This is a genomic window from Geodermatophilus sp. SYSU D01106, assembly GCF_054049995.1.
Map to the genome: position 1 here is coordinate 1 of NZ_JBJGYM010000007.1, position 111,695 is coordinate 111,695.

A 111,695-nucleotide genomic window follows, 5' to 3' on the forward strand; every position below is an offset into this window, starting at 1 on the left:
CCCCCCCCCCCCCCCCCCCCCCCCCCCCCCCCCCCCCCCCCCCCCCCCCCCCCCCCCCCCCCCCCCCCCCCCCCCCCCCCCCCCCCCCCCCCCCCCCCCCCCCCCCCCCCCCCCCCCCCCCCGCCGCGAGGACGGCGGGGCACGACGGCGCGACTGCGGGCGGGACCGGGGGTCCTCCGTCAGTCGACGAGGTCGAGGGCCGCGCCGACCACCGAGTCGACGTCGAGGCCGTGGTACCGGTACACGCTGTCGAGGTCGCCGCTCTGGCCGAAGCGCGTCACGCCCAGGTGCGCGGCCGGCACCCCGCGCAGGCCGGCGAGGAACGCCAGCGTGTGCGGGTGGCCGTCGAGGACGGTGACCAGCGGGGTGGCCCGGTCGGCCGGGAAGACGCTGTCGAGCACCCACGGCGAGGCGTCGTCGAGGCCGCGGCGCGCCTGGGCGGCGCGGAACAGCAGCCCGGGGCTGGTCACCACGACGACGTCGGCCGGGAAGCCGAGCCCGTCGAGCCGCTCGGCGGCGGCCAGCGCCTCGGGGACGAGCGCCCCCATCGCGGCCAGCGTCACCGCCGGGCGGGGCACCCGCCGCAGCGGGTAGGCCCCCGCCACCACCTGACGGCGGCGCCGCTCGCGGGCCGCGCCGTCGACCGGCACCGCGGCCAGCGCCTGGTCCACCGGCCGGGTGGACAGCCGCAGGTAGGCCGACTGCCCGCCCGGGCGGCCCATCTGCCCGAGCGCGGCGAGCACGCACCACTCGGTGTCGAGAGCGAAGGCCGGTTCGTAGGTCAGGCAGCCGGGCTGTTCCAGGCCGATCGACGGCGTGGTGATCGACTGGTGCGCCCCGCCCTCCGGGGCCAGCGTCACACCCGACGGCGTCCCCACCAGCAGCGACTGCCCGCCGGCGTAGATGGTGAACGACCACGGCTCCAGCGCCCGCTCCACGAACGGGTCGTAGAGGACGCCGATGGGCAGCAGCGGCTGGCCCCAGCGCGACCAGGTGGCGCCGAGCTCGCCGATCGCGCCCACCAGGTTGGTCTCGGCGATGCCGAGCTCGACGTGCTGGCCCGAGGGCCGCTCGCGCCAGTGCAGGATCGTCTCGGCGTCGTCGGCGAACCAGTCGCGGCGGTCCTCGTGCGACCAGACGCCGACCTTGTTCACCCAGCCGCCGAGGTTGGTCGAGCTCGACACGTCGGGGCTGACGGTGACCACCCGGCGGCCCACCTCGGGCGCGGCGCGGTTGAGGTCGAGCAGGGTGCGGCCGAGCGCCGCCTGCGTGGTGGCCGTGCCCGAGGGGGTGCGGCCGAGGTCGGCGGGGACGTCGGGCGCGGGCGCGCTGCCGGCCGCCGGGCGGGCGAGCCGGGCGGCCGCGGCGGCCAGCAGCTCCGCGGGCCGGCTGCCGGCCGGGAACCCGGCCCAGGGCTGCGCCGGGTCGACGCCGACGCGCGCGGCGAGCTCCTGCAGCTGGGCCTCGGTGAGCAGCGCGGAGTGGTTCTGCGGGTGGCCCTCGGTGGCCAGGCCGTAGCCCTTGAGCGTGTAGGCGATGACGACGGTGGGGCGGGTGTCGTCGATCTGCGCGAACGCCGTCCGCAGCGCGCTGAGGTCGTGGCCGCCGAGGTTACGCACCGCGGCGAGCAGGTCGGCGTCGGCCACCCCGTCGACGAGCCCGGCGATCGCGGCCGCCCCCGGCCCCTCCCCCGGCAGCTCGCGGCGGACCTCCTCGGCGGTGCGGCGCAGCAGCCGCTGGTACTCGGCGTTGCTCATGCCGTCGATGCGGTCGCGCAGCTCCGGGCCGCCGGGGCGGGTGTAGAGCTCCTCGAGCAGCGCGCCGTACTTGACGGTGAGCACCTGCCAGCCGGCCGCGGTGAACATGCCCTGCAGCCGGGTGGCGCCCATGGTGGGGACGACGCGGTCCAGCGACTGCCGGTTGAGGTCGACGATCCAGTTCACCTCGCCGAGCTCGGCCACCATCGGGTCGAGCACGGCCTCCCAGACCGCGCCCTCGTCGAGCTCGGCGTCACCGACCAGCGACCACTGCCGCCCGGTGCCCCCGGCGCCGAACTGGGTGTTGACGTAGCGGCGGGCCAGCGCGCCCCAGATCGGCGCGGTGGCCCCGATGCCGACCGAGCCGGTGGAGTAGTCGGCCGGGACGGGGTCCTTCAGGCGCGACGGGTAGGACTGCAGCCCGCCGAACGCGCGCAGCGTCGTCAGCCAGGAGGCGTCGAGCTGCCCGAGCAGGAACTCCAGCGCGTGCAGCACCGGGGAGGCGTGCGGCTTCACCGACACCCGGTCCTCGGCGGTCAGCTGCTCCAGCCACAGCGCGGTCATGATCGTGACCATCGAGGCGCTGGAGGCCTGGTGGCCGCCGACCTTGAGCCCGGTCGGGTTCGGGCGCACCCGGTTGGCGTGGTCGACGACCGCCGTGGCGAGCCACAGCACGCGCTGCTCGATCTCGCGCAGGGCGGCGTCGTCGGCGCCGGTGGCGGGCGGGCGCGGGGCGGCGAGCGTCATGGGTCTCCCGTCGGTGGGTGGAGGGCCAGCATGACGCGGGACCGGGGGTCCCCCACCGCGCGGCCCGGTGTGCCAGCGTGCTCCCCCGTGACCGCCCCGGACCGCACGACCCTGCTGCGCTCGCTGTACGCGGCGTTCAACGCCCGCGAGATCGACGCGGTGCTCGCCGCCATGTCCCCCGCCGTCGACTGGCCCAACGGCTGGGAGGGCGGCCGCGTGCACGGCCACGACGGCGTCCGCGGCTACTGGGAACGCCAGTGGGCGCAGATCCGGCCACTGGTGCGCCCGACCGGGTTCGACGCCCGGCCGGACGGCTCGGTCGCGGTGACCGTGGCCCTCACCGTCCGCGACCCGGGCGGGACGGTGCTGTCCCGGGAGACGGTGCGGCACGTGTACCGGTTCGACGGCGACGGCCTGGTGACCCGGATGGACGTCGAACGGACGGGCACCGAGCGGTAGGTGCCCCCGGCGCCGGGGCCGGGGGCACCCGGCCGGTCACGGCACGAGGATCGCGCGCCCACGCACCTTGCCGGCGTCGAGGTCGCGGATGGCGTCCACGGCGCGGTCGAGCGGGTACTGCTGGGTGTGCAGGGTGACCTTCCCGGCCTGGGCGAGCACCATCAGCTCGGCGAGGTCGGTGTAGGTGCCGACGATGTTGCCGACGACGTTCTTCTCGCCGGCGACGAACTCCAGCGTCGGGATCCGCAGCTCGCCGCCGTAGCCGATGACGTAGAGCGAGCCCGCCGGGCCGGTCATCCGCCAGCCGTCCATCTCCGCGCCCTGCTCGGCGACGAAGTCGAAGACGACGTCGGCGCCGCCGCCGGTGAGCTCCTGCACCGCCCGCACCTGGTCGCCGTCGGCCACCACGGTCTCGTCGGCGCCGATCTGCCGGGCGAGCTCGAGCGCGTCGGGGTTGCGGTCCACCACGACGACGCGGGTGCCCGACAGCGCCGCCAGGCACTGGACGCCGATGTGCCCGAGCCCGCCGGCGCCCTGCACGACCGCGGTCGTCCCGGGGTGCAGCAGCGGCAGCGCCTTGCGGACGGCGTGGTAGGCGGTGATCCCCGCGTCGGCGAGCGCGGCGACGTCGGCCGGGTTCGTCGACGGGTCGAGCTTCACGCAGGCGCGGGCGGTGGTGCGCAGGTACTCCGCCATCCCCCCGTCGTCGTTCGAGAGCCCCGGGAAGAACGCGTTCTCGCACTGCATGTCCCGCCCGGCGCGGCAGGCGGAGCAGAGCCCGCAGCTGGGCTGCGGGTGCAGGATCACGGTGTCGCCGACGGCGACGTTGGTGACGCCCTCCCCCACCGCGTGCACCCAGCCGGCGTTCTCGTGGCCGATGACGTAGGGCAGGTCCGGGTTCTGGAGATCGGCCCACTGGCCCTCGAGGATGTGCAGGTCGGTGCGGCACACCCCGGCGCCGCCGATCTTGACGATCACGTCGAGGGGCTCCCGCAGCTGCGGTTCCGGGATGTCGTCGAGCGAGGGGTCGGCGTGGTACTCGTGCACGCGCACGGCCTTCATCTAGCGCACCTCCAGGGGGATGAGCGGACGGTCGTCGGGGCGGGGGGTCTGGTCGGCCTCCGACCCCGGGTAACGGGTGGTGAGCAGGCCGCGGCAGAAGTGCGCGTTGCCGTCGACCGAGATGCGCACCGAGCGGGCCCGCCGCAGCACCATCGGCGCGTCGGCGGCATCGGGCCGGGTGCCGTCCTCGCGGAGCAGCACCGGGTCGGCGTCGCCGGCCGGCAGCCCGAGGGCCGCCCGCCGGCGGCGCAGGCCCTCGGCGGCGTCGGCCGGGAGGTCGGCGAGGGTGACCGCCCGGACGTCGGCCGACGGGTCGGCGCGCAGCAGCGCGGTGAGCGCCCGCTCCATGGCCGCGGTGTGCGCCTTGCGGACGAAGGTCGCCCGCAGCTCGTCCAGCGACTCCTCGGCCTCGTGCCCGAAGGTGCCGCGGTAGCCGAGCCCGGCGGCCAGCCCGCGGTTGATCAGGTCGGAGTCGGAATGGTCGTCGAGCTCCACCACCACCCGTCCGACCCCCGGGACGGCGGAGACGGCGTCGTGTGCGTCGGACACCATGAGCCAGGCGAAGTTCGGCGCGCAGAACGAGGTGGGCAGCCGCAGGTGCACCTCGACGGCGCCGCCGTCCGGGGAGTCGTCGACGGCCACCGAGCGGACGAACCCCAGGTCGGTGATCGGCTCGTCGAGCTCGGGGTCGACGACGGTGCCCAGCGCCGCGCGCACCGCCGCCTCGTCGACCCGGGTCGCGGGGCGGGGCAGGACCGCCGTCATCAGACGCTCGCCAGGTCGGCCGCGGCCGGCTCGCGCGGGCCGGTCTCGGTCTCGTCGGCCTCCGGCAGCCGCAGGTGCTCGGGCACGGGGAGGTCGTAGAGGCGGGCGGCGTTGAGGCCGAGCACCTTCTTCTTCTGCGCGACGGTGATGGGCGCGTACTCCGGGCTCATGTCCTCGGGGATCTGGAAGTCCACGAACTTCTCGACCAGCCACCTCGGCGTCCAGAGCGCGTAGTCGCTGGAGAACAGGATCCGGTCCTCGCCCAGCCAGTAGAGGAGCTCGCCCATGATCTGCGCGAAGTACCGCGGGCGGGTGTGGATGAACGGGATGGCGACCGCGAGGCCGGCGACGACGTTGGGCTCCTGGGTGGCGATCCAGCAGAAGTCCTCGAGGCGGGGCAGGCCGCAGTGCTCGACGACGAAGGTCAGGTCCGGGAAGTCGGTGGCCACGTGGTCGACGTCGGCCACGTCGAAGGCGTCGCGGTCCAGCGGGCGGATCGTCGGGCCCTTGTGGATGTGGATGTTCCTGATGCCGAGTTCCTGCGACAGCTCCAGGTAGCGCTGGGCCATCGGGTCGGTGAGCTTCCAGCCGCGGGACTCGCCGTGCCAGTCGGCGGTGTAGAGCTTCACGCCGGTGAGGTGCATGCGCTCGGCGGCGGCGCGCAGCGCGTCGAGGCCGTTCTCGCCGTCGCGCGGGTCCCAGTAGTGGTTGTAGGTCAGCTTGTCCGGATGGGCCTGGGCGAGGGCGAAGGCCTCCTCGGTCTGCCCGAAGCCGCGGTGGTAGAACTCCGCGAGCCGGGCCGGCTGGAAGACCGCGTGGTCGACGATGCCGTCGGCGAACACGTCGCGCATCAGCCGCTCGCCGCCCTGGTAGAGGTACTCCTCGTAGCCCCAGACCTCGGACTCCGGGGACAGGTTGCGGTGGTAGTCGTAGAAGCAGTCGATGAACTGCTTGCCGTGGACGTTGCGCTGGTTCTCCGGCCGCGCGTCCCACAGCGCGATGTGCGCGTCCACCACGTAGTACTGCTCGCCGTCCTTGGTGTACATCCGTCGGCCTCCGTCGGCTCCGGTCGTGAGCTGGGTCACGTGCTCGCCGCCGACGCTAGGGCGGCCGCGCCGCCGTGCACCCCCTCCGGCCGTCTCACTCTGAGACACCTCGGCACCCGCCCCGCCGCGTACATTGCCGTGACACAGGCCACAGCGGGAGGCGACCGTGGACGAGCCGGCCGGACCCGCGCCGCTGCCCGACCCCGCCCTCGCGCGGCGCCGCGGGACGGCGCCCCGGGTGCGCGCGTCCTGGCGGCGCAGCCAGGGCTACGGGGTGCCGCCGGACGAGGTGGTGCCGGTGTTCACCGGCTCCCCGGACACCGGCTCCCTGCTCTACGAGTGCGCCCACCGGGTGCTCAGCGACCTGCAGACGACGATCGCCAACGAGCCGGTGAGCCTGATGGTCGCCGACCCCGCCGGGTTCGTGCTGGCCCGCCTCGGCGACGACGCCTCGATCTCCCGGGCGCTGGACCGGGTGCACCTGGCGCCGGGCTTCTCCTACAGCGAGCGGCACGCCGGCACCAACGGCCTGGGGCTGTCGCTGGCCGACCGGGCGCCGACGCTGGTGCGCGCCGCCGACCACTGGGTGACCGACCTGCGCGGCTACACCTGCGCCGCGGCGCCCGTGCTCGAGCCCGGCACCGGGGAGCTCGCGGGCAGCATCAACCTCACCACCTGGTCGGACTCCTCCTCCGAGCTGCTGCTGGGCCTGGCGCAGACCGCGGCCAGCGCCACCAGCGCGCTCATGGCGGTGCGCAGCGGCGGCCGCCTCGTGCGCCCGGCGCCGCGCGGGGAGGTGTTCCGCGTGGTCGGCGGGTCGCTGGCCCCCGACGACGGCGACCCGTGCGTCACCCCCGCCTGGCGCACCGCCGTCGACCGGGCCGCGGTCGCGGTCTCCTCCGGGGCCGGGACGGTCGTCGTCGGCGAGCCCGGCGCCGGCAAGGCGACCCTGGCGGCGCTCGCCCGGCGGCGCCTGGCCGGACGGCAGCGGCTGCTGCACGCCCGCGCGCCGGAGGCCGGCGACGTCGCGCCGTGGCTGGAGCTGTGGACGCCGGAGCTGCGTGACGCCCACACCTGCGTGATCGTCTCCGGGCTGCACCGGCTGCCGGCGTGGGCGGCCGGGGAGCTCGCGCACGTGCTCGCGGCGGTGCGGCGCGCCGGGCGGCCGCAGCCGTTCGTGCTCACCGCGCCGGACTACGGCGCGCTGCCGGACCCGGTGGCCCGGCTGGTCGACGCCGTCGTCGAGGCGCCCGCGCTGCGCGACCGGGCCGACGACGTGCTGCCGCTGGCCTCGTGGACCGCGCGCCGGGAGCGGCACCGCGAGGTGGCCTTCACCCCCCGCGCCGCGCGGGCGCTGACCGGCTACGCGTGGCCGGGCAACGTCGCGCAGCTGCGCCGCGTGGTGCGCGAGGCGGTGACCCGGGCCGACGTCGTCGACGTGTCCCACCTGGCGCCGGAGGTGCTCGACGGCGGCGGCCGGGCGCTGACCCGCCTGGAGCGGCTCGAGCGCGACGAGATCGTGCGGTGCCTGACCGAGCCCGGGACGACGATGACCCGCGTGGCCGAGGAGCTCGGCATCGGCCGGGCCACCCTCTACCGCAAGATCGCCCAGTACCGGATCACCGTCCCCGACCGCTGAGGCCGCCCGCCGAGCCGGACCGCTCGGCCCGTCCGCCGTCCCGCTCCGGGGGCCGTGGCGTCCCGGCCGCCCTAGGGTCGGGCGCAGGAGGTGGGGCGGTGTCGGACGGGCTCTACATCACGGGCAGCGAGCCGGCGACGGGGAAGTCGGCGGTCGCCCTCGGCCTGTTCGACCTGCTGGCGCGGCGCGTGGGCCGGCTCGGGGTCTTCCGGCCGGTGGTGCGCAGCCGCGACGAGCCCGACCGGGTGGTCGACCTGCTGCTCCCCCGCGCGCCGGGGTCCCCGCCGTACGAGGCCTCGCTGGGCGTCACCTACGCCGAGGTGCTCGCCGACGAGGACCGGGCGCTGTCGGAGGTGGTCGCCCGGTACCGCGCGCTGGCGGCCCGGTGCGACCGGGTGCTGGTCGTCGGCACCGACTTCGGCGAGGCGGGCGCGGCCCGCGAGCTCTCCCTCAACGCGCGGATCGCGGTGAACCTCGGCCTGCCGGTGGTGTGCACGGTCTCCGGGCACGGCCGCGACGCCGCCGAGGTGGACCGCGCCGTCGACGTGGGCACCGACGCGCTGCGCCGGGCCGGCTGCGACGTCGTGGCGGTGGTCGTCAACCGGGTCGCCCCTGGCGAGCACGCCGCCGTCCGGGAGTCCCTGGCCGGGCGGGAGCCCGCCGCCTGGGCGCTGCCCGACGTGCCCGCGCTGACCGCGCCGACGATGGCCGAGATCGCCCGCGCCTGCGACGCCCGGGTGCTCGTGGGCGACGCCGCGGCCCTGCGCCGGGAGACCTCCGGCGTGCTGGTGGCCGCGATGACCGTGCCGAACCTGCTCGACCGGCTCGTCGACGACGTCGTGGTGATCACCCCGGGCGACCGGGCCGACGTGCTGCTCGGCGTCCTCGCCGCGCACCTGTCCGACGCCCTGCCGCAGCCCGCGGGCCTGGTGCTCACCGGCGGCCTGGAGCCCGCGGGGAGCGTGCTGGAGCTGGTGCGGCGCCTGCCCACGGTCGTGCCCGTGGTGCTCACCGACCTCGACACCCACGCGACGACGACGGTGGCCGACACCGTGCCCGGGTGGCTGAACGCCGAGGCGCCGCGCAAGGTCGACGTCGCGCTGGCGCTGTTCGAGGAGCACGTCGACGGCGCGGCGCTGCTCGACCGGGCCGAGGTGCACCGCGCCCGGGTGACCACGCCGCTGATGTTCGAGCACGGGCTGCTGGACCGGGCGCGCGCCGACCGCCGGCACGTCGTGCTGCCCGAGGGCACCGACGAGCGGGTGCTGCAGGCCGCCGACCGGCTGCTGCGGCGCGGGGTCGTCGACCTGACCCTGCTCGGCGACCCCGCCGAGGTGCGGGCCGCCGCCGTCCGCGCCGGGGCCGACGTGTCCGCGGCGCGGGTGCTCGACCCCTGTGACCCGGCGCTGCGCGAGGAGCTCGCCGTCGAGTACGCCCGCCGGCGCGCGCACCGCGGCGTGACCATGGACGCCGCCCGCGACGTCGTCGTCGACGTGTCCTACGCGGGCACGCTGATGGTGGCGCTCGGCATGGCCGACGGCATGGTGTCCGGGGCGACGCACACGACCGCGCAGACGATCCGCCCGGCGCTGGAGCTGATCCGCACCACCGAGGGCGTGTCGATCGTGTCCAGCGTGTTCTTCATGTGCCTGGCCGACCGGGTGCTGGTCTACGGCGACTGCGCGGTCAACGTGCACCCGGACGCCGAGCAGCTGGCCGAGATCGCGGTGACCTCGGCGGGCACGGCGGCCCGCTTCGGTGTCGAGCCGCGGGTGGCGATGCTGTCCTACTCCACCGGGGAGTCCGGCAGCGGCGCCGACGTCGACCGGGTGCGCGCCGCCACCGAGCTGGTGCGCGGGCGGGCGCCGGACCTGTCGGTGGAGGGGCCGATCCAGTACGACGCCGCCGTCGACGCCGGGGTGGCGCGCACCAAGCTGCCCGGGAGCGCGGTGGCCGGCCGGGCGACGGTGTTCGTCTTCCCCGACCTGAACACCGGCAACAACACCTACAAGGCGGTGCAGCGCAGCGCGGGCGCTGTGGCGGTCGGCCCGGTGCTGCAGGGCCTGCGCAAGCCGGTCAACGACCTGTCCCGCGGCGCCACGGTGCAGGACATCGTGAACACGGTGGCGATCACGGCGATCCAGGCGCAGGACCCGGCGCTCGACGGCACGGCGCAGGGGGACGCGTGAGCGGGCGGGTGCTGGTCGTCAACGCGGGCTCGTCGTCGCTGAAGTACCGGCTGGTCGACGTCGCCGCCGGGGAGGCGCTGGCCTGGGGGCTGGCCGAGCGGGTGGGGCAGCCCTCCGGGCGGCTCACCCACTCCCTGCCCGGCCGGGAGCCCGACGTGGTGGAGCGGCCGCTGCCCGACCACGGGGTGGCGCTGGGCGCGGCGCTGGAGGCGTTCGACCGCTCGGGTCCCCGGCTGGCCGACGCCGGGCTCGTGGCCGTGGCGCACCGGGTGGTGCACGGCGGCGACCGGTTCTCCGCGCCGGTGCGGGTGGACGACGACGTGCTGCGGGCGGTCCGCGAGCTCGCCACGCTGGCGCCGCTGCACAACCCGGTCAACGCCACCGGCATCGAGGTGGCGCGCCGCGCCTTCCCGGGGCTGCCGCACGTGGCGGTCTTCGACACCGCCTTCCATGCGACGCTGCCGCCGGAGGCGTACACCTACGCCGTCCCGCCGCAGTGGGCGCGGGACCACGGCGTGCGGCGCTACGGGTTCCACGGCACCTCGCACGCCTACGTCTCCCGCGCCGTCGCGGATTTGCTCGGACGCCCGCCGGAGGCGGTGAACACCGTCGTGCTGCACCTGGGCAACGGGGCGAGCGCCACCGCCGTCGCCGGCGGCCGCAGCGTGGACACCTCGATGGGCATGACGCCGCTGGAGGGACTGGTGATGGGCACCCGCTCCGGCGACGTCGACCCCGCCGTCGTGGCGCACCTGCACCGGGTGGCCGGGCTCGGGCCCGACGACGTCGACCGGGCGCTCAACTCCTCCAGCGGCATGCTGGCGCTGGCCGGCACCAACGACCTGCGCGAGGTGCACCGCCGCATCGCCGAGGGCGACGCCTTCGCCGCCCTGGCGCTCGACGTGTTCTGCCACCGGGTGCGCAAGTACGTGGGCGCCTACCTGGCGGTGCTGGGCCGCACCGACGCGATCGCGTTCACCGGGGGCATCGGCGAGAACGACCCGGTGGTGCGGTCGCGGTCGCTGGCCGGGTTGGAGCCGCTGGGCATCCGGCTCGACGAGGAGGCCAACGCCGAGCGGGTCCCGGGCGCCCGGCGGATCTCGGCCGGGGACGGCCCGGTCGCCGTCCTGGTGGTCCCCACCGACGAGGAGCTGGAGATGGCCCGCCAGGCCGTCGCCCTCCTCGAGGGCCAATAGCGCGACAAGTGCCCGCGGGTCCGCCGTCCCCGGGGGACGGCGGACCCGGGTCACTCAGTCGTCGTCGGTGCGGTAGCCCAGGTTCGGCGCGAGCCAGCGCTCGGCCTCCGCGAGCGTCCAGCCCTTGCGGCGGGCGTAGTCCTCGACCTGGTCGCGGCCGACCCGGCCCAGGTTGAAGTACCGCGACGCGGGGTGGGAGAAGTACAGCCCGCTCACCGCCGCGCCCGGCCACATGGCCATGCTCTCGGTGAGCTGGATGCCGGCGGTGGACTCGACGTCGAGCAGCGACCAGATGGTGAGCTTCTCGGTGTGCTCCGGGCAGGCGGGGTAGCCCGGCGCCGGGCGGATGCCGTGGTACTTCTCCGCGATGAGGGCGTCGGCGTCGAGGTGCTCGTCGGGGGCGTAGCCCCAGTACTCCGTGCGCACCCGCTCGTGCAGCCGCTCGGCGAAGGCCTCGGCGAGCCGGTCGGCGAGCGCCTCCAGCATGATCGCGCTGTAGTCGTCGTTCGCCTCCTTGAACGCCGTGACCCGCTCCGCCGAGCCGATGCCGGCGGTCACCGCGAAGGCCCCGACGTAGTCGCGCAGGCCGGTCGAGCGGGGCGCGACGAAGTCGGCCAGCGACTTGCGGGGAGACCCGTCCCGCCCCTCGGTCTGCTGGCGCAGCTGGTGCAGCGTCGTCAGGACCTCGCGGCGCGACTCGTCGGTGTAGACCTCCAGGTCGTCACCGCCGACCTGGTTGGCCGGGAACAGGCCGAAGACCCCGTTGGCGGTCAGCCACCGCTCCGCGACGATCCGGTCGAGCATCTCCTGCGCGTCCTCGTAGAGCCGGCGCGCGGCCTCCCCGGTGGTCGGGTTGTGCAGGATATCGGGGAACCGGCCGCGCATCTCCCAGGCGTTGAAGAACGGCTGCCAGTCGATGTAGCCGCGCAGCTCCTCCAGCGGATAGTCGGGCAGGGTGCGGACGAACTGGGTGGCCACGTGCCGGACGTGGTCGCACGCCGGCCCGGCGCAGGCGTCCAACGCCTGCTGCTGCAGCATGCGGGGGCGCGGCGGGGTGTAGGCGCTCCAGTCGATCGGCGTGGCCGCGGCGCGCGCGGCCTCGATCGGCAGCAGCGCCCGGGTGTCCTGGCGGGCGGCGTGCCGCTCGCGCAGCGCCGCGTACTCCGCGTCGGTCTGGGCCAGCAGCGCCGGCCGCTGCTCGTCGGACAGCAGCGCCGCGACGACGGGCACCGACCGCGAGGCGTCCTTCACCCAGATGACCGGCCCGTGGTACCGCTGCGCGATCTTGACGGCGGTGTGCGCCCGGGACGTCGTCGCGCCGCCGATGAGCAGCGGGACCTCGAAGCCCTGCCGCTCCATCTCCGAGGCCAGCGTGACCATCTCGTCCAGGGACGGCGTGATCAGCCCGGACAGGCCGATGACGTCGGCGCCCTCGGCCTTGGCGGCGTCGAGGATCTTCTGCGGCGGCACCATCACGCCGAGGTCGACGACGTCGTAGTTGTTGCACTGCAGCACGACGCCGACGATGTTCTTGCCGATGTCGTGGACGTCGCCCTTCGCCGTCGCCATGACGACCTTGCCGTTGGTCCGCTCGGCGTCCCCGGGCTGCTTCTCGGCCTCGATGTGCGGGATGAGGTGGGCGACGGCCTTCTTCATCACGCGGGCGGACTTGACCACCTGCGGCAGGAACATCTTGCCGGCGCCGAACAGGTCGCCGACGACGTTCATGCCGTCCATGAGCGGGCCCTCGATGACCTCGATGGGCCGGCCGCCGCGCGCGGCGATCTCGACGCGCAGCTCCTCGGTGTCGTCCTCGACGAACGCGTCGATGCCCTTGACCAGCGCGTGGGTGATCCGCTCCCCCGCCGGCAGGGACCGCCACTCCTCGGTGGCGACCTCCTTCACCGCGCCGTCGCCGGCGTAGTCCCCGGCGATCTCGAGCAGGCGCTCGGTGCTGTCGGGACGGCGGTTGAGCACCACGTCCTCGATGCGCTCGCGCAGCAGCTCGGGGACCTCGCTGTACACCTCGAGCTGGCCGGCGTTGACGATCGCCATGTCCAGCCCCGCGGCGATCGCGTGGTAGAGGAAGACCGAGTGGATGGCCTCCCGCACGGGGTTGTTGCCCCGGAAGGAGAACGACACGTTCGAGACGCCGCCGGAGACCAGCGCGCCGGGCAGGTTCTGCTTGATCCATCGGGTCGACTCGATGAAGTCCAGCCCGTAGTTCGCGTGCTCCTCGATGCCCGTGGCGACGGCGAAGATGTTCGGGTCGAAGATGACGTCCTCGGCCGGGAACCCGACCTGGTCCACGAGGACGTCGTAGGCGCGCTTGCAGATCTGCGTGCGGCGCTCCAGGTTGTCGCCCTGCCCGTCCTCGTCGAAGGCCATGACGACGACCGCGGCGCCGTACTTGCGGCACAGCCGCGCGTGGTGGACGAACTCCTCCTCGCCGTTCTTCAGCGAGATGGAGTTGACGATCGCCTTGCCCTGGATGTTCTTGAGGCCGGCCTCCATGACCTCCCACTTGGAGGAGTCGACCATGACGGGCACGCGGGAGATGTCGGGCTCGGAGGCGATCAGCTTGGTGAAGCGGTCCATCGCCGCGACGCCGTCGATCATCCCCTCGTCCATGTTGACGTCGATGACCTGCGCGCCGGCCTCGACCTGCTGGCGCGCCACGGCCAGGGCCGCCGGGTAGTCGCCGGCCTTGATGAGGTTGCGGAAGCGCGCGGAGCCGGTGATGTTGGTGCGCTCGCCGACGTTGACGAACAGCGAGTCCTCGGTGACGACGAGCGGCTCGAGACCCGACAGCCGCAGCGCGGGCCGCGCCTCGACCGGCGTGCGCGGGCGCTTGCCCTCCACGGCGGCGGCGATCGCGGCGATGTGCGCCGGGGTGGTGCCGCAGCAGCCGCCGACGAGGTTGACGAACCCGCTGTCGGCGAACTCCTCGAGCACCGCCGCGGTCTCCTCGGGCGACTCGTCGTACTCGCCGAAGGCGTTGGGCAGGCCGGCGTTCGGGTAGCAGGACACGAACGTGTCGGCCACCCGCGCCATCTCGGCGACGTAGGGCCGCATCTCCTTCGCCCCGAGGGCGCAGTTGAGGCCCACGAGCAGCGGCCGGACGTGCCGGATCGAGTTCCAGAAGGCCTCGGTGACCTGGCCGGACAGCGTCCGCCCCGACGCGTCGGTGATGGTGCCGGAGACGATCACCGGCCAGCGGCGGCCGCGCTGCTCGAACAGCGTCTCCAGGGCGAAGATGGCCGCCTTGGCGTTGAGCGTGTCGAAGACCGTCTCGACCATCAGCGCGTCCGCGCCGCCGTCCACCAGCCCGTTCGCCTGCTCGAGGTAGGCCTCGACTAGCTCGTCGAAGCTGACGTTGCGGGCGCCCGGGTCGTTCACGTCGGGCGAGATCGACGCCGTCCGGGTGGTGGGGCCGATCGCGCCGGCGACGTAGCGCGGCCTGTCCGGGGTGCGCGCGGTGGCGGCGTCGGCCTCGCGGCGGGCCAGCCGGGCGGCGGCCTCGTTGATCTCCCGGGACAGCTCGGCCATGCCGTAGTCGGCGAGGGACACGGCGTTGGCGTTGAAGGTGTTGGTCTCGATGACGTCGGCGCCGGCGTCGAGGTACTCGCGGTGGATGCCGGCGATGATCTCGGGCCGGGTGAGCACCAGCAGGTCGTTGTTGCCCTGCAGGTCGCTCGGCCAGTCGGCGAACCGCTCGCCGCGGTAGCCGGCCTCGCTGGGCCGGTCGCGCTGGATGGCCGTCCCCATCGCGCCGTCGAGCACGAGGATCCGCTGCTCGAGCAGGGCGGTGAGCTCCGCGGTGGCGTCGGGGCGGAGCTGCGGGATCTCGGTCACGGGCGTCCTCGGGGTCGCGGGGCGGGCGGGGCCTGTGCTGCAGCAGCAGCCGCCGGCGCGCCGGTGTTCCCGGGACGTCCCGGCGGGCCGACGTCATCCTCCCATCCCCGATCCACCGGGACGGGGAGCGCGACCGACGTAGGCTCGGAGAGTGACCGACCCGCAGTCCGCTCCCGACGACCTGCCCCAGCTGAACCGGCCGGTGGCGGTGGTCGCCTTCGAGGGCTGGAACGACGCCGGGGACGCCGCCACGGGCGCGCTCGAGCACCTCGAGCTGATCTGGGACGCCACCCCGCTCGCGGCGCTGGACCCCGAGGACTACTACGACTTCCAGGTCAACCGGCCGTCGGTCTCCCTGGTCGGGGGCGTGAGCCGGCGCGTCGAGTGGCCCACCACCCGTGTCTCGGTGGCCCGCCCGCCCGGCAGCGACCGCGACGTCGTGCTGATCCGCGGCATCGAGCCGAACATGCGCTGGCGCGGGTTCTGCGCCGAGCTGATCGAGCTGTGCCAGGAGCTCGAGGTGGAGACCGTCGTCGCGCTCGGCGCCCTGCTCGCCGACACGCCGCACACCCGGCCCACCCCGGTGACCGGCTCGGCCTACGACGCCGAGTCCGCCGAGCGCTGGGGCCTGGAGACCTCCCGTTACGAGGGGCCCACCGGCATCCTCGGGATCTTCCAGGACGCGTGCGTGCAGGCCGGGCTGCCGGCGATCAGCTTCTGGGCCGCCGTCCCCCACTACGTCTCCCAGCCGCCGTCGCCGCGCGCCACCGTCGCGCTGCTGCAGCGGGTGGAGGAGGTGCTCGAGCTGACGGTGCCGCTCGGCGCACTCCCCCAGCAGGCGGACGAGTGGGTCAAGACGGTCGACGAGATGGCCCAGGAGGACGCCGAGGTCGTCGAATACGTGCGCTCGCTGGAGGAGCGCGCCACCGAGAGCGACCTCTCGCAGGCCAACGGCGACCAGATCGCCCGCGAGTTCGAGCGCTACCTGCGCCGGCGGGGCTCCTCCCCCAACTGACGGCCCGGTCCGCCTCCCCGCCGCGGGGGGCGGACCACCAGTCGATTCGCTAGTTGGGGATAACGGCCGAACCGGCGCCAATGACGGCGTTCCTCGTCCGTTGCCGGTGCTGCAGGACCGGCAACGGACGAGCAACCCCGGCAATCCCCCACTCCTGGGGTGCTTTCCGATCCCCCGGGGTCCTACAGCGCCCCGGTGAACCGTGGACCACCCCAGGAGCGGGGCGGACCGAGCGGTCGTACTCGGTGATCCAGCTGTTCAGCCGCCGGCGTACGCCGAGGTGACGTGCCGTGAGCCTGACCTCGTCGCCGGGGCCGAGCAGGGCGCGGTCGGGCTGAGAACCGCCCGCTCACCGCTGGCCGCTGTCGACGCGGCCTGCACGTCGGCCCACACCTCGAGGTCGAACGCTCCCTCCGGCACGGCGCACCGGGGCGACCACTCGACGACGGCTACTGCTGGCGGAGGAGCGGGGCCATCCGGGCGGCGGCGTCGTCGTCGAAGAGCCGGTCGTGCAGGCGCAGCGCGAACCGGTCGGTCATCCCGGAGACGTGGTCGACCACCTGGGTGACCAGGTCGGCCTGGGTGTCGCGATAGGTGGCCGGGATGAGCTCGGGGTGCGCGAGGTGGTGGTCGACGAGCCGGCGGATGACGTCGACGGCGAGCTGCTTCTGCCCGGCCGCGGTCTCCGACAGGTACACCCGCTGGAACATGAACGCCCGCAGCTCGTGCATCGCGCCCAGGGCCTCCGGGGCCATCACCACCGAACCGCCGTCGGCCAGGGCCCCCTCGACGACGGCGTCGACCATCGCCCCCACCATCGCGCTGCCGGGCTCGCCGAACGCGGCCCGCGCGACGGCGGGCAGGTCGCCGGGCTGCAGCACCCCGGCCCGGACGGCGTCGAGCGCGTCGTGCGAGAGGTAGGCGATCCGGTCGGCGTAGCGCACGCACTCCCCCTCGCGCGTGGCCGGCGGCGGGGCGATCTTCCAGCTGTGCGCGCGGATCCCGTCGCGCACCTCCCACGTCAGGTTGAGGTGCTCGAGCACCTCCACGATCCGCACGCCCTGCGCCGCGTGGTGCCAGCCGCCGGGGACGTAGGGGTCGAAGGCGTCCTCGCCGATGTGCCCGAACGGCGAGTGGCCGACGTCGTGGCCGAGCGCGATCGCCTCGGCCAGCGTCTCGTTGAGCCCGAGCGCGCGGGCGATCGCGCGGGCCACCTGGGTGACCTGCAGCGTGTGGGTGAGCCGGGTGACGAAGTGGTCGCCGTCGGGGTTCAGGAAGACCTGCGTCTTGTGCTTGAGCCGGCGGAAGGCCTTGGCGTGCAGGATCCGGTCGCGGTCGCGCTCGAAGGCGGTGCGCAGCGCGTCCTCGGGCTCGGCAACGGCGCGGCCGCGGGTGGCCGCCGAGCGGGTGGCCGCCGGCGCGAGCCCGGACTCCTCCGCCTCGCGCGCGGCGCGGTCGGTGAGCATGAACCCCCCGGCGGCGGGGCCACCCGGGGAGCCGCCGCCGGCCATCAGCCGTCCTGCAGCGCGGGGTCGACCTCGATGCCGAGGAGCGCGTCGACGGCGTCGGCCACCACCGCGGGGGCGCCCTCGTCGGTCTCCCCCTCCCCGGCCAGCGTGGCGGCCGCCCAGGCGTCGACGGCGGCGATGGCGCCGGGGCTGTCGAGGTCGTCGGCGAGCCGCTCGCGCAGCGCCGAGAGCAGCGGCGCGGCCGGGGCACCGGCGGCGCGGGCCACCGCGCGGCGCCAGGTGGCCAGCCGCTGCTCGGCGTCGGCGAGCAGGTCCGGCGTCCAGGCGCGGTCGGTGCGGTAGTGGCCCGACAGCAGCGCCAGCCGGATCGCCATCGGGTCGACGCCCTCGCCGCGCAGCTTGGAGACGAAGACCAGGTTGCCGCGGCTCTTGCTCATCTTCTCGCCGTCCAGGCCGATCATCGCCGCGTGCACGTAGGCCCGGGCGAACGGCTTGGTCGCGGTGAGCGCCTCGGCGTGCACGGCGGAGTACTCGTGGTGCGGGAAGACCAGGTCGCTGCCGCCGCCCTGGACGTCGAAGCCCATGCCGATGGTGTCCAGCGCGATCGCGGCGCACTCGATGTGCCAGCCGGGGCGGCCGGCGGTGCCGCGCGGCCCTGCCCAGGACGGCTCGCCCTCGCGGGCGCCGCGCCACAGCAGCGGGTCGAGCCGGTTGCGCTTGCCCGGGCGGTCGGGGTCGCCGCCGCGCTCGGCCGACAGCGCGAGCATCGTCGTCTCGTCGTAGCCGGACTCCTCGCCGAAGCCGGGCGCCTGCGCGACGTCGTGGTAGACGTCGCCGGTGCCGTCGTCGAGGACGTAGGCCAGGCCCTCGTCGAGCAGCGTCTCCACGTGGGCGACGATCAGCGGGATGGCGGCCACCGCGCCGACGTAGTCGTCGGGCGGGAGCACCCGCAGCGCCGTCATGTCCTCGCGGAACAGCGCGGTCTCCCGCATGCCGAGCACGATCCAGTCCTCGCCGTCGCGGTCTGCGCGCTCGAGCAGCGGGTCGTCGATGTCGGTGACGTTCTGCACGTAGTGGACGGCGTGCCCGGCGTCGCGCCAGAGCCGGTTCACCAGGTCGAAGGCCAGGTAGGTGGCCGCGTGCCCGAGGTGGGTGGCGTCGTAGGGCGTGATGCCGCAGACGTAGATCCGCGCGACCGGGCCGGGCTCGGTGGCCACGACCTCCCCGCGGGCGGTGTCGAACAGCCGCAGGACGGGGCCGGGGCCCGGGATGGTCGGGAGGAGCGGGGCGGGCCAGGCGAGCACGACGCCGAGCCTAGTTGCGTGCCCGCCCTCACCCCCGCCGACGACGTGCCTGTGGACGCCGTCAGTCGTCCTCGTCCACCCAGTCCAGCGTGCGCGCGACCGCCTTCTGCCACTTGCGGTAGTAGCGCTCGCGCTGCTCGACCGGCATCGACGGCGTCCACCGGCGGTCCTCGGCCCACTGGGCGGTGAGCTCGTCGAGGCCGGACCAGAAGCCGACGGCGAGGCCCGCGGCGTAGGCGGCGCCCAGCGCGGTGGTCTCGGCGATCCGCGGCCGGACGACGTCGACGCCGAGCACGTCGGCCTGGAACTGCATGAGCAGCTCGTTGACCACCATCCCGCCGTCGACCCGCAGCTCCCGCAGCGGCACCCCGCTGTCGGCGTCCATGGCCTCCACCACCTCGCGGGTCTGGTAGGCGGTGGACTCCAGCACCGCGCGCGCGAGGTGGCCGCGGTCGACGTAGCGGGTGAGCCCGACGAGCGCGCCGCGGGCGTCGGAGCGCCAGTGCGGGGCGAACAGGCCGGAGAAGGCGGGCACGAAGTAGGCGCCGCCGTTGTCGTCCACCGAGCGGGCGACCGCCTCGATCTCGCCGGCGCCGCCGATGACCCGCAGGTTGTCGCGCAGCCACTGCACCAGCGAGCCGGTGACCGCGATCGACCCCTCCAGCGCGTACACCGGCCGCTCCTCGCCCAGCCGGTAGCAGACGGTCGTGAGCAGGCCGTTCTCCGAGCGGACCGCCGTCTCCCCGGTGTTGAGCAGCAGGAAGTTGCCGGTGCCGTAGGTGTTCTTCGCCGTCCCCGGGGTGAAGCAGACCTGCCCGAAGGTGGCCGCCTGCTGGTCGCCGAGCGAGCCGGCCACCGGCACCCCGGCCAGCGCGCCGGCCTTCCGGCCCTCGCCGTACACCTCGGAGTTGGAGCGGATCTCCGGCAGCATCGACGTCGGGATGCGCAGGTCGGCGGCGATCGACTCGTCCCACTGCAGGGTGTGCAGGTCCATGAGCAGCGTGCGCGAGGCGTTGGTGACGTCGGTGAGGTGCAGGCCGCCGTCGGGGCCGCCGGTGAGGTTCCACAGCAGCCAGCTGTCGATCGTGCCCATGAGCAGGTCGCCGCGCTCGGCCCGCTCGCGGGCGCCGTCGACGTTGTCGAGCACCCAGGTGACCTTGGGGCCCGCGAAGTAGGTGGCCAGCGGCAGGCCGGTGCGGTCCTTGTAGCGGTCGGCGCCGCCGCCGAGCTCACCGAGTTGCTGGCAGATCGCGTCGGTGCGGGTGTCCTGCCAGACGATCGCGTTGTACACCGGCTCGCCGGTGTGCCGGTCCCAGACGACGGCGGTCTCGCGCTGGTTGGTCAGCCCGACGGCGGCCAGGTCGCCGGCGACGGCGTTCGCCCGGGCCAGCGCCAGCCCGACGACCTCGCGGGTGTTGGTCCAGATCTCCACCGGGTCGTGCTCCACCCAGCCGGCGCGCGGGAACAGCTGGCGGTGCTCCTCCTGGGCGCTCGCGACCACCGCGCCGGCGGGGTCGAAGAGGATGCAGCGGGTGCTGGTGGTGCCCTGGTCGATGGCGGCGACGTACCGGGTCAACGGGGACCTTCCAGTCGGGGGACGGCTCAGGCGACCGGCGCGAACGGCCGGATCTCGGGGGCCTGCAGGCGGGCGCGCTCGGCGGAGGTGTCGTCGGGCATGGCCTCCGCGGCCCGCTCGGCCTCCACGCGGGCGAGGTAGGTGGCGACCTCGCGCTCGGTCTGCCCGTCGTCCCAGCCGAGGAGACCGGCCATGAGCTCGGCGGCGGGGCGGGCCGACGCCGTCCCCCGGTCGGACTGCTCGTAGGACAGCCGGGTGCGGCGGGTGAGCACGTCCTCCAGGTGCAGCGCGCCCTCGGCGGTGACGGCGTAGACGACCTCGGCGCGGACGTAGTCCGGCGCGCCCTCCAGCGGTCGGCCGAGCTCGGGGTCGGCGTCGACGAGGGCGAGCAGCTCGTCGACGAGGCTGCCGTAGCGGTCGAGCAGGTGCTCCACGCGGGTCTCGGTCCAGCCGTGCGCGCGGGCGAGGTGGGCCTTGCGGTTCCAGCGCACCCGGTAGCCGTCGGCGCCGGCCAGCGGCAGCTCCTCGGTGAGCGAGGCCGGGACCGGCGCGTCGGGGTCCTCGCCGGGCGCCCGGTCGGCCAGCGCCATGTCGACGACGTCACGGGCCATGACGCGGTAGGTCGTGTACTTGCCGCCGGCGATCACGGTCAGGCCCGGGCGCACGGTGGCGACGGTGTGCTCGCGCGACACCCGCGTCGTCGCCTCGCCGTCCTCCCCCACGGGCTGCAGCAACGGGCGCAGGCCGGTGTAGACGCCGAGGACGTCGTCGCGGGTGAGCGGCCGCTCGAGCACCGCGTTGGCGTGCTCCAGCAGGTAGTCGACGTCGGCGGCGGAGGCCACCGGGTGGTCCTTCGCGAGGTCCCAGGGGGTGTCGGTCGTGCCGATCACCCAGTGGGTGGGCCACGGGATGATGAACAGCACGCTCTTCTCGGTGCGCAGGATGAACCCGTCCTCGCCGGCGATCACCTCGCGCGGCACGGCGATGTGCACGCCCTTGGAGGCCCGCACGGTGAGGCCCTGGGCGGCGAAGAGCTCCTGGGTCTGGTCGGTCCACACGCCGGTGGCGCCGACGACGTGGCGGGCGCGGATCTCCAGCTCCCGGCCGGTCTCCAGGTCGACCGCGCGCACGCCCGCGACCCGGCCGTCCTCCTCCAGGTAGCCGACGACCTGGGTGCGGCTGGCGGCCAGCGCCCCGTGGCCGACGGCGGTGCGCACGAGCACCTGCACGAGCCGGGCGTCGTCGACCTTGGCGTCCCAGTAGCGGATGGCGCCGACGGCGACGTCGTCCTTCAGCGACGGCGCGATGCGGCGCAGCTCCTTCTTCGACACGTGCCGGTGCAGCGGGACGCCGTGCCCGCCGACGCGGCCGAGCAGCCCGCCGAGGGTGTCGTAGAGGGCGATGCCCGCGCCGGTGTAGGCGCGCTCCCACACCCGGTGGCGCAGCGGGTAGAGGAACGGCACCGGGTGCACCAGGTGCGGGGCGAGCCGGCCGACGAGCAGGCCGCGCTCGTGCAGCGCCTCGCGGACCAGGGCGAAGTCGAGCATCTCCAGGTAGCGCAGCCCGCCGTGGACCAGCTTGCTGGCCCGGCTGGAGGTGCCCGAAGCCCAGTCGCGCTGCTCGACCAGGCCCACCGACAGGCCGCGGCTGGCCGCGTCGAGGGCGGCGCCCGCGCCGGTGACCCCGCCGCCGATGACCAGGACGTCGAGCACGTCGGCGGACATGCGGGCCAGGGCGGCCGTGCGGACCTCGGGCGAGAGGGCGGTGGACACCGGGGAGCACTCCTGCGGGGACGGGACCGGCCGGGCGACACCGCAAGCTTCCCCTGCCGGGACGACGGTCCGCGACCCGCGCGTTCCGCTAGCGTCGCGCCCGACCGGGAGGAGGCCGCCCGTGGACCCGTCCGCGCACCTCGCGGCGCTGCGCCGCACCGACGCCCGCTTCGCCGACGCCGCCGCCGAGGCCGTCCTGGCCGCCGGCTGGCGCGCCCCGGTGCCCGGCTGCCCCGGCTGGACGCTGGCCGACCTGGTCTGGCACCTCGGCGAGGTCCAGCACTTCTGGTCGTGGGTGGTCCGCACCCGCGCGACGTCGCCGGAGGGCTACGTCGAGCCCGCCCGCCGTCCCGACGACGAGCTGCTGGGCTGGTCGGCCGGGCAGTCGGCGGAGCTGGAGACCGTGCTGGCCGCCGCCGACCCGGGCGATTCGGTGTGGACGTGGGCGCCGCAGCGCGACGTCGCCTTCGTCGCCCGCCGGCAGTGCCACGAGGCGGTGGTGCACACCGTCGACGTCGAGCAGGTCCTCGGCGACGTCCGCCCGATCCCCGCCGACGTCGGCCTCGACGGCCTCGACGAGTGGCTGGAGGTCATGGTGCCCGGGGCGCTGCCGTCCGGCCCGCCCGACGGCGCGCACCCGGTGGTATTGCACGCCATCGACGCCGGGGTCGAGCGGACGCTGTTCGCCAGCAGCCGCCCGCACCCGGTGGCCACGCTGCGCGGCACGGCCGGCGACCTGCTGCTCGCCTGCTGGCAGCGGGTGCCGCTGGAGGTGCTCACCGTCGACGGCGACGGGCTCCAGGCGGCGGCGATGCTGGCGGCGGTCGACCTGTCCTAGGGCCAGGTCCGGGCGGAGCGCTCGAACGCCTCGTCGTCCTGCACGGCGACCACGCAGAAGACCAGCCCGGCCGGGTCGGTCATCTGCCACAGGCCCCGGCCCTGCGGGTCGGCGGCCTCGACGTGGCGCAGCCGCCGGGCACCGAGCGCCTCGAGGCGGGTCACCTCGGCCTCGACGTCGTCGCTCTCGACGTCCAGGTGCCAGCGCGGCGGCGTCCCCTCCCCCGTGCGCTGCACCTCCAGCCGGAGGTCCCCGGCGACGGCGCCCAGCGGGATCCAGGCGTCGTCGGCGGGCGACGGTGTCGCCTCGCGGCCGGTGACGCCGGCCCAGAAGTCCGCGCCCGGCCGGTGCAGGTGCGGCGGGAGGTCGAGCAGGAGGATCGCGACGCGGCTGCGGTGGGGCACGGACGGGTCCTGCCCCGGACGGGCGGCGCTACTCCCAGGTGCGGGCGTGCCGCTCGAAGGCCTCGCCGGTCTGCACCCCGACGACGCAGAAGACCAGCCCGGCCGGGTCGGTCATCTGCCAGAACGAGCCCATGTCGGCCGTCCGCGTGGCGCCCAGGGCCTCGAGCCGGGCGACCTCGGCGGGGATGTCGTCGGTCTCGACGTCGACGTGCCAGCGCGGCGGCGTCCCCTCTCCCGTGCGCTGTACCTCGAACGACAGGCCGCCGCCGAGCATCCCGAGGCGGTGCCAGGCGGGGTCGGTCATGTCCGGCTCGACGGGGTTGCCGGTGGCCGCCGACCAGAAGTCGGTGCCGGCGGCGTGCACCTCCGGCGGCAGGTCGAGCAGCAGGACGGCGAGGCGGCTGCGGTGCGGCATGGCACCGAGTGTGTGCGCCGGCGCCGCGTTCCGGGGGCCGTCCTGCGGCGCCGGCGCACGCGCTCGTACCCCGGCGGCCCGCTCCGGCGCCGGTTGCGGGCCACCCGGGTCCAGCGGTCCGCGGTGTGCGCCGGCTCAGCTCAGAACGGCGGCCAGGGCAGGGCCGGCCACTCCCCCGACGGCTCGGGGTGCAGCTGCGTGCGCAGCAGCTCGGCCACCCGCTGCTGCGTGCACCGGACCTCGCGCCGGGTCAGGTGCTCGTGCAGGGCCTCGCCGAGGTCGCCGCGCAGGTCGTCGGCGAGCCGCTCCAGCACCGCCAGCGCCTCCAGGGGCAGCGGCTTGCCGGCCCAGCGCCACAGCAGCGTGCGCAGCTTCGGGTCCGGCGAGAAGCAGATCCCGTGGTCGACGCCGTACACGTGCCCCGACGTCGTCGGGATGATGTGCCCGCCCTTGCGGTCGGCGTTGTTCACCACCGCGTCGAACACCGCCATGCGCCGCAGCCCCGGGTCGTTCGAGCGGACGAACGCGACCAGGTCGACGTCGGGGTCGCCGTCGATCCACAGCTGCACCATGCCGGGGCCGAACGGGCCCTCGCGCAGCACGGTGGGCGGCACGACGTCCCAGCCGGTGGCCTCCGAGACCAGCGCCGCGGACACCTCCCGCCCGGCCAGCGTGCCGTCGGGGAAGTCCCACAGCGGGCGCTCGCCGGCGACCGGCTTGTAGACGCACTCGGCCTCGAGCTCGGGCGTGCGGATGGTGCCGACCAGCGTCACGTTGCTGGCGTCGAGCATCCGGCCCTCGAGGTCGATCTCCCCCTCGAGCAGCAGCGCGCGCGTCTCGGCGTCGGTGGCCGGCGCGCGCAGCTCCCCCGCGGGCTGCTCGCTCATCGCAGCGGGCCGGCGGTCAGCGGCGGTAGCCGTTCTGCCGGGGGCAGACGTGCCCGGTCGGGTCCAGCGGCAGCGAGCACAGCGGGCACGAGGGCCGGCCGGCGGCGACGACGCGGCGGGCGCGGGCGACGAACGAGCGGGCGGCGCCGGGGGTGATCGTCACGCGCAGCGCGTCGGGGCCCTCCTCGGCGTCGGAGAGGATCGCCTCCTCGTCGACCGGCTCGTCGGTGGCGGCCACGGCCTCCACGACGACGGCCTGCGCCTCGCCGTCCCACGCCAGGCCCATGGCCGCGACGCGGAACTCCTCGTCGACGGGCGCGGTGAGCGGCTCGAGGTCGTCGACGTCGGCGGTCGCCGGCACCACGGTGCCCGGGCGCGTGGCGATCTCGTCGAGCAGCTCGTCCATGCGCTCGGCGAGCACCTGCACCTGCGACTTCTCCAGGGCGACGCTCACCACCCGGCCGTCGTCGTCGGAGGCCTGCAGGAAGAACGTGCGGTCCCCCGGCTGGCCCACCGTGCCGGCGACGAACCGGGTCGGACGCTCGAAACGGAAGACCTGGCGCGGCACGCTGCCAGGTTACGCGGCGGTACGGACGGCGGCGCCGCCGTCAGGAGGACGCCGCGCCCGCGCCGCCGCCCACGACGGCGTCGGAGTCCCGCCCCTTCCGCCGCCGGGGCCGCTTCTTCGGCGGGACGAGCGCGGCGACGTCGCCGCCGGTGTCGTTCATCCGCACCACGAAGGGCCGGGTCTCGGTGTAGGTGACCACCGAGATCGACGCCGGGTCGACGACGATGCGCTGGAAGGCGTCCAGGTGCAGGCCGAGCGCGTCGGCCAGGACGGCCTTGATGACGTCGCCGTGCGAGCAGGCCAGCCACACGGCGTCGGGGCCGAGGCGGGCGTTCCACTCGCGGACGGCGGCCACCGCGCGGGCCTGGGTCTGCGCCAGGCCCTCGCCCTCGGGGCCGGGGAACACCGCGGCGGAGGGGTGCTGCTGCACGACCTTCCACAGCGGCTCCTTGACCAGCTCCTTGAGCGGCCGCCCGGTCCAGTCGCCGTAGCGGGCCTCGCCGAGCCGGTCGTCGGTCTGCAGCTCGGCGTCGCGCCCGTCGAGCACCGCGCCGGCGGTCTGCCGGCAGCGCTCGAGCGGGCTGCTGACCACCGCCGCGAGCGGCACGGGCGCGAGCCGCTGGGCGACGGCGGCCGCCTGCGACCGCCCGGTCTCGTCCAGCTCGACGCCGGGGCTCCAGCCGGCGAGGACGCCGCCGGCGTTGGCCGTCGTCCGGCCGTGCCGGAGGAGGATGACGGTGGTCACGGCGCCGAGACTAGGCGGGCCCCGCGGACGACGCCGTCCCCTCAGTTGGCGGCCAGCACCCCGGCACCGACCAGCGCGAGCAGCGCGAGGCCCAGCACCACGCGGTAGACGACGAACGGCGTGAAGGTGCCGCGGTCGAGGTAGCGCAGCAGCCAGGCGATCACCGACAGGCCGACGCCGAAGGCGATGACCGTGGCGAGCAGCGTCGGCCCCCAGGAGATCGTCTCCCCGGCGACGTCGCCGGTCAGCGTCTCGTAGACCTGGAAGAAGCCCGAGCCGAGCACCGCCGGGATGGCCAGCAGGAACGAGTACCGGGCAGCCGCGGCGCGGGTGTAGCCGAGGAACAGGCCCATGGTGATCGTGCCGCCGGAGCGGGAGACGCCGGGCACGAGCGCCATGGCCTGGGCGAGGCCGAACAGCAGCCCGTCGCGGACGGTGAGCTGGCGCAGCTCCCGCTGCTTGCGGCCCACCCGGTCGGCCGCGTAGAGGACGAGGGAGAAGGCGACCAGCATGATCGCGACGATCCGCAGGTCGCGGAACGTCGTCTCGATGTCGTCCTGGAACAGCAGGCCGAGGACGACGATCGGGATGCTGCCGACGATGATCAGCCAGCCCATGCGGGCGTCGGGGTCGCTGCGCAGCGACCGGTCGAACAGCGCCTTGACCCAGGCGACGACGATCCGCGCGATGTCCCTGCGGAAGTAGAGGAGCACCGCGGCCTCGGTGCCGATCTGCGTGATCGCGGTGAACGCCGCGCCCGGGTCACCCCAGCCGGCGGCCTCGCCGACGACGCGCAGGTGCGCGCTGGAGGAGATCGGCAGGAACTCCGTGAGCCCCTGCACCAGCCCCAGGACGATCGCCTCGAACCACCCCACGGCCGCTAGCCCCGGGATCCGGAGGGACGGCGGGCGGCGGAGCGAAGCGGCGGCACGGGAGGACAGCCTAGGTCCGGCCCCCTCCGGGCCCGGGCTGCGACCCGCGAGCGCTCCGCCACACGCCCGCGACACCCCGTGCGCCCCCGGCCGCTGTCGGTGTCCGGCGGTAGGTTGGCCGGTCGTGGAACAACGGGCGCTGGGGCGCAGCGGCCTGGTCGTCTCCCGGCTGGCGCTGGGCACCATGACCTGGGGCCGGGACACCGACGAGGACGAGGCCGCGATGCAGCTCACCGCCTTCGTCGACGCCGGCGGCACCCTGGTCGACACGGCCGACGTCTACTGCGACGGCGACAGCGAGCGCCTGCTGGGCCGGCTGCTGTCCGACGTCGTGCCGCGGTCGGAGGTGCTGCTGGCCACCAAGGCCGTCGGCCGCACCGGCCCGGGCCCGCTCGGCCGCGGCGCCTCCCGCGGGCACCTGCTGGCAGCCCTCGACGGGTCGCTGCGCCGCCTCGGCGTCGACCACGTCGACCTGTGGCAGCTGCACGCCTGGGACGACGTGACGCCGCTGGAGGAGACGCTCGCCGCCTGCGACGCCGCCGTCGCCTCGGGGCGGGTCCGCTACGTCGGGATCAGCAACTACACCGGCTGGCAGACCGCGCAGGCCGCCACCTGGCAGCGCGCCTGGCCCGGCCGCACGCCGCTGGTGAGCACGCAGGTCGAGTACTCGCTGCTGCAGCGCGGCGTGGAGCGGGAGGTCGTACCGGCCGCCGAGGCGCTGGGTCTGGGCGTTCTGCCGTGGTCGCCGCTGGGCCGCGGGCTGCTCACCGGCAAGTACCGCACGGCGACGCCGGAGGGCTCCCGTGGCGCCTCCCCGCAGTGGGCCGGCTTCATCGACGACCTGCGCTCGGCCACCGCCGACCGCATCGTGGAGGCCGTGGTCACCGCCGCCGACGGCCTGGGCACCACCCCGCTGGCGGTGGCGCTGGCGTGGGTGCGCGACCGGCCGGGCGTCGTCGCCCCCGTGGTGGGCGCGCGCACCGCCGCCCAGCTGCAGGAGTCCCTCGACGCCGACGCCGTCCGGCTGCCCGCCGCCATCCGCACCGCGCTCGAGGACGTCTCGGCGCCGCACTTCTCCTACCCCGACCAGCGAGCCGCCCGGTGACCTCCTCCGCGACCAACGCCGCCCCCACCGCCCCCGCCTGGCCCGACCCCGTCTTCGGCGCGTTCTGCACCGCCGGCCTGTGGCCGGGCCTCGGCAAGCGCGCGGTGGCCGAGCTGCCCGGCGCCGGCATCACCTCCCCCGACGACGTCACCGCGGCGAAGCTGCTGAAGATGCCGCGGGTCGGCAAGCAGCGCGCCGAGCGGCTGTTCTCCTCGTTCCTGTCCGCGCAGCCCACCTACTCCGTCGTGGAGCTGCTGGTGACGGCGGGCCTGGACGCCAAGCTCGCGTCCTCGGCCGCCGACGCGCTGGGCGACGACGCGGCCCGCCGGCTGCGCGACGACCCGTGGGCGCTGCTCGGCCTGCACGGCGTCAAGCTGCACGACGCCGACCGGCTGGCGATCTCGCTGCTGCCCGGCGCCGACCGGCAGGACTCCCGCCGCGGCCGCGCGATCGTCGTCATGACCCTGCGGACGGCCTCGCGCGACGGGCACACCGTGCTGCCGGCCGACCTCGTCGTCGCGTCGCTGCGGGCCGAGGGCGTGGCCGACCCGGCGGCGGCGATCGTCGCGGCGGTGGAGAGCGGCGACGTGCTCGACCACGAGCCGCCGGAGCCCGAGTGGGACGAGGACTCCGACGAGGAGCCGCCGGAGCCCGACCCCGCGCTGCGGATGCTGTCGCTGGGCCGCTTCGGGATGGCCGAGGAGGCCGTGGCCGAGGGCGTGGCGCGGCTGGCGGCCACCGCCGAACGGATCGCCGACCCGGCCGCCGTCCGCTCGGTGAGCAAGGGCCTCGACGAGGCGCAGAAACAGGCCGTGGCGCAGGTGCTCGGCGCCGGCGTCTCGCTGCTCACCGGCGGCCCGGGCACCGGCAAGAGCCGCACCGTGGCCGCCGTCGTGAAGCTGCTGCGGGCCAAGGGCACCGAGGTCGCGCTGGCCGCCCCCACCGGGCGCGCGGCCAAGCGGCTCGAGGAGCTCACCGACCACCCGGCGGTGACGGTGCACCGGCTGCTGGGGGCGCAGGGCTTCGGCGGCGGTTTCGCCCGCAACGAGGAGTGGCCGCTCGACGCCGACGTCGTGGTGGTCGACGAGGCCTCGATGCTCGACGTCGAGCTCACCGCCGCGCTGCTGGAGGCCTGCCCCGACGGCACGCACCTGCTGCTGGTCGGCGACCCCGCGCAGCTCCCCTCGATCGGGCCGGGCCACGTGCTCGGCGACCTCATCGACTCCGGCGTCGTCCCGGTCACCGAGCTGACGACGCTGTACCGGCAGGCCGAGGGCGGCGCGATCGCCCGGCTGGCCTCGGCGGTGCGCACCGGCGAGCTGCCGCCGGTCGACTCCCCCGACCGCGAGGTCGTCGTCGTGCCCGCGTCGGGCAGCGGCGAGGCGGCGCGGCGGGTGGTGCAGCTGGTCACCGACTCGATCCCCCGCGCGCTGGGCATCGACCCGCGCAACGTGCAGGTGGTGACGCCGGTGCACCGCGGGCCGGCCGGCACGATCGAGCTGAACAAGGCGCTCAAGGAGCGGCTCAACCCCGGCGACGGCACGGTGCTCGGCTTCGACGTCGGCGACCGCGTGGTGGCCACCGCCAACCACCTCGACCTCGAGCCGATCGGGTTCGCCAACGGCGAGGTCGGCGTGGTCACCGGCACCGGCGAGGGCTCGCTGACCGTCGACTTCTCCTCCGGCCCGGTCACCGTCACCGGCGACGCGCTGCCCGACCTCAAGCACGGCTGGGCGATCACTGTGCACCGGGCGCAGGGGTCGGAGTGGCCGGGCGTCGTCGTGGTGCTGCCGCCGGAGGCCGGCGGGATGCTGTCGCGGCCGCTGGTCTACACCGCGCTCACCCGCGCGCAGTCGCACCTGTCGATCGTGCACGCCTCCGGCGCGGCGCTGGCCCGGGCGGTGCGGGAGGTCGACGTCCGCCCGCGCCGCACCCGCCTGGCCCCGCTGCTCCAGGAGAACCTCGGCGCCTGAGGGGCCTTTGTAGCGCTTTTGGCCCCTCAGTCGCGGCGGACCAGGCTCGCGCGCAGCGCGCAGAGCAGCTGCGCGGTGGCCGGCTGCACCTGCCCGGCGCAGGTGAGCGGGCGCGGGAAGGGCACCCGGACGTCGCGGTGCCCGGACGCGCCCTCGATGCGCAGCCGGTAGCCGAAGCGGTCCAGACCCAGCGGCCGCACCCGCTCCCCCGCCGCGACCGGCACGCCGCAGCGGGCGACGGCGCTGCCGAGCAGGGCCAGCACCTCCGGGTGGTCGACGTCGAGGTGGCGCAGCATCCGGTCCTCGACGGCGGCCACCGGGTCGGGGCGCGCCGCGGCGTAGTCGGCGGGCGAGATCTCGGCGCACCCGCCGCCCTCGCGCAGCACCACCTCGGCGAGGTCGAGCCGCAGCAGGGTGGCCGCGCCGCCGACGTCGAGCAGCGCCTCCTCGGGGCGCACGTCGGCGAAGGCGACGGCGGCCGCGCGCCGGTCGGCCTCGGGGACGGGGGTCAGCCAGCCCGAGAGCCACAGGGTCGCGCGCACCGGGTCGCGCAGCGGCACCGGCGCGCGGTCGCTGACCATGAGCAGCGCGCTGACGTCGCGGTCGGGGGCGGCCTCGAGCGCCGCGGCGACCTCGCCGTCGCCCGGCACGAGGACGAGCACCTGCCCGGCGGCGGTGGTGGCGTGCGCGATCGGGCGGCTCGGGTCGCGGCCGGCTACGCACACGGCGGCCGCGGCGCGGGTGGCCACCGTGCGGGCGCGCTCGGGAGCGGCGGCGACGGACGGCGCCTGCGGACCGTGCGTGGTGGTCATGGCTCCCCCTCGGGTCGAGTTAGGGCAGCCTAACCACATCCGCACCCGCGTGGACAGTCGTCACCCGCGGGAGTTCGCCGCCACCGCCCGCCGGAGGTTGCGCCGCACGAGCAGCGGGAGCAGCGCCACGTTGCCCACCGCGCCGGCGGCCAGCAGCAGGAGCAGGAACGACACGGGCCCGGCGTCGAGCACCAGCGCGAGGACGACGCCGGCCAGCACGCACAGCCCGGCCAGCGCCAGGACGACGGCGGCGGCGCGGTCGCGGCCGGCGTGGCGGGCGTGCTGCTCGTCGACGGCGGCCAGGGTGCTGCCGGCCCAGTCGGCGGCGGCCGGCCGCAGCGGCGCCGGCGCGGGCCGGCCGCGGGTCACCGCCTGCTGCACCGCGTCGGCGTCGGCCGGGGCGAGCCGGTGGCGGGCCACCACCTCGGCGCGCAGGTCGCGGCCGGCCGGCCCGCGCAGGTCGGCCCAGAACCGGCGCCCGGCCAGTGACCAGGCCAGCAGCGGCAGGGCGAGCGCGACGAGCAGGAGCAGCACGAGGGCGAGGGGCACCCGACGATCATGACGGGTGCCCGGCGCCGCCCGGCCCGGTCAGCCGGCGAGCAGCGGGCGCAGGTGCGCGTGCGCCCAGCCGGCGAGGGTGCCGGGCGTGGTGGTGAGCGCGGTGCGCGGCTGCTCGGGGACGAACCCGCCGGACAGGCCCTGCGACATCCCGACGACGGCGTCGGCCTGCCGGGGCGTCAGCCCGGCGCCGAGCAGCATCCCGCGCAGGTCGTCGGCGGAGACGTGCTCGGCGCGGACCTCCCGGCCGACCGCCGCGCCGACGACCGCCGCCACCTCGGCCCAGGTGAGGTCGGCCGGGCCGTGCACGGCCTGCACCTGCCGTCCGGTCCAGCCGCCGGCGAGCAGGCGGGCGGCGGCGACCTCGGCGACGTCGCGCGGGTCGACCCAGGGCATCGGCCGGTCGAGCGGGAACGGCGTCGTCAGCACCCCTCCGTCGCGCAGCGCGTCGACGTCCATGAGCAGGTTGGTGGTGAAGTAGCCACAGCGCAGGTGCAGGACGGGCGCGCCGGTGGCGTCCAGCGCCTCCTCGACGCGGGCGAGGCCGTCGATGTCGCCCGCCCCACCACGCAGCTCGGCGCCGACGCTGCTCTGGAAGACCGTGCGCCCGATCCCGTGCTCGCGGACCGCGCGGGCGGCCTCCTCCCCCAGCGCGGCGGCCGCGGCCACCGGGTCGTCGGCGCCGGTGGGCGGCACGACGAGGTACAGCGCGGTGGCGCCCTCGGTGCCGCGCAGCAGGGCGCCGGGCTCGGCGAGGTCGGTGGGGACGGCGTCGACCAGCGGCCGCAGGCCCTCAGGCAGGCGGGCGGGGTCGCGCAGCAGCACGCGCGGGCGGACGCCGGCCTGCACGAGCAGCCGGGTCACGTGCGCGCCGACGTTCCCGGTGGGCGTGGTCACCACGATCGTCATGACCGGGGTCTACCGGGCGGCACCGACAGGTCGGCGCGGCGGGGAAGGGACGCCGTCAGACGCGGTCGTCGTCGTCGTAGGGGACGTCGGCCTCCTGCTCGAGCACGTCGGCCTCGTTGGCGTCGAGGTCGCCCACCGAGCGGGGGCTGCCCACCTGGCCGGGCGCGGTGGCCAGCTGCTGCTCGAGCGCGTCGGCCTCGTTCGCGTCGACGTCGCCCACCGGTCCGGCGTCGCCCGCGCCCGCGGGGCCCGCCGGCTCGAGGAGGGCCTCCTGCTCGGCGCGGTCGGCGTCGCTGGCGCTGCCGGGGTCGGTCACGGGTCCTCCTCGGTTCCGGGTGGGTCGCCGCCCATCCTGCCGCGCGCCACCCGGAGCGGCAGCCCCGACGGCGAGCGGGTGACCGGCAGGTGTCGGCGTGGCAACATCGGTCGGGTGAGCGCGGTCGCCGACTGGGAGTACGCGCCGCTGCGGATCCCGCCGGGCACGTCCCGTTCCGCAGCGGCGACCATGCTGAGCCTCCAGGCCGACGTCGGCGGGTGGGAGCTCGCGCGCCTGCAGCTGCACGCCGACGGCACCCGCCAGGCCGTGCTGCGGCGCCGCGCGCGGCTGTCCTACCTGCCGATGCCGGTCACCTGAGCCCTCAGGGCACCAGCACCACCTTGCCGACCGTGCCGCGGGAGGCGATGGCGGCCAGCGCCCGCGGCGCCTCCTCCAGCGGCAGCACCTGCCCGACCAGCGGGTCGACGGCGCCCTCGCCGACGAGCCGCACCAGCTCGTCGTGGGCGCGGGCGACGACCGCCGGGGCCTTGCGCCGGTACAGCGCCCAGTGCAGGCCGACGACGCTGTAGTTCTTGACCAGCGCGTGGTTGGCCGGCGCCTCGGGGATGCGGCCGCTGGTGAACCCGACGACGAGCAGCCGCCCCTCGAAGGCGATGCAGCGCCGCGACCGGTCGAACACGTCGCCGCCCACCGGGTCGTAGACGACGTCGGCACCCGCGCCGCCGGTGAGCTCCTTGACGACCGCGACGAAGTCCTCGGCGGTGTAGTCGACCACGTGGTCGGCGCCCAGCTCGCGGCACACCTCGGCCTTGTGCGCGCCGCCCGCGGTGGCGATGACCGTGGCCCCGGCGGCCTTGCCGAGCTGGATCGCCGCGGACCCGACGCCGCCCGCGCCGGCGTGCACGAGGAGCACCTCCCCCGGCTGCAGGTGCGCGCGGTGGTGCAGGCCGACGTGCCCCGTCTGGTAGGTGATCCACATCGCCGCGGCCTTCTCGTCCGACAGCGCGTCGGGCACCGGCAGGGCGTCGCGGGCGTCCATGAGCGCGTACTCCGCGAAGGCGCCCGGGCCGCCGGCCGGCGGTCCGATCACCCGCCGTCCGTCGTCGGTCTCCCCGCACAGCTCCATGCCCGCCGTGTACGGCAGCGGCGGGCGCTCCTGGTACCTCCCCTGCGCCATGAGGACGTCGGGGAAGTTCACGGCGGCGGCGCGGACGCGGACCAGCAGCTGCCCCTCGCCCGGCACCGGCCGCTCGACGTCCTCGAACCGCAGGACGTCGGCGGGCTCGCCGAGCTCGTGCACCCGCCAGGCGCGCATGCGCCCGGTCACCGCATCGACGGCGGCCGGAGGGCCTCCGGGACGACGGCGGTCTCGCCGGTCGGCGTCTTCGCGCTGGGCACGCCCTTGAACCTGTAGGGCACCGTGCCGACGCCGGGCTGGATGACGTAGGCGGCGCCGGGCTCGCCGTCGGTCCAGGCCATGACCATCGCGTCGGCGACCTCGGCGGCGGGGATCACGGGGAAGCTCGCGGCCTCGAACTCGTGGCGGATGCGGTCGATGATCGCGGTGTCGGCGAAGCCGGGGCAGATCGCGGTGATGGTGATGCCGTCGCGGGTCAGCCGCGGCGCCATCGACCGGACGAAGGCGATCGCCCCGCCCTTGGCGACGCTGTAGCCGGGGTCGGTGGCCATGGGCGAGAGGCCCGCGAGCGAGGCGGTCACCACGATGGCGCCTCCGCCGGCGCGTGCGATCGCCGGGCGGGCGGCCTGCACCCCGTAGACGACGCCGAACAGGTCGATCTCCACCACGCGCATGAACTCGTCGAGGTCGAGGGCGTCGTCGCTCTTGGCCGCAGAGATGCCGGCGTTGAGGTAGGCGGCGTCGAGCCGGCCGTGCTCGGCCTCCACCTGCGCGACGACGGCCTCGTTGGCCGCCCGGTCGGCGACGTCGAGGGCGACGAAGGACGCGCCCAGCTCCTGCGCCACCGCCCGGTTGCGCTCGGTGTCGAGGTCGGCGGCGACGACGGTGACGCCGCGGTCGCGCAGCTTGGTGGTGAGGGCGCGGCCGAAGCCGCCGGTGCCCCCGGTGATCAGCGCGACGGAACCCGGGCCGGGAGGTGTGGGAGAGGTCACCCCGGCATCACACCACGTCCGCCGGGACGGCCAGCGCGAGGTCGACGGCGGCGGTGACGTGCAGCCGGGCCGAGGGCAGCAGCGGCACCGGGGAGTCGTCGGGGCCGAGCAGCAGCTCGAGCTCGGTGCAGCTCAGCGCCACCGCCTGCGCGCCGCGGTCGGCGAGTCGCGCCACCACCGCGCGCAGCTCCGCGCGGGTGCCGTCGGACAGCACGCCGCGGCACAGCTCGCCGAAGATCGCGGCGTCGACCCGCTCGACGTCGTCGTCCGGCGGGGTGAGCACGGTGAGCCCGCGCGCGGCCAGCCGGTCGCGGTAGAAGGGCTCGCGCACGGTGCCGGCGGCGCCGAGCAGGCCGACCACCGGCCCGGGGGCGGCGGCGGCCACCGCGTCGGCGATGTGCAGGAACGGCACGGTGAGCGCGGCCTCCAGCGCCGGGGCCACCTTGTGCATGTAGTTCGTGCAGAGCAGCACCAGGTCGGCGCCGGCCGCCTCCAGCGCCCGCGCCTCGGCGGCCAGCAGCGCCGCGGCGTCGTCCCACCGGTCCTCCACCTGGCAGGCGCGCACGGCGCGGAAGTCGAGGCTGCGCACCAGCAGCGAGGCGCTGGCCAGGCCGCCGAGCCGGTCGCGGACCAGCTCGTTGGCCACCCGGTAGTACAGCGCCGTCGACTCCCAGCTCATCCCGCCGAGCAGTCCGATCGTCCTCATGCGCCCAGGCTGGCGGCCGGCGACCTCCCCCACCAGACCGCGGGATCGACCACCGGACCCAAGCACTGCTTGGATGTCGCCCGTGGACTCCCACCGCCTGCTCGTCTTCCGCGAGGTCGCGCACGCCGGCTCGCTGTCCGGCGCCGCCCGGGCACTGGGCTGGACCCAGCCGGCGGTGAGCCAGCAGGTGAGGCGGCTGGAGGCCGAGACCGGCACGCCGCTCGTGGTGCGCGAGGGCCGCGGCGTGGCGCTCACCGAGGCCGGCCGGCGGCTGCTGCGGCACGCCGAGGCGATCGCCGACCGGCTGGCGGCCGCCGAGCAGGACATGGCCGCGCTCACCGGGCTGGCCGGCGGGACGGTGCGGATCGCCGCCTTCCCGACGGCGGCCGCGGTGCTCGTGCCGCCGGCGCTGGCCGCGCTGCGCGAACGGGCGCCCGCCCTGGAGGTGCACTTCGCCGAGCTCGAACCGCCGGAGGCCGAGGCCGCGGTGCGCGAGGGCGCCGCCGACCTCGCCGTCGTCTTCCGGCACGAGGACGACGGCGACGACGTCCCCGGCGACCTGCTGCGCGAGCCGCTCACCCGCCACCCGGTGCAGGCCGTCGTCCCGGCCGGGTCACCGGTGCCGGCGTCGCTGGCCGACCTGCGGGAGGAGCCGTGGATCGCCGGCTGCGCGCGCTGCCGCCGGCACCTGCTGCGGTGCGCGCGGCGGGCCGGGTTCGCCCCCGACGTGCGCTTCGCCACCGACGACCACGTGGTGGTGCAGCGGCTGGTGGCCTGCGGGCTCGGGGTGGCGCTGCTGCCGAGCTGGGCGCTGGCGGTCAGCGCGCAGCCGGGCGTGGCCGCCGTCGACCTGCCCGACGTCGACGGGCGGGTGGTGGAGACCCTGGTGCGGCCCGACGCCCGGCGGGTGCCCGCCGTGGCCGCGGCGCTGGAGGCGCTGCGGGCGGCCTGCTGAGGGTCAGGCGCCGCGCAGGAACCGGTCGAGCACCCGCACGCCGAACCGCAGCGACTCCACCGGCACCCGCTCGTCGATGCCGTGGAAGAGCGACGCGAAGTCGAGGTCGGCGGGCAGCCGCAGCGGGGAGAAGCCGAAGCAGCGCATGCCGAGGCGCTCGAAGCTCTTGGCGTCGGTGCCGCCGCTCATGGTGAACGGGACGGGGCGGGCGCCGTCGTCCTCGGCCTTGAGGGCCTCGACCATGAGGTCGACGAGCGGGCCGTCGAACGTCGTCTCCACGGCCTGGTCGTGGACGATCCACTCCCGCTGGATGCCCTCGCCGATCAGGGAGGCGAGCTGGCGCTCGAACTCCTCCTCCTGCCCGTGCAGGAAGCGGCCGTCGACGGTGGCGCTGGCGGTGCCGGGGATGACGTTGGTCTTGTAGCCGGCGTCGAGCATCGTGGGGTTGGCGGTGTTACGCAGCGCCGCGCCGATCATCCGGCTGATGCTGCCGAGGCGGGCGAGCGCCTCCTCGGGCTGGTCGGGGTCGATCTCGATGCCGTAGGCGTCCTCGACGGCGGCGAGGAACTGGCGCATCGGCGGCGTCAGCACGGTGGGCAGCCGGGTGGAGCCCAGCCGGGCGACCGCCTGGCAGAGCCGGGTGACGGCGTTGTCGTCGTGGACGAACGAGCCGTGCCCGGGCTTCCCGCCGGCGGTCAGCCGCATCCAGGCCAGGCCCTTCTCGGCGGTCTGCACGAGGTAGAGGCGCAGGTCGTCGCGGACGGTGATGGAGAACCCGCCGACCTCGCTGATCGCCTCGGTGCAGTCGGCGAACAGGTCGGGGTGCTCGTCGACCAGCCAGCGGGCGCCGAGCTTGCCGCCGGCCTCCTCGTCGGCGACGAAGGCGAGCACGATGTCGCGCGGCGGCTGCACGCCGGTGCGGGCCCAGTCGCGCACCAGCGCCAGGACCATCGCGTCCATGTCCTTCATGTCGACCGCGCCGCGACCCCAGACGTAGCCGTCGCGCTCCTCGCCGGAGAACGGGTGCACGCTCCACTCGGCCGGGTCGGCGGGGACGACGTCGAGGTGGCCGTGGACCAGCAGCGGCGGGCGGCTGCCGTCGCTGCCCGGGATGCGGGCGACGAGGCTGGCCCTCCCCCGCTCGGACTCCAGGATCTGCGAGCCGATCCCGACCTCGTCGAGCTTGCCTGCGACCCACTCCGCGGCCGCGCGCTCGCCGGCGCTGGTCGAGGTGTCGCCGGTGTTGGTGGTGTCGATCCGGATCAGCTCGCCGAGCAGCTCGGCGACCTCGGACTGCGCCTGCTCGGGTCCTCGCTCCACCCGCGCGAGCCTACGGGCCCGGCTCAGCCGGCGAGCAGGTCGAACAGGGCGTTGCCGCCGAGTACGCCCGCGGCCGCGCAGACGGCGTAGCCGGCCCACCACCACGCCCGGCGGGTCACCGGCCGGCCCCCTCGCCCAGGGTGGCGGCCTTCGCCGCGCGGAACTCGGCGTCGGTGAGCGCGCCGGAGGCGTGCAGGGCGGCGAGGCGCTCGAGCCGTCCGGTGAGGTCTCGGGGGTCGTCGCCGCCGGGCAGGTCGGGCGCGCTGCTCCCCCGGGACGGGCGGTGGTCCCGCAGGTGCGGGAACGTCGTGACGACGGGCGGCGGCCCGGCCTGTGCGCGGCGGGTGCGCCGGGACCCGCGCCAGGCGCTCGGCAGGAGGAGCAGCGGCGCGGCGCCCATAAGCACGAAGACGACGCCGCAGATCAGGTAGCCGAGGCTGATGTCGCCGGCGCCCGCGGGCGGGTCGACGCCGTCGCGGAGGAACTGCCAGCCGAGGGTGAGGAACAGCGCCGGCCAGCCGAGCAGGACCGGGTTCGGCGCCTGCGCGCGCAGGGCGCCCCACCAGGTGCCGCCGAGGAACAGCGGCACGAGGACGAACAGCAGGCCGATCGTGGCGCCCGTGCCGTCGGGGCAGGGCTGGGCGGAGACGTACGGGCCGCCGTCGGCGCACGACCCGCCGACGGCGGTGACCGACCGCATGAGGCGCCAGAGCAGGGTGACCGCCGCGGCCCCGGCGGCGACGCCGACCCCGAGGACGACGGCCCCGGTGACGCGGCGCGCGGACCAGGTGGGCGGGGCGTCCGGCGGGGGCACGGCGGGCAGGCTAGGGGCGCGGGCGTCCCCACGGGAGGGGGTCGGGCCCCCGACACGGCGGGGTGCCCCTGCGGGACGGCGAGAGCGGTCGGGTAGTCTCTGTCTCGCACTCGTCCGGGTGGCGGAATGGCAGACGCGCTAGCTTGAGGTGCTAGTGCCCTTTATCGGGCGTGGGGGTTCAAGTCCCCCCTCGGACACAGCATCGCCCCGGTGTTCCTGCAGGTCAGGAGCCCGGGGCGCTTCCATGTCCGAGGGCGGGAAGGCCCCGTGACACCGGCTTGACGCTCCGCGGTCCGGTCAGCCGTCGAGGGGCGCGACGGAGCGGTCGGCGGTTCCTCGCACCATGCCGGGGTGCACGTGCGGGTGGACCGTGAGCGTGATGGTGACGTCGGTGTGCCCGACACGCTCGGAGACGCCCTGACCGGCAGGGCGACCGCCACGCGCGTGACCTCTCGCTCGGCGTCGCGTCCCGGAACAGGTCGACGGCCACCGGCCGGCTGGCCCCGTCGTCACCGGCCGGGTCAGGCCGGAGGCCGTCTCACCGGACCGCCGAGCGGCCCGACGACGGAGGGACCTCCGCCACCGGTAGCCGAGGGGCGAGGAAGCGGGCGGTCCGGCTCCCCGGCGCGGCAGCCACCCGTTCCGGCGTGCCGGCGGCCACGATCCTGCCGCCCTGGTCACCGGCACCGGGCCCGAGGTCGATGACCCAGTCGGCGTCGGCGACGACGTCCATGTCGTGTTCCACCACCACCACGGTGTTGCCCGCGTCGACGAGCTGGTGGAGCTGGCGCACCAGCAGCTCCACGTCAGCGGGGTGCAGCCCGGTGGTCGGCTCGTCGAGGACGTACAGCGTGTGCCCCCGCCGGGCCCGTTGCAGCTCGCTGGCCAGCTTCACCCGCTGCGCCTCGCCGCCGGACAGCTCCGTCGCCGGCTGTCCGAGGCGCAGGTAGCCCAGACCGACCTCCTGCAGCACGCGCAGGCTCCTGGCCACCGGCGCGAGGTCGGCGAGGAACTCCGTGGCCGCGTCGACGGTCAGGTCGAGCACCTCGGCGATGTTCTTGCCGCGGTGCGTGACCTCCAGCGTCTCGGGGTCGTACCGCGCACCGTGGCAGGTCGGGCAGGGCGAGTACGTCCCGGGGAGGAAGAGCAGCTCCACGGTCACGAAGCCCTCGCCCTGGCACGTGGGGCAGCGCCCCTCGGCCACGTTGAAGGAGAACCGCCCGGCGCCGTAGCCGCGCCTGCGGGCCTCCTCGGTGGCCGCGAAGAGCTTGCGCACCGCGTCGAAGAGCCCGGTGTAGGTGGCCAGGTTGGACCGGGGGGTCCGGCCGATGGCCCTCTGGTCGACGCGCACCAGACGGTCGACGGCCGCGGGCCCCTCGACCTGCACCGTCACCCCCGCGGTGTCCTGGACGAGCTCGTCCGCATCGGCGGTCGGGTCGTTCCCGGCGTCGTCGGCGCCGTCCCCGGCCGTCGCGGGGAAGCCGAGCCGCCGGGAGACGACGTCGGCCAGCACCTGGCTGACCAGCGTCGACTTGCCCGAGCCGGAGACGCCGGTGACCGCGGTGAGGACCCCGAGCGGGAACCCCGCCTCGACGTCGCGCAGGTTGTGCCGGTCGATGCCACCCAGCCGCAGGTGCCCCGTGGGCTGCCGTCGCGGCCGCCCGACCGGCGGCTCCCGGTCGACGAGGAAGCGCCGGGTCACCGAGGTCTCGACGTGGGACAGGCCGGCGACGGGCCCGCTGTACAGGACGCGGCCGCCCTGCTCCCCTGCCAGCGGCCCGACGTCGACGATCCAGTCGGCGCGGCGGGCCAGCGCCATGTCGTGCTCGATGACGAACAGCGAGTTGCCGGCCGCGACCAGCTGGTCCAGGACCTCCAGCAGCGGTTCGGCGTCGGCCGGGTGCAGCCCCGCGGACGGCTCGTCCAGGACGTACACCACGCCGAACAGCCCCGACCGCAGCTGGGTCGCGATCCGCAGCCGTTGCAGCTCGCCCGGTGACAGGGTCGGGGTCGTGCGGTCCAGGCTGAGGTAGCCGAGGCCCAACGTGGTGAGGACCTCGATCCGGCCGAGGAGGTCCGCCGTGATCCGCGCCGCGACGTCGGTCGCCTGCGGTGCCCGGCGGAGCGTCTCGACGAGCGCGGTCAGCGGCAGGGCGGCCAGTTCGGCGATGTTGCGGCCACCGACGGTGACGGCCAGGGACTCGGGCCGCAGCCGGCTGCCCGAGCAGACCGGGCAGGTCGACGTCTGCACGAACCGCAGGACCCGCTGCCGGATGGTCGCGCTCTTGGTGGTGGCCAGGGTGTGCAGCACGTAGGCCCGTGCGCCGGTGTACCGGCCCTGGTAGTCGCGCTGGATCTGACCCACCCCGCGGACGGGGCGCACGGTGACCTCCGGCTGCTCGTCGGTGAACAGGATCCAGTCGCGCTCGGCTCGCGGCAGGTCCCGCCACGGCCGGTCGATGTCGTGGCCGAGCTCGACCAGGATGTCGCGCAGGTTCTTGCCGTGCCAGGCCCCCGGCCAGGCGGCGATCGCGCCGTCCCGGATGCTGAGCGATGCATCGGGGACCAGGCTGTCCTCGGTCACCAGGTGCACCCTGCCCAGACCGGAGCACTCGGGGCAGGCGCCCGCGGCGGTGTTGGGCGAGAAGGCGTCGGAGTCCAGCCGGCCGGTCGACCCCGGCGGGTGGGTGCCGGCGCGCGAGAACAGCATCCGCAGCGAGTTGGACAGCGTCGTCACGGTGCCGACGGTCGACCGGCTGCCGGGAGTGCCCCGGCTCTGCTGCAGCGCCACCGCCGGCGGCAGTCCGGTGATCTCGTCGACCGCGGGTGCGCCGACCTGGTGGATGAGCCGCCGGGCGTACGGGGCCACGGACTCGAGGTACCGGCGCTGCGCCTCCGCGTAGATCGTGCCGAAGGCCAACGAGGACTTCCCGGATCCGGAGACGCCGGTGAAGACGACCAGGGCGTCCCGCGGCACGGAGACGTCGACGTCGCGCAGGTTGTGCTCGCGGGCGCCGCGCACCCGCACGAACGGGTCCGTCGGCGAGGACGCGCGGCCCGGTTCGTCGATCACGGCTCCAGCCTGACCTGCGCCCGGGCGGGAGGGGCACGCGGGGCACCCAACCCGGCCGGGCCGGCCGGCGTCAGCGGGCGGGGTCGACGACGGTCATCCCGGCGACCGGCGCGCGGTCGAACACCGGCAGCAGCGCGGCCGCCTCCTCGAGGCCGATCGTGCGCTCGACCAGCCGCTGCGGCTGCAGCACCCCGCGCTCGACGAGCGCCAGCATCTCCGGGTAGTCGGCCGCGGCCATCCCGTGGCTGCCGAGCAGGTCCAGCTCCCAGGCGATCGCCCGCGCCATCGGCACCCGCGGGTGCCCGTCGACCGGCGGCAGCAACCCGACCTGCACGTGCCGCCCCCGCCGGCGCAGGCTGAGGATCGCGTCGGCGCAGGTCTGCTCGCTGCCCACCGCGTCGACGGCGACGGAGCTCCCGCCGCCGGTCAGGTCCGCGACGGCCGCCGGGACGTCTCGCCCGTCGGAGAGCACCGTGTGCTCGGCGCCCAGGGCGGCGGCCACGGCGAGGGCCCCGGGGTTGCGGTCCACCGCCACCACGCGCGCCCCCAGCGAGCGGGCCACCATGACCGCGCTCAGCCCCACCCCGCCGGCGCCCACCACGGTGACCCACTCCCCCTCGCGGACCCGCGCGCGGCCGACCAGGGCGCGGTAGGCGGTGGCGAACCGGCACCCGAGCGCGGCCGCGGCGGTGTCGTCGACGGCCTCCGGGATGCGCACCAGGTTCGCGTCGGCCGCGTGCAGGGCCACGTACTCGGCGAAGGAGCCCCAGTGCGTGAAGCCCGGCTGCTGCTGGTCCGGGCAGACCTGGGCCTCCCCGGCGAGACACCACGCGCAGCGCCCGCAGCCGCAGACGAACGGGACGGTCACCCGGTCGCCGGCGCGCCAGCGGGTGACGCCCGTCCCGACCTCGGCCACGACGCCGGCGAGCTCGTGGCCCGGCACGTGCGGGAACACCACGTCGTCGTCGTGCCCCGCCCAGGCGTGCCAGTCGCTGCGGCACACGCCGGTGGCCGTCACCCGCAGCACCACGCCGCCGGGCGGGGCCGCGGGTCCGGGCACCTCCCGGACGAGAGGCCGGGCCCGGACCGAGTCGATCACCACCGCGCGCACCGCCCCAGGCTGCCAGCCGCGCGGGGCCCCGCCGACGAGGGACCGGCGCGGGAGGCCCGCCTACCGTGCGGGCATGTCCTCCGCCGTCCGCACCGCCGTCCGCCTCCTGCTCGGGACGGCGATGGTCGGCGCGGGAGTGCTCCACCTGACGACCCTGCGACAGGAGTTCCAGGCGCAGGTGCCCGGCTGGTTCCCCGTCGACCCGGACCTGACGGTCGTGGCCTCCGGCGTCGCCGAGATCGCCCTGGGGGCGGCCTTCGTCGCGCTCCCCCGCAGGCGGCGGCTCGTCGGAGCACTGCTGGCCGCGTTCTTCGTCGTGGTCTTCCCGGGCAACGTCGCCCAGTACGTCGAGGGCACCGACGCCTTCGGCCTCGACACCGACCGGGCGCGGCTCGTGCGCCTCTTCTTCCAGCCCCTGCTGGTGCTCCTCGCCCTGTTCGGCGGTGGCTGGCTGGAGCGGAGACGAGGACGCCGCACCCGCCCGCCGCGGCCGGCCGACGACCTCCGTCGTTGACACTCGTGTCACCCGCGCCCTAGACAGGCCGGGTGGACGACGACGTCTCGCGCCGGGTGGCGCTCGAGGTGGCCGACGGCGTGGCGACCGTCCGGCTGGACCGGCCGGACAAGCTCAACGCCCTGGACCCGGCGATGTTCGAGGCGCTGGTCGCCGCCGGCACCTCGCTCGTCGACCGCGACGACGTCGGCGCGGTCGTGCTCACCGGCGCCGGCCGGGCGTTCTGCGCCGGCCTGGACCTCGCCTCCTTCGCCGCGATGGCCGACGGCACCCGCGTCGTCGTCCCCCGCGGACCGCTCGGCGCCGCCCGGGCGCTGGGCCAGCAGGCCGTGCACGTCTGGTCGCTGGTGCCCGCCCCGGTGATCGCCGCCGTGCACGGGTTCGCCTTCGGCGGCGGCCTGCAGGTCGCGCTCGGCGCCGACATCCGCCTCGTCGCCCCCGACGCGCAGCTGTCGGTCATGGAGGTGCAGTGGGGCCTGGTGCCCGACATGTGCGGGACCCAGCTGCTGCCCGAGCTGGTCGGCCGCGACGTCGCCAAGGAGCTGGCGCTCACCGGGCGCCGGGTGAGCGGCAGCGAGGCGGCGCGGCTGGGCCTGGCCACCCGGGAGGCGGCCGACCCGCTCGCCGAGGCGCAGGCCCTCGCCGCGGAGATCGCCGGGCACAGCCGCAGCGCCACCCGGGCCACCAAGCGGCTGCTCGACCTCGCGGGCCGGGTGCCGCTGGCCGAGGGGCTGCAGGCCGAGCAGGACGAGATCGGCGCGCTGATCGGCTCGCCCGAGCAGGTGGCGGTCGTCCGGCGGCGGCTCGCGTGAGCGCGCTGTTCGACCTGACCGGCCGCCGGGCGCTGGTCACCGGGGGCGGGTCCGGCATCGGGCTGGCCATGGCCCGGGCGCTCGCCGGCCACGGGGCGTCGGTGGCGCTGTGGGGACGGCGGGCCGAGCGGGTGCGGGCGGCGGCCGACGCGCTCGCGGCCGACGGCGCCGTGGCGCACGCCCAGCAGGTCGACGTCTCCGACGAGGCGGCCGTCGCGGCGGGCGTGCGGGAGACGGTGGCGTTGCTCGGCGGCCTCGACGTCGTCGTGGTCAACGCCGGGCTCGGCGTCCCGCTCACGCCCCTGGTCGAGACGACGGCCGCCGACTACCGGACCGTCATGGACACCAACCTCGACGGCGCCTTCTGGACGCTGCGCGAGACCGCCCGGGCGATGGTGGAGCAGGGCACCGGCGGGTCGGTCATCGCGGTGGCCAGCCTCGCCGCCATCAGCGGCACCGCCCGCAACCACGCCTACGGCGCGAGCAAGGCGGGGCTGACGGCGTTCGTGCGCTCGGCCGCCGTGGAGCTCGCGCGGCACGGCATCCGCGTGAACGGCGTCCTGCCCGGCTGGACCGCCACCGACATGACCGCCGCCGCCCAGTCCTCCCAGGTGTTCACCGACCGGGTCATCTCCCGCGTGCCGATGGGCCGCTGGGGCCGGCCGAGGAGTTCGGCGGCATCGCCGTCTACCTCGCCGCCGACGCGTCCAGCTACCAGACCGGCACCACGGTCCTCGTCGACGGCGGCTACGCGGTCTTCTGACCGGGCCCGCGCGGGCCGGCGGGTATGCTCGTCGGGTTCCCCCGGGAACCCGTGCAACTACCTGCTGTTCGAGCAAGGCGGCGCGCTCGAACACCCCAGCAGAGGTCATGTTCCACACCCGCCGTCCCGGCAGCACGCTGCTCCAGCACGCCGGCGTCTCGTACTTCCCCGTCGCGTTCGCCGCCCGGCTGCCGTTCGCGATGATCACCGTCGGCCTCCTCACCCTGGTCGTCGCCGAGCGCGGCTCGGTCGTCCTCGGCGGCCTCACCTCCGCCGTCGCCGGCCTCGGCACCGCGCTGGCCGGCCCGCTGCTGGGCGCGGCCGCCGACCGCCTCGGGCAGCGCCGCGTGCTCGTCCCGGTCGGGGTGGTCAACGCGGCCCTGCTCGCAGCCCTCCCGCCGGTCGTCGGCGGCAGCGCCCCGGACGCCGCCGTCCTCGCGCTCGCGGTGCTGATCGGCGTCTCCGCGCCCCAGGTCGCGCCGATGTCGCGCACCCGCCTGGTCGCCATCATCCGGCGGGCCGTCGCCGCGAGCCGCCGCGAGAAGTTGCTCACCGGCACGATGGCCTACGAGTCCGCGGCCGACGAGGTGGTCTTCATCGTCGGGCCCTTCGTCGTCGGCCTGCTGGCCACCGCGGTGGCACCGTCGCTGGCCGTCACCGCCGCGGCGGTGCTGACGCTGGTCTTCGTCACGTGGTTCGCGCTGCACCCCACCGGCCGGGTCGACGACGCCGCGCGCGAGACGGCGGTCGCCCCGGCGCCCGCCCGCGAGCTGGCCCGCGTCCCGCTGGTCACCGTCGTCGCCGGCGCGCTCGGCATCGGCCTGTTCTTCGGCGCGACGCTCACCTCGCTCACCGGCTTCCTCGCCGCCGACGGCGACGGAGACCGCGCCGGCCTGCTCTACGGCGTCATGGGCATCGGCTCGGCCGCGCTGGCGCTCGGCTCCGCCGCCCTGCCGGCGCGCTTCTCGCTGCGGGCCCGGTGGATCGTCTTCGGCGGGCTGCTGCTGGCCGGCACGCTCCTCTACGCCTCCGCGGACTCGGTGCCCGTGCTGCTCGCCGCGCTGGCGGTGCTCGGCCTCGGCGTCGGCCCCACCCTGGTCAGCCAGTACAGCCTCGCCGCGCAGCTGAGCCCGGCCGGCCGGTCGACCACCACGATGACGATGCTCGGCTCGGCGGTCGTCGTCGGGCAGGCCACCGCGTCGGCGCTCACCGGCGGCGTCGTCGAGCGGTTGGGCGCGCAGGCCGCGCTGGCGCTGCCCGCCCTCGCCGCCGCCGTCGTGCTCGGCAGCGCGCTGGCCTCCGCCGCGGCGGAGCGGCGGGTACTGCGGCCGGAGCCCCTCCCGGCCTGACGCCGGGGTCAGTGGCCGCGGAAGGCCTCCTCCAGCCACCACGACGGCCGGTCGCGGGCGACCTTCGCGTCGACCAGCAGCGGGGTGTCCCGCGGCCCGGCGAGCCACTCCCCCACCCCGGCCAGGTCGCCGGGGTCCCGGACGGTCACCGCCGCGAACCCGTGGCCGCGGGCGATCGCCGCGAAGTCCGTCTCGGGGAACCGCACGGTGTCCAGCGGGTGCCCGTCGGGCCCGAAGTGGTGGACCTCGGCGCCGTAGCCGGCGTCGTCGTACACGACGACGACCATGGGCAGGCCGAGCCGGACGACGGTCTCCAGCTCCGAGGCCCCCATGAGCGCGCCGCCGTCGCCGAGGGCGGCGACCGGCAGCCGGTCGGGCCGGGCCAGCGCCGCGCCGATCGCGGTGGCCAGGCCCAGCCCCACCGACTGGAACGCCTGGGTGAAGCAGAACCCCGACTCGTCGGGGACGTCGAGGAACATGCTCGGGTAGCCCATGAAGTTGCCGGAGTCGACGGCGACGACGCGCTCGGCCGGCAGCAGGTCGTCGAGGGCGGCGGTGAGCGTCCGCGGGTCGACCAGCCCGTCGCCGCCGACGTCGTCGTAGGGCTCGTCGCGCCACCGGCGGCGCGCGGCCAGCGCCCGGCGCACGTCGTCGGTGCGGTAGCCGACTGCTCCGCCGTCGACGGCGGCGCCCACCGCCCGGGCCACCGCCCCGACGTCGCCGACGACCCCGAGGTCGACCGGGCGCTGCGCCCCGAGCGCCGCGGCGTCGAGGTCCACCTGGGCGACGACGGCGCCGTCCGCGATCAGCCGGCCGTGGCGCGTGGTCCACATGTTCAGCGTGCAGCCCCAGCCGACGACGAGATCGGCCCCGGCGATCAGCTCGGCGGCGACCGGGGTGGCGAAGCCGCCGGAGACGTCGAGGTCCCACGGGTCGCCGCGGAACAGCCCGCGGGCCACCGCCGACGTGGCCAGCAGGGCGCCGCAGCGGCCCGCCAGCTCGGCCAGCTCGGCCCGGTACCCGCGCGCGCCGCGGCCGGCGACGAAGACCGGGCGCCGGGCCCGCCCGAGGGCCGCGGCCAGGGCCGCGACGTCCGCCGGTGCCGGCGCGGGCACGGCCGGGACCTCCGGCGCGGTCCCGGGCCCGTCGGGGGCCTCCTCGGCCTGCACGTCCAGCGGCAGGTTGAGCACGACGACGCGGCGGTCGTCCCGCGCGGTGGCGAACGCCCGGGTCGCCACCGCGACCGCGTCCCGCGCCGCGGTCACCCGCATCGGCACCGCCCCGACCGCCTCGGCGAGCGCGGTCTGGTCGACGGCGAAGTTCGACCGCGGCGAGGTCGCCTCCGCCGTCACCACCACCAGCGGGGTTCGGCTCTTGGCCGCCTCGGTGATGCCGGTCAGCGCGTTGGTGAGCCCGCAGCCCTGGTGCAGGCTCACCGCCGCCACGGTGCCGCTCATCCGGGCGTACGCATCGGCCATCGTGGCCGCGCCGCCCTCGTGCCGGGCCGCGACGTAGCGGGCGCCGGCCGCGACCATCGCGTTGGTGGCGTGGAAGTTGCCCGACCCCACCACGCCGACGACCGTGCCGACGCCGCAGCGGACGAGCGTCTCCCCGACCGCCTGGGCGACGTTCACCCGCGCTCGACCAGGGCCAGCACCCGCGCCGGCGAGCCGGACCCCGACACGATCGGCAGCGGTGCGGCCACCAGCAGCGCCCCGGTCGGCGGCAGCCGGTCGAGGTTCTGCAGCTGGGTCAGCCCGTACTTGCCGCTGCCCATGAGCGCCGCGTGGCAGGGGAACGGCGGGTCGAAGGAGTGCGCGGTGCCGGCGTCGGTGCCGACGGTCTCCACCCCGAGGCCGATCACCGGCGCCTCCTCGGCCAGCCACCGGGCGCACGCGGGCGAGATCCCGGGGGTGTGCGGGCCGCTCTCGTCGGCGTTGAGGAAGTCCTCCTGCGAGAAGGCACGGGTGTCCCAGCCGGTGCGGTACAGCAGCCAGCCGCCCTCGGGCAGCGGCCCGTGCGCCGCCTCCCACTCGCGCACGTGCTCGACCTCGAGGAGGAAGTCGGGGTCCTGCGCCACCCGGTCGGAGAAGTCCAGGACGGCGGCGGGGCCCACGAGCCGGCGCACCGGCACCGAGGCGACGTCGTCGCCGTCGCGGCCGGTGACCCAGTGGTTGGGCGCGTCGAAGTGGGTGCCGGTGTGCTCGCCCGTGCGGAAGTTGTTCCAGTACCAGGCCGGGCCGCGGTCGTCGTAGCGGCTGAGCTCCTCCAGCTCGAACCGCGCCGTCTGCGCGAACGGCGGCGGCAGCTGGATGACCGGCGTCGTCGACGACAGCGGCGCGGTGAGGTCGACGACCTCGAGGGAGCCGGAGGCCAGTGCCTCGGCGAAGCTGGACAGGAGCGACATCGCGGACCCTTCTCGCAGGTGGGGGCCCAGCCAACCACCCGCGACGCCGGACGGCGGCGGCGCGTCGCCGCTGGTCGCCGCCGCTGGTCGCCGCCGCGTCGCCGCCGCGTCGTCGGGTTTGTCGCCGGTTCCCCCGCGTGCTGGACTGGCCGCGTGGTCCGCCTGCGCCAGCTCGTGCTCGCCGCGGCGGAGCGGGCACCGCTGGAGCAGGCGCTGCGCGAGCTGCTCGCCGCCCCCGAGCCGCACCACGACCCCGACGTCGGCGCGTTCGGCCTCACGAACGCCGTCCTCGCGGCGGGCTGCGACTTCGTCGAGGTGGTCTCGCCCGCGGAGCCCGGCACGGCGGCCGGCCGGTGGCTCGCGCGCCACGGCGGCGACGGCGGCTACATGCTCATGGCCGACGGCCCGCCGGGGCTCCCGGCCGCCGCCCGCCTGGCCGCGCTGGGCGTGCGGGAGGTGCACCGCGCCGAGCTGCCCGACGTCGTCGACGTGCACCTGCACCCCCGGGACACCGGCGGCGTGCTCCTCGCCCTCGACACCGTCGCCCCGGCCGGGTCGTGGCGGTGGGCGGGCCCCGCCTGGACCGGGCGGAGCCCGGCGTGCGCGGGCGGGCTGCGCGAGGTCACCGTCGCCGTCCCCGACCCGGCCGCGGTGGCCCGCCGCTGGGCGGACCTGCTGGAGGTGCCCGCGGACGACGGCGCTCGGCTGCGGCTGGACGGCGGCCGCCAGCAGCTGGTCTTCGTCGCCGGGGCGGGCGACGTCGCCGCGGTGACCGCGGCGCGCCTGGCACTGCCGGGCGCCACACCCCGCACCACCGACCTCGGCGGCGTGCGCCTCGAGGTCGTCCCGCTGGAGGAGGAGACGTGACGGACACCAGAGCGGACACCGGGACCGGCACCGAGACCGGCACCGGGACCGGCATCGAGACCGGGACCGACCACCTGCTCGCCCGGGTGGAGGACGGGGTCGCCGTCCTCACGCTCAACCGCCCCGAGCGGCGGAACGCGCTGTCCGAGGAGATGCTCACCGCCCTCGCCGCGACGCTCGCGCGGGTCGAGGAGGACGACGCGGTCGGCGCCGTGGTGCTCACCGGCGCGGGCGGCGCGTTCTGCGCGGGCGGCGACGTCAAGGGCTTCGCCGAGCGCTCCCCCGGCGCGCCCGGCGCGGCGGCGGAGCGGCGGCAGCGCACGAGCCAGCGCGCCACCAGCGGGCGCCTGTGGCGGATGCCCAAGCCCACCGTGGCGGTGCTGCCCGGGCCCGCGGCGGGGGCGGGCCTGTCCCTCGCGCTGGCCTGCGACCTGCGCTACGCGGCGTCGTCGGCGGTGCTCACCACGGCCTTCGCCAGGGTGGCGCTGGCCGGCGACTACGGCAGCGCGTGGTTCCTCGTGCGGCTCGTGGGCCCGGCGCGCGCCCGTGAGCTGCTGTACCTCTCGCCGCGGCTGTCGGCCGACGAGGCCCTGCGGCTCGGGCTGGTCAACGCCGTGCTGCCACCGGACGCGCTCGAGCGCGAGGCGATGGCGGTGGCGCGCCGGCTGGCCGACGGGCCGCGCACGGCGCTGGCGTCGATGAAGGAGAACGTCGCGCTGGCGCTGACCGCCCCGCTCGACGAGTACATGGACGTGGAGGTGACCCACCACCTCGCCACCTTCGCCACGGCCGACCACGCGGAGGCCGCCCGCGCCTTCGTCGAGAAGCGCGACCCGGTGTTCGGCGGGGGCGCTCCCGCCTAGGCACGGGGCGGCCCGCTCGTCAGCCCGCGGCGTCGAGCAGCCGGACGGTCCCGTCGCCGAAGTTGGTGACGAGCAGCCGTCGCCCGTCGGGGGTGACCGACACGCTCGTCGGGTCGGCGCCGGTCGGGATCCGCGCGGTGACGACGCCGGAGCGCACGTCCACGACCGCGACGGTGCCGTCGTCGACGTTGGCCGTGTAGAGGTGACGGCCGTCCGGGGCCCAGGTCACGTCCTGCGGCCCGGCGCCCACCGCGGGCACGGTGCCGACCACGGCGTTCGTGGCGGGGTCGATGAGCACGACGTCGTCGCTGATGTAGTCGACGAGCGCGATGCGCGTCCCGTCCGGGGAGACCTCCAGGCTGTGCGGGCCGTCGCCCACCGGGATCGACGCCACCACCCGGTGGCTGCCGAGCTCCAGGACCGTCACCACGTCGGAGAAGTGGTTCGTGACGTAGACGGACCGCCGGTCCGGGGGGAAGGCGACCCAGTGCGGCGACGGCGGGACCTCGATGCGGTCGACCAGCTCGCCCGTCGTCGTGTCCAGGACGTCGAGGTGGTCCTCGTCGAAGTACGGCACGTACAGGAGCCGCCCGTCGGGGGTGGTGGCCGCGGCGTACGGGCCCCGCCCGACCGGCACGGCGCCGACCCTGGTGTCGCTGCGGGTGTCGATGGTGACGACGGCGTTGACGGTGAAGCCCTCGTCGTAGGCGGACACGTAGGCCCGCGAGCCGTCCGGGGCGAAGGTCACCAGCTGCGGCGGCGCCTCGGGGACGGGGATCGCCCCGACGGCCGCGCCCAGGGCGGTGTCGAAGCGGATGACCGCACCGGCGGCGGGATCGGCGACGTAGGCGAACCGGCCGTCGGGCGCGATCGCCGCGTGGTGCGGCGCGCGGCCGACGGGGACCGCGCGACCCGCGCCGGGGCTCGCGGCGCTCGACGCCGGTGCCGGGGCGCCGAGGGAGGACGCGCCGGCCGGGTCCGACGGGGCGGAGGAGCGCCCCTCGTGCCCCTCGTGCCCGGCGCCGCCCGCGCCGGCCGAGGTGGGGGCAGCCTCCGCCTGACCCGGGGAGGCCGGGCCGCTGGGCCAGAGGAACGCGGCGACGGCGACCCCGGTGAGGAGCGCGAGCGCGAGGCCGATCGCGGCGCCCCGCAGGCGGGTGCGCCTGCGGCGGTGCCGTCCGTGGGCGACCGTGTGGTGAAGGTCCATTCCGACTCGTTCCCGTCCGCTTCCCGGGAGTGCATGGTGGGCGCGCCCGGGGTCCGCGGCAAGGGGTCGGCTCCCGGCAGGTGCGACGGGCGCGACTCCGGTGCCGGCGGAGCGCGGCTGCCGCGACCTGTCGGCGGGACGCTCTACCCTCCCTGGGCGTGAGCGACGGGCCGGACGCCGAGGACCCGCCCGGCGATCCCGCGCAGCTGACGGCGTACGAGCTGTGGGAGCGCACCCGGCGGGCGGGTCAGCGGGTGACCGCGGCCGGCGAGCGTCTCGTGGCCGCCCGCTCGGCGCGGGACCGCGTGGCGCTGGCGCCGGGTTTCCTGCGGCCGGTGCGGCAGCTGCTCACCCTGCGCCTGGTCGCCGTCGCCCGGGCCCGGCGCCGGGCGTTCCCGCTCCAGGTGCCGCCGGCCGGCGCCTCGGGCATCGCCTCGCTGTGGGCGGAGGTGTTCTGGGCCTCGCGGGCCCGCTCGCCCGACGACGACTCCGGCGTCCTCCAGGCGGCCGACGTGTCGATCCGGGGGCTGCTGGCCCTCGAGCCGGCGGACCTGGCCGACCTCGACGCGGTGCGCGTCTGGTGGGAGCGGCTGGAGGAGGTCGAGGCGACCCTCGACGGGCTCGACGTGGAGGCCCAGGCGGCGGAGGAGCTCCACCGTTCCGTGGCCGAGGAGGACCGGCAGGAGCGCCGCGGGGCGTCCTGACCCCGCCCGGTCACGCGCCGAGGCGGGTGCCGGCCCCTGGGTCGGCCGTCACCCAGCCGGTGCGGCCGTGCAACGGCGGGGTCTTGGTGCCGTCGGTGAACCAGACGACGACCCCGCCGGAGGTCCGGCAGCGCGCCCGCACGACGCGCACCCGGCCCTCGCGCCCGCTCCGGGACGGCCGGACCAGGGGCAGGCCGAAGTCGGTGCCGTCGACGTCGCCGGTGAGGACCGCCTCGCCGGCGGCCAGGGAGTTCGTCGGGACGGTGGTCACGGTCGCGCCTCCTGCTCCGGCCGGGTGGGGTCGCGGGTGACCCGGATGGTCCGCGGGCTGCGGATCCGGCGCGTGGGCACGACCTCGCCGAGCTCGGCCAGCCGCTCGACGGCGGCGTCCTTGTCGACCTGCTCGCGCAGGACACCCCCGGACCACTCGCAGTGCAGGTCGTCGGCCGGACCGGACCGGCCCCGCAGCCGCTCGCGCGCGTACTCCTTGTGCCGCCGGGCCTCGTTCTCCGCCGCCCGCCAGGCGTCGTAGTCGTGCACGGCCCCGACGTAGTCGCGGTCGGTGACCGTGAGCCGGGACTGGCGGGACACCTCGCCCTCGGTGTCCGGGTCGACCGGCGGGCCCCAGCAGGCGTCGAGGAACGGGCACCAGTCGCACATGGTGTCCCCGCCGGGGCCGAACCCGTCGCGAGGGACGGCGTCGACGCCCTCGTCCTCGACGGTGGCGTAGACGTCGCTGAGCCACACGATGGCCTCGGCGGTGAGCGTCGGGTCGTGCTCGGCCTCGAAGACGACGTCCTCGCCGGAGTCGCGGGACAGGTACCGCACGCGCAGCCCGTCGACGTCCTGCGCGGTGCCGGACTCCAGCCGCCGGTCGGCGGTCTGGCCGGTGCGCAGCAGCCAGGCGTAGACGGCGACCTGGAACCAGTGCTTGGCGGGCACGCCCCGGGTGAGCACCCGCTCGAAGCCGAAGCGGGAGGTGGTCTTGAGGTCCTCGACCACCGGGGCGTGCCACCAGTCGCAGCGGCCCTTGACCTGCTCGCCGCGCAGCGCCACCTCGGTCAGCCCGCCGTACTGGCGGCGCAGCGCCCGGAGCACCCCGCGGTGCAGCTCGGTGCCGAGGAACGCCTGCAGGCCGGTGCGGGTGTTGGTGGGCCGGCGCCGGGCGACCCGGTAGGCCGCCCGGCGCCGGCACTCGCCGAGCTCGGAGGCGCCGATCATCCGCTGGCGGGACCGGGCCCGGCGGCGGTCGAGGTCGCGGACCGCCGCCGCCAGGCTCGGGGCCGCCCGCCGCTCGGCCGTGCTCGGGCGGGCGGGCAGCACCGCCGTCATGCGGGGATCTCCTGCTGCCCGACCGACTGGCCGCTGCGCTGGGTGGCGATGACGTCGCGGACCAGCGCGGTCAGCCGCTTGGTGGCCACGTGCTCGACCGGCCGGCCGAACCGCTCGGCGATCTGCCCGTCGGTGACGCCCAGGCTCTCCAGGCTGGCGAGCACGCCGCGGCGGGCGGCGGTGAGCCGGCGCTCGCCCGGCTCGTCCGGGGTCGGCGAGGGCTCCAGCAGCGGGTTGACCGGCGCGGGGGCCTCCTCGGTGCGCGGCGCCATCGCCGCGGCGGCGGCCCGGGCGGCCTCGACCACCGCGGCCGGCGTGGTCGGGGCCGGCGTCGTGTGCGCCTGCGCGGCGGCCCGGCGGCGGCCGGCGGGGTGCTTGGCCATCGACGCCTCGAGGAACTGCTCGTGGCGCGCCTGGATCAGCTCGGCGACGGTGTAGGAGCCGCCGTCGGTCGGGACCTCGACGCCGAGCAGCGCGGCCCGGTTGGCCTCGCCCCACACGTCGCGCAGGGCGTCGTCGTCGTCGGCGTCCTCGATGCGGGACACCAGCGCGGCGACGTCCGGCTCGGCGCCGGTGCCGGTGCGGCGCTCCGCCCGGGCGGTACGCGCCTCGTCCTCCCGCTCGTGCTCGAGCAGCCCGCCGCCGTGGAAGGCGACGAGGTCGCGCACGTGCGCGGTGCCCGGGTCGCACCGGAGCGCGTCGAAGACCAGCCACTCGAGCAGCCGCCCGTCGGCCTTCTTGTCGGTCACCTCGCGGGCCGGGTCGTCGTTGGGCTTGATGCCCACGTGCACGCTGCGCGCGCCGACGATCAGCGGACGGCGCCCCCGGCGCAGCCGCACCCACACGCTGGCGGCGTAAGGGAACTCCCGGTGCATCTGCACCGACCAGGTCTTCTGGCCCTCGATGGGACGGCCGTTGGCGTCGACCTCGGTGACCTCCTTGCCGCGGGCGGTCACCACGACGATGCCAGGGAAGGTCAGCAGCTCGGTCTGCAGCTTGCGCCAGCGGGAGCCGGCGTCGTTCCACAGGTTCTGGCTGATGGTGATCTCGGCGTTGGGGTCGCGCTTGAGCAGCTCGCGGTTGCGGGACGACCGCGCGGCGCGCGCGCTCGCCCAGTCCTTGAGCCCGTCCCAGATGGCCGAGCCGGTGTCGATGCCGAGCACGACCGGCTTCTCGCCGGCGTCGGCCGCGCGCCGCGCCTCGGCCTTGACCGCCTGGACGGCGGCCAGCACCTGGGCGTACGAGCCGTCGTGCTCGACGAGCTCGTAGCGGGCGCCGGGGATGGCGCCGTACTCGTCGCCGGCGCCCTCGTTGAGGTCGATCCAGTAGAGCGGACCGATCCGGTCGCTGGTGCTCAGCTGGGCCAGCGCCCAGCTCTTGCCCGCCTTCTCCTCGCCCTCGAGGAGGACGCACGGCCACGGGACGCGGCCGGTGGGCTTGCGGGTGGGGAGGCCGGAGATGGCCATGGTGTGCTCCTTGCCGACACGGGGAAGATGTCGACCCGGACGCTACGAGCGGGGTCTGACACATCCGGTGCCGTTCCGCAAGCCCTTCACCCGCTCGGTGGGAACGCGCAGGTCACGCGGCCGGCTCGGCGTGTCGGTGTTCGCCGTCGGCGTAACCGTCCCGCTGCGGCGGCCGGCCGCGGAGCCGGGCGGCGAGGCCGGTGTGCCGCCGTCCGGACCCCGTGGTGCGCACGGCCTGGGCCAGCGCCCGCGGCGAGCCGACGAGGACGACGAGCCGCTTCGCCCGGGTGACCGCGGTGTAGAGCAGGTTGCGCTGCAGCATCGACCAGGCGCCCGTGGTCAGCGGGACGACGACGCACGGGTACTCGCTGCCCTGCGCTCGGTGCACGGTGACGGCGTAGGCGTGCACGAGCTCGTCGAGCTCCGCGAAGCCGTAGGGGATCGTCTCGTCCTCGTCGGTGACCACGGTGAGCACCTGCGCGGCCGGGTCGACGGCGGTGACGACGCCCTGGGTGCCGTTGAAGACGCCGGTGCGGCCCTTGTCGTAGTCGTTGCGGACCTGGCTGACCTTGTCGCCGACGCGGAACACCCGCCCGCCGTGGCGCTTCTCGGCGCCGTCGGGACGCGCCGGCGTGAGCGCCTCCTGCAGCAGCTGGTTGAGCGCGGCGGCGCCGGCGGGCCCGCCGTGCACGGGGGTGAGCACCTGCACGTCGCGGCGGGGGTCGAGGCCGAACCGGGCCGGGATGCGGCGGGCGACGACGTCGACGGTGAGCCGCGCGGTCTCCTCGGCGTCCTCGGTGGCGAACAGGAAGAAGTCGTCGTGGCCCTGCACCTGCGGCGGGGTGCCGGCGTTGATCCGGTGCGCGTTGGCGACCACACCCGACCGGCTGGCCTGGCGGAAGACCTGCGTCAGGCGCACCGACGGCACCGGCGAGCCCTCGGCGAGCAGGTCGCGCAGCACCTCGCCGGGGCCGACCGAGGGCAGCTGGTCGGCGTCGCCGACCAGCAGCAGGTGCGCCCCCGGCGGCACGGCCCGCACCAGCTTGTTGGCCAGCAGCAGGTCCAGCATCGAGGCCTCGTCGACGACGACCAGGTCGGCGTCCAGCGGCCGGTCGCGGTCGAAGCCGGCGTCGCCACCGGGCCGCAGCTGCAGGAGCCGGTGCACGGTGACCGCCTGGGTGCCGGTCAGCTCGGTGAGCCGCCGGGCCGCCCGGCCGGTGGGCGCCGCCAGGACGACGCGGGCGCCCTCGGCCGCCGCCAGCGCGACGATCGAGCGGACCGTGCTGCTCTTGCCGCACCCCGGGCCGCCGGTGAGGACGGCGACCTTCTCGGTCAGCGCCAGGCGCACGGCCTCGCGCTGGCCGGGCGCCAGCGCCATGCCGGTGTGCCGCTGCAGCCAGGAGGTCGCGTCGTCCCAGTCGGCGTCCGCGAAGGCCGGCAGCCGGTCGGCGTCGGCGGCCATGAGCCTCCGCACGCCCGCGGCCAGCGACACCTCCGCGCGGTGCAGGGGGACGAGGTGGTAGCCCACCGTGGGCGGCCCGCCGTCGGCGGCCGGGTACTCCTCGCGGACGACGGCGGCGTCGGCGACCAGCAGGGTGAGGCAGATGGTGACCAGCCGGGCCGGGACCTCCAGCAGCTCGACGGCGCGGGCCACCAGGTCGGCCTCGGGCAGGAAGCAGTGGCCCTGCCCGGTCGCCTCGGACAGCACGTGCCGCAGGCCGGCCTCGACCCGCTCGGTGCTGTCGTGCGGGATGCCGACGGCGGCGGCGACGGTGTCGGCCGTCCGGAAGCCGATGCCCCACACCTCCGCGGCCAGGCGGTAGGGCTGGGTCCGGACGACGCGGACGGAGGCGTCGCCGTACTCGCGGTGGACGCGGACGGCCAGCGAGGTCGACACGCCCAGCTCCTGCAGCAGGAGCACCACCTCCTTGACGGCGCGCTGCTCCGCCCAGGCGGCGGTGATCCGGCCGGCCCGGTGCGGACCCAGGCCCGGGACCTCGGTCAGCCGCCCCGGCTCCTCCTCGATCACCCGCAGCGCGTCGGCGCCGAGGTGGTCGACGATCCGCTCGGCCAGGCGCGGGCCGATGCCCGGGACCAGGCCCGAGCCGAGGTAGCGGCGGATCCCCTGCACCGTCGCCGGCAGCACGGTCGTGTGGTCCTCGACGTGGAACTGCCGGCCGTGCTGCGGGTGGGCGCCCCAGCGCCCGCGCAGGCGCAGCGTCTCCCCCGGCTGCGCGCCGAGCAGCGGGCCGACGACGGTGACCAGGTCGCCGCCGCGGCCGGTGTCCACGCGGGCCACCGTGTAGCCGGTCTGCGGGTTCGCGTAGGTGATCCGCTCCAGGGTGGCCTCCAGGACCTGGCCCGCCCGCGTCTCCCCCACTTGCCGTCCCCCCGCTCGCGCGTCGTCCGTCCTCCGACGACCGAGCGTCCCAGCGGGCGGGGACAGTCCGCGTTGCCGGCCGCCGCGAGCCGGAACTGTCGGCGGGTCTCCCTAGCCTCCGGGTGCTCACCTGAGCGATGCACCGACAACACGGAGGACCGGATCATGGCCGGCGACACTGTCATCACCGTCATCGGCAACCTGACCAGCGAGCCCGAGCTGCGCTGGACGCCCTCGGGCGCTGCGGTTGCCACCTTCACCATCGCGTCCACGCCGCGCACGCTGGACCGCCAGACCCAGGAGTGGAAGGACGGCGAGTCGCTGTTCCTGCGCTGCAGCGTGTGGCGGGAGGCGGCGGAGAACGTCGCGGAGTCGCTGACGCGGGGGTCGCGCGTGGTGGCGCAGGGCCGCCTCAAGCAGCGCTCCTTCGAGACGAAGGAGGGCGAGAAGCGCACCGTCGTCGAGCTGGACGTCGACGAGATCGGCGCCTCGCTCCGCTACGCGACCGCGACGGTCGCGAAGGTCTCCCGCTCCGGCGGCTTCGGCTCCGCGAACGGCGCCGCGAATGGCTCCGCGAACGGCTCCGGGAGCCGGAGCGGCGCCGGCGGCGCGGGGCAGGACGCCCCGGCCGACCCGTGGGCGACGGCCGCCGTCGGTGGCGGCCGCGACGAGGAGCCGCCCTTCTGACGGCGGCACTGACGGCGATCCGGTCCGGGGCCACGGCGTCGCGCGGTGGCCCCGGACCGCTCCGGGGCGGCGGGCTGACGGTGTCCAAGGTCCCTGCACCATCGGCGACGGTCGCAATACGCTCAGCAAGGTGTCGCGCACCACGACATGCCACGCCGCCTGGCTCGCTCTCGTCGGCGAGCTCCTGCAGGGCCAGACCCTGGCGCGGGAGTTCCCCCACGCGCAGGTGGCGGACCTGCTGCGCGAGTCCTTCGACGCGGCCTGCTGCTCGCTCAACGCGGTCGACTCCCGCTGGGTCGACCACGTCGTGGGCGGCTGGCCGGACGACTACCTGCCGGAGGTGCCGGCGCTCGACGTCCTCCCCGACGCCACGACCCACCCGCTGATCCGCTGGTACGCGGTGACGCGCCGCTCCGCGCCACAGGTGCTCGGCCGCGTCCCCCGCGAGGTGGCGCCGGCCGGGATGACGGCCGAGTGGGCCGGGTTCGCCCGTTCCTTCGGGATCACGCACCAGCTCTCGCTGCCGCTGCGGGTGGGCGAAGGGATCGAGGCCTACGTGGTCAGCCGCCCCGAGGACGACTTCGGCGACGCCGACGTCGAGCTGGCCGGCCTGGTCCTCCCCGCGCTCGCCTGCCTGCTGGCCCAGCACCGGGTGCTGCACGGCGTGCCGGACGAGCAGTCCGGGCGCGCCCGGGACCTCGGCCTGACCGAGCGGGAACTCGCCGTCCTCCGGCTCCTGGGTGCGGGCCTCACCGCGCAGGCGATCGGCCACCGCTTGCGCACCTCGCCGCGCACGGTGCACAAACACCTGGAGCACCTGTACCGGAAGCTCGGCGTCCGGGACCGGCTCATGGCGGTCCAGCGCGCCCGTGACGCGGGACTGCTCGCTCCGCCCACCGGGCTCGTACCGCGGGCCGGGGAGCGCCGCCCGCGCCCGCGCATCCCCTCCCCGCGCCCGGCGGACCACACCCACGGGACCCCGGCGCCCGGGGAGAAGTGCGTACAGACGCCCGTGCCCGGTCGTCCCTAACGTCCCGACCGTCGACGCCGGAGGCGCTCCCGGGGAGGACGTCATGTCGCTGCTGGTCATCCACCTGTGCTGGACCGACGCCGGTCCCGAGGAGCTCGCCCGCCTCCAGCGGCTGCTGCCGCCGGTCCGCCTGCTGCGCGAGGGCCCGTGCCTGCACCGCCGCACCTGGCCGTCCGGGTCGCGGGTGCTCGGCATCGAGGTGTGGGGCGACGACGACGCGGCCCGCCGGCACCTCGACGAGTTGCCACTCGACTCGGTCGCGGCCGGCCTGGAGGCACCCACCGTCGTCGTGCTCGTGTTCCCGGAGGCGTACCGGTCGGTCCTGCCGATCGTGGTCGGGACGACGGGCGAGGACCGGGACGTCCTCAGCCCCTTCGCCGCCGCGTCCGCGCGCCGGTAGCCCCGCGCGGCCGGTGCCGCAGGAGACCTGCGGGTCAGCTCGGCCGGTCGAGAGGCTCGGCCGGGCGGGAGCGGGTCGCCGCCAGGCTCGCCAGCGTCCAGGCGGCAGTCGCGGACGAACGCGGCCGACGTCGTCATCGAGTCCAGCAGCCACTGCACCGAGGCGGGCAGCTCGACGTCGCGCCGGCGGGAGGGCTCGGCGGGCGGGCCGGGCGACACGACGTGCGGCTGGCCGGCGGCCCCGCCCCGACGCGCGCCTACGTCGAAGAGCCGCTGCCCGACGTCCTGGACGGCACCATCGAGCCGGGCCGGGTCTCCGACGTCACGACCGACCTCGACGGCGTCCCCGCCGGCTACCGCGACATGGCCGACCGCCGGCTCTTGTCCCCCGGTCCCGGCGGCGGGACGCTCGGCGCATGGACCGGACCGGTGAGCAGGACGCCGACGGTCGTGCGCCGGCCGGGGAGACCCTCCGTCAGGCGCAACGCCGCCGGGCCGAGCAGACCTCCGAGCGCCTGCGCCGCCGCGTCGACCACCTCCGGCGCCGACTGGGCCGCGACGCCGAGGCGGTGGCCGGCACCGAGAGCGGCGTCGCGGCCACGCACCTGACCCTGGCCGAGCGGGCGCTCCACGAGGGGCGCCTGGAGGATGCGCTGGGACTGCTCAGCGAGGCCGCCGCGGCGCTGCATGCCGTCGAGCACGAGCGGCTGCGGGCCGCCCGGTGGCGGTCGGAGGCCGCCTTGGCCGCCGCGGAGGTGGCCGCCGCGGAGGTGGCCGACGCCGAGGGCCGGCGCGCCTCGGCCGGACGCGCCCTGGACGACGCGGCGCGGCGCGGCGAGCAGGCCGCCCGCCGGCGGGACGCGGCGGCGCTGTACCGCGACCAGGCGGCCCACCAGCGCGACGACGCAGCGGACGAGCGGGACCGGCAGGCGCGGGAGCGGGCCGCCGCCGCCGAGCAGCGGCAGGCCTCCGCAGACGAGCGCACGGCCGGGCGGGTGCGTTGGGCGGAGCGGGCCGCCGGGGCGCCGGAGGACGACGAGCAGGACGCCATCGACCGCGAGGTCGACGCGAGCCACCGGGCGTGGGCCGACGACGACCGCGCACGGGCCGCCGCCGACCGGGAGGCCGACGCCGCCGACCGGCTCGCGGCCGAGCGGGACCGCGTCGCGGCGCGGCAGGACCGCGAGTCCGCCCGCACCGACCGGGACCGGGACCGCAGGGACCGGGCGGACCGCAGCCGTCGCAGGGACGGCCGGTGACGTGCCCGACCTGACGCGCGACCTGCTGCTCGCCCGCTTCCGCGCCGCCGCGGAGGCGGTCGCCCGGGAGCGGCCCGACGTCGACGCGGACGCGGCGCGCGAGGTGTTCGCCGAGGCGGCCGGGCTGCTGCACGACGGGCTCGTGCTCGACGACCTGGACGACGCCGACACCGCGGCCGTCGTCGAGGGGCTGTGCGCGGCGCTCGCCGACCCGGACCCGGGCGCGGCGGTGCGCGCCCTCGCGCGTGCGGCCGGCGACGACCCCGGCGACCTGTCCGACCGGGAGGCGGTCGCGGCGGCCTACCTCTCCGCCGCGCGGGTCCTGCAGCTCTGACGGCGGGTCAGCCGCGCGGGGCGAGGCCCTCCCGCAGCTCCCCCAGCGCCTCGGCGAGGGACACCCGCGGAGCCCAGCCCCAGCGCCGCGCGCGGTCGGTCAGCAGCCGGCCGGTCCACACCGGCTCGTCGGTCCACTCCGGCTCGACGCCCAGCGCGCCGGTGACCGTGCCGAGGTAGTCCCGCCAGGTCGCCGGCTCCCCGGCCACGTTCACCGGGGTCGCGCGGCCGGGCACGGGCCCCTGCTCGGGGTCGTCGGCGGTGGCGACCGCGCCGGTGGCGACGTCGGCCACGAAGGCGGCCAGGTCGTCGACGTGCACCCAGGCCCAGGTCTGCGCCGGGTTGGTGCGGCGGTCCCCGTCGGCGACCGCGCGCGGGCGCAGCGTGTTCCACACCGACGTCTCCCCGGCGCCGAGGACGGCCGGCGGGCGGACCAGCACCGTCGTGAGCCCGCCGATCTCCGCGAGCGCGGCGTCGGCGGCGTTCTTGGTGTCGGGGTAGGCGCCGCTGCCCTCGGGCAGGAGCGGGCCGTCCTCGGCGATGTCCCCGACGCCGGGCGAGCGGTCGTACACCCCGGCCGTGGACAGGTGCACGAACCGGGCGACGCCGGCGTCGCGCGCGGCGCGGGCGAGGGCCGGGGTCTCCTCGACGGCCACCCGGAGCTGGGCCTCCCGCGGCGAGCCCATCGGGTGGACCGTCGTCACCACCGCGTCGGCGCCGGCGGTGACCTCGCGGGCGAAGGCGTCCTCGGCGAACTGGCCGACGTGCTCGGTCACGCCGTCGAGCGCGGGCGCGCTGCCGGCCCGGCGGACGACGGCGCGCACCTGCGCCGAGCGCGCGACGAGCGCCCGGCACACCGCGGCGCCCACCAGTCCGTTCGCACCGGTCACCACGACGACGGGAGGGGAGGCGGCCATGCCCCCACCCTGCCAGCGGCTCCCCGGCCCCGCCCCGGGAGGTGCCGCCGGTCACGGATGGGTAGGGCGGGGAGGTTCGGGGGTAGGGCGACCGGAACCGGGCGGCCAGTGGAGCGTCGGCCCGACTCAGAGCTGGGTACGGCGCACATGACGGGCAACACGACACACCGCTTCACCAACACGTCCGTGCTGTCCATCGAGACGGCGGACGCGTCCCAGGTCGTCACCTCCGACGAGATCGACGAGCGGCTGCGCGAGACCTACCAGCGGGTGGGCCTGCGCACCGGCCTGCTCGAGCGGCTCGCCGGCATCCGGGAGCGCCGGTGGTGGGCCGAGGGGACGACGTTCGTCAACGGCGCCGCCACCGCGGGGGCCAAGGCGATCAGCGAGAGCGGGGTCGACCCCGCGCGCATCGGCGTGATGATCAACACCTCGGTCAGCCGCCGCTACCTCGAGCCCTCGACCGCGGTGGCGGTGCACCACGAGCTCGGCCTGCCGCGGTCGTGCCAGAACTTCGACGTGACCAACGCCTGCCTCGGCTTCGTCAACGGCATGGAGCTGGCCGCCGCGATGATCGAGTCGGGCATGGTCGACCACGCGCTGGTCGTCAACGGCGAGGACTCCCGGATCGTCCAGGAGCGCACCATCGACCAGCTCAACCAGCCCGAGACGGTGTCCAAGGACGTGCTGGCGCAGTTCGCCACACTGACCCTCGGGTCGGGCGCGGTCGCGATGCTGCTGGGCCGCTCCGACCTGCACCCGGAGGGCCACCGCCTCGTCGGGTCGGTGAGCCGGTCGGGCTCCGAGCACCACGAGCTGTGCGTCGGCGACAACGAGATGATGCGCACCGACCTCAAGGGGCTCCTCGACGCGGGCCTCGCGCTGTCCGAGGACATGTGGGCCGACGCCGCCGAGGAGTTCGACTGGGCCGGCGGCATGGACCGGTACATCGTCCACCAGGTGTCCAAGGTGCACACCAAGGCGATGTGCGACCGGTTCTCCATCGACCCCGCGCTGGTGCCGACGACGTTCCCGACCCGCGGCAACCTGGGGCCGGCGTCGGTCCCGTTCACCCTCGCCGGCCAGCAGGACACCCTCGCCGACGGCGACCGGGTGCTGCTCATGGGCGTCGGCTCGGGCCTGAACGTGTCCTGCCTCGAGATCGCCTGGTGACCGCCACCCGGACGGACACCGGGACGGCTCCGGGCACGGGGACGGGCGCCGGCACGGCGGCCCGCATCCCGGCGCTACCCGCGTTCCCCGGCCTGGACCCGGCGTGGTCGCGCACCGTGACCGTCGCCGACTCCACCGGCGCGCGGCACGAGTGGCACGTCCTCGACAACGGCGTCGCCGACCCCGTCGGCACGCTGCTGTGCGTCCACGGCAACCCCACGTGGTCCTACCTGTGGCGCCGGCTGGTCGCCGCCGCGCCGCCCGGGTGGCGGGTGGTCGCCCCCGACCACCTCGGCATGGGCTGGTCGCAGCGGCTGGACGCGCCCCGCACGCTGGAGCAGCGGGTCGCCGACCTCGGCGACCTGACCGCGGCGCTGGGCGTCACCGGCCCCGTCGTCACCGTGGGGCACGACTGGGGCGGCGTCATCTCGCTCGGCTGGGCGCTCGCGCACCGGGCGGACCTGCGCGGCGTCGTGCTGTGCAACACCGCCGTCGCCATGCCCGAGGGCGACTGGGGCCCGGTCCTCATCCGCGCCGCCGACGCCCCCGGCGTCCGCACGGCCGTCACCGTCGGCACCCCGGTCTTCGTCCGGGCGACGACGGCGCTCTCCCGCCCGCCGCTGCCGCGGGCGGTGCGCGACGCGTTCGCCGCCCCCTACGCCACGGCGGCGCGCCGGCGCTCGGTCGGTGACTTCGTCGCCGACATCCCCTTCTCCCCCGGCCACCCCTCGCGGCCGGTGCAGGAGGCGATCGCGGAGGGCGTCCGCACGCTCGACGTGCCGGCGCTGCTGCTGTGGGGGCCCCGCGACCCGGTGTTCGGCGAGCGGTACCTGGCCGACCTGCGCGAGCGGCTGCCGCACGCCGCGCTGCACCGCTACGAGGGCGCCTCGCACCTGCTCCCCGAGGACGCCCCGCAGTACGCCGACGCCATCGCGCAGTGGGTCACCGAGCTCCCCGGCTCCGGCACCGCCGAGCCGGCCCCGACGCCGGAGCCCGCGGCCCCCGACGACGACCCGCCCCCGCTCTGGGCGTCGCTGACGGAGCGGGCCGGCGACGAGTCCCCCGCCGTCGTGGAGGTCGGCGGGGAGACGGTGAGCTGGGCGCAACTGCACCGGCGGGTCGAGCACCTCGCCGCGGGACTCGCCGCGTCCGGCGTCCGACCCGGTCAGCGGGTGGGCCTGCTCGTCGAGCCGTCCGCCGATCTCACGGCCGCGGTCTACGCCGTGTGGCGGGCGGGCGCGGTCATCGTCGTCGCCGACAAGGGCCTGGGCCTGCGCGGCATGCGGCGGGCGCTGCGCAGCGCCGCGGTCGACCACGTCGTCTGCAGCACCGCGGGGCTCGCCGCCGCCCGCCTCATGGGCCTGCCCGCCTCCCGCATCGCCACCGGCTCGGTGCCCGCGCTCCCCCGGCGGGCGCTCGGCGCCGTCCGCACGCTGGCGGAGGTCGAGGACGCCGGCCGCGGTGCCCCGGCCCCGGTGGTCCCGCCCGGCGACGCCGACTGCGCGGTGCTGTTCACCTCCGGCGCCACCGGCCCGGCCAAGGGCGTCGTCTACACCAGGCGCCAGGCCGCCGCGCAGCTCGCGCTGGTGCGCGGCACCTACCGGCTCACCCCGGAGGACCGGCTGGTCGCCGCGTTCGCGCCCTTCGCGCTGCTCGGCCCGGCGCTGGGCATCGGCACCGCGGTGCCGGACATCGACATCACCGCGCCCGGCTCCCTCACCGCGCGCGACCTGGCGGAGGCGGTCGCCGCGGTCGGCGCCACGGTCGTGTTCGCCTCCCCCGCCGCGCTGCGCCGGGTCGTGGCCACCGCCGCCGACCTGACCGCCGGGCAGCGGACGGCGCTCGGCGGCGTCCGGCTGCTCATGTCGGCCGGCGCGCCCGTGCCCGCCACCCTGCTCGAGGCGCTGCGCGACGTCCTGCCCTCGGCGGAGGCCCACACGCCCTACGGCATGACCGAGGCCCTGCCGGTCACCGACGTCTCGGCCGCCGAGGTGGCCGCCGCCGGGGAGGGCGAGGGCGTCTGCGTGGGCCGTGCACTGGCCGGGGTGGACGTGCGGATCAGCCCGCTCCGCGCGGACGGCGTGGCCGACGGCGACCTGACCGGCGCACCCGGGGTGACCGGGGAGGTGTGCGTGCGCGCCGCCCACGTGCGGGACCGCTACGACGCCCTCTGGGCCACCGACCGCGCGGCCTCCCGCCCGCCCGGCTGGCACCGCACCGGCGACGTCGGGCACCTCGACGCCGAGGGGCGGCTCTGGATCGAGGGCCGGCTGCCGCACGTGGTGACCACCGCCGCCGGGCCCGTCACGCCCGTCGGGATCGAGCAGCGGGCCGAGCGGGTGCCCGGCGTGGCGGCCGCCGCGGCCGTCGGCGTCGGTCCCGCCGGCGGGCAGGTCGTCGTCGTGGTCGTCGTCCCGGAGGGCGGCGGGGGCCGGTCGCGGCGCCTGCGGGTCGCCGGACCGGACCTGGCCGACGCCGTCCGGGCCGCGGCCGGCGTGGAGGTGGCGGCGGTGCTCACCGCTGCCCGGCTGCCCGTCGACATCCGTCACCAGTCCAAGGTCGACCGCCGGCAGGTGGCCGCGCGGGCGGCCCGGTTCCTCGCCGGGCGGCCGGGCGGGCGCCGCTCGTGAGGGTCCTGGTCACCGGGGCCAGCGGCATGCTCGGGCGGGCGACGGCGGAGGCGCTGCTCGCCCGCGGGGACGACGTCACCGTGCTGCAGCGCCGGCCCGCGGGGCTGCCCTGCGCGGAGGTGCTGGGCGACGTCGCCGACCCGGACGCCGTCGCGCGGGCCGCCCGTGGGCAGGACGCCGTCGTGCACCTGGCGGCGAAGGTCGACGTCACCGGCCCCCGGGCCGAGTACGAGCGGGCCAACGTCGCGGGCACCCGCGCGGTCGTCGACGCCTGCCGCGGGCAGGGCGTCGGCCGCCTGGTGCACGTCTCCTCGCCGTCGGTCGCCCACGCCGGCGCGGCGCTGGCCGGGGTCGGCGCCGAGCCGGCCGACCCGGCGCACGCCCGCGGGCACTACTCGCGGACCAAGGCCGTCGCCGAGCTCGACGCGCTGGCCGCGGACTCGGCGTCCCTGGCCGTCCTCGCCGTGCGGCCGCACCTCGTGTGGGGCCCGGGCGACACCCAGCTCGTCGGGCGGATCGTCGCGCGCGCCCGCGCCGGCCGGCTGCCGACGATCGGGTCCGGCGCGGCGCTGGTCGACACCACCTACGTCGACAACGCCGCGGCCGCGCTCGTCGCCGCGGTCGACGCGTGCGGGCCGGTGCACGGCGAGGCGCTGGTCGTGTCCAACGGCGAGCCGCGCCCGGTCGGCGAGGTGATCGACCGGCTGTGCCGCGCGGCGGGCGCGCCCGGCCCGCGGCGGCGGGTCCCGTTCCGGGCGGCCTGGCTCGCCGGCGCCGTCGTCGAGGGGGCCTGGGCGGTCACCGGCCGCCGCTCGACGCCGCCGGTGACCCGCTTCCTCGCCGAGCAGCTGGCCACCGCGCACTGGTTCGACCAGCGCCGCACCCGCGAGGCCCTGGGCTGGGCCCCGCGGGTGCGCCTGGAGGAAGGCTTCGCCCGCCTGGCCGCCTGGTACGCCGCCGGGGCGGCCTGACGGCCGAGCCGCCGGGGCGGCCTGAGGGCCGAGCCGCCGGGGCGGCCTGACGGCCGGGCCGCCGTCAGCCGGCGGTGGCCCGCACGGCCTCCTCGATGAGCTCGGCGACGACGTCCGGCTGCGACACGGTCACGGCGTGGGACGCGTCGACCTCGACGACGTGCGACCCGGCCCGCTCCGCCATGAACCGCTGGGCCTCGGCCGGCACCGCCAGGTCCTGGCGGGTGACGAGGGTCCAGGACGGGATGGTCCGCCAGGCCGCCCGCGTCGCCTTGTCGGCCAGGGCGTCACCGATGATCGGCCGCTGGGTGACGGCCATCAGGGCGGCGGCGTCGGCCGGCACGTCGGCGGCGAAGACCGGCCCGAACCGCTCCTGCTCGATGTAGAGGTCGTCGACGGGCTGCCCGCCGGGCCCGCGCACGGGCACCGGCCGCAGCGCCCCGCCGAGCTCGTTGCCCGGGAAGCGGCCGGCCAGCTCGCCGGTGCTCTCGCCCTCCTCGAGCAGGAAGCTGGCGACGTAGACCAGCGCCCGGACCCGCGGGTGCCCCTCGGCCGCCTCGCTGATCACGCTGCCGCCGTAGGAGTGGCCGGCCAGGACGATCGGCCCGTCCAGCCCGTCGAGGAGGTCGCGCAGGAGGTCGGCGTCGCCGGACAGGCTGCGGAGCGGGTTGGCCATCGCCACCACCGGGTGGCCGTCGCGGAGGAGCCGGGCGACGACGCCGTTCCAGCTCGACGAGTCGGCGAAGGCCCCGTGCACCAGCACCACCGTGGGCCCGGCGTCGGTGCGGTCCTGCTGCGTGCTCTCGGTCATCGGATCTCCCTCTCCTTCAGCGGGCGGGCCGGTCGGTCCGCCCGGATGTCCCTCGAACGCCCCCGGTATGCGATATATTGCACATCAGTAGCGGTCCGGGGAAGCCTTCCCTGGTCGCCGCCCGCACCGAGACGAGGTCCACCCGTGCCGATCCCCCCGACGTCCCCCGGCGTCGACCGCAGCCTCCTGCGCGACGACGTCTACCGCCGCCTGCGCGACGCGATCGTCGACGGCACCTTCGCCCCCGGCGAGCAGCTGCGGGACCTCGAGCTCGCGGCCTGGCTGGGCGTGAGCCGGACCCCCGTGCGCGAGGCACTGCTGCGCCTCGCGCACGGGGGGTTGGTCTCCGCCCGGCCGGGGCGGTCCACGGTGGTCAGCACGCTCTGCGCCCGGGACGTACGCGACGCCCGTGACGTCGTGGCGGCGATGCACGAGGTCGCCGTCCGCGAGGCCGTGCCGGTCCTCGGCGAGGCGGACCTGGCCGCCATGCGGGACGCCAACCGGCGGTTCGCCGAGGCCGTGGCGGCCGGCGACGTCGAGACGGCCCTCCGCGTCGACGACGAGCTGCACGGCGTGCCGGTGCGCGTCTGCGGCAACCGCGCGCTCGCCACGGTGCTCGAGCAGTTCACGCCCACCGTCCGGCGCGCGGAGCGGCTGCGCTTCGGCTCGCTGCGCGGCCGGACGTCGGTCACCCGGCACGACGAGCTGATCCGGCTGTGCGACGCCGGCGACGCCGAGGGTGCCGCCGGCGTCGCCTACGACACCTGGCACAGCCTGCCGAGCGAGGAGCCGTGACGCCCGGCGCCCGTGTCTCAGGGGGCGATCACGAGCTCGGCGACGAGGTCGCCGGCCATCGTGAACCGGTACTGCAGCTCGGCGACGCCGCCGGGGAAGTCGCCCTCCAGCCGCTGGACGGCGATCCACCGCGTCGCGTCGACGCGCCGGGCGCCGACCAGCTCGGTCGTGAACGTGAAGGCGGTGCCGGCCTCGGCCAACCACCGGCGGACCTCCTCGGTGCCGCGGTGGGTGTGGCCCTCGTCGGTGACGACGGCGTCGGGGGTGAAGGCCGCGAGGGCGGTGTCGACGTCGCGGGCGGTGTGCGCGGCGAGGTAGCCGCGGACGGGGGCGGGGAGCTCGGCGGGGTCGATGACGGTCGGTGCGCTCATGCCGCCACCGTGCGCCGTCCCCGTCCGGGAGGGTCCACCGCTGGACCCTCTCCCCAGGGGAGGGTGCAGAGTGCGCCCGTGCTGGCGATCGGCGAGTTCTCCCGGCTGACCCACCTGAGCGTGCGCACGCTGCGCCGGTACCACGACGCGGGCCTGCTCGAGCCCGCGACCGTCGACCCGGCGAGCGGCTACCGGTACTACAGCGCCGACCAGATCCCGACCGCCCAGGTGATCCACCGCCTGCGCGAGCTCGACGTCCCGCTGCCCGACGTCGCCCGCATCGTGCGCTCCCCCGACCCGGGCGACCGCGCCGAGCTCGTGGCCGGCCACCTGCGGCGGCTGGAGGACCAGCTGGCCGCCACCCGGGAGGCCGTGGCGTCGCTGCGCCGCCTGCTGCACCCCGACCCGCCCCCGCTGCAGGTGCGGCTGCGGGCGGTGCCGGCGACGCCGGTGGCCGCGGTCGCGGGCGTCGTGGACCTCGACGGCGTCCTCGCCTGGTACGCGGGGGCCATGGCAGAGCTCGACGCGGTCGTCGCCGAGCCGGAGGGGCCGCCGGGCGGGCTCTACGACAACGCCCTGTTCGAGACCGGCCGCGGGCACGTGCTCGTGTACCGGCGGACGGCGGGCCCCGCGTCCGGCGGGCGGGTGCACCCGGTGACGCTGCCGGCGGTGGAGCTCGCGGTGACCACCCACGCCGGCCCGCACGACGACATCGACGTCACCTACGGCGAGCTGGGCGCCTGGGTGGTCGCGAACGGGCTCGCGGTGGCCGGCCCGGTGCGGGAGAGCTACCCGGTGGGCCCGCGGGACACCGACGACCCCTCGGCCTGGCGCACCGAGATCGGCTGGCCGGTCTTCCCGATGGCCGCGCGCTGACCCCCGGCGGCCCCGGTCGGCCGGGGGTCGACTCCGGCTCACAGCCGCCGGGCCAGCACCTCGCGCCCCGGGCCGTCGAGGTCGACGAGCGCGGCGCGGCGGCCGGTGAGGGCCATCGCGAGGGCCTCCACCGTCCCGCTCACCGCGGGCCCGGTCCCGTGCCGCCACCCGGTGTCGGTGGCGCGGAGGGTGAGGCCGCCGGCGCGGGCCGGCGTCGTCAGCCCCGGCGCGACGCCCGGCGACACGAGGTGGTCCAGCAGCAGCACCCAGTCCTCGCGCGGGACGTCGGCGTCCAGCCCGAGGGGGCGGGCTAGGTCCCTCAGGTGCACGCAGGTCTCGGCGAAGGGCCCCATCGGACCCACCCGGGGCGGGTCGACGCGGTCGCCGGCGTGCCGGCGCAGGAGCGCGACGAGCTCGGCGGGCCCGGGCCGGGCCAGCCGCCGGGCGAGGGAGTCGACGGTCGCGGCGGTGTCGCCGCGGTGGCGGAGCGAGGCGAGGAGGAAGCGGCCGAAGCCGACCAGCATCGGCTGCAGCAGGTGCCCGGCGAGGACCCGGACCGTCCAGCCCTCGCAGAGGGTCCCGGCCTCCCACTGCGCGGGCCCGAGGCCCTCGAGCACGTCGGCCAGCCGCCGCCGGTTGCGGGCCGTGCGGGCGTGCACGTCGTCGCGGTTCACGGCCGGACCCCCTCGGTGTCCCGCTCGGTCTCCCCCTCTGCCGATGCCGCCCGGGCGCGGACGTCGCGCCCGAGCGCGGCCAGGACCGCGGCGGCGGTCGCCAGGTCGGCGGCGGAGCAGCCAGGGGCCAGGCGGCCGAGGTCGGCCAGCTCCCCGGCCCGCAGGTCCTCGAACGCCCGCCGTCCGTCCCCGGTGAGCTCGACCAGCACCGACCGCCGGTGCCCGGGGTTCGCGCTGCGGCGCGCGTGGCCGAGCCGGAGGAGGTCGTCGACGTGGCGCTGCACGTTCTGGCGCGCCAGGGACAGCGCGCGGGCCACCTGCGGGACGGTCGCGGGCCCGCTCTCGGCGAGGACCTCGACCACGGCCCGGGACCCGACGGTCCAGCCCCGGTCGCGGACCCGCGCCTCGACCACGCGGGCCGAGTCGAGCACCAGCGGGCGCGCCCGGCGCAGGACCTCGTAGACCGCCTCTCCCCGCGACATGACACCAACGATGTCATGTCAGGGTGCGGGGGCACCAGCCGGTCAGCTCCCCGACTGCTCCGGCGCCCGGTGCTCCTCGACCTCGAGGCGGTCGGCGAACAGCGGCGGCAGGAACCGCAGCATCAGGCTCGACCAGACCACGTGGGTGAGCACCGGCGCCTGGATGCCGCCGGTCATCTTGCGCTGGATGCCGAACATCAGCCCCATCGGCAGGCTGGCGAGCACCAGCGCCGGGTTGCGGGTAGCCACGGTGGCCAGGCCGTACACCGCCGTCGACACCACCACCGGCCGCTGCGTCCCCGCCGCCGCGTACAGCGCGCCGCGGAAGAACACCTCCTCGGCCACCCCGTTGGCGAGCGTCGTGGCGGCGACCAGCGGCGCCGAGCCCTGGTCGGCGTAGCGCAGCACCGAGCCGATCGCTCGCTCCAGCACCGGGATCCGGCGGGCCACCAGCGCCGCGGCGTAGAACGCGCCGAAGGCGCCGACGCCCGAGACGATCGGGGTGAGCAGCGGCCGCTGCAGCCGGTCGCCGGGGCCGAACATCCGCCCCAGGTGCAGCGGGCCGGAGGCCAGTCCCCCGGCCACCCAGGTGCCGGCCACGCCGAGGGTCAGCCCGTAGAAGCGGGGCGAGCCCGGCGGCGTCGACAGGGACACCCCCAGTAGCGATGCCCCGGCCACCGCGACGACACCGGTGACCCGCCGGCGGCGCCGGAACGCCGCGTCGGTCTCCCAGTGGTCTCGGGGCACGCTGCGCAGCAGCGGCCCGGCGACCCGGCGGACCCGGGCCTCCAGCGCGCGGGCGGCCCGCCCCCGGGTCACCGCCGCGCTCCCCGGGCGAGCCACCCGCCGCGCCGCTCACCGGCCGCTCGCCGGCGTTCGCGGGCGCGTTCCAGGAGGGCGGTGAGCACCATCTGGTCGTAGTCCACCGGGTCGAAGGGGACCACCCGGCGGATCGCGTCGTCGGTGACGACGACCTCGTTGGTCATCGAGTCGATGAGCGAGCGGCCGGTGGTGATGTCGACGTCGGTGACGAGGGACAGCCAGCGGGAGGACAGCTGCGGGCTGAGCAACGGCACGGGGACGACGAACAGGTGCCGGTTCTGGATGTCGGCCACGCGGGTGAGCATCTGCAGGTAGGTGAGCACCTCGGGGCCGCCGACCTCGAACACCCGCCCCTCGGCCTCCGGCGCCTCGAGGACGCCGACGAGGTACCGCACGACGTCGGCGACGGCGATCGGCTGCGTCCGCGTGTTCACCCAGCGCGGGGTGACCATCGCCGGCAGGTGCGCCACCAGCTGGCGGGTCATCTCCCACGACACCCCGCCGTGCCCGACGACGATCCCGGCGCGCAGCACGGTCACCGGCACCCCGGTCTCCCCCAGCAGCCGCTCGACCTCGCGGCGGCTGCGCAGGTGCCGCGAGAGCCGGTCGCCGTCGCGGCCCAGCCCGCCGAGGTAGACGATCCGGCGCACCCCGGCCGCGGCGGCGGCGCGGGCGAAGGCCCTCGCCGCGTCGGCGTCCTTGCGCTCGAAGTCCTCGTCGCCGAGGGAGTGCACGAGGTAGTAGGCGGCCCCGCAGCCCTCGAGCGCCTCGCGCAGCGACGCCTCGTCGCCCACGTCGCCCGCGACGGGCGTGCCGGCCCCGTCGTAGCGCTCCGGCCGGCGGGTCATCCCCCGGACCTCGTGGCCCGCCTCCTCCAGCGCGGTGGCCAGCCGGCCGCCCACGAACCCCGACGCACCGGTGACCAGGACTCTCACGCCCCCAGCCTTCCCCGGCCGGGCGCCGGGCGCGACCCGGTCGGGCACCATCGACCCGTGGACGGCGCACCTCCCCCGGACGGCGCGGACCTGCTGCGGACGGCGGCCGGGCGGCTGGAGGCGCTCGCGGCCCGGACGACGCCCGGCGACTGGCGGGTCGCCGGGCTGCTGGCCAGCCGGCCCGAGGTGGTCGCGCACGCCCCCGGCGGCGGCACCGAGCACGTGGCGGAGGCCCGGGCCGGGACCGGCGCCTGGATCGCGGCGCTGTCCCCCGCGCTGGCGGCGCCGCTCGCGGCCTGGCTGCACGCGGCGGCGCGGGAGCCGGGCGACCCGGCGGCCGAGGCGTTCGCCCGGGCGCTGCTCACCCGGCTGCCGTGAGGGCTGCGGGCTGGGCCCGTCCTGGGGATCACGTACGGCAGCGCTGCCGGTGTCCCTGAGCGGCCCACTCGGGGACAGGCCGCGCGCGCAGCTCGGAGGAGAACGACTCACCACTGGATCCGCTGGGGTCGTCCCGGTTGGCGATCACCGCAGCTCGGACGACGTCGTCCCCTGCGCCTCGAGACGCTTCGTGAACAGGACGAGATCGTCCCCGTCGGTCCAGTAGTCGGGAACACGGGTGTGCTCCGTGTACGCCAGAGCCCGGTAGAAGCCTCGCGTCCTGGCGTACTGCTCGGTGCCGGAGGTCCGGACGACGATGAGCCGCTGTCCTCGCTGCCGCAGATCGGCTTCCGCGTGACGCATCAGTGCCGCGCCGCGACCACCGCCCTGCAGGTCGGGCCGCACCGCGATCATCGTCAGGTCGTACGCGCGGTCCGCCGCCTCCTCCGGCCGGTAGAACAGCACGGACGCCAGTCCTCGTCCGTCGTCCGCGTCCGCGACGTAGCACGTGCTGCCCTCACCATCCGGCTCCAGGACGCCCTCGGTGAGGAACCCCGCCTCGTCCCGGCGGAACATGCCAGCCGCTACGACCAGATCGACCACTGCCGGGCCGTCTTCGGTCACGAACGCGCGCATGGCCTCTTCCAGATGCACGGGCGACGTGCCTCGGTGGCACGCCTTCATCCCGCGTGGTCGCGGCCAAGGTTCGGTCCGGACGTCCGGGAGTGCAAGTCGTATCGCGGTGTCCCTGAGGCCGCCTCCAGAGGCAGGGGCGGCGGCGGGCACGATCCGCAGGACCGGCCCCAGGGCGGGGTCAGGCCGGCGCATAGCGGGCGGCGATCGCGGCGGCGCGGTCGTGCAGGGCGGCGCGCAGCCAGCCCGGCGCCAGGGCCTCGCCGGCCGCCCCGAGCCGCCACAGCGCCCACTCCGCGTGCCGCCGGTCCTGGAAGGTGACCTCCAGCAGCGGCCGGCCGTCCGCGCCGGGTCCGTCGTCGGCGAACGGGCGGGTGGCGAGCGCCGTGGCCACCAGGTCCTCCTGCCGCCCGGGATCCACCCGCACCAGGACGGCGACCTGCTCGCCGCCGGTCCGGAACCGCGCGACGCGCTCGCGCCACAGCCGGTCCAGGTCGACGTCGGCGGGCCGCCGCGCGGGCTCCGGCAGCTCCGCGGCGTCCAGCACGCGGGCCAGCCGGTAGGTGCGGTCCTCGCCGCCGCGGGTGGCCAGTAGGTAGCCGCGGCCGCGCACGGTGACCAGGCCGATCGGGTCGACGGTGCGCCAGCCGGGGTCGCCCGCGGGCGGCGCGTAGTGGAGGCGCACGCGTCGTCCGGCCAGCACCGCGCGGCGGACCACGGCGACCGCGGGGCCGGGCACCTCCTCGGCGTCCGGCCGCTGCGCGACCAGGTCCACCGCCGGGTCGACCAGCAGCCGCCGCGCCGCGTCGCCGGCGGTGGCCCGGTGTCCCTCGGGCAGCGCGTCGACCACCTTGCGCAGCGCCGACGCCCGCGCGGGGCCGAGGCCGAACCCGCGCCCGCCGACGAGCAGGCCGAGCGCCTCGTCGGAGGTGAGCCCGGTCAGCTCGGTGCGGAACCCGGGCAGCAGCGCGAACCCGCCGTGCCGCCCGCGCTCGGCGTAGACGGGGACCCCCGCCGTCGACAGCGCCTCGACGTCGCGCAGCACGGTGCGCGTCGACACCTCCAGCTCGCGGGCGAGCTCGGCCGCGGTCAGCCGGCCGCGCTGGCGCAGCAGCAGCACCAGGGAGACCAGCCGATCGGCGCGCACGCGCGGGATCCTGCCGGGAAACGTGACAGGAGGTGTCGTGGTTCGCCGCCAGGCTCCCCGGCACGGGGCGGACGAGGGTCCGCGCCCGGGACGGAGGGAGCAGCGATGGCGGTGCAGAGGTCGGCGGTCGACCCGTGGACGTGGTCGGCGGCACTGGGGTTCTCGCAGGGCGTGGTGGTCACCGGGCAGTCCCGGACGCTGTGGTGCAGCGGGCAGACCGCGACCGACGGCGAGGGGAAGCCGCAGCACCCGGACGACGTGGCCGCGCAGCTGGCGCTGGCGCTGGACAACCTGGAGGCCGTGCTCGGCGGGGCCGGCATGGCGCTGGCCGACGTCGTCCGGCTCGAGGTCCTCACCACCGACGTCGACCGGCTGATGGAGTCCTACGGCGTGCTGGCTAGGCGCCTCGGCGCGGCCGGGGTCGCGCCGGCCACGACGATGCTCGGGGTGAGCCGGCTGGCGATGCCCGAGCTGCTCGTGGAGCTGCAGGCCACGGCCGTCGGGTGACTCAGCCGTCCTCGTCGCCGGGGTCCCCGGCGGGCAGCTCCGGCATCCCGGCCAGGGCCGCGGCGACGAGGGCGACGCCGGGGTCGGCGTCGGCGGCCAGGCGCCGTAGCGCCTCCCGGGCGGCCGGCCCGGGCACCTCGACCAGCGCCTGGGCCAGCCGGATGCGCACCGCCGGTCCGGCACCCGGGGCCCCGAGCTCGGCGACGAGGGCGGCGAGCACCGCGCCGGCGTCCGCGGGGTCCCGGGACAGCGCCCCGAGCGCCTCCGCGGCGTCGACGTCGGCGGTGCCCGCGACCACCATGGCGACGAGCGCGGGCACGGCGGCGGGCTCGCCGCGCCGGCCGAGCGCCAGGGACGCGTCCCCGCGGACCGCCGCGTCCGGGTCCGCCAGCGCCCCGCGCAGGAGGTCGTCGGCGCCCGGCGTCCCGGCCTGCGCGGCGACCGCCCGCACCGCGCGCCGGCGGACCGCCGCGTCGTCGGAGCGCAGGCCGCCGGCGAGGGCCGGGAGGCCGCCGTCCCCGGACCGGGCGAGCGCCCAGCGCAGCGCCCCCGCGACGTTCGGGTCGTCCTCGGCGAGCACCGCGCCGGCGAGCACCCGGGCGGGCACCGGCAGGTCGTCGGCGAGGGCCGCCCGCTGCCGGCGCGCGGCGCTGGGCGCGGCGAGCTCCTGCAGGAGCCCGACGACGCGCAGCACGTCGGGCCAGTCGGCCGGCGCGGACCCCTCGACGGCGCGCAGCCGCTCGAGCAGCTCGCGCTCCCGCGCGAGGCGCTCCTCGGCCGCCCGGACCAGGTCGGCCACCAGGGCGGCGGGCGCGAAGGCCGGGTCGGCGAGCGCCCGGCCGACCTGCTCGAGCGACAGGCCGAGCGAGCGCAGGCCCTCGACGGCGAAGATCCGGCGGACGTCGTCGGCGGAGTACTCGCGGTAGCCGCCCACGGTGCGCCCGCTCGGCGAGACCAGCCCCAGGGCGTCGTAGTGCCGCAGCATCCGGGCGCTCACCCCCGACCGGCGGGCCACCTCCCCGATCAGCACGCCGGGCCGATCACGATCCCGCGCCCTGCCCGGCGGCCACGGCCGCCGCCCGCTCGGGACCGAGGGCTGCCAAGCGCCGGGCGTCGGCGAGCGCCGCGTCGAACCCGGCCTCCGGGTCGCGCGCGAGCGCCTCGGTGGCGCGGGCGTGCGCCGCCGCCTCCGGGTCGGGCCCGGCCGCGACGCCGGCGAGGGCGGGTGCGGCGGCACCGCCGAGGGCGACCAGCGCCCGGCTGAGGCTCAGCCGCACGTCGCGGCCGCCCCGGCCGAGCTGCGACGCGAGCGCGGCGGCCAGGCGGGCCCGCTCGCCGTCGGGCGCGAGCGCGACCGCCGTCCGCCACGCGGTGCGCGCGACGTCGTCGTCGGGGTCGCGCAGCAGGTCGCCGGACACCCAGGCCCAGGCGCGGGCGTCGCCGAGCTTGGACAGGGTGTGCAGCGCCTGCGCGCGGGCGCGCGGCACCGGGGAGCCGAGCTCGCGGCGCAGCCGGGGCAGGGTCTCGCCGGCCGGCAGCCGGGTCAGCGCCCAGGTGAGCATGTCCCGCACGAACGAGTCGGGCTCCGCCGCGCACCGCCGCACGAGCACCTCCAGCAACCCGGGGCCGGGCGAGGAGCCGGCAGCCAGGGCCGCGCGCAGCCGGACCGACGGGTCCGGGGCGCCGAGGGCCTCCGCCAGACCGGCGGACGGGCCGGCGGGCGGGCCGGCGGGCGGGTTCGTCGTGGGCATCGGGACCACCTCCGGGGCCCAGCCGACACCCTGTCACGGTGTCAGGGTCAAGCCCCGGCGCGTGCGTCAGGACGAGACGGCAGCACCGGGACCAGCAGGTGCGAGTCGAAGCGCCCGCCGGTGTGCACCACCTGCCGGCCGCGGTTCACCGTCTCCCGGTGCCGGGCGAAGGTGAGGTGCTCCGGATACCGCATCACGTCGCTGCCCTGGACGACGAGCAGCAGCCGCTCCCCCGCCTCGAAGCGGGTGCCCGAGGGCCACACCTCGACGTCGAGCCGGGTCGGCTCCCCCGGGGTCAGCGGCAGCGCCCGCCGGTGGGCCAGCACCGGCATGGACTCGGTCGACCGCTCGGGGTCCAGCTCCCGGTGCGAGGCGCGCAGCCAGCCGTTGGCGACCGGCCCGTCCTCGAACTGCCCGTAGTAGGCGAACCCGACCTGCCGGCCCTCGGCGTCGAGCTTGAACAGCGCGACGAAGACGTCCATGTCGTCGGCCTCGTCGGCCGAGACCCACAGGGCCGCCTTCACGTGGCCGACGATCTCGGTCGCCTCCTCGAAGGTGATCTCGAAGGTCGCCCGGCGGGGGGCGAGCCCGCTGCCCAGCCCGTCGTAGCCGGCCTCCTCCTCGTCGCCGGGCGCCGCCCATCCCAGCGAGCCGTCGCCGGCCCGCAGGAACAGCCGGCGGTACCCGACGTCCTCCAGCGGCCACTCCCGGGCATCCCGCCAGGTCCCCTCGTTGTACGCACTGCGCACCTCGGCGCGCACCCGCGGCCAGGACTCGATCCCGGTGCCGGGCCGGTCCAGCAAGAAGTGGTCGAAGAAGGCCCGCTGGCGCTCGACCATCTCCGGCTCGTAGTAGTAGGCCCACTTCTTGCGCCCGTGGACGTCCAGCCACTTCTGCTCCGAGGAGATCCGGCGGAAGCCCTCGAGCGTGCCGCGCGAGTGCAGCCCCTGGTCGGCCCAGCTGGCGACCACGTAGGCGGGCACCCGGACGTCCTCCAGCGGCGGGACCTTGGAGGCCCAGAACTCGTCGAAGAAGGGGTGGGCGGCGGTCTCGGCCTCCAGGTCCTCGATCTCGGTGGTGCTCGCCCCCCACCGCTCCCAGATGTAGGGCCAGAACGAGGTCTCCGGGATCCCGCCATGCCGGGCGACCTCCCGGTAGGTGTCGTTCCACCCCTCCCACGGGTTGATGGCCGCGAGGTGCGGCGGGTCGAGCGCGGCCACCCGCCACTGCAGGCTGGCCAGGTAGGAGACGCCGGAGAGCCCCACCTTGCCGGCGCTCCACGGCTGCGTCCCGGCCCACTCGACGAGGTCGGCGAAGGCCCGGGCCTCCTCCGGCGAGTGGTAGGTGGCCCGGCCCTCGGAGTACCAGGTGCCCGGGCAGTCGGCGAGCACCAGCGCGTAGCCGTGGGGCAGCCAGTACTCCGGGTCGGGCGCCTCGAACGTCGTCAGGTCCGAGGTCCACTCCGGACGCACGCCGGCGGCGGGGTAGATCTGGCCGATCGGCGCCGGGTTGTGCTTGCCGTAGGGCGACCAGCTGACCAGGGGCGCGGCCGGCACGTCGGTGCCGGGCCGGTAGACGTCGACGTAGAGCACGTGGCCCTCGTCGCCGAAGGGGACGGCGACGTCCCGCTCGACCACCATGCCGGGACGGCGCTCCACGCGGTGCCGGGGCGGGCGGCCGGCCCGCGACTCCGGCGTGCTGCGCGGTGGGCGGAACAGGTACCCGGACCCCGTCACGGGCGCTCCCTCCGTCGGCGGGCGCCCGGCCGGGGGCGGACCGCCCGGGGCCGGGACGCCCGCTGTGCTCGCCCCTACCGGTACACGCCGGTCCGCACCCGGTCAACGCGGCCGGTCGACGCGGCCGGTCGACTCCCGCCCGGGCAGCCCGCGTCAGGAGTTCCCGCGGCGCTCCTGCTCGCGCTCGATCGCCTCGAACAGCGCCTTGAAGTTGCCCTTGCCGAAGCCGAGCGAGCCGTGCCGCTCGATGAGCTCGAAGAAGACGGTCGGCCGGTCGCCGGTGGGCCGGGTGAAGATCTGCAGCAGGTAGCCGTCCTCGTCGCGGTCGACCAGGATGCCGCGCCGCTGCAGCTCCGCCACCGGCACGCGCACCTCGCCGATGCGCGCCCGCAGCTCCGGGTCCTCGTAGTAGGAGTCCGGGGTGGGCAGGAACTCGACGCCCTCAGCGACCATGGCGTCGACCGCGCCGACGATGTCGTTGGTCGCCAGCGCGACGTGCTGCACGCCGGGGCCGCCGTGGTACTCGAGGTACTCGTCGATCTGCGACCGCTTCTTGCCCACCGCCGGCTCGTTGAGCGGGAACTTCACCCGGTGGTTGCCGTTGGCCACGACCTTGCTCATCAGCGCCGAGTAGTCGGTGGCGATGTCGTCGCCGATGAACTCGGCCATGTTGGTGAAGCCCATGACCCGGTTGTAGAAGCCGACCCAGGTGTCCATGGCGCCGAGCTCCACGTTGCCGACGACGTGGTCGACGGCCTGGAACAACCGCCGCGGGGCGCCGGGCCGCTTGACGTGGGACGACGTCCGCGCGACGTACCCGGGCAGGTACGGGCCGGTGTACCGGCTGCGGTCGACCAGCGTGTGGCGGGTCTCGCCGTAGGTGGCGATCGCGGCCAGCCGGACGGTGCCGTGCTCGTCGGAGAGGTCGTGCGGCTCCTCCAGCACGGTGGCGCCCTGCGCGCGGGCGTGCGCCACGCACCGGTCGACGTCGGGCACCGTGAGCGCGACGTCGCGGACGCCGTCGCCGTGCCGGCGGTGGTGGTCGGCGAGCTCGCTGGACGGCGAGTACGCCCCGGTGACGACGAAGCGGGCCGCGCCCGACCGCAGCACGTAGCCGTGGTGGTCCCGGTTGCCGGTCTCGGGGCCGGTGTAGGCGACGAGCTCCATGCCGAGGGCCGACTGGAGGAAGTGCGCCGTCTGCAGGGCGTTGCCGGCCACCCAGACCAGCGCGTCCCAGCCCGAGACCGGGAACGGGTCGGCCGAGTCGTCGTACTCGACCAGGCCGACCAGCTGACGGAGCTGGTCGAGGTCGAGCCGGGCGAGGCGCTCCTCGTCGGTGAGCGTCCGGTCGAGGGACATGGCGGCTCCTCCTGCTCGTCGTCGGCTCCTGTGCAGGGATCCCACGACCCGCCGGGTCGGCTGCGCAACCGGTAGCGCGAGGGGTGTGCAGACGGCACGATCTGCCGAGCAGGACTCGCATCCGGCTGGTCCGCGTGCACACCTCACGAGGGAGAGCCGCCCGTGGAGCCCCGGACGCCGCTGGACGCCCTCGACCTCGCCCTGCTCACCGCGCTGGACGGCGACGCGCGCACCGGAGCCCTGGAGCTGTCCCGCCTCGCCGGCGTCGCGCGGGCGACGGTGAGCGCGCGGCTGCGGCGGCTCGAGGAGGCCGGCGTCATCGGCGGCTACCGGGTCGACGTCGACCCGGCCGCCGCGGGCTTCGAGGTGCAGGCGTTCGTCACCCTCGAGATCGCCCAGGGCGCGATCGACGCCGTCCGGGCCGACCTCGAGGCCATCCCCGGCGTCCTCGAGGCGCACGCGACCACCGGCAGCGGCGACGTCCTGTGCCGGGTGGCCGCGGCCTCCCACGAGGCGCTGCAGCACACGCTGGTCGAGCTCAACCGGTCGGCCGCGGTGGTCCGCTCGACCAGCGTCGTCGTGCTGTCCACGCTCGTGCCCCGGCGCACCCTGCCGCTGCTGCGCTCCGGCGCGGCCGCGCACGCGGGCCGCTCGGCCATGCGCCCCCCGCCCGGCTGACGGGCCCGCCCTCCCCCGACCCGACCGAGCCGAAGGAGTCTCCGTCATGGCGTTCTACCGACAGGTGGGCGAGGTCCCGCCCAAGCGGCACACGCAGTTCCGCCGTCCCGACGGCGGGCTGTACTCCGAGGAGCTGGTGGGCGAGGAGGGGTTCAGCTCCGACTCCGCGCTGCTCTACCACCGCGGCAGCCCGTCGGCGATCGTCGACGCCCGCCCGTGGGAGCTGCCCGACCAGACCCTCACCCCGAACGCGCCGCTCGTCCCCCGGCACCTGCGGCTGCACGACCTGTTCCCCGGCGCGGCGCACGAGGACACCGACGCGGTCACCGGCCGGCGCCTGGTCCTGGGCAACGCCGACGTCCGCATCTCCTACGCCGTCTCCTCGCGGACCAGCCCGTACTACCGCAACGCCACCGGCGACGAGTGCGTCTTCGTCGAGCGCGGCGCCGCCACCGTGGAGACCACCTTCGGCGCGCTGGAGGTCGGGCAGGGCGACTACGTCGTCCTCCCGCGCACGACGACGCACCGCTGGGTGCCCACCGGCGACGAGCCGCTGCGCACCTACGCCATCGAGACGAACTCCCACATCGCCCCGCCGAAGCGGTACCTCTCGCGGTACGGGCAGTTCCTCGAGCACGCGCCCTACTGCGAGCGCGACCTGCGCGCCCCGGTGGGGCCGCTGCTGGCCGAGGGCACCGACGTCGAGGTGTACGTCAAGCACCGCGGCGCCGGCCCCGGCGGCCTGGCCGGCACCGTGCACGTCCTGCCCGAGCACCCCTTCGACGTCGTCGGGTGGGACGGCTGCCTCTACCCCTATGCGTTCGACGTCGCGGACTTCGAGCCGATCACCGGCCGCGTGCACCAGCCGCCGCCGGTGCACCAGGTGTTCGAGGGCGGCGGCTTCGTGATCTGCAACTTCGTGCCGCGGAAGGTCGACTACCACCCGCTCGCGGTGCCGGTGCCCTACTACCACTCCAACGTCGACAGCGACGAGATCATGTTCTACGTCGACGGCGACTACGAGGCCCGCAGGGGGTCGGGCATCGGCCGCGGCTCGGTGTCGGTGCACCCCGGCGGGCACTCCCACGGCCCGCAGCCCGGCGCCGTCGAGCGCTCCCTGGGCGCCGAGGCGTTCGACGAGCTGGCCGTCATGGTCGACACCTTCCGCCCGCTCGACCTCGGCGAGGCCGGCCTCGCCGCCGACGACGGCGCCTACGCCTGGACCTGGTCGGGCCGCGGGCCGGGCGCCTGACCCGTCCCGGGCGGTCCGGCGCGGCCCGGGGTCACTCGGCGAACAGCGCGCCCAGGGCGGCGGCGACGTCGGCGTGGTCGCGCACCAGCCGCACCCGGCCGCGGCCGAGCCGGGCCAGGTCGCGGCCGAGGTCGACGTCCCTCTCGCCGGAGACGTCGAGCAGCACGTCCAGGCGCGGTAGCCGGGCGGCGGTCAGCCGCGGGTCGGGCCCGGCGTTGTGCACGCAGTCCGACAGCAGCAGCACCCGCGCGTCCCGGGCCGGCACCCCGGCCAGCTGCCGGGCCGCGGTCTCCAGCGCGAAGGACACGTTGGTCAGCCCCTGGGTGGGCACCCGCAGCAGCAGGTCGAGGACGGCGAGCGGGGCGACCGTCTCCCCCGGCCGGACGAGCACCGCGGCGTCGGACCAGAACGCGACGACGCCGACCCGGTCGCGGGTCAGCTCGCCGGCCAGCGCGCCGACCGCGGCGGCCGCCGTGCGCACCCGCTCGCCCTTCATCGACCCGGACACGTCGACGACGAGCACCACCGACCGGCGGCGGCGCACCCGCTCGCGCACCAGCACGTCCCGCTCGCCCGGGAACGGGTTCCCGGCGACCGCGTCGAGGGTGCGCTCGAGGTCGAGCTCGTCGGAGCCGCCGCTCCACGGCAGGGTGCGCAGCTCCCCGACCCCGCGGCGGGGGCGCCGGTCGGCGGGCGGGCGGGGCACCGCGAGGCGGCGCGCGATGGCCCGGGCGCGGGCGCGGGTCCGCTGGTCCGCGGCAGCGTCGGCCGTCAGGTCGGCCAGCGGCACCAGGTCGGCCGGCTCGTCGGTGGTGCCCGGCGCCGAGCCGCCGGCCGGGCCGCCGGTGCGGGTGCGCCGCCGGTCCCCGGAGGACAGCGCCAGTCCGTTGCCGCCCGGCGCGGGGCGGTACAGCGAGGGCGCCTCGGTGAGCTGCTTGGGCTTGCGGCGCAGCGGCCGGGTGCCGCGCGGCGCGCCGGGCCGGTCCCGGCGGCGCGTCAGCGGCGAGTCCGCCTCGACGGTCCTTCAACCGGGGCCGGCGGCGGCGGGGGCGAGCAGGAAGTGGTCCTCCCAGATCTCGCGCAGCACCGCCTCGGGCGTGGACTCGACCGTCTCGTCGACGGCGATCCGGCCCGACAGCGCCAGCAGCAGGGCGTCGAGCACCGTGCCCGTGTAGTCCTCCGGCAGGCCGCGCGGCGGGGCCACCGACGGCTCGGCGGGCAGCGCGACCTCGCGCATGTCGGCCAGCTGGGCGGCGACCAGCGCGAGGTCGATCGCGCCGCGCACGCTGCTGCCCTGCCGGACGTCCTCGCGGCCGCGGGTGGCGCGGGTGAGCGCGACGGCGTCGGCCACCAGCCGCGGTGAGGCCAGCCCGGTGCGGCGGGCGACGATGCCCCGCTCGGCCTCGGCGTCCTGGTAGCCGACGGCCAGCCGCACCAGCCGGTCGGAGATCGACGAGGACAGCCGCGTGGTGCCGATCGCGTCGTAGGGGTTCATCGAGGCGACCACCCGGAAGGTGGGCAGCGCCTCGACCACGCCGACGTGCGGCACCGCCAGCCGCCGCTCGGCCATCGCGGTGAGCAGCGTGTTGAGCGTGTCCTCCGGCGCCCGGTTGAACTCCTCCAGGTACAGGAAGCCGCCCGCGCGCATCGCCTGCACCAGCGGCCCGGGCACGAAGTTCTCCGGCCGGTAGTCCTCGCGCAGCACCCGCGCCGGGTCGTGGTGCCCGACCAGCCGGGTCGGCGTCAGGTCCGCGTTGCCCTCCACGAACACCAGCGGCACCCCCCACTCGGCGGTGATCGCCCGCAGCAGCGTCGACTTAGACGTCCCCGGCGGCCCCTCCAGCACCACGTCGCGCCCGGCGGCGACGGCGGCCAGCAGCAGGTCCAGCTCGTGCGCCCGCCCCACCAGGTGGGCGGCCACCCGGCGGCGCACCTCCCGCACCGACGCGCCGGCGTCGTGCCGCACCCGCGAGCCGGTCACCACCGGGTCGTCGTCGGGACCGGAGGCGGGAGACGGACCAGGGCCGGGGACGTCGGGCGAGGACGGGGGCGGCACCCGGCGGACGGTAGTGACACCCGGTGCCACAGGGCAACCCGCGGCCGGTGGCCCCGCGGCCGGTCAGCCGGCGGCACCGTCCGGGGGCAGCAGCAGGTCCAGCATCCGGCCCAGCAGGACGCCGAGCTCCTCGCCGGGGTGCCGCGTCCAGTGCTCGTGCGCGGCGAGGGTCGCCGCGAGGACGGCGTGTCCGACGGCGAGCGGGAACAGCGGATCGGCGTGCGGCACGGTGCGCGCGTGCTCGACGGCGAGCTGCCGCCAGGCCGCCCACACCCGGACGGCGTGCGCCTGCACCGCCGGGACGGCGAAGAAGACCTGCGCCCGGTGGAACGCCCAGCTGCGCTCCTCCGGCGGGAACTCCAGCGCCTCGACCACCGCGCGCACCACCCGGGCCCGCCAGGACTCCCCCGTCCGGCCCGCCGCGAGCCCCGCGCGGAACCGCTCGACCTCCCGGGGGGAGTCGACGAACAGCACGTCGGCCTTGGTCGGGAAGTAGCGGAAGAAGGTGCGCCGGCTGATCCCGGCGGCCGCGGCGACGTCGTCGACGCTCGTGGCGTCGAAGCCGCGCTCGACGAAGATCCGCTGCGCGACGGCCGCGACCTCGTGCGCGCTGCTCACCGGCGGGCGCCCGCCGCGCTCCCCCGCCGTTGCCCGACTGCTCCCCACGCGGTCAGCGTGCCAGCCCGCGGCCCTTCCGTTGTGACACCCGGTGCCATAACGTGCGACGGGGATCACACCGACGAGGGAGGAGCAGTCGTGGGACGACTCGAGGGCCAGGTCGCCTTCATCACCGGGGCCGCGCGCGGACAGGGCCGCAGCCACGCCGTCCGGCTCGCGCAGGAGGGTGCCGACGTCATCGCCGTCGATGTCTGCAAGCAGGTGGAGACGGTGCCCTACCCGACCGCGACGCCCGACGACCTGGCCGAGACCGTGCGCCAGGTGGAGGCGCTCGACCGGCGCATCGTCGCCGCCGAGGTCGACGTCCGGGACCTCGCGGGCCTGACCCGGGCGGTCGACGACGGCGTCGCCCAGCTCGGCCGGCTCGACATCGTGCTCGCCAACGCCGGCATCTCCACGCCCGCCTCCACGCTGGAGATGGACGAGGAGACCTGGCAGACGATGATCGACGTCAACCTGACCGGCGTCTGGAAGACGCTGCGCGCCTCGGTGCCGCACGTCGTCGCCGGCGGGCGCGGCGGGTCGGTCGTGCTCACCAGCTCGCTGGCGGCCATCTACGCCAACCCGAACACCGCGCACTACTCCGCGGCGAAGGCCGGCCTGGTCATGCTCGCCAAGGTCATGGCCAAGGAGCTGGCGCCGCACCGCATCCGGGTCAACACCGTCCACCCGACGACGGTGGCCACCGACATGATCCTCAACGAGCCGACCTACCGGCTCTTCCGCCCCGACCTGGAGCACCCGACGCGGGCCGACTTCGAGGAGGCGGCGCTGACGCTCAACGCGCTGCCGGTCCCGGCCATGGAGGCCGTCGACATCAGCAACGCCGTCCTCTACCTCGTGTCCGACGACGGCCGCTACGTCACCGGCACCACCCACGTGGTGGACGCCGGCGGTCAGCTCTGAGAGGGGGAGGAACGGCCATGGGCATGCTCGACGGGAAGGTCGCGCTCATCACCGGCGGCGCGCGCGGGCAGGGTCGTGCGCACGCCACCACCTGCGCCCGCGAGGGCGCCGACGTCGTGCTGGTCGACATCGCCGACCAGCTGGAGACCGTCCCCTACCGGATGGCCACCCAGGACGACCTCGCCGAGACCGTGCGGCAGGTCGAGGCGCTGGACCGGCGGGCGCTGGCGGTCACCGCCGACGTCCGCTCGCAGGAGCAGCTCGACGGCGCCGTGGCGCAGGGGCTGGCCGAGTTCGGGCAGATCGACATCCTGCTCGCCAACGCCGGCATCTGGACGCAGGGCGCGTTCTGGGAACTGTCGGACCAGTCGTGGGACGAGATGATCGGCGTCAACCTCACGGGCGTCTGGCGCTCGGCGAAGGCCGTCGCGCCGCACATGATCGAGCGGCAGACCGGGTCGATCGTCATCACGTCGTCGGTCAACGGCCTGGAGCCCGGCGCGAACTACGCGCACTACGTGGCGGCCAAGTTCGGCGTCGTCGGGCTGATGAAGAACATCGCGCTGGAACTGGCCCCGCACGGCATCCGCTGCAACTCGGTGCACCCGGGCGCCATCCGCACGCCGATGACCGACCACCAGGGCGCGTGGGACATGTTCGCCGGCCACGAGGGCGGCACCGAGGCCGACCTGGTCGAGGGCGGCTACGGCTTCCACGCGCTCAAGGGGACGACGTTCATGGACCCGCAGGTCATCGCCGACACGGCGCTGTACCTCAACTCCGACCTGGCGGCGAAGGTCACCGGCGTGACCATCCCGGTCGACGCCGGGCACATGGTCCTGCCGGGGGTGAACACCGCGCCGGTCCGGTGAGCCCCGCCGGCCCGCTCCCCGCCGCGGGGAGCGGGCCGGCGCCTCAGGAGCCGGCGGTGAGCTGCCGGCCCATCGCCTCGTGCACGGCCTGGATCGCCTGCAGCGGGCGGACCATCACGCGGAACTCCGCGATCCTCCCGGCGTCGTCGCAGCGGATGATGTCGACGCCGTTGACGTACCGGCCGCCCACGCTGGTCTCGAACTCCAGCACCGCGGTGTCCCCCGCGGCGACCTGCTTCGTGTAGCGGAAGGCGCCCGGGCCCTCGCCGGCCAGCGCGACCGCCGCCGCCTCCAGGTACCGCCTCGTGACCGCCTTGCCCTCCTGCGGCGTGAACACCACCGGGGAGAGGAAGACGACGTCGTCGGCGAGCAGCTCGTCCAGCGCGCCCGGCGGCCGCTCGTCCATGTAGCGGTGCCAGCGGGCGACGACGTCGTCGATCACGGGTGCCTCCAGGCGTCTCGCGGGATGTCGGGTGCCGCGATCCTGCACCGTCACACCCGGGCGCGCTGCGGTCCCTCCGCGTCGAGCCAGCCGACCACCGCGGTGCGGGTGGCGGCCGACAGCCGGTGCCAGTCGGCCAGCGGCACCCGCGGCAGGCCGGCCGCGCGGCAGGCGGCGGCCACCGCGCCGGGCGGGGCCTCCGGGTCCCAGGCGGGGTCGAGCACCACCGCGGGGCGGCCGGCCGTCGTCGCGAGCAGGTCGGCCAGCGTGTAGCCGGGCCGGGCGCGCAGCAGCGGCTCGCCGCAGCTGGGCGCGACCAGGACCGTGCCCGCCGTCGTCACCTCGCCCAGCGCGGACAGGTGCAGCGCCACCAGGGCGCCGGTGCCGTAGGCGGCCACCCACGGCCGGTCGTGCCCGGTGGCGGCCGCGGCGACGGCGGCCACCGCGGCCGCGTCGGCGGTCATCCGGGCCAGCGGCGAGGAGCCCGGCGCGGGCTGCTCGGCGTGCCGGGCGCCGCTGCCCACCGGGTCGTGGCAGGCCACCACCCAGCCGGCCTCGGCGAGCTGGGCGGGCAGCGGCTCGGCCTGCTCGTAGCCGGCCCGCCAGCCGGTCGCCGCGCACGGCGGGCCGAGCCAGAGCACCAGCCCGCGGCCGCCGCCCCCGCCGGGCGGGGTCAGCAGCGTGACCGCGACGCCGTCCGGGGTGCGCAGCTCCCCCGCGCCCGGAGCGCCCGCCGTCGTCCCGGGCGGCCCGAGGGCGGCGCGGACGGCGACGCGCAACTCCTCCCCGCGCACCGGGCGCGGCCCCGGGCGCACCCGGTCGGCGGGCCACGGCACCGGCGATGACGCCACCGGCGGGCGCGCGGCGCGCCGGGGCGGGCCGCCGAGCACGGACTGCGCCCAGTCCAGCTGGGCGGTGACGGCGGACTCGTCGGCGCGGTGCCCGCCGGGGCGCAGCGCCAGCTCCAGCCCGCCCGGCCGGCCGAGGAGGGCCCACGCGTCGCGCGCGGCGTCGACGGCGGCGCGGGCGGCCGGCACGCGCTCGACCGGGTCCTCGACGGCGACCGACACCAGCACGGGCCGCGGCGCCGCCAGCGCGAGCAGCTCGTGGGCGTCGGTGGGCAGCCGGTGCTCGCGGCCGGCGAACCAGCGCAGCCGCGGGTGGTACCAGTCCGGGTAGTGCCGGGTGAGCAGCTCCACGCCCTCGCCGAAGTGCCGGTCGGTGCACAGCCGCGCGGGGATCGCCCCGAGCACCCCGCTGGAGCTGGAGACGACGCCGGCGAAGCGGTCGTCGAAGGCGGCGGCCAGCAGCGCCGTCTTGCCGTTGCGGCTGTGCCCGCCGACGAGCACCCGCCGCGCGTCCACCCCGGGCTGGTCCTGCAGCGCGTCGAGCACCCGCGACAGCGCCCACGCCCGCCACGCCAGGCGGCCGGCGACGACGGAGGGGTGCGCCCGCTCGACGTCGGCGGTGTCGTCGTCGCCGTCGGCGGCCGAGACCAGGCACGCGCCCCAGCCGCGGGCCAGCGCCGCCTCCGCCCACGAGCCGTGGCTGGACTGCAGCAGGTAGACCGGGACGTCGCGGCGCACGCCGGCCGCGGGCACCGGCAGCAGCAGGCGCGCCCGCACCGACCAGCCGTCGCCCACTCCGATCTCGCGCGCCTCGACGCCGCCGTCGGTGCGCACCGAGGCGACCCGGGCGGACGTGCGGCGCGGCGCGGGCGGCAGGTCGCCGGTCAGCCACCGCCGCCAGCGGGCGCGCAGCACGGCGCGGCGGGCCGGCCACGCCGCGGCCCCGGCGCGGCCGCCCGGGAGGCCCTCGGCCGGCGACCACAGGCCGGTGCGCGCCGGGAGGCGGGCGAAGTCGGGCGCCGGCTCGCCGCCGGCGGCCCGCCACGCCTCGAACGGCCCGCTGGGCGGCAGGGCGCCGGCGAGCTCCGCGGTGTAGCGACGGCGGCGGGCCGCGGCCGTGCGCGCGTCCCGGGACCGGCCCGGCATCACCTGCGTCATGCGCCCGCACCGTAGGACCGCGGGGCACCCGCGCGGGTGTCCGCGGTGTTGCGTCTGTGCTGCATCGGGCGCGCGGGGTTCGAGCGGCCCGGCGCGGGGGCATCAGGGCCGCGTGCGCGTGCTGCTGGTGATCACCGACGAGGACTGGTACGAGGACGCCGGCTACGCCGCGGCGTGGGTGCGGGCGCTGGAGGAGGAGGGCGCGGAGGTCGAGCGGCTGGCCCGGGTGCCCGACGACTGGCCGGTCTCCGGCCCGCCGGCCGGGCGCTACGACCTGGCGGTCGCGCACGTGCTGGTCGAGGAGGTCGTGGCCTACGCGCCGACCTTCGCCTTGGCCACGCTGCTCGAGGCCGCGGGCGTGCCGCTGCTCAACCCGGTCACCTCGATCGTCGCGTCGGCCGACAAGTTGGTGACGCACGCCGTCTGGGCCGCCGCCGGGGTGCCGCAGCCGGCCGCCTGGGACCTGGCCCGGCTGCGCGAGTGGCCGATGCCCGGGCGGCAGATGGTGCTCAAGCCCTCGCTCGGCGACGGCGCCCGCTACATCGAGCTGGTGGGCGACCTCGACGCCGCCCGCCGGGTCGAGGAGGGCTGGCGCGCCGACGAGGCGGCCGGCGGGCACCGGCGCGGCACCTCGCTGCTGCAGGAGTGGATCGCCGAGCCCGCGTGCGCGCGGGTGTTCGCCACGCCCACCGGCACCTCGCTGGTCTACGAGAAGTCGCGGGAGGAGGGCGCCCTGGTCACCCACGGCACCGTCTACCCGACGGTCTACGAGGCGCCGCCGGAGATGGCACGCCTCGCCCAGCGGATGGTCGCCGCGCTGGGCGGGGGCCTCATGGGCGTCGACGTGCTGGTCGAGCCCGGCGGCCGGCTTGTGGCGCTGGAGGCCAACGCGCCGTTCGGCTTCGACGTCACCGACCCGGAGCAGGGGCGGTGGGTGGCCCGCGCGGCGCTCGCCGTCGCCGAGCGGGCGGCCGCGGCGCGCCGGACGGCCGCCGCGTGAGCGGCGGGACCAGCCTGGACGAGGCGCTGCTGCCCGACGGGACCGACCGGGCGCACGCGGCCGCGGCGCTGGCCGCCGTCCGCCGGTACGGCCCGGCCGCGCTGGCCGCCGACGTCGCCCGCGGCGCCGCCGGCCTCGGTCTCCTGCACGGACCGGCCGAGGAGGCGCACCCGTTCACCGTCGACCCGGTGCCGCGGGTGCTCGAGCGCGCCGAGTGGCACGAGCTGGCCACGGGCCTCGACCAGCGGCTGCGAGCGCTGGAGGCGTTCGTCGCCGACGCCCACGGGCCACGCGAGGCGGTGCGCGCCGGCGTCCTGCCCGCCGAGGTGCTCGACACCAACCGGTACCTCGCCCCCGGCCTGCCGGCGCCGCGGCGCTGGATCGGCATGGCCGGGCCCGACCTCGTCCGCGGTGCCGACGGGCGGCTCGTCGTCCTCGAGGACAACGTGCGCACGCCGACGCTGCTGGCCTACGCCCTGGCCGCGCGGGACCTGGTGGCCCCCCGGCTGGGCGTGGAGCCGGGCCCCGCCCCGGTGCGCGAGGTCGCGGTGACCGCGATGCGGCGGATGCTCGCCGACGCCACCGGCCTGTCCGACCCGGTCGTGGCCGTCCTCGGCGACGGCCCGCGCAGCGCGGTGTCGTGGGAGATCGACCGGCTCGGCGAGATGGTCGGTGCGCCGGTCGTGCTGCCCGCGGAGCTCACCGCCCGCGGCGACGACGTGCTGCTGCCCGACGGCCGCCGGGTGGACCTGCTGTGGCGGCGCACCAGCGAGGAGCGCCTGACCGACGACGACGGCCGGGCCAACGAGCTCGGAGAGCTGCTGCTGGACCCGCTGCGCGCCGGCACGGTGACCGTCGTCAACGCCTTCGGCACCGGCGTGGCCGACGACAAGCGCACCTTCCCCTACGTCGAGGACCTGGTCCGCTTCTTCACCGGCGAGGAGCCGCTGCTGCGCTCCCAGCCGGCCTACGACCTCGGCGACCCGGCGCAGTGCCGGGAGGCGCTGGCCCGGCTGCCCGAGCTCGTGGTGAAGCCGCGGTCGGGCTCGGGCGGGCACGGCGTGCTCATCGGCCCGCGGGCCACCGCCGCGCAGCTCGAGCGCGTGCGCGCCGAGGTGCTGGCCGCGCCCGGGGAGTGGATCGCCCAGGAGCCGGTGGCGCTGTCCACCCACCCGACCGTCGTCGACGGCGCCCTCGCGCCCCGGCACGTGGACTACCGGCCCTACGCCTTCTGCACCGACGGCGGGACGGTCGTGCTGCCCGGCGGCTTCACCCGGGTGTCGCTCACCGAGGGCGAGCTGGTGGTCAACGCGTCCCAGGGCGGGGGCGGCAAGGACACGTGGGTGGTCGGCTGACGGCACCGGTCACCCGGACGGGGGACACCGCGCCGGGACCTGTCAGACCTCCTGACCAGCATGGAGGCATGACCGCACCTCGTCGTGTGCAGCTGTCCCGGGCGCGCGGCTGGCGCAAGCCGGCCGGCACCGTGGTCGTCGCGCGCCCCTCCCGCTGGGGCAACCCGTTCCGCGTCGGCGAGACCTACCTGTTCCCCGCCGGCGACCCCTCCGACCCGGCGGCCTGGCCGGTGCCCACGCACCGCGAGCCGGGCCTCTCCGACGACGGCGCCCGCGTCGTCCGCTGCCCCGACCGGGCCACCGCCGTCGAGTGGTACCGCCGCTGGGCCGGCGAGGCGCACCGCGAGCAGGCCCGCCGGCTGCTGCGCGGCCGCTCCCTCGCCTGCTGGTGCCCGATCGACGAGCCGTGCCACGCCGACGTGCTCCTCGAGATGGCGAACCCGGTCCGTCTCCGGACGTGACCGACGACTCGTTGGCGCCCCAACCATTGGGGCACCAAGCGTCTATCGTCGAGGCATGACAGCCGCCGGGTCCCCCGCGCTCCCCGAGGACGTGCTGGCCCTCGACCGCCAGGTCTGCTTCGCCCTGTCGGTGGCCGCGCGCAACGTCGTCGCCGTCTACCGCCCCGTGCTGGAGCCGATGGGGCTCACCCACCCCCAGTACCTCGTGATGCTGGCGCTGTGGCAGCACGGGTCCCTGTCGGCGACCCGGCTGTCCGGGCTGCTCCAGCTCGACCCGGGCACGCTCTCGCCGCTGCTCAAGCGGCTCGAGGCCGCCGGCCTGCTGCGCCGCGAGCGGGACCCGGGCGACCAGCGCACCCTCGCCCTCACCCTGACCGACCGCGGCCGGGAGCTGCGCGAGCAGGCGGAGCGGATCCCCGGGGGGATCGTCGAGCGCCTCGGGATGCCGCTGGAGGAGCTCACCGCACTGCACGGCGCGCTCACCCGCGTCATCGCCGCGTCGCAGCAGGCCCTCGGGACGGCGGCCGCGTCGTGACCCCGCCCCGCACCCCCGGCGAGCCGGTCGTCCGGCCCGCCCCGCACCGCTGGCTCTGGTACGCCCTCGGCGGCGGGCTCCCCGCGCGCTCCCGCGGCTGGGTGCTGCACGACACCACCACCGGCACCTGGTGGGCGCGCCACGTCGTGCGCAGCCTCGTGCAGATGGCCGTGCCGATCGCCCTGGTGATGGTGGTGCTCCCGGCCCCGTGGGGGCTGCGCGTCGCCGTCGCCGGCGGCGGCGTCGCCCTCGGCCTCGTCTACTCCCTCGCCTACATGGTCGAGGCCACCGAGAACCGCGTGGTCAAGGCCGGCTACCCCGTCGGCACCGCGGGCGCCATCCGCGAGGCCCGGTGGGAGGAGCGCGAGGAGCGCGACCGCCGGCGGCGCCGCGAGGCCGCGGCGAAGCGGGCCGCCCGCTACCGCGACCGCGCCGGCCGCTGAGCCGCACATGACGGTCCCGTGACGGCACGGGTGCCGCCGCCCGCTCCGGGTACCCCCGGTGCATGAGCAACGACGACAAGATCAGCAACAAGGTGGACGAGCTGGCCGGCCGCGGCAAGGAGACCGTCGGCAACGCGACGGGCGACCGCGACCTGCAGGCCGAGGGTCAGGGCCAGCAGGCGAAGGGCAACCTCAAGCAGGCCGGCGAAAAGATCAAGGACGCCTTCAAGTAGGCCCGACACACCCCTGCGCGACGGGCGCCGGCTCCCCTCGGGGGCCGGCGCCCGTCGCGTGTCCGGGGGCCACATGACGGTCCCGTGACGGGCCGTTTCCCGCCCCGGGCCGGCAGGTACCCGCCCCGGCCATGATCGGTTTCCTCGTCGCCGGCCTCGTCATCGGCGCCCTCGCCCGCCTCGTCACGCCCGGCCGCCAGCGGCTCGGCATCCTCGCCACCCTGCTGCTGGGCCTCGCCGGCTCCGTCATCGGCGGCACGATCGCCAACCTGCTGGGCACCGGCGACGTCTTCGAGCTCAACGTCCTCGGCTTCGTCGTCGCCGTGATCGCCGCGGTGCTGCTGATCGGCGTCGCCGAGGGCATCGCCGGCTCCCGCCACCGTTCGGTGCGCTGACCCCCTTCCCTCCCCTCCGCGGCCGGGCCCCTCGGGGCCCGGCCGCCGTCGTGTCCGGGTCAGGACGCCGGGGCGCCCCGCCCGCGCACCCCGCCCCGCCGGCCCCGGCCGCCCTGCACCTGCAGGACCCGCCACAGGCCGGTCCGGCGCAGCATGTCCGAGGTCCGCCCGTCGGCGCCGCGCAGCACCACCCCGCCGCCCCGGGCGCGGCAGATCCGGTGCGCCCACAGGAACGTGGCGAGGGCCGGGCTGGCGAGGGAGTCGACCCGGGCGAGGTCGACGACGATCCGCCGGGCGCCGCGCAGCAGCGCGTCGTGCAGCAGCCAGCGGGCATCGGCCAGGCCGTCGGCGAGCACCTCCGGGTCGAGCACGACGACGACCTCGTCGTCCTCCCCCGCGGGCACTCCGCTGGTCATGGGCTCCCCCGTCCGGCGCGGTCGGCGTGCACCACGACCCTGCCCACGGCGCGTTGCGGTCCGCGGTGCGGGAGCTTTGCGGTCCCGTGACGATCCGCGGGCACCGCCGGCCGGCGGACGCCGGGGTGGCAGCATGGACGGGCGTGTCGCCGCGCCTGCTCCTCGTCGAGGACGACGACCCCATCCGCACCGCCCTGCGGTGGGCCCTGGAGGACGAGGGCTACACCGTGGACGAGGCCGTCGACGGCGACCGGGCCTGCGCGCTGGTCGACCGCGACCCGCCCGACGTGATGGTCCTGGACCTGATGCTCGGCCGCACCGACGGCTACACCGTCGTCCGCCACGTCCGGCGGGCCCACGACCTGCCGATCATCGTGGTGAGCGCGCGGGCCGACACCCACGACATCGTCGCGGCGCTCGAGGCCGGCGCCGACGACTACGTGACCAAGCCGTTCGCGGTCAAGGAGATCACCGCGCGGCTGCGGGCGCTGCGCCGCCGCGCGGGCGGCACCCCCGCCGACGCCGGCCGGCCGCGCGAGGTGGTCCTGGACCGGCACCCGGACGAGCCGCTGGTCCTGCGGCCGGCCGCCGGCACCGTGTCGCGCGGCGAGCGCCCGCTCCCGCTGACCGTCACGGAGTTCCGGCTGCTGTGCGAGCTGGCATCGGTGCCCGGGCGGGTGCTCAGCCGCGCCGAGCTGCTCGAGCGGGTGTGGCAGCACGGCTTCTTCGGCGACGAGCGGCTCGTCGACGTCCACATCCGCCGGCTGCGCACGAAGGTCGAGCTCGACCCCGGCGCCCCGCGCGTCGTCGTGACCGTCCGGGGCCTGGGGTACCGGCTGGACCCCCAGTGAGGACGGGGCCGCGGCCGACCGGCCTGCGCGCCCGCGTCGCCGCCGCCTTCGGCCTGGGCGCGCTGCTGGTGTCCGCGGTCCTCGCCGGGTCGACGTTCCTGCTCGCCCGCGGGTACCTCCTCGACCAGCGCGAGAGCGCCGCCACGGCCGCCGCGTTCGTCGACGCCGACTTCCTGCGCAGCCGGCTGGCCACCGCGGGCACCGGCGTCGACGACGTCCTCGCCGAGTTGTCCACCGAGGGCGGCGACGTCGTCGTGCGCCGCGGCGACTCCTGGTACTCGACGAGCCTGGAGGTGGGCGCGCGCGACGTGCCGGCCGGCCTGCGCGCGATCGTGGAGTCCGGCTCGGCGGGCCGGGAGCGGGTCGACTCGCCCGCCGGGCCGCGGCTGGTGGTGGGCGTCCCCGTCGCCGGGGCGGGCCTGGACGTCTACGAGGTCGCCCCGCTCGGCGAGCTGCGGTCGGTGCTCACCACGCTCGGCTGGGTGCTCGGCGCGGCCGCCCTCGCGGCGAGCGCCGCCGGCGCCGGGGTGGGCCTGTGGGCCAGCCGGCGCGTGGTGCAGCCGCTCGACCAGGTGGCCGGCGCGGCCACCCGCATCGCCGCCGGTGAGCTCACCACCCGCCTGCCGGCCACCGACGACCCCGATCTCGTGGCCATCGTCGGCAGCTTCAACACCATGGTCGACGCGCTCGCGGCCCGCATCGACCGCGACGCCCGGTTCGTCGGCGACGTGAGCCACGAGCTGCGCAGCCCGCTGACCAGCCTGACCACCGCCGTCGAGGTGATGGGCGCCCGGCGCGGCGAGCTCGACGACCGCTCGCGGCAGGCGCTGACGCTCGTCGAGCAGCAGCTGGCCCGCTTCCGGGCCACCCTCGACGACCTCCTGCAGCTCGCCCGGCTCGACAACGACCCCGGCGCCCGCGGCGACGAGCCGGTGGCGCTCGGCGGCCTGGTGCGCGAGGTGCTGGCCGCGAGCGGGCGCCCGGCGGGCCTGCTGGAGACCGACCCGGAGGAGGACACCGTGGTGCGCGGCGACAAGGCGTGGCTGGAGCGGGCGGTGCGCAACCTGCTGGACAACGCCGACCGGCACGCGGGCGGCGCCCGTGCCGTGCGGGTGGCCCGCCGCGGCGCCAGCGTCGTCCTCACCGTCGACGACGCGGGGCCCGGCATCCCGCCGGAGGACCGCGAACGGGTGTTCGAGCGCTTCGCCCGCGGCCCGCGCGCGGCCCGCGGGTCGCTGCCCGGGGCGGGGCTGGGCCTGGCGATCGTGGCCGACGTCGCGGCCCGGCACGGTGGCGGCGCGTGGGCGTCCGCCAGCCCCGCCGGCGGCGCCCGCCTCAGCCTGTCGCTGCCCGCGGGGCCCGCGTGAGGCGCGCCGCCCGCGGGTCCGCGGGACTCGCCGTCGTCGCCGTCGCCGTCGTCCTGCTCACCGGCTGCGGCCTGCCCGGCGGGGCGGCCGAGGCCATCCCCGACGCCGAGGTGCCCTACGGGCTGCTGTCGGCGTCGGGCACGCCGCCGGCGGCGGAGACCGCGCCCACCGGGGACGACGGGGCGCGGATCCACCTCCTAGGGCCCGGCGACCTGCTGACGCCGCGCGAGCGGCCGGTGTCCGGCGCCGACCTGCCCGCCCGCCTCGACGACCTGCTCGGCCGGCTCGCGGCCGGGCCCGACGCCGGCGAGCGGGCCGCGGCCCTCACCACCGTGCTGCCGCCGGGCACCCGGCTCACGGTGACGGCGGTCGAGGACGGCACGGCCACCGTCGACCTGACCGGCCCCGGCGAGGTGCCCGACGGCGAGGAGAGCCGGCTGGCCGTCGCGCAGATCGTGCTGACGGCCACCACCCTGTCCGGTGTCGAGGCCGTCCGGCTCACCCGCGACGGTGAGCCTCTGGAGGCGCCGCTGCCCACCGGGGAGCTGACCGACCGGCCGCTCACCGCGGAGGACTACGGCCTGCTGCTCGCCGCTCCCCCGCGGTGAGCCCGCCGGCGGATGACGACCCCGTGACGTTCTCCGCTCGCGGGCCCGGCCGGCGGCGCGACGCTGTCAGGGTGGGAGCATGAGCCGAGCAACCACGACCGAGGTCGTCAACGTCCGCCGGGGCGCCGTCCGCGTGACCGGCGACCTGACCGCGCAGGGTGCCGACCTGCTGCGCGGCACGGTGGAGACGCTGGTCCGCGGCGGTCACCGGCGGGTGCTCGTGGACCTGCGGGACGTGCGCTCGACCGATGCCGAGGGGCTGCACGTCCTGCGCGACGTGGAGGAGTCCCTCGCCGCCGACGGCGCCGCGCTCGTCGTCCGGCCACCGGCGGAGGACCGTCCCTCCGTCGGGTGACGGCGACCGGCCGCGCGGCCGGGGCGCGGCGGTCCTGTCGGTGTGCGGCCCCACCATCGCGACCATGAGCCGCCGCGCCCCCCGCTGCCCCGCCTGCCCGGACTCCCCGCGGGGCGTCCCGCTCGTGATCGGTCTGCCCTCGCCGGAGGACTTCGCCGCGGCCGACCGCGGGGAGGTGGTCCTCGGCGGCTGCGTGCTGATGCCCGGCCCCGAGGCCGAGTGGGCCTGCCCCGCCTGCGGCCGCGAGCTGTTCCCCGCCCCGGCCTGAGCACATGGCGGCGCCGCCGTCAGGACGGCGGGGCGAGCAGCTTGCCCAGCAGGCCCGACAGCCGCAGCCGCTCCGCCTCGGTGAGCCGGCCGAGCCGCTCGTCGGCGAAGTCGAAGGCCCGCCGGACGGCGCGGCGCACCCGGCGGCCGGCCGGGGTGATCGTGACCCGCTTGACCCGCCGGTCGTCGGCGTCGGCCCGGCGCGCCACCAGCCCGCCGGCCTCCAGCCGCGCGACCAGCTGGGTGACGTTCGAGGCGTCGCACAGCAGCAGCTCCGCGAGCTCACCCATCGACCGGCCGCCGTCGGTCAGCGCGTCGAGCAGGCAGGCCTGGGCGGCGCTGAGCCCCGCCGTACGGGCCGCCCGGTCCCAGGCGGCGTCGTGGGCGTAGACCAGGTCCCACAGCTGCCGGTCGAGCGGGATGGGGCTGTCGGGCACCCCACGAGACTACTTGAGGCGATGAAGTGTCCGTGCTTCGATGGCGGCACGGGTACTTGATGCACTCAAGCTAATGGGGAGACGACGTGACGCGTGTGCTGGTGACCGGGGTCCGCGGCAAGACCGGCGTGCCGCTGGCGGGGCTGCTCGCCGCCCGGGGCGTGGAGGTGCTCGGCGGCAGCAGCGACCCGTCGACGGTGACCCTCGACGGCGTGCGGCCCACCGCCTTCTCGTGGGACGACCCGTCGGGCTGGCCGGCCGCGACGGCCGGCGTCGACGCGGTCTACGTCGTCCGGCCCGACCGCGCCGACGCCCCGGGCCTGCTCACGGACCTGATGGCGACCCTGGCGGACAGCACCCACGTCGTGCTGCTGTCGGAGCAGGCGGCCGACCAGGTGGGCCCCGGCGGGTGGTCGCCCGCCGGGGAGCGGGCGGTCCGCGAGAGCGGGCACAGCTGGACCATGCTGCGGCCGAGCTGGTTCATGCAGGTCCTCACCGACCGGCGCTTCTACCGCGACGCGGTCGCCGGCGGCGACCTCCCCTTCCCCAGCGCCGGCGCGCGGGTCGCGTGGATCGACGCTCGCGACATCGCCGCGGTGGCGGCCGCCGCCCTGCTGGACCCGGGCCACGACGGCGCGGTGCACGAGATCACCGGCCCGGAGGCGCTCACCCTGCCGCGCACGGCGGAACTGCTCACCCGCGCCACCGGGCATCCGGTCGTCCACCGCGACGTCCCGGCCGAGGAGGCCCTCGCCGGCCTCGAGGGCTTCGAGCGGGAGCTCACCGCACTGACCTTCGACCGCGTGCGGGCCGGGGTCTTCGCCGCCGTCACCGACACGGTCGAGCGGGTGACCGGCCGGCCGGCGCGGTCGCTGGAGGAGTTCCTCGCCGACGCCGCACCGGAGCTGCGGCCGGCCGCTCAGCGCTGACCGGCGACGAGCTCCTCGAGCACCGCACACACGGGCGTGGCCGGCCGGCCGGCCGGCGACCGAGCGGGCGCTCCTCGCGGAGTGTCCCGCCCGCTCGATCGCGGCGCTGTGAGCCGGGCCCGGGAGGACGGGCCCGTCAGGCCGGGACGATGTGCGCGCGGACCTGCTCGACCAGCGCGGGCGGCACGTCGGCCAGCCCGTGGTCGGCGGCGGCGTGGCCGGCGACCTGGGCGAGGATGCCGGACTCGTCGGCGGCGGTGAACGAGCGGCCGCAGCCGGGGACGACGTCGCCGCAGGCGAAGCTCTTCATGGGTGGACCTCCGGATCGGGTGGTGCTCGGGGTGGTGCACGACCCGCCGCGGACGGTCCGCGTCGGGGGGTTCTCGGTGCGTCAGGCGCGCGGCTGCGTCTCGGCCAGCCGGGACAGCAGGGACTCGACGCGCACCAGGCCGGTGACGGCGCCGACGTCGTCGACGACGACGACCGGGTCGAACCGGCTGGCCTCGGGCCGGGTGACGACGCGCTGCGCCACCTCGGCGACCGCGGTCGAGGCCGGCACGCGCAGGCTGACCGGCGCCTCGCGGTGACCGGCGGGGTCGCCGTCGCGGCGGTGGGCGAGCAGCAGGCCGGTGGGGTGGCCGAACCGGTCGACCCGCACGGCGCTGCCGGCCCCGAGCGGCGTCGCGCCCTCGGCGACCCGCTCGGCCGGCTCGACCAGGCTGGCGACGTGCTCGACGAGGCGCCCGCGCTGCGCCGACCGGCGCAGCCGCTCCCCGACCTCCGGGTCGAGGACGGCCCACGGCTCGGCCGGGCGGCCGAGGAGATACCCCTGGGCCAGCGGGACGCCGAGCCGGGCGAACGCCTCCATCTCGGCCCACGTCTCGACGCCCTCGGCCAGCAGCCAGGCGTCGATGCGGCCGCCGAACTCCCCCAGCAGCTGGGCGAGCGCGAGCTTCACGTCGTCGGTGTCGGCGCCGGCCACCAGCGCGCGGTCGAGCTTGATCAGCTGCGGCCGGACGGCGGTCAGCTGCTGCAGGCCGGAGTAGCCCGAGCCCGCGTCGTCGAGGGCGACGAGCGCGCCCCGGTCGCGCAGCCGGTCGCGCAGGTCGAGCAGCGGCCGCAGGTCGGCGACGTCCTGGTGCTCGGTGAACTCGAGCACCAGCGGCGTGAGGTCCCCGGCGCCCAGCAGCAGGTCGGCGAGCGCCGGGTCGGTCAGCAGGTGCGGGCTGACGTTGACGGTCAGGAAGCAGTTGGGGGGCAGCTCGTGACGCAGCCGCAGACAGCGCTCCACCACCATGGCCTCGGCGCGGGCGCCGATGCCCGCGGCATCGGCCGCGGCGAACCAGCGGTCGGGGGTCGCGGCGCTCGGCGACCCGTCGGCGGCGGTGAACCGCGCGAGCGCCTCGTAGCCGGCGACCACGCCGCGGGCGACGTCGACGATCGGCTGGAACACCAGGCGCAGGGTGTCGGGACGGTCCCGCAGGCGGGCCAGCTCCTCGGTCCAGCCGAAGGAGGCCGGGAGCGGCGTCGTCGCGGTCACCCTCCCCCATCGGCGCGTCCCGCGGTCCGGGACAGCGCGGCACGGCGCGGCCTCACCCGGACGGGGCGGCCGGGACCGTGGCGCTCGCCACGCCGGGCATCCGCGGCGGGCGGCCGGAGCGAAGTCCCGTCGTGAGCGTCCCCCCGGCCCGGCAGCGCTGGCTCCTGCAGCCCCTGGTCGACGCCGGCCTGACCGACGACGAGATCGCCGACCTCGTCGTCGGGCTGGCCTTCGACGGCGTCGTCGCCGGCCGGGCGCCGGCGCCGGGCCGGCTCGACGCCATGGTCGGGCAGCGCCCCGCCGCCGTGCGGGCCGCCTGGTTCGAGGTGCTCGACCGGATGACGGCCGCCGGCGCGGACGCTCCCGGCTGACGCGGCTCAGACCCGGGGCTCCCGGTGGGCCGGCTGCCGCGGCTCGGCGAGCAGCGGGTCCGGGGCGCGCAGCGGGGCGGTCGCCGGGGCCTGCGCCGTCAGCTCCAGCGGGCGGCCGTCGACGACGACGGTCACCGGCCCCTCGCCGCGCACGAGCGTCACCGTGGTGCCCTCCCGCGTGGTCTCCACCCGCAGCTGCCGGCCGCGCCAGGTCACCGACCACGCGGTGCGCGACAGCGACGACGGCAGCAGCGGCGCCAGCTCGAGCTCCGCGCCGTCCTCCCGCAGGCCGCCGAGCCCGGCGGTGAGGGCGAGCCAGGTGCCGGCGACCGAGGCCATGTGCAGGCCCTTGGCGGTGTCGCCCTGCACGTTCCGCAGGTCGACCAGCGCCGACTCGCGCAGGTAGCGCAGCGCCAGGTCGGGGTGCTGCGCCGCGGCGCAGCCGACGGCCTGCACGGCGGCGGACAGCGAGGAGTCCCGCACGGTGCGCGCCTCGTAGTAGTCGACGTCGCGGGCCACCTGCTCGGCGGTGAAGTCCTCGCGGCACCACCACAGCGCCTGGACGAGGTCGGCCTGCTTGACCACCTGCCGCCGGTAGAAGGTCGCGTAGTGCGCGTACTCCTGCACCGGGGTGTCCTCGGGCACGTCCTCGAACGGCCACTCCCGGTAGGCGGTGAAGTTCTGGTTGCTCGGGTGCACGCGCAGCCCCTCGTCCCACGGGACGTGCACCGCCGCGGCCGCCGCGCGCCACGCGGCGGTCTCGGCGTGGTTGACGCCGAGCTCGGCGGCCCGGGTCTCCAGCCGGGCGCACTCCTCGGCCGCGCGGAGCAGGTTGCGCTTGGCCATGAGGTTGGTGAAGACGTTGTCGTCGACGACGCCGGTGTACTCGTCCGGGCCGGTCAGGCCGAACAGGTGCCAGCCCCCGGCGGCGTCCTCGTGGCCGAGGGACATCCACAGCCGCGCCGTCTCCACCAGCACCGCCAGCCCGCCGAGGCCGTCGTGGTCGCGGCCGGTGACGTTGCGGAACAGCCAGAAGGCGCGGGAGACGTCGGCGTTGACGTGCATCGCGGCGGTGCTCGCGGGCCAGTACGCCGACGTCTCGCGCCCGTCGATGGTGCGCCAGGGGAACGACGCGCCCGCGAGCCCCAGCACCTGTGCCCGCTCCCGGGCGAGGTCGAGGGTGCTCGCGCGCCAGCGCAGCAGCCGCTCGGCCGACGCCGGCCGCAGCAGCGTGAGCGCCGGCAGCACGAAGCCCTCGACGTCCCAGAAGGTGTGCCCGCTGTAGCCGATGCCGGTCAGGCCCTTGGCGCCGATCGGCGCCCCGGAGATGCACGCGGCCGAGCAGGTGAGCTGGAAGACGGCGTAGCGCAGCGCCTGCTGCAGCTCCGGGTCGCCGTCGACCTCGACGTCGGCGCTGTCCCACAGGTCGTCGAGCGCGGCGCGCTGCGCGGCGAGCAGCCCCTCCCAGCCGAGGTCGAGGGCCGAGTCGACGGCCGCCTCGGCCTGCCCGACCAGGGAGTCGGCCGAGGCGTCCAGCGACCAGGTGTGGGCGATCGCCTTGACGACCGTCACGCACTCCCCCGCCCCGAGGTCGGCGGTCACCGTGGTGACCGCCTGCCGCCGGTCGGTCCCGCCGTCGACGCGGCCGCCCTCCACCACGTGGCCCACCGCGGCCGCGACGGTGATGCCCGAGCGCCGCGTGCGCGCGGCGAGCGCGCCGCCGCGGCCGGTGGTGTCGCGCATGAGCGGCTCGAAGGCGTCGCGCAGCACCTCCCCGACCCGCGGGTCGTCGTTGTCCACGCCGGTGGGCGTCACCTCGCCGTCGACCAGCTCGGAGCGCACGACGACGTGCGCGGGCCCGTCGACGGCGCGCACCTCGTAGCGCACTGCGCAGACGGCCCGCTCGGCGAGGGACACCAGCCGGCGCGAGGTGACCTCCACCGTCGTGCCCGACGCCGTCGCCCAGCGGACCCGGCGGTCGAGGGTGCCTGCGCGCAGGTCCAGCGTGCGCTCGTGCACCTCCGGCCGGGCCTCCCGGACGTCGAGGGGCACGCCGTCGACGAGCAGCCGCAGCGGCGTGCCGTCGGCCACCGGGATGAGCGCCTGACCCTCCTCCGGGTGCCCGTAGCCGCCCTCGGGATAGGACAGCGGGTGGGTCTCGAAGACGCCGGACAGGTAGGTGCCCCGGCTGCCGTGCGGCTCGACCTCGTCGAGGGTGCCGCGGGTGCCGACGTAGCCGTTGGTGAGGGTGAAGAGGGTCTCGGTGACGTCGAGCGTCTCGCGGTCCACGCGCGGCTCGCGGACCAGCCACGGGTCGACGTCCAGCTCGGGGGCGCTCATCGGGGCCTCGCGGGTCTCGGAGGGGTGGGCGGGAGGGGCGCCCCGCCCCCCGTCCTACCGGTCGGCGGTCGGCGGCGCGATCCGGGGCCGCCGGACCGGCCGCCGGGGTGGCCGCCGGGGCCGGCCCCGGACATCCTGCAGACCGGTGGACGGCGGCCCGCTCCCGCCGGCCAGGACGGAGGAGGACCCATGTGGGCGCAGACGCTGCGCGGCCCGTTCCGCTTCGAGCAGGTGGAGGTGGCCGCGCCCGACCCGGCGGCGCTGCCGCCCGGGCACGTGCTGCTGGCCCCGCGGGCCGGGGCGATCTGCGGCAGCGACCTGCCCAACTTCCGCGGCGGCGTGTGGCCGCACCCGGCGGCCGAGGACGGCTGGGGCGCCACCCGCGCGCCGGGCTTCCCGATGCACGAGGTCGCCGGTGAGGTGGTGGCCAGCCGGCACCCCGACCACTCCCCCGGCGACCTCGTCGTCGGCTGGGCGTCGATGTTCGACGCGATTGCCGAGCTGGTGGTCACCGACGGCGAGGGGCTGGCTCCGTACGACCCCTCGCTCGCGCCGTCGACCGCCGTGCTGCTGCAGCCCCTGGCCTGCGTGCTCTACGCCGTCGAGCAGCTCGGCGACGTCACGGGGCAGTCGGTCGCCGTCATCGGCCAGGGCCCGATCGGGCTGCTGTTCAGCTCGGTGCTGAAGGCCCGCGGCGCCGCGCGGGTGACCGGCGTCGACCCGGTCGACCGCGGCGACGTCGCGGGCGTCTTCGGCGTGGACGAGACCGTCACCGCGCGCGCCGAGCGGTGGGCGGCCCGGCTGTCGGACGCCGACCGCCCGTCGGTCGTCGTGGAGGCCGTGGGCCACCAGGTCTCCACCCTGCAGCCGGCGCTGGACGCCGCCGCGCCCGGCGGGCAGGTCTTCTACTTCGGCGTCCCGGACGACCCGGTCTACCCGTTCGACATGATGACCTTCCTCCGGAAGAACCTGACCCTGCGCTCGGGCGTGGCCCTAGAGCGGCGCCGGGTGCTCGCCGCGGCCGGCGAGTTCCTCGCCGCGCACCCCGAGCTGCGCGAGGGGTACGTCACGCACGTGCACCCGGTCGCCGACGTCGAGGCCGCCTTCACCGCCGCGATCAGCCCCCGGCCCGGGCAGCTGAAGATCGCGGTGGACATGACCTGAGGTCAGGCGGCGGCCCGCGCGGTGTCGACCAGCTCCTGGCTGACGTCCCACAGGCGGCGGGCGGCGACCGGGTCGAGCGCGTGCGGCACGACGCCGTGCAGTCCCTGCAGGCGGTCGACCACCTCGGCCTCGCGACAGTCCTCGAAGTAGCGCCCGCCGATGCCGGCGACCTCCGGGGCGGTGGCGAGGAACACCGACGTCGCCGCGCCCTGCTCCGGCGTCTTCATGGCGAACAGGCCCGCGCCCTCGGCCCGGCGCGCCTGCTCCTCGGCGGCCGCGCGCTGCTCGGGGCTCCAGTGCCGCTGCAGCGGGGTCCAGATGCCGCCGGGCATGAGCGCGTTGGCGGTGACGCCGTCGGCGGCCCACCGCCGCGTCGCCTCCACGGCGAACAGGACGTTGGCGGTCTTCGACTGCCCGTAGGCCAGGCCCGGGTCGTAGGGGCGGCGCTCGAAGAACAGGTCGTCGAAGACCACCGGCGAGGCGGCGTGCCCGCTGGAGGAGACGACGACGACCCGGGCGTCGCCGGCCGCCGCCAGGGCGCCGTGCAGGCCGGTGGCCAGCGCGAAGTGGCCGAGGTGGTTGGTGCCGAACTGCGTCTCGAAGCCCTGGCGGGTGCGGCCGTACGGGGTGTCCATGACGCCTGCGTTGGCGACCAGGACGTGCAGCGGCCCGGACCAGGCTGCGGTGAACGCGTCGACCGAGGCGAGGTCGGCCAGGTCGAGCCGCGCGACGGTCACGTCGTCGCGGCCGCTGGTGCGGGCGATGTCGGCGGCGGTGCGCTGGCCGGCGGCGACGTCGCGGACGGCGAGGACGACCTCCGCGCCCGCGGTGGCCAGCGCCCGCGCGGTCTCGACGCCGATCCCGGAGGAGGCGCCGGTGACCACGGCGCGGCGGCCGGTCAGGTCGATGCCCTCGACGACCTCGAGGGCGGTGCTGGTGCTGCCGAAGCGGCTCTCGATGCGTGCCATGCCCCGAGACTAACCAACTGGTTGGTTACCCGTAGGGTGGAGCCGTGGGACGGGACGGGGAGCGCAGCCGGGAGCGGGTGCTGGCGGCCGCGACGGCGGAGTTCGCCGAGTACGGCATCGCCGGCGCGCGGGTGGACCGGATCGCCGCGTCGGCCGGGGTGAACAAGGCGCAGATGTACGCCTGGTACGGCAGCAAGGACGGGCTGTTCGACGCCGTCTTCGACGCGCAGCTGCACCGCATCGTCGACACGGTGCCCCTCGACGTCGACGACCTGCCCGGCTACGCCGTCCGCCTCTACGACTCCTACCTCGCCTCCCCCGAGCTCATCCGGCTGACCAGCTGGAACCGGCTGGAGCGGGTGCCGGCCGGCGACCTGCTGGCCGGGCACGCGGAGCTGGCGCGGCCGAAGCACGAGGCGATCGCCCGCGCCCAGGCCGAGGGGCGGATCGTCGGCGGCATCCGCCCGGACGAGGTCTACTCGATCGTCATCGCGCTGGCGGGCACGTGGTCGCCGGTCAGCGGCACCTACACGGCGTCGGCCGCCGAGGACGAGGCCGAGCACGAGCGCCGACGGGCGGCGCTGCGCCTCGTCGTCCGGCGGGCCCTGGTCCCGTAGGTCCTGGCCCGCCGGACGGCGGCGGGTGCGCCTAGGGGCGCTGGAACACCTGGACGTCGTCGCGCTGGTCGGTGACCGTCCACGGCTTGGCGGTGCCGCTGCCCGACATCCGGAAGTCCGGGTCGTGCTTGAGGATCTCCCGGCGCGCGATCGTCATCTTGTGCACCTCGTCGGGGCCGTCGGCGATGCGCAGCGTCCGCTGGTGGGCGTACATCTCGGCCAGCGGCGTGTACTGGGTGACCCCGGCCGCGCCGTGCACCTGGATGGCCCGGTCGATCACCTTGAGCACGATGTTGGGCACGGCCACCTTGATGCCGGAGATCTCGGTGGCGGCGGCCTTGTTGCCCACCGTGTCCATCAGGTGCGCGGTGTGCAGGACGTAGCGGCGGGCCATGTCGATCTCGATGCGCGACTCGGCGATCCAGTCCTGCACCAGGCCCTTGTGCGCCACCGACGAGCCGAACGTCTCCCGCTGCAGGGCCCGCGTCACCATCAGCGACAGCGCCCGCTCGGCCGCGCCGATCGAGCGCATGCAGTGGTGGATGCGGCCGGGACCCAGCCGCGCCTGGGAGATGGCGAAGCCGCTCCCCTCCTGCCCGAGCAGGTTGTCCGCCGGCACGCGCACGTCCTCGAAGACGACCTCGGGGTGCCCGCCCCGGTCGTGGTAGCCGAACACCATGGGGCTGCGGCCGAAGGAGACGCCGGGGGTGTCCTTGGGGACGACGATCATCGACTGCTGGGTGTGCCGCGGCGCCGTCGGGTCGGTCTTGCCCATGACGACGAACACCCGGCAGCGCTCGCCCAGCGCGCCGGAGCTGAACCACTTGCGGCCGTTGAGCACGTAGTCGTCGCCGTCGCGCGCGATCCGCAGGCCGATGTTGGTGGCGTCGGAGGACGCGGAGTCCGGCTCGGTCATGCAGAACGCGGAGCGGATCTCGCCCTCCAGCAGCGGCAGCAGCCAGCGCTGCTTGACCTCCGGCGAGCCGTAGAGGTTGAGCACCTCCATGTTGCCGGTGTCGGGCGCGTTGCAGTTGAGCGCCTCGGAGGCGAAGGGCACCTTGCCCAGCTCCTCGGAGATCGGCGCGTAGTCGAGGTTGGTCAGCTTCGTGCCGGGGTGGTCGGGCTCGAGGTGCGGGAGGAAGAGGTTCCACAGCCCCCGCTCGCGCGCGGCCGCCTTCAGCTTGTCCATCACCGGCGGGTAGCCGGTCGGGCCGACCTCCTCGAGCTGCTCGGCGTAGAGCTGCTCGTTCGGGTACACGTGGTCGTCCATGAACCGGCGGACCTCCGCGAGGGCCGCCGTCCCCTGCTCGCTGAACTGCACGATCTGCTCTCCCCGGCTCCTGGGCCCCCTCCGGGCCGCCCCGGCCGACCATAGTGACGCCGGCCACGCGCCCGGCGGCCGCCCGGGGGACGGCCGCCGGAGCGGGTGAGCGGGGCGTGGGGTCGGGCGGCTGTCAGGCGGCGGCGCGGGCGGCCAGCGCGTCGGTGAGCAGCGCGACGAGCGCCTCGAGCTGCACGTCCGGCGAGGAGGAGACCTCCTGGTCGGACCCGTCGAGCGCCCGGGCGGCGAGGCCCGCCTTGCTGTCGATGAGCTCGGCGATGCGGGCGTCGAGGGTCTGCGCGGCGATGATCCGCCAGGCAGTGACCGGCTCGGTTTGCCCGATCCGGTGGCTGCGGTCGATGGCCTGCGTCTGCTCGGCGTCGGTCCACGACAGCTCGGCCAGCACCACGTTGGACGCCACCTGCAGGTTCAGGCCCACGCCGGCCGCGGTCAGCGAGCAGACCACCACCGCGACGTCGGGGTCCTGCACGAACGCGTCGACCGCCTGCTGGCGCGCCCGCGGCGTCTGGTCGCCCCGGATCGAGGTGAACCGCACGCCCTGCCGCTCGAAGGTCTCCTCGGCCGCGTCCATCACGTCGACGTGCTTGGCGAAGAACACGACCTTGCCGGCGCTGCGGGCCAGCTGGGCGGCGTAGTCGGCGGCGAGCCCCGCCTTCGCCCGGCCGATGCGCCGCATCATGCTGAACACGTTCTCGCCGGACTCCCCCGCGGTCGCGTCCTTGAGCTCGGCGCGCGCCACCCGGCGCACCAGCGCCGGGTCGATGCCGCCGGCCGGCTCCTCGACGTCGGAGCGGGCGGCCAGCGCCGTCTCGTAGCGGGCGACCATCCGGCGGGCGAGGTCGGCCTCGGCGGCCCGGATCGAGCGGCCGGCGGCGCCGTCGAGCTCGACGGGCAGGTCGGCGATCCGGCGGGCGGGGATGTCGGCAGCGACGTCGACCTTGCGGCGCCGGACGATGCCGAGGTCGACCACGCAGCGCCGGGCGGCCGGGTAGAAGCCGCGGTCGGCGGGGGTCAGCCCGGTCGCCTCCAGCGCCTCGACGAGGTCGCCGAGCGGCTGGGTGTCGTCGATCCAGCCGAGGAACTGCCAGATGGCCCGGAAGTCGTCGATGTCGTTGATCAGCGGGGTGCCGGTCAGCGCCATGAGCAGGGCCCGGGCGGTGCGCTCCCGGATCCGCGAGGACAGGCGCAGCACGTGCTGCGAGCGCTGCGAGGTCTTGTTCTTGATGAAGTGCGCCTCGTCGACGACCATCCCGCGGAACCCGAAGTCGCCGAGCCACCCGACGTGCCGGTCGAGGACGTCGTAGTTCACGACGACGACGTCGGCGAAGCCGTCGACGGTCTCGCCGTCGCCCTGCACCACGGTCGCGGGGCGGTGCGGCACCCAGATGCCGGCCTCGCGCGCCCAGTTCGTCTTGACCACGTTGGGCACGACGACGAGCAGCGGGTAGGCGTCGGCCGCCTCGGCGGCCAGCAGCGCCTGCGCGGTCTTGCCCAGGCCCGGCTCGTCGGCGAGCAGGAAGGTGCGGTGGCCCTCGGCGGCCGCGGCGACCACCTGCGCCTGGTGCGGCATGAGCTCGCGCCCGGCCGGCACCCGCACCGGCGAGGGCGGGGGCAGCGGCATGCAGGCGGCGTCGCCACTGCCGGCGCGCTCGAAGGAGGTGAGCAGCGGGCCGATCAGCTCCCAGCCGGCCAGCCGCGAGGGCCGGGCCGGCCGCTGCTGCACGGCCGAGTAGTCGGGGGCGAGGAACGGGTTGGCCAGCTGCCGGGAGACCACCGACTGCGGGACCACCCGGCGCTCCGGCGCGGACGGGGCGGCGACGGGCTCGGGCTCCGGCTCGGCGGCCGGCTCGGGCGTCTCGACGCGGGCCTCGCGCAGGATCTCGCGCGCCGCGGACCGGGCGGCGTCGGAGACGACGGCGTCCTCGGCGAGCAGGGTGAGCAGCGCGGGGGCTCGGACGGCGGTCTTGGCGAGGATGGTGCCGATGCCGTCGAGGCGCTTGAGCTGCTCGGCGCGGGCGGCGGTGGTGAGCCCCTCGTCGGCGCGCACCCGGGCGTGCTGCTCGCGCACCAGCAGGGCCACGGCCTGGAACTCCGTGCGCAGGGCAGGCGTCATCCGCCCGCGCCCGACGGCGGCCTCCAGGCCGCGGACGGCGCGCGCGAGCACGGCGATGACGTCGCCGCCCTCGCGCACGCGCCGTGCGTCGCGCGGGGCGGGGCGGCGAGCGCCCGTCTGGCGCCGGCCGGGTCGGGCCACTGACCACTCCTCCGTGATGCCGCGGCACGGGAGCCGCGGCGTCGAGCCGCACCGCCCGCGGACCGGGCTCGCCCGGACCGGACGGCCGGGCAGCGCCGGGAGCGTCGGAGGCCGCCGGAGCCGGTCGCGGGAGCGACGACGGGGGCGGTCCCGCGGGGGCGGATCCGCCGTGGGGACGGCCGCCGCGGTCCCGGGACGGGTGCGCGCTCATGCTAACGCCTGGCCCGGCACGGCATTCCCCCGCGCGCCCGCCCTGCCGGTCAGCGCCCCCCGGCGATCCGGTCCAGCACGGCGAGGTCGTCGTCGGGGACCTCCAGCCCCGCCCCGACCACGTTCTCCCGCAGGTGCGCCACCGACGAGGTGCCCGGGATCAGCAGGACGTTCGGGGAGCGCTGCAGCAGCCAGGCGAGGGCGACGGCCATCGGCGAGGCGCCCAGCCGGCCGGCGACGGCCGACAGCGCGCCGGACTGCAGTGGCGAGAAGCCGCCGAGCGGGAAGTAGGGCACGTGGGCGATGCCCTGCGCGGCGAGGGCGTCGACCAGGGCGTCGTCCTCCCGGTGCGCGAGGTTGTACCGGTTCTGCACGCACACGACCGGTGCGATGGCCTGCGCCTCGGCCACCTGCTCGCCCGTGACGGTGCTCAGCCCCAGGTGGCGGACGAGCCCCTCGCGCTGCATCTCGGCCAGCGCCCCGAACGGCTCGGCGAGCGACCCGGCCTCCGGGCCGTCCACGCCGCCCAGCCGCAGGTTGACGACGTCCAGGGCCTCGACGCCGAGGGTGCGCAGGTTGCTCTCCACCTGCGCGCGCAGGTCGGCCGGGGTGCGGCGCATCAGCCACCGGCCCTCGTCGTCGCGGACGGCCCCCACCTTGGTGACGACGACGAGGTCGTCCGGGTAGGGCGCCAGCGCCTCGCGGATGAGCCGGTTGGTGACGTGGGGGCCGTAGAAGTCAGCCGTGTCGACGTGGGTGATGCCGAGGTCGACGGCGGTGCGCAGGACGGCGAGGGCCTCCTCGTGGTTGCGGGGCGGGCCGAAGACGCCCGGCCCGGCGAGCTGCATGGCGCCGTAGCCGACGCGGGGAACGGTCAGGTCGCCGGCCAGCCGGTGCGTGCCGCCGGGCAGGGTCTGCGAGGTACGTGAGGTCATGGCGACGACGCTGCGCCCGCGGCCGGCGGCGTGGCAGTCCCCCGCCGGTCCTGGGGGTGACAGGACCAGGCTGGGCCGCTCCGGGCCCGCCTACCGTGGCGGCGTGAGCACCGAGCTCGGCGCCTTCCTGCGCGCCCGCCGCGGCCTGGTCCGCCCCGAGGACGCCGGCCTGCGGGTCGACGGCGTCCGGCGCACCCCCGGGCTGCGCCGCGAGGAGGTCGCGCTGCTGGCGGGGATCAGCGCCGACTACCACCTGCGCCTGGAGCAGGGCCGCGACCACAACCCGTCGGTGCAGGTGCTGGAGTCCCTGGCGCGGGTGCTGCGCCTCGACGACGCGGGCACCGACCACCTGCTCGCCCTGGCCACCCCGCAGCCGCGGCACCGCCGGCGGGTGCGGCCGGAGACCGTCCCGGCGGGCGTCGCGATGCTGCTCGGGACCCTCGGGTTGCCGGCGTTCGTGGAGGGCCGCTTCTTCGACGTGCTCGCCGCCAACGACCTGGCCACCGCGCTGTCGCCGCGGATCCGGCCGGGCGGCAACCGGCTGCGCGACGTCTTCCTCGACCCGGCCGAGCGGGCGCTGTTCCCCGACTGGGAGGGAGGCACGGCGCGGCTGGTCGCCGGGTTCCGCGAGCGCATCGGCGCCGACACCGACGACCCGCGGGCCGTGCAGCTGGTCGGCGAGCTGTCGCTGGCCAGCGACCGGTTCCGCACGCTGTGGGCGCGGCACGACGTCAAGGTCCCCGTCGGCACGCACGTCTCCTTCGACCACCCGCAGGTCGGCGCGCTGACCCTGCGCTGCGAGAAGCTCGCGGTGAGCGGCACCGCCGGACAGCTGCTCGCCGTCCACCACGCCGAGCCCGGGACGGCGGACGCCGAGAAGCTCGCCCTGCTCACCGCCCTCGTCCGGCCGGCGGTGACCCCGGCTCCCGCCCGGCAGCAGTCGCCGGCCTGAGCCCGCGTCCCGCTCAACGGCAGCAGGGTGGAGCCGGCCGGGGTGGCGACGGCACCCTCCGACCGTGGAGCACACCGAGCAGCTGCGCCTGGCCGAGCAGTGCCGGGTCGTCGTCGACAACGACTGGGCCGGCGACCCCGACGGGCTGGTCGCCCTCGCCCACCACCTGCTCTCCCCCACCAACCGGGTCGTCGCCGTCACGAGCTCGCCGCTGAATCCGGTGTTCGGCCCGCTGGGGTCGACGGCGGAGCGCGGCTCTGCGCTCGCCCGCGAGCTGGTCGACCTGGTCGGCGGGCCGGCCCGGCCACCGGTGCACACCGGGGCGGAGCACCCGTTCGACGCCGGGGCGCCGCTGTCGGCGGCCTCGGCCGCGTCGCGGGCGATCGTCGAGGAGGCGCGGCGCGACGACGACCTGCCGCTGGTCCTCGTGTGCGCCGGGCCGCTGACCAACGTGGCCGCCGCGCTCACCGAGGCGCCCGACATCGCGACCCGGCTGACGCTGGTCTGGGTCGGCGGGGCGCTGGCCGAGGGGGCTGCCGAGTACAACCGCGACACCGACCCGGCGGCCGCCGCGGCCGTGCTGGGCCGGTCGGAGCTCGCCGTCCGCTCGTTCCCGCTGGAGACCTACCGGCGCTGCGCGTACTCGGTGGCCGAGCTCGAGCAGGACCTCGGCGGCAGCGGCGCGGTGGGCCGGTGGCTGTGGACCCGGTTCCTCGAGCTGCCGCTGCCGGACTGGA

The 111,695-nt window shown here is 76.6% G+C and carries 110 protein-coding genes, 1 tRNA gene and 1 pseudogene (1 of these 112 running past the window's edge); 52 read left to right on the top strand and 60 right to left on the bottom strand.

Annotated elements, in window-relative coordinates; all coding sequences use genetic code 11:
* Positions 1-179: 179 nt before the first annotated feature.
* Positions 180-2,504: a transketolase-like TK C-terminal-containing protein gene (locus tag ACI78R_RS09400; protein WP_457040505.1), complete on the bottom strand. Its 2,325-nt coding sequence runs from the start codon at positions 2,502-2,504 to the stop codon at positions 180-182.
* An 87-nt stretch (positions 2,505-2,591) separates the two neighbouring features.
* On the opposite strand from ACI78R_RS09400, the gene ACI78R_RS09405 reads away from it, so the two are divergent.
* Positions 2,592-2,963: a nuclear transport factor 2 family protein gene (locus tag ACI78R_RS09405; RefSeq protein ID WP_457040506.1), complete on the top strand. Its 372-nt coding sequence runs from the start codon at positions 2,592-2,594 to the stop codon at positions 2,961-2,963.
* A 36-nt stretch (positions 2,964-2,999) separates the two neighbouring features.
* On the opposite strand, the gene ACI78R_RS09410 is transcribed toward ACI78R_RS09405, so the two are convergent.
* From ACI78R_RS09410 to ACI78R_RS09420, 3 genes are read right to left on the bottom strand one after another with little or no spacing between them, the layout of a single operon-like run.
* Positions 3,000-4,025 carry an NAD(P)-dependent alcohol dehydrogenase gene (locus ACI78R_RS09410; RefSeq protein WP_457040507.1) on the bottom strand — a complete coding sequence of 342 codons (1,026 nt, stop codon included), beginning with the start codon at positions 4,023-4,025 and terminating at the stop codon, positions 3,000-3,002.
* The gene (locus ACI78R_RS09415) at positions 4,026-4,790 is read right to left on the bottom strand and encodes a metal-sulfur cluster assembly factor (protein WP_457040508.1); all 765 of its coding nucleotides are present in this window, start codon (positions 4,788-4,790) and stop codon (positions 4,026-4,028) included. It lies immediately after the preceding gene.
* Positions 4,790-5,836, bottom strand: a complete 1,047-nt coding sequence (locus tag ACI78R_RS09420) for an amidohydrolase family protein (protein WP_073419875.1) — start codon at positions 5,834-5,836, stop codon at positions 4,790-4,792. The genes ACI78R_RS09415 and ACI78R_RS09420 overlap by 1 nt, the downstream gene beginning before the upstream one ends.
* A gap of 166 nt (positions 5,837-6,002) precedes the next feature.
* On the opposite strand from ACI78R_RS09420, the gene ACI78R_RS09425 reads away from it, so the two are divergent.
* The 3 genes from ACI78R_RS09425 (at position 6,003) to ACI78R_RS09435 (ending at position 10,860) form a co-directional block, all read left to right on the top strand.
* On the top strand, positions 6,003-7,475 hold the full coding sequence (locus ACI78R_RS09425) for an AAA-type ATPase lid domain-containing protein (protein WP_457040509.1): 1,473 nt from the start codon (positions 6,003-6,005) through the stop codon (positions 7,473-7,475).
* 98 nt (positions 7,476-7,573) lie between these two features.
* A complete protein-coding gene (pta, locus tag ACI78R_RS09430; RefSeq protein ID WP_457040510.1) occupies positions 7,574-9,664 on the top strand; it encodes a phosphate acetyltransferase in 2,091 nt (696 codons plus the stop codon).
* The gene (locus tag ACI78R_RS09435) at positions 9,661-10,860 is read left to right on the top strand and encodes an acetate/propionate family kinase (RefSeq protein WP_457040511.1); all 1,200 of its coding nucleotides are present in this window, start codon (positions 9,661-9,663) and stop codon (positions 10,858-10,860) included. Before pta ends, ACI78R_RS09435 begins: the two co-directional genes overlap by 4 nt.
* Before the next feature lie 54 nt (positions 10,861-10,914).
* Here the strand turns inward: ACI78R_RS09435 and metH are convergent, their stop codons facing one another.
* Positions 10,915-14,715, bottom strand: coding sequence for a methionine synthase (gene metH / locus ACI78R_RS09440; RefSeq protein ID WP_457040512.1), 3,801 nt, complete (start codon positions 14,713-14,715; stop codon positions 10,915-10,917).
* A gap of 151 nt (positions 14,716-14,866) precedes the next feature.
* Between metH and ACI78R_RS09445 the strand changes: the two genes are divergently transcribed.
* The gene (locus ACI78R_RS09445) at positions 14,867-15,730 is read left to right on the top strand and encodes a PAC2 family protein (protein WP_457040513.1); all 864 of its coding nucleotides are present in this window, start codon (positions 14,867-14,869) and stop codon (positions 15,728-15,730) included.
* A 449-nt stretch (positions 15,731-16,179) separates the two neighbouring features.
* On the opposite strand, the gene ACI78R_RS09450 is transcribed toward ACI78R_RS09445, so the two are convergent.
* From ACI78R_RS09450 to ACI78R_RS09465, 4 genes are all read right to left on the bottom strand, one after another.
* Positions 16,180-17,241: an HD domain-containing protein gene (locus ACI78R_RS09450; RefSeq protein ID WP_457040514.1), complete on the bottom strand. Its 1,062-nt coding sequence runs from the start codon at positions 17,239-17,241 to the stop codon at positions 16,180-16,182.
* A complete protein-coding gene (gene mshC / locus ACI78R_RS09455; RefSeq protein ID WP_457040515.1) occupies positions 17,241-18,503 on the bottom strand; it encodes a cysteine--1-D-myo-inosityl 2-amino-2-deoxy-alpha-D-glucopyranoside ligase in 1,263 nt (420 codons plus the stop codon). Before mshC ends, ACI78R_RS09450 begins: the two co-directional genes overlap by 1 nt.
* Before the next feature lie 61 nt (positions 18,504-18,564).
* Positions 18,565-20,079: a glycerol kinase GlpK gene (gene glpK / locus ACI78R_RS09460; RefSeq protein WP_457040516.1), complete on the bottom strand. Its 1,515-nt coding sequence runs from the start codon at positions 20,077-20,079 to the stop codon at positions 18,565-18,567.
* Between the two features lie 26 nt (positions 20,080-20,105).
* Complete coding sequence (locus ACI78R_RS09465; RefSeq protein ID WP_073419882.1) at positions 20,106-21,851, bottom strand: glycerol-3-phosphate dehydrogenase/oxidase; 1,746 nt, start codon at positions 21,849-21,851, stop codon at positions 20,106-20,108.
* Positions 21,852-21,972: 121 nt separating this feature from the next.
* Here ACI78R_RS09465 and ACI78R_RS09470 point away from each other — a divergent pair, with 121 nt between their 5' ends.
* On the top strand, positions 21,973-22,689 hold the full coding sequence (locus tag ACI78R_RS09470; protein WP_457040517.1) for a maleylpyruvate isomerase family mycothiol-dependent enzyme: 717 nt from the start codon (positions 21,973-21,975) through the stop codon (positions 22,687-22,689).
* On the opposite strand, the gene ACI78R_RS09475 is transcribed toward ACI78R_RS09470, so the two are convergent.
* From ACI78R_RS09475 to ACI78R_RS09500, 6 genes are all read right to left on the bottom strand, one after another.
* Positions 22,686-23,093: a VOC family protein gene (locus ACI78R_RS09475; protein ID WP_457040518.1), complete on the bottom strand. Its 408-nt coding sequence runs from the start codon at positions 23,091-23,093 to the stop codon at positions 22,686-22,688. The genes ACI78R_RS09470 and ACI78R_RS09475 overlap by 4 nt on opposite strands.
* Before the next feature lie 28 nt (positions 23,094-23,121).
* Complete coding sequence (locus ACI78R_RS09480; protein ID WP_073419885.1) at positions 23,122-23,508, bottom strand: VOC family protein; 387 nt, start codon at positions 23,506-23,508, stop codon at positions 23,122-23,124.
* A gap of 140 nt (positions 23,509-23,648) precedes the next feature.
* Positions 23,649-24,395 carry an SCO1664 family protein gene (locus ACI78R_RS09485; RefSeq protein WP_073419886.1) on the bottom strand — a complete coding sequence of 249 codons (747 nt, stop codon included), beginning with the start codon at positions 24,393-24,395 and terminating at the stop codon, positions 23,649-23,651.
* A 16-nt stretch (positions 24,396-24,411) separates the two neighbouring features.
* A complete protein-coding gene (locus ACI78R_RS09490) occupies positions 24,412-24,963 on the bottom strand; it encodes a DUF3090 family protein (protein ID WP_336026665.1) in 552 nt (183 codons plus the stop codon).
* Positions 24,964-25,003: 40 nt separating this feature from the next.
* Positions 25,004-25,708, bottom strand: coding sequence for a histidine phosphatase family protein (locus ACI78R_RS09495; RefSeq protein WP_073419888.1), 705 nt, complete (start codon positions 25,706-25,708; stop codon positions 25,004-25,006).
* Between the two features lie 41 nt (positions 25,709-25,749).
* Positions 25,750-26,583 carry an undecaprenyl-diphosphate phosphatase gene (locus tag ACI78R_RS09500; RefSeq protein WP_073419889.1) on the bottom strand — a complete coding sequence of 278 codons (834 nt, stop codon included), beginning with the start codon at positions 26,581-26,583 and terminating at the stop codon, positions 25,750-25,752.
* 181 nt (positions 26,584-26,764) lie between these two features.
* On the opposite strand from ACI78R_RS09500, the gene ACI78R_RS09505 reads away from it, so the two are divergent.
* Together ACI78R_RS09505 and ACI78R_RS09510 are read left to right on the top strand one after the other, a co-directional pair.
* On the top strand, positions 26,765-27,745 hold the full coding sequence (locus ACI78R_RS09505) for an aldo/keto reductase (RefSeq protein WP_457040519.1): 981 nt from the start codon (positions 26,765-26,767) through the stop codon (positions 27,743-27,745).
* The gene (locus tag ACI78R_RS09510) at positions 27,742-29,718 is read left to right on the top strand and encodes an AAA family ATPase (protein WP_457040520.1); all 1,977 of its coding nucleotides are present in this window, start codon (positions 27,742-27,744) and stop codon (positions 29,716-29,718) included. The genes ACI78R_RS09505 and ACI78R_RS09510 overlap by 4 nt, the downstream gene beginning before the upstream one ends.
* 26 nt (positions 29,719-29,744) lie before the next feature.
* On the opposite strand, the gene ACI78R_RS09515 is transcribed toward ACI78R_RS09510, so the two are convergent.
* Genes ACI78R_RS09515 through ACI78R_RS09530 form a run of 4 tightly spaced genes read right to left on the bottom strand, consistent with a single transcriptional unit; the run spans position 29,745 to position 32,313 of the window.
* Positions 29,745-30,530, bottom strand: coding sequence for a DUF2470 domain-containing protein (locus ACI78R_RS09515; RefSeq protein ID WP_457040521.1), 786 nt, complete (start codon positions 30,528-30,530; stop codon positions 29,745-29,747).
* Positions 30,531-30,590: 60 nt separating this feature from the next.
* Positions 30,591-31,079 carry a hypothetical protein gene (locus ACI78R_RS09520; protein WP_457040522.1) on the bottom strand — a complete coding sequence of 163 codons (489 nt, stop codon included), beginning with the start codon at positions 31,077-31,079 and terminating at the stop codon, positions 30,591-30,593.
* A gap of 39 nt (positions 31,080-31,118) precedes the next feature.
* On the bottom strand, positions 31,119-31,997 hold the full coding sequence (locus ACI78R_RS09525) for an NmrA family NAD(P)-binding protein (protein WP_457040523.1): 879 nt from the start codon (positions 31,995-31,997) through the stop codon (positions 31,119-31,121).
* A gap of 55 nt (positions 31,998-32,052) precedes the next feature.
* The gene (locus ACI78R_RS09530) at positions 32,053-32,313 is read right to left on the bottom strand and encodes a hypothetical protein (protein WP_457040524.1); all 261 of its coding nucleotides are present in this window, start codon (positions 32,311-32,313) and stop codon (positions 32,053-32,055) included.
* Positions 32,314-32,427: 114 nt separating this feature from the next.
* On the opposite strand from ACI78R_RS09530, the gene ACI78R_RS09535 reads away from it, so the two are divergent.
* Positions 32,428-32,631: a DUF5703 family protein gene (locus ACI78R_RS09535; protein WP_073419896.1), complete on the top strand. Its 204-nt coding sequence runs from the start codon at positions 32,428-32,430 to the stop codon at positions 32,629-32,631.
* Positions 32,632-32,635: 4 nt separating this feature from the next.
* Here the strand turns inward: ACI78R_RS09535 and ACI78R_RS09540 are convergent, their stop codons facing one another.
* The 3 genes from ACI78R_RS09540 to ACI78R_RS09550 are packed head-to-tail and all read right to left on the bottom strand — an operon-like array spanning position 32,636 to position 35,110.
* Complete coding sequence (locus ACI78R_RS09540; RefSeq protein WP_457040525.1) at positions 32,636-33,601, bottom strand: NADPH:quinone oxidoreductase family protein; 966 nt, start codon at positions 33,599-33,601, stop codon at positions 32,636-32,638.
* Complete coding sequence (locus tag ACI78R_RS09545) at positions 33,598-34,404, bottom strand: SDR family oxidoreductase (RefSeq protein WP_073419897.1); 807 nt, start codon at positions 34,402-34,404, stop codon at positions 33,598-33,600. Before ACI78R_RS09545 ends, ACI78R_RS09540 begins: the two co-directional genes overlap by 4 nt.
* Before the next feature lie 7 nt (positions 34,405-34,411).
* Complete coding sequence (locus ACI78R_RS09550; protein ID WP_457040526.1) at positions 34,412-35,110, bottom strand: aspartate/glutamate racemase family protein; 699 nt, start codon at positions 35,108-35,110, stop codon at positions 34,412-34,414.
* An 82-nt stretch (positions 35,111-35,192) separates the two neighbouring features.
* Between ACI78R_RS09550 and ACI78R_RS09555 the strand changes: the two genes are divergently transcribed.
* Positions 35,193-36,065, top strand: coding sequence for a LysR family transcriptional regulator (locus tag ACI78R_RS09555; RefSeq protein WP_457040527.1), 873 nt, complete (start codon positions 35,193-35,195; stop codon positions 36,063-36,065).
* A gap of 3 nt (positions 36,066-36,068) precedes the next feature.
* On the opposite strand, the gene ACI78R_RS09560 is transcribed toward ACI78R_RS09555, so the two are convergent.
* Both ACI78R_RS09560 and ACI78R_RS09565 read right to left on the bottom strand, forming a co-directional pair.
* Entirely contained in the window at positions 36,069-37,385 is a 1,317-nt protein-coding gene (locus ACI78R_RS09560; protein WP_457040528.1) for a M20/M25/M40 family metallo-hydrolase, read from the bottom strand.
* Positions 37,386-37,500: 115 nt separating this feature from the next.
* Positions 37,501-38,199 carry an SHOCT domain-containing protein gene (locus ACI78R_RS09565; RefSeq protein WP_457040529.1) on the bottom strand — a complete coding sequence of 233 codons (699 nt, stop codon included), beginning with the start codon at positions 38,197-38,199 and terminating at the stop codon, positions 37,501-37,503.
* A 112-nt stretch (positions 38,200-38,311) separates the two neighbouring features.
* Here ACI78R_RS09565 and ACI78R_RS09570 point away from each other — a divergent pair.
* Positions 38,312-38,396, top strand: a tRNA-Leu gene (locus ACI78R_RS09570).
* Between the two features lie 341 nt (positions 38,397-38,737).
* On the opposite strand, the gene ACI78R_RS09575 is transcribed toward ACI78R_RS09570, so the two are convergent.
* Both ACI78R_RS09575 and ACI78R_RS09580 read right to left on the bottom strand, forming a co-directional pair.
* A complete protein-coding gene (locus tag ACI78R_RS09575; protein ID WP_457040530.1) occupies positions 38,738-41,272 on the bottom strand; it encodes a hypothetical protein in 2,535 nt (844 codons plus the stop codon).
* Positions 41,273-41,342: 70 nt separating this feature from the next.
* On the bottom strand, positions 41,343-42,332 hold the full coding sequence (locus tag ACI78R_RS09580; protein ID WP_457040531.1) for an alcohol dehydrogenase catalytic domain-containing protein: 990 nt from the start codon (positions 42,330-42,332) through the stop codon (positions 41,343-41,345).
* A 124-nt stretch (positions 42,333-42,456) separates the two neighbouring features.
* On the opposite strand from ACI78R_RS09580, the gene ACI78R_RS09585 reads away from it, so the two are divergent.
* From ACI78R_RS09585 to ACI78R_RS09600, 4 genes and pseudogenes are all read left to right on the top strand, one after another.
* A complete protein-coding gene (locus ACI78R_RS09585) occupies positions 42,457-42,897 on the top strand; it encodes a DoxX family protein (RefSeq protein WP_457040532.1) in 441 nt (146 codons plus the stop codon).
* Positions 42,898-42,929: 32 nt separating this feature from the next.
* A complete protein-coding gene (locus tag ACI78R_RS09590) occupies positions 42,930-43,709 on the top strand; it encodes a crotonase/enoyl-CoA hydratase family protein (protein ID WP_457040533.1) in 780 nt (259 codons plus the stop codon).
* A 68-nt stretch (positions 43,710-43,777) separates the two neighbouring features.
* Positions 43,778-44,326: pseudogene (locus ACI78R_RS09595) on the top strand (SDR family NAD(P)-dependent oxidoreductase); the annotation flags it as partial.
* Positions 44,327-44,579: 253 nt separating this feature from the next.
* Positions 44,580-45,821 carry an MFS transporter gene (locus ACI78R_RS09600; protein WP_457040534.1) on the top strand — a complete coding sequence of 414 codons (1,242 nt, stop codon included), beginning with the start codon at positions 44,580-44,582 and terminating at the stop codon, positions 45,819-45,821.
* Between the two features lie 8 nt (positions 45,822-45,829).
* Here ACI78R_RS09600 and ACI78R_RS09605 read toward each other — a convergent pair whose 3' ends face one another.
* A complete protein-coding gene (locus ACI78R_RS09605; RefSeq protein ID WP_457040535.1) occupies positions 45,830-47,455 on the bottom strand; it encodes a thiamine pyrophosphate-binding protein in 1,626 nt (541 codons plus the stop codon).
* Positions 47,452-48,228 (bottom strand): cyclase family protein, encoded by a 777-nt coding sequence (locus ACI78R_RS09610; protein WP_457040536.1) that lies wholly within the window; start codon positions 48,226-48,228, stop codon positions 47,452-47,454. The genes ACI78R_RS09605 and ACI78R_RS09610 overlap by 4 nt, the downstream gene beginning before the upstream one ends.
* Before the next feature lie 153 nt (positions 48,229-48,381).
* On the opposite strand from ACI78R_RS09610, the gene ACI78R_RS09615 reads away from it, so the two are divergent.
* Positions 48,382-49,095: a hypothetical protein gene (locus tag ACI78R_RS09615; protein WP_073419908.1), complete on the top strand. Its 714-nt coding sequence runs from the start codon at positions 48,382-48,384 to the stop codon at positions 49,093-49,095.
* Positions 49,092-49,958: an enoyl-CoA hydratase gene (locus ACI78R_RS09620; RefSeq protein ID WP_457040537.1), complete on the top strand. Its 867-nt coding sequence runs from the start codon at positions 49,092-49,094 to the stop codon at positions 49,956-49,958. The genes ACI78R_RS09615 and ACI78R_RS09620 overlap by 4 nt, the downstream gene beginning before the upstream one ends.
* Positions 49,959-49,977: 19 nt before the next feature.
* Here ACI78R_RS09620 and ACI78R_RS09625 read toward each other — a convergent pair whose 3' ends face one another.
* Positions 49,978-51,165, bottom strand: a complete 1,188-nt coding sequence (locus tag ACI78R_RS09625; RefSeq protein ID WP_457040538.1) for a YncE family protein — start codon at positions 51,163-51,165, stop codon at positions 49,978-49,980.
* 158 nt (positions 51,166-51,323) lie between these two features.
* Between ACI78R_RS09625 and ACI78R_RS09630 the strand changes: the two genes are divergently transcribed.
* A complete protein-coding gene (locus ACI78R_RS09630; RefSeq protein ID WP_336026785.1) occupies positions 51,324-51,869 on the top strand; it encodes a hypothetical protein in 546 nt (181 codons plus the stop codon).
* A gap of 10 nt (positions 51,870-51,879) precedes the next feature.
* Here ACI78R_RS09630 and ACI78R_RS09635 read toward each other — a convergent pair whose 3' ends face one another.
* The 4 genes from ACI78R_RS09635 to recD2 all read right to left on the bottom strand — a co-directional run bounded on the left by ACI78R_RS09635 (position 51,880) and on the right by recD2 (position 57,047).
* A complete protein-coding gene (locus ACI78R_RS09635; protein ID WP_457040539.1) occupies positions 51,880-52,140 on the bottom strand; it encodes a hypothetical protein in 261 nt (86 codons plus the stop codon).
* Positions 52,137-53,201 (bottom strand): PD-(D/E)XK nuclease family protein, encoded by a 1,065-nt coding sequence (locus tag ACI78R_RS09640; protein WP_457040540.1) that lies wholly within the window; start codon positions 53,199-53,201, stop codon positions 52,137-52,139. Before ACI78R_RS09640 ends, ACI78R_RS09635 begins: the two co-directional genes overlap by 4 nt.
* Complete coding sequence (locus ACI78R_RS09645) at positions 53,198-54,667, bottom strand: hypothetical protein (RefSeq protein WP_457040541.1); 1,470 nt, start codon at positions 54,665-54,667, stop codon at positions 53,198-53,200. The genes ACI78R_RS09640 and ACI78R_RS09645 overlap by 4 nt, the downstream gene beginning before the upstream one ends.
* A gap of 112 nt (positions 54,668-54,779) precedes the next feature.
* The gene (recD2, locus tag ACI78R_RS09650; protein WP_457040542.1) at positions 54,780-57,047 is read right to left on the bottom strand and encodes an SF1B family DNA helicase RecD2; all 2,268 of its coding nucleotides are present in this window, start codon (positions 57,045-57,047) and stop codon (positions 54,780-54,782) included.
* Positions 57,048-57,212: 165 nt separating this feature from the next.
* Here recD2 and ACI78R_RS09655 point away from each other — a divergent pair, with 165 nt between their 5' ends.
* The 5 genes from ACI78R_RS09655 (at position 57,213) to ACI78R_RS09675 (ending at position 60,756) form a co-directional block, all read left to right on the top strand.
* Positions 57,213-57,734, top strand: coding sequence for a single-stranded DNA-binding protein (locus ACI78R_RS09655; RefSeq protein ID WP_073419916.1), 522 nt, complete (start codon positions 57,213-57,215; stop codon positions 57,732-57,734).
* A 130-nt stretch (positions 57,735-57,864) separates the two neighbouring features.
* A complete protein-coding gene (locus ACI78R_RS09660) occupies positions 57,865-58,764 on the top strand; it encodes a helix-turn-helix transcriptional regulator (protein ID WP_083628510.1) in 900 nt (299 codons plus the stop codon).
* A 43-nt stretch (positions 58,765-58,807) separates the two neighbouring features.
* Entirely contained in the window at positions 58,808-59,164 is a 357-nt protein-coding gene (locus ACI78R_RS09665) for a hypothetical protein (RefSeq protein ID WP_073419917.1), read from the top strand.
* Between the two features lie 415 nt (positions 59,165-59,579).
* Positions 59,580-60,422: a hypothetical protein gene (locus tag ACI78R_RS09670; protein ID WP_457040543.1), complete on the top strand. Its 843-nt coding sequence runs from the start codon at positions 59,580-59,582 to the stop codon at positions 60,420-60,422.
* A 1-nt stretch (position 60,423) separates the two neighbouring features.
* Complete coding sequence (locus tag ACI78R_RS09675; protein WP_457040544.1) at positions 60,424-60,756, top strand: hypothetical protein; 333 nt, start codon at positions 60,424-60,426, stop codon at positions 60,754-60,756.
* A gap of 7 nt (positions 60,757-60,763) precedes the next feature.
* Here the strand turns inward: ACI78R_RS09675 and ACI78R_RS09680 are convergent, their stop codons facing one another.
* The gene (locus ACI78R_RS09680) at positions 60,764-61,672 is read right to left on the bottom strand and encodes an NAD-dependent epimerase/dehydratase family protein (RefSeq protein ID WP_073419920.1); all 909 of its coding nucleotides are present in this window, start codon (positions 61,670-61,672) and stop codon (positions 60,764-60,766) included.
* A gap of 147 nt (positions 61,673-61,819) precedes the next feature.
* Here ACI78R_RS09680 and ACI78R_RS09685 point away from each other — a divergent pair, with 147 nt between their 5' ends.
* From ACI78R_RS09685 to ACI78R_RS09695, 3 genes are read left to right on the top strand one after another with little or no spacing between them, the layout of a single operon-like run.
* Positions 61,820-62,845, top strand: a complete 1,026-nt coding sequence (locus ACI78R_RS09685) for a 3-oxoacyl-ACP synthase III (RefSeq protein ID WP_457040545.1) — start codon at positions 61,820-61,822, stop codon at positions 62,843-62,845.
* Positions 62,842-65,475, top strand: a complete 2,634-nt coding sequence (locus ACI78R_RS09690) for an alpha/beta fold hydrolase (protein WP_457040546.1) — start codon at positions 62,842-62,844, stop codon at positions 65,473-65,475. The genes ACI78R_RS09685 and ACI78R_RS09690 overlap by 4 nt, the downstream gene beginning before the upstream one ends.
* A complete protein-coding gene (locus tag ACI78R_RS09695; RefSeq protein WP_457040547.1) occupies positions 65,472-66,446 on the top strand; it encodes an NAD-dependent epimerase/dehydratase family protein in 975 nt (324 codons plus the stop codon). Before ACI78R_RS09690 ends, ACI78R_RS09695 begins: the two co-directional genes overlap by 4 nt.
* A gap of 64 nt (positions 66,447-66,510) precedes the next feature.
* On the opposite strand, the gene ACI78R_RS09700 is transcribed toward ACI78R_RS09695, so the two are convergent.
* Complete coding sequence (locus ACI78R_RS09700) at positions 66,511-67,257, bottom strand: alpha/beta fold hydrolase (RefSeq protein ID WP_457040548.1); 747 nt, start codon at positions 67,255-67,257, stop codon at positions 66,511-66,513.
* 144 nt (positions 67,258-67,401) lie between these two features.
* Between ACI78R_RS09700 and ACI78R_RS09705 the strand changes: the two genes are divergently transcribed.
* Positions 67,402-68,052 (top strand): GntR family transcriptional regulator, encoded by a 651-nt coding sequence (locus ACI78R_RS09705; protein WP_073419924.1) that lies wholly within the window; start codon positions 67,402-67,404, stop codon positions 68,050-68,052.
* Positions 68,053-68,069: 17 nt separating this feature from the next.
* Here the strand turns inward: ACI78R_RS09705 and ACI78R_RS09710 are convergent, their stop codons facing one another.
* Positions 68,070-68,423, bottom strand: a complete 354-nt coding sequence (locus ACI78R_RS09710; RefSeq protein ID WP_457040549.1) for a nuclear transport factor 2 family protein — start codon at positions 68,421-68,423, stop codon at positions 68,070-68,072.
* Between the two features lie 78 nt (positions 68,424-68,501).
* Here ACI78R_RS09710 and ACI78R_RS09715 point away from each other — a divergent pair, with 78 nt between their 5' ends.
* A complete protein-coding gene (locus ACI78R_RS09715) occupies positions 68,502-69,299 on the top strand; it encodes a MerR family transcriptional regulator (protein ID WP_457040550.1) in 798 nt (265 codons plus the stop codon).
* A 38-nt stretch (positions 69,300-69,337) separates the two neighbouring features.
* Here ACI78R_RS09715 and ACI78R_RS09720 read toward each other — a convergent pair whose 3' ends face one another.
* From ACI78R_RS09720 to ACI78R_RS09735, 4 genes are read right to left on the bottom strand one after another with little or no spacing between them, the layout of a single operon-like run.
* Positions 69,338-69,973, bottom strand: a complete 636-nt coding sequence (locus ACI78R_RS09720; protein WP_457040551.1) for a maleylpyruvate isomerase family mycothiol-dependent enzyme — start codon at positions 69,971-69,973, stop codon at positions 69,338-69,340.
* Positions 69,970-70,455, bottom strand: a complete 486-nt coding sequence (locus ACI78R_RS09725; protein WP_073419928.1) for a MarR family transcriptional regulator — start codon at positions 70,453-70,455, stop codon at positions 69,970-69,972. The genes ACI78R_RS09720 and ACI78R_RS09725 overlap by 4 nt, the downstream gene beginning before the upstream one ends.
* A 42-nt stretch (positions 70,456-70,497) precedes the next feature.
* On the bottom strand, positions 70,498-71,274 hold the full coding sequence (locus ACI78R_RS09730) for a CPBP family intramembrane glutamic endopeptidase (protein WP_457040552.1): 777 nt from the start codon (positions 71,272-71,274) through the stop codon (positions 70,498-70,500).
* Entirely contained in the window at positions 71,271-72,212 is a 942-nt protein-coding gene (locus ACI78R_RS09735) for an NAD(P)H-binding protein (RefSeq protein ID WP_457040553.1), read from the bottom strand. Before ACI78R_RS09735 ends, ACI78R_RS09730 begins: the two co-directional genes overlap by 4 nt.
* A gap of 57 nt (positions 72,213-72,269) precedes the next feature.
* Between ACI78R_RS09735 and ACI78R_RS09740 the strand changes: the two genes are divergently transcribed.
* On the top strand, positions 72,270-72,590 hold the full coding sequence (locus ACI78R_RS09740; RefSeq protein WP_457040554.1) for a hypothetical protein: 321 nt from the start codon (positions 72,270-72,272) through the stop codon (positions 72,588-72,590).
* Positions 72,591-72,734: 144 nt separating this feature from the next.
* On the opposite strand, the gene ACI78R_RS09745 is transcribed toward ACI78R_RS09740, so the two are convergent.
* Entirely contained in the window at positions 72,735-73,226 is a 492-nt protein-coding gene (locus ACI78R_RS09745) for a GNAT family N-acetyltransferase (protein WP_457040555.1), read from the bottom strand.
* Between the two features lie 178 nt (positions 73,227-73,404).
* Positions 73,405-74,370: a helix-turn-helix transcriptional regulator gene (locus tag ACI78R_RS09750; RefSeq protein WP_457040556.1), complete on the bottom strand. Its 966-nt coding sequence runs from the start codon at positions 74,368-74,370 to the stop codon at positions 73,405-73,407.
* A gap of 105 nt (positions 74,371-74,475) precedes the next feature.
* On the opposite strand from ACI78R_RS09750, the gene ACI78R_RS09755 reads away from it, so the two are divergent.
* Entirely contained in the window at positions 74,476-74,877 is a 402-nt protein-coding gene (locus ACI78R_RS09755) for a RidA family protein (protein WP_457040557.1), read from the top strand.
* A gap of 1 nt (position 74,878) precedes the next feature.
* On the opposite strand, the gene ACI78R_RS09760 is transcribed toward ACI78R_RS09755, so the two are convergent.
* The 4 genes from ACI78R_RS09760 to hppD all read right to left on the bottom strand — a co-directional run bounded on the left by ACI78R_RS09760 (position 74,879) and on the right by hppD (position 79,723).
* A complete protein-coding gene (locus ACI78R_RS09760; RefSeq protein ID WP_457040558.1) occupies positions 74,879-75,907 on the bottom strand; it encodes a MerR family DNA-binding transcriptional regulator in 1,029 nt (342 codons plus the stop codon).
* Positions 75,908-75,917: 10 nt separating this feature from the next.
* Positions 75,918-76,628 carry a HEAT repeat domain-containing protein gene (locus ACI78R_RS09765; RefSeq protein ID WP_457040559.1) on the bottom strand — a complete coding sequence of 237 codons (711 nt, stop codon included), beginning with the start codon at positions 76,626-76,628 and terminating at the stop codon, positions 75,918-75,920.
* A gap of 47 nt (positions 76,629-76,675) precedes the next feature.
* Entirely contained in the window at positions 76,676-78,364 is a 1,689-nt protein-coding gene (locus tag ACI78R_RS09770; RefSeq protein ID WP_457040560.1) for a CocE/NonD family hydrolase, read from the bottom strand.
* Between the two features lie 153 nt (positions 78,365-78,517).
* A complete protein-coding gene (gene hppD / locus ACI78R_RS09775) occupies positions 78,518-79,723 on the bottom strand; it encodes a 4-hydroxyphenylpyruvate dioxygenase (protein ID WP_457040561.1) in 1,206 nt (401 codons plus the stop codon).
* 162 nt (positions 79,724-79,885) lie between these two features.
* Between hppD and ACI78R_RS09780 the strand changes: the two genes are divergently transcribed.
* Complete coding sequence (locus ACI78R_RS09780; protein ID WP_073419938.1) at positions 79,886-80,401, top strand: Lrp/AsnC family transcriptional regulator; 516 nt, start codon at positions 79,886-79,888, stop codon at positions 80,399-80,401.
* A 46-nt stretch (positions 80,402-80,447) separates the two neighbouring features.
* Complete coding sequence (locus ACI78R_RS09785; protein ID WP_457040562.1) at positions 80,448-81,653, top strand: homogentisate 1,2-dioxygenase; 1,206 nt, start codon at positions 80,448-80,450, stop codon at positions 81,651-81,653.
* Between the two features lie 31 nt (positions 81,654-81,684).
* On the opposite strand, the gene ACI78R_RS09790 is transcribed toward ACI78R_RS09785, so the two are convergent.
* From ACI78R_RS09790 to ACI78R_RS09800, 3 genes are all read right to left on the bottom strand, one after another.
* Complete coding sequence (locus ACI78R_RS09790) at positions 81,685-82,443, bottom strand: VWA domain-containing protein (RefSeq protein WP_457040563.1); 759 nt, start codon at positions 82,441-82,443, stop codon at positions 81,685-81,687.
* Positions 82,444-82,677: 234 nt separating this feature from the next.
* The gene (locus ACI78R_RS09795) at positions 82,678-83,709 is read right to left on the bottom strand and encodes an AAA family ATPase (RefSeq protein WP_457040564.1); all 1,032 of its coding nucleotides are present in this window, start codon (positions 83,707-83,709) and stop codon (positions 82,678-82,680) included.
* Between the two features lie 63 nt (positions 83,710-83,772).
* Positions 83,773-84,327 carry an acyl-CoA-like ligand-binding transcription factor gene (locus ACI78R_RS09800; protein WP_457040565.1) on the bottom strand — a complete coding sequence of 185 codons (555 nt, stop codon included), beginning with the start codon at positions 84,325-84,327 and terminating at the stop codon, positions 83,773-83,775.
* A 138-nt stretch (positions 84,328-84,465) separates the two neighbouring features.
* Here ACI78R_RS09800 and ACI78R_RS09805 point away from each other — a divergent pair, with 138 nt between their 5' ends.
* Entirely contained in the window at positions 84,466-85,293 is an 828-nt protein-coding gene (locus ACI78R_RS09805) for a mycofactocin-coupled SDR family oxidoreductase (protein ID WP_457040566.1), read from the top strand.
* 17 nt (positions 85,294-85,310) lie between these two features.
* Complete coding sequence (locus ACI78R_RS09810; RefSeq protein ID WP_073419943.1) at positions 85,311-86,165, top strand: mycofactocin-coupled SDR family oxidoreductase; 855 nt, start codon at positions 85,311-85,313, stop codon at positions 86,163-86,165.
* Between the two features lie 43 nt (positions 86,166-86,208).
* On the opposite strand, the gene ACI78R_RS09815 is transcribed toward ACI78R_RS09810, so the two are convergent.
* On the bottom strand, positions 86,209-86,607 hold the full coding sequence (locus ACI78R_RS09815; protein ID WP_457040567.1) for a nuclear transport factor 2 family protein: 399 nt from the start codon (positions 86,605-86,607) through the stop codon (positions 86,209-86,211).
* A 50-nt stretch (positions 86,608-86,657) separates the two neighbouring features.
* On the bottom strand, positions 86,658-88,613 hold the full coding sequence (locus tag ACI78R_RS09820) for a glucuronyl esterase domain-containing protein (protein WP_457040568.1): 1,956 nt from the start codon (positions 88,611-88,613) through the stop codon (positions 86,658-86,660).
* 112 nt (positions 88,614-88,725) lie between these two features.
* On the opposite strand from ACI78R_RS09820, the gene ACI78R_RS09825 reads away from it, so the two are divergent.
* From ACI78R_RS09825 to ACI78R_RS09855, 7 genes are all read left to right on the top strand, one after another.
* Positions 88,726-89,613: an ATP-grasp domain-containing protein gene (locus ACI78R_RS09825; RefSeq protein WP_073419945.1), complete on the top strand. Its 888-nt coding sequence runs from the start codon at positions 88,726-88,728 to the stop codon at positions 89,611-89,613.
* On the top strand, positions 89,610-90,968 hold the full coding sequence (locus ACI78R_RS09830; protein WP_457040569.1) for a circularly permuted type 2 ATP-grasp protein: 1,359 nt from the start codon (positions 89,610-89,612) through the stop codon (positions 90,966-90,968). Before ACI78R_RS09825 ends, ACI78R_RS09830 begins: the two co-directional genes overlap by 4 nt.
* Positions 90,969-91,036: 68 nt before the next feature.
* Complete coding sequence (locus ACI78R_RS09835; protein ID WP_457040570.1) at positions 91,037-91,429, top strand: DUF4326 domain-containing protein; 393 nt, start codon at positions 91,037-91,039, stop codon at positions 91,427-91,429.
* A 55-nt stretch (positions 91,430-91,484) separates the two neighbouring features.
* Positions 91,485-91,964 carry a MarR family winged helix-turn-helix transcriptional regulator gene (locus ACI78R_RS09840; RefSeq protein WP_457040571.1) on the top strand — a complete coding sequence of 160 codons (480 nt, stop codon included), beginning with the start codon at positions 91,485-91,487 and terminating at the stop codon, positions 91,962-91,964.
* On the top strand, positions 91,961-92,407 hold the full coding sequence (locus ACI78R_RS09845; RefSeq protein WP_457040572.1) for a DUF5313 family protein: 447 nt from the start codon (positions 91,961-91,963) through the stop codon (positions 92,405-92,407). The genes ACI78R_RS09840 and ACI78R_RS09845 overlap by 4 nt, the downstream gene beginning before the upstream one ends.
* Positions 92,408-92,469: 62 nt before the next feature.
* Positions 92,470-92,640 (top strand): CsbD family protein, encoded by a 171-nt coding sequence (locus ACI78R_RS09850; protein WP_073419950.1) that lies wholly within the window; start codon positions 92,470-92,472, stop codon positions 92,638-92,640.
* Positions 92,641-92,771: 131 nt separating this feature from the next.
* Entirely contained in the window at positions 92,772-93,035 is a 264-nt protein-coding gene (locus ACI78R_RS09855) for a GlsB/YeaQ/YmgE family stress response membrane protein (protein WP_073419951.1), read from the top strand.
* A gap of 59 nt (positions 93,036-93,094) precedes the next feature.
* Here the strand turns inward: ACI78R_RS09855 and ACI78R_RS09860 are convergent, their stop codons facing one another.
* Positions 93,095-93,451: an STAS domain-containing protein gene (locus ACI78R_RS09860; RefSeq protein ID WP_073419952.1), complete on the bottom strand. Its 357-nt coding sequence runs from the start codon at positions 93,449-93,451 to the stop codon at positions 93,095-93,097.
* A gap of 143 nt (positions 93,452-93,594) precedes the next feature.
* Between ACI78R_RS09860 and ACI78R_RS09865 the strand changes: the two genes are divergently transcribed.
* The 5 genes from ACI78R_RS09865 (at position 93,595) to ACI78R_RS09885 (ending at position 96,900) form a co-directional block, all read left to right on the top strand.
* Positions 93,595-94,302, top strand: coding sequence for a response regulator (locus ACI78R_RS09865; protein WP_454556262.1), 708 nt, complete (start codon positions 93,595-93,597; stop codon positions 94,300-94,302).
* Complete coding sequence (locus tag ACI78R_RS09870; protein ID WP_457040573.1) at positions 94,299-95,669, top strand: ATP-binding protein; 1,371 nt, start codon at positions 94,299-94,301, stop codon at positions 95,667-95,669. Before ACI78R_RS09865 ends, ACI78R_RS09870 begins: the two co-directional genes overlap by 4 nt.
* Positions 95,666-96,277, top strand: coding sequence for a GerMN domain-containing protein (locus ACI78R_RS09875; RefSeq protein WP_457040574.1), 612 nt, complete (start codon positions 95,666-95,668; stop codon positions 96,275-96,277). Before ACI78R_RS09870 ends, ACI78R_RS09875 begins: the two co-directional genes overlap by 4 nt.
* Before the next feature lie 79 nt (positions 96,278-96,356).
* On the top strand, positions 96,357-96,632 hold the full coding sequence (locus ACI78R_RS09880) for an STAS domain-containing protein (protein WP_457040575.1): 276 nt from the start codon (positions 96,357-96,359) through the stop codon (positions 96,630-96,632).
* Between the two features lie 64 nt (positions 96,633-96,696).
* Entirely contained in the window at positions 96,697-96,900 is a 204-nt protein-coding gene (locus ACI78R_RS09885; protein WP_457040576.1) for a hypothetical protein, read from the top strand.
* A 19-nt stretch (positions 96,901-96,919) separates the two neighbouring features.
* On the opposite strand, the gene ACI78R_RS09890 is transcribed toward ACI78R_RS09885, so the two are convergent.
* Complete coding sequence (locus tag ACI78R_RS09890) at positions 96,920-97,336, bottom strand: MarR family winged helix-turn-helix transcriptional regulator (RefSeq protein ID WP_457040577.1); 417 nt, start codon at positions 97,334-97,336, stop codon at positions 96,920-96,922.
* 86 nt (positions 97,337-97,422) lie between these two features.
* Between ACI78R_RS09890 and ACI78R_RS09895 the strand changes: the two genes are divergently transcribed.
* Positions 97,423-98,265: an NmrA family NAD(P)-binding protein gene (locus ACI78R_RS09895; RefSeq protein ID WP_457040578.1), complete on the top strand. Its 843-nt coding sequence runs from the start codon at positions 97,423-97,425 to the stop codon at positions 98,263-98,265.
* Positions 98,266-98,401: 136 nt separating this feature from the next.
* Here ACI78R_RS09895 and ACI78R_RS09900 read toward each other — a convergent pair whose 3' ends face one another.
* Both ACI78R_RS09900 and ACI78R_RS09905 read right to left on the bottom strand, forming a co-directional pair.
* Positions 98,402-98,575, bottom strand: coding sequence for a DUF1059 domain-containing protein (locus ACI78R_RS09900; protein ID WP_454552802.1), 174 nt, complete (start codon positions 98,573-98,575; stop codon positions 98,402-98,404).
* A gap of 81 nt (positions 98,576-98,656) precedes the next feature.
* A complete protein-coding gene (locus ACI78R_RS09905; protein ID WP_457040579.1) occupies positions 98,657-99,805 on the bottom strand; it encodes an EAL domain-containing protein in 1,149 nt (382 codons plus the stop codon).
* A gap of 131 nt (positions 99,806-99,936) precedes the next feature.
* Between ACI78R_RS09905 and ACI78R_RS09910 the strand changes: the two genes are divergently transcribed.
* Positions 99,937-100,176 (top strand): hypothetical protein, encoded by a 240-nt coding sequence (locus ACI78R_RS09910; protein ID WP_073419960.1) that lies wholly within the window; start codon positions 99,937-99,939, stop codon positions 100,174-100,176.
* A gap of 6 nt (positions 100,177-100,182) precedes the next feature.
* Here the strand turns inward: ACI78R_RS09910 and ACI78R_RS09915 are convergent, their stop codons facing one another.
* Entirely contained in the window at positions 100,183-102,516 is a 2,334-nt protein-coding gene (locus ACI78R_RS09915; RefSeq protein WP_457040580.1) for a glycoside hydrolase family 65 protein, read from the bottom strand.
* Positions 102,517-102,705: 189 nt separating this feature from the next.
* On the opposite strand from ACI78R_RS09915, the gene ACI78R_RS09920 reads away from it, so the two are divergent.
* Positions 102,706-103,680 carry a zinc-binding dehydrogenase gene (locus tag ACI78R_RS09920; protein WP_457040581.1) on the top strand — a complete coding sequence of 325 codons (975 nt, stop codon included), beginning with the start codon at positions 102,706-102,708 and terminating at the stop codon, positions 103,678-103,680.
* Between the two features lie 2 nt (positions 103,681-103,682).
* On the opposite strand, the gene ACI78R_RS09925 is transcribed toward ACI78R_RS09920, so the two are convergent.
* Positions 103,683-104,648, bottom strand: a complete 966-nt coding sequence (locus tag ACI78R_RS09925; protein WP_457040582.1) for an SDR family NAD(P)-dependent oxidoreductase — start codon at positions 104,646-104,648, stop codon at positions 103,683-103,685.
* Between the two features lie 44 nt (positions 104,649-104,692).
* Here ACI78R_RS09925 and ACI78R_RS09930 point away from each other — a divergent pair, with 44 nt between their 5' ends.
* Positions 104,693-105,265, top strand: a complete 573-nt coding sequence (locus ACI78R_RS09930; RefSeq protein ID WP_457040583.1) for a TetR family transcriptional regulator — start codon at positions 104,693-104,695, stop codon at positions 105,263-105,265.
* A 31-nt stretch (positions 105,266-105,296) separates the two neighbouring features.
* Here ACI78R_RS09930 and ACI78R_RS09935 read toward each other — a convergent pair whose 3' ends face one another.
* The 3 genes from ACI78R_RS09935 to ACI78R_RS09945 form a co-directional block, all read right to left on the bottom strand.
* A complete protein-coding gene (locus tag ACI78R_RS09935; RefSeq protein ID WP_457040584.1) occupies positions 105,297-106,586 on the bottom strand; it encodes an acyl-CoA dehydrogenase family protein in 1,290 nt (429 codons plus the stop codon).
* 133 nt (positions 106,587-106,719) lie between these two features.
* Positions 106,720-108,798 (bottom strand): DEAD/DEAH box helicase, encoded by a 2,079-nt coding sequence (locus ACI78R_RS09940; RefSeq protein ID WP_457040585.1) that lies wholly within the window; start codon positions 108,796-108,798, stop codon positions 106,720-106,722.
* Positions 108,799-109,121: 323 nt separating this feature from the next.
* Positions 109,122-110,006 carry an oxidoreductase gene (locus ACI78R_RS09945; RefSeq protein WP_457040586.1) on the bottom strand — a complete coding sequence of 295 codons (885 nt, stop codon included), beginning with the start codon at positions 110,004-110,006 and terminating at the stop codon, positions 109,122-109,124.
* A 103-nt stretch (positions 110,007-110,109) separates the two neighbouring features.
* Here ACI78R_RS09945 and ACI78R_RS09950 point away from each other — a divergent pair, with 103 nt between their 5' ends.
* Positions 110,110-110,958, top strand: coding sequence for a helix-turn-helix domain-containing protein (locus ACI78R_RS09950; RefSeq protein ID WP_457040587.1), 849 nt, complete (start codon positions 110,110-110,112; stop codon positions 110,956-110,958).
* Positions 110,959-111,022: 64 nt separating this feature from the next.
* Positions 111,023-111,695: the 5' portion of a nucleoside hydrolase gene (locus ACI78R_RS09955; protein ID WP_457040588.1), read on the top strand. The gene runs 209 nt beyond the window's last position; 673 of the gene's 882 nt are visible here — the first part of the coding sequence; the start codon lies at positions 111,023-111,025; its stop codon lies beyond the right edge, outside the window.

What these genes read in the sequence shown, in the direction of transcription:
- ACI78R_RS09400 (WP_457040505.1), bottom strand. Translation starts at nt 2,504, where the DNA reads ATGACGCTCGCCGCCCCGCGCCCGCCCGCCACCGGCGCCGACGACGCC.
- ACI78R_RS09410 (WP_457040507.1), bottom strand. Translation starts at nt 4,025, where the DNA reads ATGAAGGCCGTGCGCGTGCACGAGTACCACGCCGACCCCTCGCTCGAC.
- ACI78R_RS09415 (WP_457040508.1), bottom strand. Translation starts at nt 4,790, where the DNA reads ATGACGGCGGTCCTGCCCCGCCCCGCGACCCGGGTCGACGAGGCGGCG.
- ACI78R_RS09420 (WP_073419875.1), bottom strand. Translation starts at nt 5,836, where the DNA reads ATGTACACCAAGGACGGCGAGCAGTACTACGTGGTGGACGCGCACATC.
- ACI78R_RS09450 (WP_457040514.1), bottom strand. Translation starts at nt 17,241, where the DNA reads ATGGCCGGCGGCGGCTCCCCGGGTGGCCCCGCCGCCGGGGGGTTCATG.
- ACI78R_RS09480 (WP_073419885.1), bottom strand. Translation starts at nt 23,508, where the DNA reads ATGCCGCACCGCAGCCGCCTCGCCGTCCTGCTGCTCGACCTGCCGCCG.
- ACI78R_RS09485 (WP_073419886.1), bottom strand. Translation starts at nt 24,395, where the DNA reads ATGAGCGAGCAGCCCGCGGGGGAGCTGCGCGCGCCGGCCACCGACGCC.
- ACI78R_RS09515 (WP_457040521.1), bottom strand. Translation starts at nt 30,530, where the DNA reads ATGACCACCACGCACGGTCCGCAGGCGCCGTCCGTCGCCGCCGCTCCC.
- ACI78R_RS09525 (WP_457040523.1), bottom strand. Translation starts at nt 31,997, where the DNA reads ATGACGATCGTGGTGACCACGCCCACCGGGAACGTCGGCGCGCACGTG.
- ACI78R_RS09550 (WP_457040526.1), bottom strand. Translation starts at nt 35,110, where the DNA reads ATGAGGACGATCGGACTGCTCGGCGGGATGAGCTGGGAGTCGACGGCG.
- ACI78R_RS09585 (WP_457040532.1), top strand. Translation starts at nt 42,457, where the DNA reads ATGTCCTCCGCCGTCCGCACCGCCGTCCGCCTCCTGCTCGGGACGGCG.
- ACI78R_RS09600 (WP_457040534.1), top strand. Translation starts at nt 44,580, where the DNA reads ATGTTCCACACCCGCCGTCCCGGCAGCACGCTGCTCCAGCACGCCGGC.
- ACI78R_RS09610 (WP_457040536.1), bottom strand. Translation starts at nt 48,228, where the DNA reads ATGTCGCTCCTGTCCAGCTTCGCCGAGGCACTGGCCTCCGGCTCCCTC.
- ACI78R_RS09625 (WP_457040538.1), bottom strand. Translation starts at nt 51,165, where the DNA reads ATGGACCTTCACCACACGGTCGCCCACGGACGGCACCGCCGCAGGCGC.
- ACI78R_RS09640 (WP_457040540.1), bottom strand. Translation starts at nt 53,201, where the DNA reads ATGACGGCGGTGCTGCCCGCCCGCCCGAGCACGGCCGAGCGGCGGGCG.
- ACI78R_RS09645 (WP_457040541.1), bottom strand. Translation starts at nt 54,667, where the DNA reads ATGGCCATCTCCGGCCTCCCCACCCGCAAGCCCACCGGCCGCGTCCCG.
- ACI78R_RS09655 (WP_073419916.1), top strand. Translation starts at nt 57,213, where the DNA reads ATGGCCGGCGACACTGTCATCACCGTCATCGGCAACCTGACCAGCGAG.
- ACI78R_RS09665 (WP_073419917.1), top strand. Translation starts at nt 58,808, where the DNA reads ATGTCGCTGCTGGTCATCCACCTGTGCTGGACCGACGCCGGTCCCGAG.
- ACI78R_RS09670 (WP_457040543.1), top strand. Translation starts at nt 59,580, where the DNA reads ATGGACCGGACCGGTGAGCAGGACGCCGACGGTCGTGCGCCGGCCGGG.
- ACI78R_RS09680 (WP_073419920.1), bottom strand. Translation starts at nt 61,672, where the DNA reads ATGGCCGCCTCCCCTCCCGTCGTCGTGGTGACCGGTGCGAACGGACTG.
- ACI78R_RS09685 (WP_457040545.1), top strand. Translation starts at nt 61,820, where the DNA reads ATGACGGGCAACACGACACACCGCTTCACCAACACGTCCGTGCTGTCC.
- ACI78R_RS09700 (WP_457040548.1), bottom strand. Translation starts at nt 67,257, where the DNA reads ATGACCGAGAGCACGCAGCAGGACCGCACCGACGCCGGGCCCACGGTG.
- ACI78R_RS09710 (WP_457040549.1), bottom strand. Translation starts at nt 68,423, where the DNA reads ATGAGCGCACCGACCGTCATCGACCCCGCCGAGCTCCCCGCCCCCGTC.
- ACI78R_RS09725 (WP_073419928.1), bottom strand. Translation starts at nt 70,455, where the DNA reads ATGTCGCGGGGAGAGGCGGTCTACGAGGTCCTGCGCCGGGCGCGCCCG.
- ACI78R_RS09745 (WP_457040555.1), bottom strand. Translation starts at nt 73,226, where the DNA reads ATGCGCGCGTTCGTGACCGAAGACGGCCCGGCAGTGGTCGATCTGGTC.
- ACI78R_RS09755 (WP_457040557.1), top strand. Translation starts at nt 74,476, where the DNA reads ATGGCGGTGCAGAGGTCGGCGGTCGACCCGTGGACGTGGTCGGCGGCA.
- ACI78R_RS09765 (WP_457040559.1), bottom strand. Translation starts at nt 76,628, where the DNA reads ATGCCCACGACGAACCCGCCCGCCGGCCCGCCCGCCGGCCCGTCCGCC.
- hppD (WP_457040561.1), bottom strand. Translation starts at nt 79,723, where the DNA reads ATGTCCCTCGACCGGACGCTCACCGACGAGGAGCGCCTCGCCCGGCTC.
- ACI78R_RS09785 (WP_457040562.1), top strand. Translation starts at nt 80,448, where the DNA reads ATGGCGTTCTACCGACAGGTGGGCGAGGTCCCGCCCAAGCGGCACACG.
- ACI78R_RS09810 (WP_073419943.1), top strand. Translation starts at nt 85,311, where the DNA reads ATGGGCATGCTCGACGGGAAGGTCGCGCTCATCACCGGCGGCGCGCGC.
- ACI78R_RS09820 (WP_457040568.1), bottom strand. Translation starts at nt 88,613, where the DNA reads ATGACGCAGGTGATGCCGGGCCGGTCCCGGGACGCGCGCACGGCCGCG.
- ACI78R_RS09835 (WP_457040570.1), top strand. Translation starts at nt 91,037, where the DNA reads ATGACCGCACCTCGTCGTGTGCAGCTGTCCCGGGCGCGCGGCTGGCGC.
- ACI78R_RS09840 (WP_457040571.1), top strand. Translation starts at nt 91,485, where the DNA reads ATGACAGCCGCCGGGTCCCCCGCGCTCCCCGAGGACGTGCTGGCCCTC.
- ACI78R_RS09850 (WP_073419950.1), top strand. Translation starts at nt 92,470, where the DNA reads ATGAGCAACGACGACAAGATCAGCAACAAGGTGGACGAGCTGGCCGGC.
- ACI78R_RS09855 (WP_073419951.1), top strand. Translation starts at nt 92,772, where the DNA reads ATGATCGGTTTCCTCGTCGCCGGCCTCGTCATCGGCGCCCTCGCCCGC.
- ACI78R_RS09860 (WP_073419952.1), bottom strand. Translation starts at nt 93,451, where the DNA reads ATGACCAGCGGAGTGCCCGCGGGGGAGGACGACGAGGTCGTCGTCGTG.
- ACI78R_RS09880 (WP_457040575.1), top strand. Translation starts at nt 96,357, where the DNA reads ATGAGCCGAGCAACCACGACCGAGGTCGTCAACGTCCGCCGGGGCGCC.
- ACI78R_RS09885 (WP_457040576.1), top strand. Translation starts at nt 96,697, where the DNA reads ATGAGCCGCCGCGCCCCCCGCTGCCCCGCCTGCCCGGACTCCCCGCGG.
- ACI78R_RS09900 (WP_454552802.1), bottom strand. Translation starts at nt 98,575, where the DNA reads ATGAAGAGCTTCGCCTGCGGCGACGTCGTCCCCGGCTGCGGCCGCTCG.
- ACI78R_RS09915 (WP_457040580.1), bottom strand. Translation starts at nt 102,516, where the DNA reads ATGAGCGCCCCCGAGCTGGACGTCGACCCGTGGCTGGTCCGCGAGCCG.
- ACI78R_RS09920 (WP_457040581.1), top strand. Translation starts at nt 102,706, where the DNA reads ATGTGGGCGCAGACGCTGCGCGGCCCGTTCCGCTTCGAGCAGGTGGAG.
- ACI78R_RS09925 (WP_457040582.1), bottom strand. Translation starts at nt 104,648, where the DNA reads ATGGCACGCATCGAGAGCCGCTTCGGCAGCACCAGCACCGCCCTCGAG.
- ACI78R_RS09945 (WP_457040586.1), bottom strand. Translation starts at nt 110,006, where the DNA reads ATGACCTCACGTACCTCGCAGACCCTGCCCGGCGGCACGCACCGGCTG.